Source organism: Promicromonospora alba (assembly GCF_042654905.1).
GTDB classification, from domain to species: Bacteria; Actinomycetota; Actinomycetes; order Actinomycetales; family Cellulomonadaceae; genus Promicromonospora; species Promicromonospora alba.
Genome location: NZ_JBHSFI010000005.1, coordinates 776,205 through 890,215, shown reverse-complemented (window position 1 = coordinate 890,215; position 114,011 = coordinate 776,205). Strand labels below are relative to the sequence as shown.

Below are 114,011 nucleotides of genomic sequence, written 5' to 3'. Positions count from 1 at the left end.
AGGCACAATCTGTCCCGACCTTCTAGACGTGAGGTAAGGGATCAAGTGGCAAGCATCAATCGGCGCATCGCCGAGGAGCTGGGTGTTCGGGAGGGGCAGGTGGCCGCGGCGGTCGACCTGCTCGACGGCGGCGCGACGGTGCCGTTCATCGCCCGCTACCGCAAGGAGGTCACCGGCACGCTCGACGACGCGCAGCTGCGCACGCTCGAGGAGCGGCTGCGGTACCTGCGCGAGCTGGAGGAGCGGCGCGCCGCGATCCTGTCGTCGGTGGAGGAGCAGGGCAAGCTCACGGACGAGCTGCGCGCCCAGATCCTGTCGGCGGAGACCAAGTCGCGTCTGGAGGACATCTACCTCCCCTTCAAGCCGAAGCGGCGCACCAAGGCCCAGATCGCGCGGGAGGCCGGCCTGGAGCCGCTCGCCCTCGCGCTGCTCGGCGACCCGTCGCTCGACCCGACGACGGCGGCCGGCCCCTACGTCGACGCCGACAAGGGCGTCGCGGACACTGCGGCGGCGCTCGACGGTGCTCGCTCGATCCTCGTGGAGCGCATGGGCGAGGACGCCGACCTGATCGGCACGCTGCGGGAGCGGCTCTGGAAGCGCGGCCGCATGCTGTCCACCGTCCGCGACGGCGCGCAGGAGAAGGGCGCGAAGTTCTCGGACTACTTCGACTTCGCCGAGTCGCTGTCCAGCCTGCCGTCGCACCGGGTGCTCGCCCTCTTCCGGGGCGAGAAGGAGGACGTGCTGGACCTGACGATCGAGCCGGAGGAGGGCATCGAGGCAGGCGTGCCGACGTCCTACGAGGCGACCATCGCGCACCAGTTCGACATCGCGAACCAGGGCCGCCCGGGCGACCGCTGGCTCGCCGACACCGTGCGCTGGGCCTGGCGCACCAAGATTCTCGTGCACCTCGGCATCGACGTGCGGCTGCGGCTGCGTTCCGAGGCGGAGGACGAGGCGGTCCGCGTCTTCGCGGCCAACCTCCGTGATCTGATGCTCGCCGCGCCCGCGGGCACGCGGGCCACGATGGGCCTCGACCCGGGCCTGCGCACGGGCGTCAAGGTCGCCGTCGTCGACGCGACGGGCAAGGTCGTCGAGTACGCGACGATCTACCCGCATGCGCCGGCGAACCGCTGGGACGAGTCGCTCGCGAAGCTCGCCACCCTGGCCAAGAAGCACGACGTCGACCTCGTGGCGATCGGCAACGGGACGGCCTCGCGCGAGACCGAGCGCCTGGCGGCCGACCTCATGAAGAAGGCACCGGAGCTCGGCCTGACCAAGGCCGTGGTCTCGGAGGCGGGAGCGTCCGTGTACTCGGCGTCCGCCTACGCGAGCGCGGAGCTGCCCGACCTCGACGTGTCCATCCGGGGCGCCGTGTCGATCGCGCGCCGCCTCCAGGACCCGCTCGCCGAGCTCGTGAAGATCGACCCCAAGTCGATCGGCGTCGGCCAGTACCAGCACGACATCACCGAGACCAAGCTCTCGCGGTCGCTGGACGCGGTGGTCGAGGACTGCGTGAACGGCGTGGGCGTCGACCTCAACACCGCGTCGGTGCCGCTGCTGTCGCGCGTCTCCGGCATCACCTCGACGCTCGCGGAGAACATCGTCGCCCACCGGGACGCCAACGGTCCGTACGCGTCGCGTGCGGCGCTCAAGAAGGTCCCGCGACTGGGTCCCAAGGCGTTCGAGCAGTGCGCGGGCTTCCTCAAGGTCTCGGGCGGCGAGGAGCCGCTGGACGCGTCGTCGGTGCACCCTGAGGCGTACCCGCTGGCGCGGCGCATCGTGACGGCGGTGGGCGCTGACGTGAAGGCACTCATCGGCAACGGGAGCGCGCTGCGCACGCTCAAGCCCACCGACTTCGTCGACGAGACGTTCGGTCTGCCCACGGTCACCGACATCTTCGCCGAACTGGAGAAGCCCGGCCGTGACCCGCGCCCCGCGTTCGTCACGGCGTCCTTCGCGGACGGCGTCGAGAAGCTCGGTGACCTGGTGCCCGGCATGGTCCTGGAGGGCCAGGTCACCAACGTCGCGGCGTTCGGCGCGTTCGTGGACGTCGGCGTGCACCAGGACGGCCTCGTGCACGTCTCGGCGATGTCGAAGAACTTCGTGAGCGACCCGCGCGAGGTCGTGAAGTCGGGCGACATCGTCAAGGTCAAGGTCATGGACGTCGACCTGCAGCGCAAGCGGATCGCCCTCTCGCTGCGCCTGGACGACGAGATCGGCGTGGCCGGCGGACGCACCTCGGGTGGCTCCCGGTCCGGCGGAGACGGCTCAGGCGGGCAGGGTTCCGGCGGCCAGAACGGCGGTCAGCGCCGCGGCCGACCAGGTGGCGGCGAGGGTCGCGGCCGGAACGGGCGGGGGCAGGGCGGCCCGGGCCAGGGCGGTCAGGGTGGGCGCGGACGTCCCGCGCCCGCCGACACCGCGATGGCGGACGCGCTGCGGAAGGCCGGGCTGGCCTGACAGGTCGAGCCCGAGGCAGCCGGAGCGCACGCCGGCCAGGCCACCGCATGTTCGGTGGCCTGGCCAGCGAGCCGTACCCGGAACCCACCGAGTCATGGCTACGCTCGTCGAGGTACTACAAGTGTGGATCGGGGGGAGGGGCATGAGTGAGGTAGTGACGCAGACGAAGACTGACGTCTTCCGGATCGATGATCTGGTCAAGCTGGTCTCGTCCGGCCGCCTCCGCGTGCCTGCATTCCAACGAAACTACCTCTGGGACAGCAACGACGTGCTGGCGCTCTTCGACAGCATTCTCAAGGGCTATCCCGTGGGGAGCGTGCTGCTCTGGAAGCAGCCTGCCGAGGCGTCGGTCCTCCGGATCGGTGAACTGGTGGTCGATGCCCCGCCCGTGCAGGATGCGTTGATGATCGTGGACGGGCAGCAGCGCATCACGGCGATCGTGAACGCCGTGTCGGCAGAGGTCTACGAGTCGTCCGACAGATTTCGCATCGACTTCGATCTTCAGGATGGCCGGTTCGTCCATGGCGGGAGAGCCGATGACGAACTGCGTATCCCCCTGCCGGTCCTGTTGGACCTCAGGCGGCTTCTTGAGTGGACCCAGGGCCGCCCCGGGGCTGTCGAACATATCGGCGCGGCCAACGATGTCGCGGTGCAGCTTCGAGACTTCACCGTGCCGGCGTCGATCGTTTCCGGTGGCGACGGAAGCGCACTCCTAGAGATCTTCGACCGCATCAACACCTCCGGTAAGCGGCTGCGCCGCGCGGAGGTGTTCCATGCGCTGTTCAGCGATGTGGACAACAGCGGTTACTCGATCGCCAGCATCGCCGACGATCTCATGGCGACCGACTTCGGCAGGATCGACGACGAAACCGTGCTGGACGCGATTCTCGCTCGCCGCCATCCGGACACCTCACGTGAGTTCAGGACTGAGTTCACGTCCGAACGACGCATCACCTTGGACGTGCCCGCCGACGAGACGCGAGAGGAGGCGTACCGGCGAGGTCATGAGGCACTTGGCCGCGCGATCTCCTTCCTCCAGGAACACGCGGGTGTGCCGCACGTCTCGTTTCTCCCGTACAGATACCTGCTCATCACCCTCGCGCGGTTCTTCGCCCATCACCCCGACCCTGCCCCTCGAAACCTGGAGCTTCTGGTCAGATGGTTCTGGCGGGCCGCGATCTCGCCGACGATCTTCAGCGGGAGCGCGACAGCAATGGCACGCGGGTTTGCCAGCCGGGTGATCCCGTCGGACGAGTCCAAATCTGTGCAGCAGCTTCTGGCCCTGCTGCCCGACGACTCGCGGTTCGCAAGCCCGATCTTGGACCCGTTCCGAACCAGTACTGCCGCCGCCCGCGTCGTCTTGTGTGCTTTGTACGCGCATCAGCCTCGACGATTCTCCGACGGGACGATCTTGGGCGCCTCGGCATTGGGCGCGAGCCTGGGCGAGGCACAGAGCCCCATCGAGGTGCTGGCGGAGGCGGTCCCGCGACGGCTGGTTCACGACAAGAAGCTCGCTGCAGGTGGTGCCCAGCGCTTCTTCCTCACCGAGGACGACGTCTCCTTGGACCGCGCCCGCGAGGTAATCGCACGTGAACTGTCCGACGCCGCGGTGGACGATCTCGACGTTGATGCGGTGGCGTCGTCGCACCTGGTGGACGACCTGATGTCGAGTGCCTTGAGAGAAGGCCGCTACGACGACTTCTTGCGGCTCCGACACTCTGTCGTGGAGCAGGCGGTCAGCGGGTTCCTCGCGAGTCGGATGGGGACCGGGCTTCCTATGAACCCACCGCTGACGAGTCTCGACCTGGACGACGACGATGACGACTACTGAGGTTCGCCACGCGGTCAGGCTTTCCGGACGCGACATCGGGGTGTTGCGGCAGCGCGGTGACCATGTGGTCTTCACGTTCCTACCGGAGTACTGGGAAGATCCGGACCGGCACGTCCTTGGTCTCTGGTTCGAGGACCATCCGCGGTCCCATGTCGGGTCGGCGCTCCGCGTTCCCGCCTGGTTCTCGAACCTGTTGCCCGAAGGGCGGCTCCGGGACTACATCGCAGCGGATCGCGGCGTCTCTCCGCAGCGAGACATGGAGATCCTGGCGCAGGTCGGGCACGACCTCCCAGGGGCCGTCGAGGTTGTCGACGGCGAGGGCCTCGACCTGCCCTGGCACGACGGGCGGCCAGAGACACCACCACAAGGGATCGACCTGCCGTCCGGGTCGGTGAAGTTCTCACTGGCGGGAGTCGGGCTCAAGTTCTCGATGCGCCGGCAGGGTGAGCGGTTCACCATCCCTGCCTCGGGACAGGACGGAGGCCAGTGGATCGTGAAGCTCCCGGATCCGGAACATCGATTCGTCCCGCAGAACGAGTTCGCGATGATGTCACTGGCGAAGCAGGTCGGTATCGACGTACCGGACATTCACCTGGTTCACCGCGATGACACGTTTGGTCTGCCGGAGCACGTCTGGCCGCAGGGCGAAGAGCTCGCGTACGCCGTGCGGAGGTTCGATCGTGGGCCTGATGGCGCGCGCGTCCACATAGAGGATCTTGCGCAGGTGCGCGGATTTCACGCGGACAAGAAGTACGCGGGCACCTTCGAGACCGTGGCGGCCCTGTGCTTTCGGGGGACCGACATTGACTCGCTCCATGAGTTCGTGCGGCGGATGACTTTCAATCTCATCATCGGCAACGGCGACGCTCACCTCAAGAACTGGTCGCTGATCTATCCGGACGGTCGCAATCCGCGCATCTCGCCGGCCTACGACCTCGTGTCGACCGTCCCGTACAACGACCAGGACGATCTCGGGCTCAAATTTGGGCACGGGAGGCGCTTCGAGGACGTCAGCCTGGCGACCTTCGACAGGTTGGCGCGCAAGCTTGGCCTGCCCGACGACCACCGCTTGGCGGAGCTGGCCAGCGCGACCTATGCGACTCTGGCCTCGGCATGGGATCCCGCCGAGATGTCGAAGGAGATCGGCTTTGTCGGCTCATGGATCGAGAAGTCGATAGCGGGCGCTGCGCCGAGACTGCGCTGACAGACTCGTAAGACTCCGACAGGTCGAGCCGTCTGGCAATCGGGCCGCCGGGAGGCCACGATGACGGCATGAGCATTCCTGAGGAGACGTTCGACGTCGTAGTGATCGGCGGAGGCCCGGTCGGTGAGAACGCGGCCGACCGGGCCTCGCGCACCGGCCTGTCCGTTGCCCTGGTCGAGTCCGAGCTGGTGGGCGGTGAGTGCTCGTACTGGGCCTGCATGCCGTCCAAGGTGCTGCTGCGCGCGGGCGCGGTGCGCGCCCTGGCCAAGGAGACTCCCGGTCTGCGGGATCCGGGTGCGCCCGATGCCGCTGCCGTCTTCGCCCGGCGCGACGAGATCACCAGCAACTGGGACGACTCCGGGCAGGTCTCCTGGGTCGAGAGCGCGGGGCTGACCCTGGTGCGCGGGCACGGGCGGCTGGCCGGCGAACGGCTCGTCGAGGTGACGCTGCGTGCGGGCACGGGCAGTGAGGCGCAGGGTGGAGCGGAGAGCGGCCTCGGGGAGGCGGAGACGGGGGAGGCCCCGGCGAAGCGTCTGCTGCGCGCCCGGCATGCGGTGATCGCCGCGACCGGCAGCGTCCCCGTCCTGCCCGGCACTCCTGGGCTGGCGGAGGCCGCGCCCTGGTCGAGCCGCGAGGCGACGGCGGCGGACACGGTCCCCGAGTCGCTGGTGGTCGTCGGCGGCGGGGTGGTCGGCGTCGAGATGGCGAACGCGTACGCGGACCTCGGCGCGCGGGTGACGCTGCTGTCGCGCGGCGGGCTGCTGTCCTCCGCCGAGCCGTTCGCCGGCGAGATGGTCGCGGAGTCGTTGGCCGCGCTCGGCGTGGACGTCCGCACTGGCGCCGAGGTGGCCTCTGTCGAGCGCCCCGGCATCGGTGCCGAGGACGGGGGCCCAGGCCCGGTGACCGTGACCCTCGCGGATGGCGGCACCATCACCGCCGCCGAGATCCTCGTGGCCACCGGCCGGGTGCCGCGGACCGCCGACCTGGGTATCGAGAGCGTGGGCCTGGACGAGTCCGGGCTCGGCCGTGGCGGCGCCCTCGTCGTCGACGAGTCGTTGCAGGTCACCGGCGTGCCGGGTGGCTGGCTGTACGCCTGTGGCGACGTGACCGGCCGTGCGCCGACCACACATCAGGGCAAGTACCAGGGGCGGATCGTCGGTGACGTGGTGGCCGCGCGGTACGGCACGGAAGCGGGCGACCGGTCGCCGACGAGCGGTGACCCGGAGCCCGCCGTCGGGCAAGAGGGCAAGCCGTGGTCGCGGTATGCCGCGACCGCCGACCACAGCGCTCGTGTCCAGGTCGTGTTCACGCGGCCGCAGGTCTCGTGGGTGGGACCGACCGAACGCGAGGCGCGCGCGGCGGGGATCCCGGTGGAGGCCGTGTCGTACGACCTGGCCTGGGTGGCCGGCGCGAGCGTGGAGTCGCCCGGCTACAAGGGGCGCGCCCAGGTGCTCGTCGACACGCAGCGGCGTGTCCTGGTGGGCGCCACCTTTGTGGGGCCAGACGCCGGGGAGATGCTCCACGCCGCGACGATCGCCGTCGTCGGCGAGGTGCCGCTCGACCGCCTGTGGCACGCGGTCCCGGCCTACCCGACGGTCAGCGAGGTCTGGCTCCGCTTCCTGGAGTCCTACGGCCTGTAAGCCCGAGCGGCGACTGCCGAAGTAGAGCGCCTGTCCCCAGTTCCGAATGAGGCGAGCCTCAAGGGGAAGGGGGACAGGCGCTCTACTTCGGCAGTCCAGGGGTGGGTTACTCCGAAGGGGTCAGGGAGCCGTCCGAGCTGAAGACCAGGCCCAGAGTGACCTCGCCCTGCTGGAGGGCGCTCTTGGTCAGCGGGCCGCCGGCGTCGAGCGAGCGGAACTCCGCGAACTCCAGACCGTAGGTCTCCTCGAGGCCCGGCTGGCAGAACGGGCGCTCCGTGCACTCCGGCGGGCCGCCGAGCACGAGGCCGCCACAGGCCTCGGCGAGCTCGCTGAGCGACGCGACGCCGTGCTCGTCCGCGAAGGCCTTGGTCACGGCGAACGCGTTCTGGTCCTGAGCGGGGGAGGGCTGGCCGAACACGAGGCCGATCTCCTCGCCGAGCCCGGTGAGCGCCTCGACGGTGCCGTCCAGGTCGCTGCTGGCCACCGCCTCGGCGTCGGCCCCGTTGACGTCCTTGTTGATGAACTCCGTGAGTGTGCCCACGTACTCGGGGATGATCTGGACCTGCTTGCCGTCCTCCAGTGCGGGGAGGTAGGTCTCGCGGTTGCCGATGGTGGTGACCTCGGCGTCGTACCCGGCGGCGTTCAGCACCGTCGCGTAGATGGTGCCGAGCGTGGCGCTCTCCGCGAAGTCCGCGGCGCCGATGACGATCTTGCCGCTGCCGCTCTGCTCGGGGGCGTCGAGACCGGCGTCGGCCACGAACTCCTCCGCGACCTCCTTGGAGGTGCGGCGGTCGACGTCCACCGCCTTGTTCAGGCTGATGAGTGTGTCGGTGTCGAGCGCTGCCGAGACCGAGTCCAGGAGCGGCACGATGGTGTCGTCACCCTCCACGGCCGCCGCGTTGATCGCCGGGATGATGTTGTCCACGGTCTGCAGCCGCTTGTCGTCGTCGAGCACCACCAGCTCGTCGCCGGGGACCGCTTCGCAGGCCGCGACGCTGCTGCCGCCCGTCGAGGTGCTGCTGCCGCCGCTCCCTCCGGCGGATCCCGGCTCGCCGCAGGCGGTGAGGAAGGTGAGGCCGACGACGGCGACCGCCGCGCCGAGCGCCCGGGGCAGGGATAGATGCGTACGGGGGAACTTCATCGATGTCTCCGAACGTGGGTGACGTACAACTGTTCTACGGCTTCGATCGATCCCATTCGACCCCGGCGGGCCGACTATGGCAAGGGATACACACGCTCGTGAGAATGTCGTTACATCCGGTTCGCCCCGGCCCGCCCGGCCGCGCCGGTGTCCCGGGACCGGGCGCCGAACGAACCGGACAGGAGCACGGCGCTGCGCCGGGTGAAGAACCGTCCGAGGCCCGCCGCGAGCGCGTTGCCCCGGCCCGAGACGATGCTCGGCCGGCGGTTTCCGCGGTCCAGCGAGCGCATGCCCGTCTCGACCACCTGCTCGGGTGTCTGGTAGCTGCCGTTGTAGGCGCCGCCGGACAGGTCGTCGAAGAACTCGGTGCGGGTCAGCCCGGGGGCGAGCGACAGGACGCGGAGGCCGCTCGACCGTGACTCGAACCAGAGTGCCTCGGTGAAGCTCAGGACGAAGGCCTTGCAGGCCGCGTAGACGGCCATGTCGGGCGAGGGCGCGTAGGCGGCGACGCTCGCGACGTTGACCAGGATCCCGCGGCCCTCCTGCCGGAGCGGCTCGATGAAGGCGCGCGAGATGTCGACGAGGTTCGCGACGTCGACGGCGATCTCGTCCTGCAGCCGGTCCGGGTCCTCCTCGTGGAACGGCCCGTCGGTGCCGAAGCCGGCGTTGTTGACGAGTCCGGTCACGGTGAGGCCGCGTGCCGCCACCTCGCCGGCGAGGGCCTGCCCGGCTCCGCGCCGGCTGAGGTCGAGAGCGATCGGGGTCGCGCGCACGCCGTGGTCGCGTTCGAGCTCGTTCGCGAGCTCCCGCAGCCGGTCGAGGCGGCGGGCGACCAGGATCACGTCGGAGCCGCGCTTCGCGAGGGCTCGTGCGAAGGCGGCGCCGATCCCGGAGCTGGCGCCCGTGACGATCGTGGTCTGTGCGGTGAAGTCGATGTCAGCCATGACTGCACCGTACGCAGGTTGTTGCACCAAGTGCAAGTAATCGCACCGCGGGTAAGATCTGGCCATGGACGCGAAGCCAGATACCCCGACCCTGCGTGAGCGGACGCGCCGGGCAGTCCACGCCGAGATCACGAACACGGCGCTGCGCCTGTTCGCCGAGCAGGGCTTCGACGCGACCACCGTCGACCAGATCGCGGCGGCGGCCGGGATCTCGAGGCGGTCGTTCTTCCACTACTTCGGGAGCAAGGAAGACGTCGTCATGGGCGACCTCGAGGCGCTCGGTCGCCGGGTGCGCGACGCACTCGAGGCGCGCCCGGCGACCGAGTCCGCGTGGGAGGCCCTGCGTGAAGCGCTCAAGACCCTGCAGGGCCCCGACACCGACGCCGTGACCCAGCTCGAGATCGCGGGCATGTACGCCGACGCACCCTCGCTGCGGGCGAAGCACCTCGAGAAGCATCTGCGCTGGCAGGAGCTGTTCGCCCCCGACATCGAGCGGCGGCTCGGCATCACCCCCGGCCCGACGGCGGACCCGCGCGCCCGCGCGATCATCGCCGCGGCGCTCGCCTGCCTCGACATCGCCGTCGACGCGTGGCACGAGTCGGGCGGCACCGCGGATCCCGTGGAGCTGTTCGACGCGGCGGTCGCCGCGGTCCGCGCGTAGGCCTCAGGCCTAGGGCCCGGGCCGGGGCGCCCGCCGGCGCCTAGCGCGCGCTCGCGCGCAGCGGGGCCGGCGTGGCCAGGCGCTGCCCGATCGCCAGCACCATGTCGATCGCGAGGCAGAGCACCGCGACCACGACGCCGCCCGCGAGCACCTCGCCGTACCGCTGCGTCCCCATGCCGAGCGCGATGATCTGGCCCAGTCCGCCTCCGCCGACGAGCGCCGCGAGCGGGATGGTGGCGACCACCTGCACGATGGTGGTGCGCAGCCCGGCGGCGACGAGGGTGGTGGCGAGCGGCAGCTCGACCTGCAGCAGGATGCGCCCGTCGCTCATGCCCATGCCGCGTGCCGCGTCGCGGGCGTCGGGATCGGCGCCGCGCACCCCCTCGTAGGTGTTCACCAGCAGCACGGGCACCGCGAAGAACGCGGCGGCGATGACGGTCGCGGTGTTGCCGAACAGCCCGCCCGCGGCGAGCAGCAGGATGATGCCGAGCGTCGGCATCGCCCGGGAGGCGTTGGTGAGCCAGACGACGAGGCCGGCTCCCCGCCCGCTGTGCCCGAGCCAGGCGCCGACCGGGATCGCGACCGCGGACGCCACCGCGACGGCGATGGCGGTCATCGCCAGGTGCTCGCCGGTCAGCTCGAGCACGCCGCCGGGCTCGGTCCAGGTCAGGGGGTCGTTGAGCCACACGAGGGCTTCGTCGACGACGCCGGTGGGGCCGCTCATGACGTCCTCCTGCGCAGCCAGGGGGTCAGGGCTCTGCCGGCCGCCCACAGGGCGAGGTCCAGCACGAGAGCGAGCAGGATGGTCGCCAGCGTGGCGGTCATGATCTCGGCCCGGTAGGAGTTGTTGCGGAAGCCCTGGAACATGATCTGCCCCAGCCCGCCGTACCCGACCACGACGCCGACGGTCACCAGCGCGACGCTGGACACCGTGGCGAGCCGCAGCCCGGCGATGATGCTCGGCAGCGCGCTCGGCATGGCCACCTGGACGAGCAGCCTGCCGGACCCGTAGCCCAGGCCGCGGGCGGCGTCGAGGACGGCGGGGTCCACCGTGGCGAGGCCGGCCACCGTGTTGCGCAGGATGATGAGCAGCGCGTAGACCACCAGGCCCACCAGGACGGGCGGGCGGCCGATCCCGAGCACCGGCGCCAGGATCGCGAACAGCGCGAGGGACGGCACCGTGTACAGGACGGCCGCCGTGCCGACGACCGGCCCGGACAGCCAGCGGAACCGGGAGACCAGCACCCCCAGCGGGATGGCGATGGCCGCGGAGATCGCGACGGCCTCGATGGTCAGCCCCGCGTGCTCGACCGTCCGCTCCCACAGCACGGGTGCGTTGTCGATCACGTAGGACCAGGAGAACCAGGGGTTGCCGGGCATGCCTCCGAACCTACCGCGTGCGACCCGGTAGGTTCGGAGGCATGGCTGCCCGCACCGTGATCGAGCTGGATTCCGTCCGCAAGGCGTACGGGGACGGCACCGTCGCCGTCGAAGGACTGAGCCTCGCCGTGCGCGAGCACGAGGTGCTCGCGCTGGTCGGCCCGTCGGGCTGCGGCAAGTCCACCACGCTGCGCATGGTGAACCGCCTGGTGGAGCCGACGTCGGGCAGGATCCTGCTCGACGGCGAGGACGTCACCACCACCGACCCCGTGGCGCTGCGGCGCCGCATCGGCTACGTGATCCAGAACGTCGGGCTGTTCCCGCACCGCACGGTCGAGGCGAACATTGCGACGGTGCCCGGCCTGCTGGGCTGGGACCGCAGGCGCACGCGGGCGCGCGTCGCCGAGCTGCTCGACCTGGTGGGCCTGCCCGCAGCGACCTACGCGAAGCGGTACCCGCACGAGCTGTCCGGCGGCGAGCGGCAGCGCATCGGCGTGGCCCGCGCCCTGGCCACCGACCCGCCGGTGCTGCTGATGGACGAGCCCTTCGGCGCCGTCGACCCGGAGTTCCGGCGGCACCTGCAGGCGGAGTTCCAGCGCATCCAGCGCGAGACCGGGACCACCGTGATCCTCGTGACGCACGACATCGACGAGGCGGCACGCCTCGGCGACCGGATCGCCGTGCTCACCCGCGGCGGCAAGCTCGAGCAGATCGCGAGCCCGCTCGCGGTGCTGGCCCACCCTGCGTCCGACCGGGTGCGGGACTTCACCGGCGAGGGCGCCGCCTCCCGCATGCTCGCGCTCGCGAGCGTGCAGACCGCCGACCTGGAGGGCGCTGAGCGGATCGTCCAGCCCGCGCCGGCGCCCGTACGGCTGGGCGCGCGCCTGACCGACGCGTTCGAGGCGGTCGCCGCGCTGCCCGGCTCCGCGATGGGCCGGGTGCCGGTCGTGGGCGAGTCGGGCGACGTCGTCGGCTCGCTCACCGCCGACGGCATCCTCGGCGCGCTGCGCCGGGCCGCGGACGCCGCTGGAGCTGAGCCGGGCGTCCAGGACGCCGCGGACCGCGCGGACGACGTCCCCGAGGACGCGCCCGGCCGCGAGCCCGCAGTGTGACCGACGCCCCTCCGCCCGTGGCGTCCGGCGCGGGACCCGGCCTGACCCGTCCCGATAGTCTCGGGGCGTGACCAACGCCCGCGTAGCCCTCGCGACCTGCTCCCAGCTGCCCGACCTCGACACGGACGACGTGCCGCTGATCGCCGCCCTGGCGCAGCGCGGCGTGACCGCCGAACCCGCCGTGTGGGACGACCCCGCCGTGGACTGGTCCATCTACGACCTCGTCCTGGTCCGCTCCACCTGGGACTACTCGCCGCGCCACGACGAGTTCCTGGCGTGGGCGCGCTCGCTGCCCAAGGTGGCCAACTCCGTCGACGTCATCGAGTGGAACACGGACAAGCGCTACCTGCGTGACCTCGAGGCCGCCGGGATCCCCGTGATCCCCACGATCTGGCTCGACCCCGCCCGGCACCTGTCCAAGCGCGCCGTGCACACCCGCATGCCCGCGTTCGGCGACTTCGTGGTCAAGCCCGTCGTCAGCGCCGGCGCCAAGAACACCGGCCGCTACCAGCCCGTGTCCGCGCAGTCGCGGGCCAAGGCCATCGCGCACGCCGTCCGCCTGCTCGACGACGGCCGCTGGGTGATGATCCAGCCCTACGTCACCTCGGTCGACACCGCCGGCGAGACGTGCCTGATCTTCATCGACGGCGAGCTCACCCACGCCGTCCGCAAGAACGCGCTGCTCACCGGCCCTGCCGAGGACACCAGCGAGCTCTACGCGGAGGAGGAGAAGGAGGCGTTCGAGGCCACGCCCGCCCAGATCGACGTGGCGGAGCGCGCGCTCGCCGTGGCCCGGGAGGCCACCGGCGCCGAGTTCACCTATGCGCGCGTCGACCTGGTCTCGGGCGACGACGGCGTCCCCATGGTGATCGAGCTGGAGCTCACCGAGCCGTCGCTCTGGATGAAGTACGGCACGGGCGTCGAGGAGAAGCTCGCTGACGCCGTGGTGAAGCTGCTGGGCTGAGTGCGCGGCGCCGGCGGCATCCGGCAACGACAAAGGGCCCCTCACCTGAGTGAGGGGCCCTTCGTATGGGGTGAGCGACGGGACTTGAACCCGCGGCCCTCGCGACCACAACGCGATGCTCTACCAGCTGAGCTACGCCCACCATGCTCGCCGATTGTGGACCGGCGACCGTCGAAAAGCATACATGGTCGACAGCCCCGGACCGAACTGAAAACTACGGGGCGAGCTGCTTCGTGACGGACGTCTCGGCGATGCGCTGTGCCGCGGCGCGCGAGGTCGCCGTGTCAGGGCCCGGGTGGGCAGGGAACAGGACCTCGCGGTAGTAGCGCAGCTCGTCGATCGACTCGAGGATGTCGGCGAGCGCACGGTGCCCGCCGCCCTTCTTCGGCGACGCGAAGTAGACGCGCGGGTACCAGCGGCGGGCCAGCTCCTTGATCGACGACACGTCGACGATCCGGTAGTGCAGGTGCTCCACGAGCTCGGGCATGTGCAGGTCGAGGAACGTCTTGTCCGTGCCGACCGAGTTGCCGGCCAGGGGCGCCTTGCGTGGCTCCGGTACCCACTCGCGGACGTAGGCCAGGATCTGCGCCTGCGCCTCCTCGAGGGTCAGCCCCTCGTCCAGCTCGTCGAGCAGGCCGGACGTGGTGTGCATGGTGCGCACGAAGTCGTTCATCTGGGCCAGTGCCTCGGCGGGAGGCTTGACGAGGACATCGACACCGGTGCCCAGGACGTTGAGGTCGGAGTCGGTGACGATCGCGGCGACCTCGACGAGCGCGTCAGCGCGCAGGTCCAGGCCGGTCATCTCACAGTCGATCCAGACGATGCGCTCGTTGGGGTTGGGAAGGCTCACGCCGCTCAGCCTATTGCGTCCGGAGCAGGGGAGTTACGCGGTGGGCGGTCAAGGAGGACAGTCCGGGCAAATAGTCCGGGCAAACAGTCCGGGCAAAACAGAAGGCCCTCCCGCAGGCCGACCGAGTGGTCGTCCGAGGAAGGGCCAGGATGTTCGACGACGGCGCCGGCGCGCCGGAGCCGGTCAGATCAGGCGGAGTCGCTTGGTGCGCTTGGCGGTGCGACGCTCGGAACGCTCGCGGAGCGCGCGCGCCTGGGCTCCGGAGACCTCCGCGCGGCGGGCGATCTCGGCGACCTGTGCGCGGCCGATGTCGTACGCGGTCTGGGCATGCATGTGTCTGGTCCTTCCAGGGGTGGGGAGAGGGTGACGGTGCGGTGGGGCGTACCGGCCGGGTCGCGGCTCGGCGCCTCGCACTGTTTCCGTCGTGTTACATCATCCCTGATCGTGGAAATCCCGCGCAAGCCGGACAGGGGTGACGTGCAGCACCCTTCCGCAGGTCAGGGCGCTGCGGAGCCACGTAGAGAGGGTCGCGTCCGGGCGATCAGCGGTCGTGAGACGCCGAAGCAGAGCGGGTGCTGTGCACGCGCTCTGCTTCGGGGGGTCGAGGGGCGCCGGTTACCGGGTGGAACCCGGCCGGCGCCGCGGGGGTCATGCCGACCGCACGCGCAGGGCGGGAACCCGTGCGCGGCTGTTGGTGTCGCGTGCGGCGCCGGCCTCGGCCGTGCGTCGCTTCTGCTCCAGGCGGAGCGTTCGTGAACGCCGGTTCTCGTCGGCGTCGCGGAGGCGGTCCCGGTGAAGGGTGAGCGCCAGGTCGTACTCGGTATGCACGTGAGTGCCTTTCGTGACGCTGGATGTGCCGGTCTCCCGACATGGGTCTGGCCGGACCCTTTCCACCGCCCGGTATGGGACCGGACGGACGTCACCGCGGTGTGCCTTGAGCCTCCCAGGTGACACCCGGTCAGCGCACGGCTTTTTATCCGAGCAGGTCAGAGGCCCGGGTCACAGGGGTGACCCGGGCCTCTGCCAAGACCTGTCAGGCCTCGCCCGGGAGCGCTTTCCGGATGACCAGCCGCGTCCAGGCGCCGATGAAGACCCGGTCGCTCTCCTCGATCTCCCGGCGGACGCCCTGCGTCAGCGGGACGTCCGGCAGGGGGTCGCCGGTGGCGGCGACGAACGTGCCGTTCGACGAGCCCAGGTCCTCGACCCACCAGCGCAGCCCGTCGGTGGTCAGCTGGCAGTGCCGCCGGGACACCCCCGGGTCGCTGCCGCAGTCGACGTCGGGCCGGATCCCGCGGGACTGCGACGGCCGCCCCACGAGCAGGCTGCGCTGCCGCAGCGTGACCAGGCCGGGCAGGCCCGCCGACGGCATCGGGTCCTCGGGCTGCTCGTGCGCGTACCAGTCGGGATCGACCCAGATCTCCGCGACCCAGGTGTCGTCGCCCGGCACGGGCGGCGCGCTGAGCCCTCCGCCGCCGGGTGACGGCGCGGGCACGCCCGCCGACGGCGGCGGTGCGCCCTGCGGCGGTGCGCCCTGCGACGGCGTGGCCTGCGACGGCGTGGCCTGCGACGGCGGGTCCAGGGGCGGCGGGGTCGGCGCAGGGGCCGCGGGCGCCGGTGGGCTCGGCTGCTGCGGCGCACTCAGACCGCCCAGGTCCAGGGCGGACGCCGGCGGTGGGGGCGGCGCCGTCGTGCCGGTCGTGAAGTCGTACCCGCAGTTCTCGCAGAACAGCGAGCCGGAGGGGGACAGGTCACCGCAGTTGGGGCAGGTCACGGGGCCGCCGGCCGGGGACTCGGCGGACGAGCTCCCGGCCGACCCGGTCTCGGCGGGCGCGACGGCCGAAGACCCGGCGGGGATCGGCGTGCCGCAGACGTCGCAGTAGTCCGTGGACTGGCTGGTGTGGCCCTCCGGGCAGACGACCGTCATGCGCGCCGTACCCGGGTCGTCTTGGTGGAGGCGGTGTCGAGTGCCATCTCGTCCAGCTTGGCGGTGTTCCGCTTGAGGCGCACGGTGCCCGCCTCCTCGTTGTCCACCTCCACGATCTTCCGCAGGCGCGAGGTCGCGTCGTCGTTGCCGGTCTCGGCGGCGAGCTGGACGGCGCGGCCGAGCTTCACGGTCGCCGTCGCCTCGTCGCCGGCGGCCTTGGCGGCCAGGCCCTCCTGGATGGCCGAGGCGAGCTCCGCCTGGCCGGTGTAGTGCGCCACCTCAGGGCTGATCCGGGCGGTGAGCGTGGAGTCGTCCGACCACTTGGCCTTGACCAGGCCCGACGCCGTCACCTCGTCGCCGACCGCGACCTGCACGCGCGCCGCGAGCTGCTCGGAGCCCACCGGCTTGGCCGGCACGCGGACCGCAACGTGGTACTCGCGGGTCTCGTCGGCCCACGCGCCGGTGGGGTAGGCGCTGGTCAGGGCGTTCACCTGCGTGCGGCGGCCGGTGAGGTCGTCCACCTCCGGCGCCACCTGCTTGACGAACAGGACCTCCGAACCCTGGGGCGCCCATACCCGCAGGTCCACCGCGGCGACACCCCGTGCCATGGACTTGCGCACCAGGGCCGAGAAGTCCTCGGCGATGTCCTCCGGCCGGGCGATGAGGTCGACGGTCCCGAGCAGCGCCGTCGAGATCTTGCGCAGCTCCTCCACCACCCACCGGTCGCCGACCCCGCGGGCGTCGCACTGGAAGTGCCCGGTGACGTCGGCGATCATCCGGTCGAGGTGCATGGTCGGCTCGGACTCGTTCTTGCCGTCCGTCAGCAGGATCAGGTGCTTCTGGGCCGCCGGGACCGTGGCGAAGAGGTCGTCGGCGAGGCGCAACCAGGAGGAGATCGCGGTGCCGCCGCTCGCGGACATGGTCGAGATGGCGCGCTTGGCCTCGTTGCGGGCGCCCAGCTCCATGGCCACCATGGGCACGCGCGCGTTGGGGTAGGGGAAGATCCGGGTCGCCACGTGGGAGCCGCCGATGATGGCGAACAGGGTGCCGTCGGGAATCTGGTCCACGGCCACCGCCGCGGCGTGCTTGGCGGCCTCCATGTTGCGGCCCTGCATGGATCCGGAGGTGTCGACGGCGACGATCTCGGCGACGCCGCCCGGACCGCCGGCGCTCACCCCGGCACCGCCGCCGGCGCCCGTGCACGTCACGGACACGACCGCGTGCACGTCGGTGGCGCCGTCGGACAGGAACTCGTTCTGGAAGACCTCGGCGGAGAACTCGGCCACGGTGGCTCCTCTCGGGTAGCGGCAGGCTATCGCTGCTCGGTGACAGTGGGGGAGACGCGGGCGAGCGCCGCGGTGATGTTGTCCCGCCCGCCCTGTGCGTTGGCCCAGCGCACGAGCGCCGCGGCCGTGGCGTGCGGGTCGCCGGAGGTGGCGAACCGGCGCACGAGCTCGTCCATCTCGTGCGCGTCGGAGCAGTAGTTCCAGAGGCCGTCGGAGCACACGAGCAGCCAGCCCGGCCCGGACGGGACGGTCGCGGCGCAGCGGGCGTCCGTGTCCGGGGCGTCCGGGCCGAGCCACCGCGTGATCGCGTGCGCCTGGGGCGACGTCTCGGCCTGGGCGCGCGGCACACCGGCCGCGATCATCTCCTGGGCCCACGAGTCGTCGATGCTGAGCTGCTCCGGCTGGCCCGAGTCCGGCAGCCAGTACACGCGGGAGTCGCCGAGCCAGCCCGCGACGATCAGGTCGTGGTCCACCACCGCGGCCACGAAGGTGCACGACGGCGGGTCGTCCGCCACGTTCTTCCCCTTCGTCGCGGCGAGCTGTTCCGCCGCGCCCCGCACCGCCTGGCCGGCCGCGCGGGAGGCGGCGACCATCGCGTCGGTCCAGCCCGCGATGCGCCGGCTGGTCGCGCCGACCACCGAGCTCGCGCCCTCGGGGCCGTAGGCCACCAGCACGTCCCGCGCGGCGCGGCTCGCGGCGAGCGAGGCGACGTCGGAGTCAGGTGCGCTGGACACGCCGTCGCACACCACGAGGGCTGCGAAGGTACCGCTGGTGGCGAGGGCCATCGCGTCCTCGTTGCGGGGATGCCGCACACCGCGGTCGCAGACCCCGGCCACCCACTCTGCCGGGCGTTCCTCGAAGTGGTCGCGCTCGGACTGGCCGGGGGTGCCGCAGTCGGCGCAGTACCCGTCCGGGGCGATGGTGCCGCCGCAGGCACCGCAGGGCCGCCGGCCGGAGGTGTCGCCGGTCGCCGGGTCGGGGTCCACCACGGTGGGTGCCACGTCGAGGGTCACCTCGGAGGGGACGCTCGCGTCGGAGCTGCCCAGCGGCGTGCCGCAGTTCTCGCAGAACCTGGCGCGGGGCGCCGCGTTCTCTCCGCAGCTGGGACAGCGGACGAGGCTACTGTCGTCGGCACTCATGTCTGGGTAGTTCTCCTTGCCACGTCACGGGGTGTTCAGGTCGGTCGACCGCTCAACGCATGGTCCACCGCCGTACGGAGTTTGCCCGGTCGACGAGCGCCACGCGCTCCGAGCGGTCGTCCGTGAGGTGGGCGAGGGTGCGCAGGGCGAGCTCGAGCCGGTCCCGCAGCTCGGGCTCCGTGGCCTCGGCACCCGCGATCCGCACGCTCGGGTCCGGCCCCTCCTGCGTGACCAGGTCGAGCGCGCCCGATAGGGCGTCGACGGTGACCTCGGCCTTGGGCCGGTCGGGTACGTGGGCGGCGTCGAGCCCTGCGACGGCGTCCGACAGGTCGAGCAGGGTGCGCCGCGCGTCGACGAGGAGCCGGGCCCGCCGCAGGCGGGCGTCGGGGAAGGACCCACGGCTGGGGCTCACCAGGTCGAGCGCGCGCAGGGCACCGTCGAGCTCGCCGCCACCCGCACGCACCCGGGCGAGGCCGAAGGCGGCGGCGCCCGTGTAGTTCGAGTCGGCTCGCGCGATGGTGCCGTACAGCTGCTCGGCGACGCCGGGCTCGCCGGAGATCTCGCAGGCCGTGGCGAGCGCGAGCTTGGGCGCGGGCTCGCCGGGCACCTGCCCGTAGACGGCGTTGAACGACGCGCGGGCAGCGGCGGCGTCGCCCGTCGCGAGGTGGCCGAGGCCCTCCATCCAGGCCGCGCGCCACTCCCACGGGTCGTGCTCCAGGATCTGCGCCACGGTGGCGTGCAGCCGGCCGAGGTCGCCCGCCTCGATGGCGGCCCGCGCCAGGGCGAGCCGCACCTCGACGGTGGCCTCGGTCGCGCCGGCGAGCGCGACCATGCGGGCTGTCGGGTCGGTGACGTTCACGCCGGACAGCCAGGACGCCATCGGGTCGCTGGAGTCCACCTTCAGGTGCGGCAGGTCGTCCCAGGCCAGCGCGCCGTCGGCGCCGTCGAGCGGCGGCACCCCGAACAGGAGCGACTCCGCCGACGTCGTGGCCGTGTAGCCGGGACCCTTGTCGGTGGCGACCACCTCGCGGAGCACACCGAGGAGCTGGACGCGGGCCTCGTCGACCCCGGCGAACCGGTCGGCGGGGTTCGGCGCGCAGGCCTTGGCCAGCCAGCGGTAGAACGAGTCGTACTTCTGGAAGACCGGCGTCTCGGACACCGGCGGGAACGACGCCTGGTACACGGTCGTGTTGCCGCGGAAGTCGAGTACCAGGGATGCCAGGGTGCGGCCCAGCGTGAAGATGTCGGAGGCAACCGACGGCCCGATCTCGGCCACCTCGGGCGCCTGGTAGCCGACGGTGCCGTAGATCGCCGACGTCAGGTCGTTGATGCGGCGCACGCCGCCCATGTCGATCAGCTTGACGCCGTCACCCTGGGCGATGATGTTGTCCGGCTTGAAGTCGCAGTACAGCAGCTCGTGGTCGTGCAGATAGCTGAAGGCGGGCAGCACCTCGAGGATGTACGCGATGGCCTGGTCGACGGGCAGCGGCCGTGCCTGCCCGCCGTCCTGGTCGCGGCGCTCCTTGAGCACGTCCTTGAGCGACTTGCCGCCCACGAACTCCATGACCGTGTAGCCGAGGCCCTCGTGCAGCACGAAGTTGAAGATCTCGACGATGAGCGGGTGCTCGACCTCGGCGAGGAACTGACGCTCCGCGACCGCCGCCTCGTACGCCTCGCGGTCACCCGCGTTGAGCAGGCCCTTGAGCACCACCCAGCGGCCGCTCACGTTGCGGTCGCGGGCCAGGTAGATCCAGCCCAGGCCGCCGTGCGCGAGGCAGCCCACGACCTCGTACTGGCCCGCGAGGAGGTCGCCGGCCTTGAGCGCGGGCGCGAAGTCGTACCGCGCGCCGCAGTGCCCGCAGAACCCGGCGATGCGACCCGGCACACCGTCGCGGGCGCGTCCGACCGGCTGGCCGCACGTGGGGCAGTACCGCTTGCTCTCCGCGAGCTCCGGCGTGGCCATGACGGCCTGCAGCGGGTCGGCGACCGGGGTGTGCGGCACGGTGGTCAGGCCGGCGCCCAGGCGGTGCCCGCGCAGCCGGGTCGACCCGGTGCCCACCCGGCGCGTCTGGTACGTGCCCGACGTCGCCGCGCGCGCCGAGCCCAGCGCCGTGGACGCGAGGCGGGACGAGCTGGTGCGGCCGGTCGACGGCTGGGACATGGCGCCGGGGACAGAGCCCGGGGCAGATCCGGAGGCACGGACGGTGGCCCCGTCCAGGTCCTCGCTGGTCCACGACGCGGCGACCTCGGCGAGCGCCTCGCCGGCGGGGTTGCCCCCGGCGGGCGCGCCGCACACGTCGCAGTAGCCGTCCTCGATGGTGCCGGTGCAGCCGGGCTCGGCGCAGGCCTGTGTCGTCATCGGTGTCCCTCCGGGAGATCACGCACTAGCGTCTCGAGCTGCTCGGTGAAGTGCCGTGCCAGGGCCAGGTCGCAGGGGGTGGCGTCCAGGGCTTCGCGCGCCTCGTCCTCGCCCGCCTTCACGGTGGACGACGCCGCCCGCCCGTTGCCCTGGGCTTTTGTCATCAGCTTCTTGACGCGATAGCGCAGCTCGGCGCGCTCGCGCAGGGGCGCGGTGTAGGCGTCCTCCACCCTCGCCATCGCCCGTTCGACGGCGCCCAGCCGCTGGACGTACGTCTTGAGGTGGTCGGGTTCGGCCGGTACCTCGCCGAGCCGGGCCACGTCCGGGATCGCGAGCCGCGGGGGGTCGGCGATCTCCCGGCGGCAGCGTTCGGCGACCTGGCTGAGCACGGGCGCCCGGTCGGCAAGGGTGGAGCGCAGCGCGACGGCGCGGTCCCGGTCCTTGGCGAGCGACCGGCGCCGGGCGGTGGCGACGATGAGGTCGCGCTCGGTGCGCGCCGTCTCGTCCTCGAGCGCCGCGAGCGGTCCCGTGATGTCGGCGCCGCGGGCGGCGTCGGACCTGAGGCGGGCGAGCCGGTCGCGCAGGCGGGCGACCACCGCGTCGTCCTCGGTGTCGGCAGAGGCGAGCGCGGCGTCCTCTGCCCGGACGAGGCCGGCGGCCAGGGAGCGCAGGCGGGCGGTGACGTCGGCGGCGTGCGGGTCGAAGGAGAGCCGGGCCGCGAGCTGGTCGGCCTGCGCGTCGCACAGGCGCGCGGCGTCGACCAGGGAGAGCAGCGAGGTCGCGGGGTCGCCGCCCAGGCGGCCCCAGATCAGCTGGGACATGCGCTCGCGCGCGACGGCGTCGGCGCGGCCGGAGTCCCACACCGTGACCAGCTCGTCGGTGCGCGTGCGCACCGCCTGCCACAGGGTCAGCGCCAGCACGACGTCGGCGGTGACGCCCTCCGTGCCCGACTGGCGCGCCGCGGAGTCGAGCCGGTCCAGGTCGGCGCGCCGCGCGTCGAGCCAGGCCTGCAGGTCTGACAGGTAGGTCAGGAGGTCCGTGGGTTCCGCGGCGATCCCCAGGGCACCGGGTGGCGCCGGCGCACGCTGGGTCCTGCTCACGGCGTCCGTCCGTACACGGGGCTCGGCGCGGCGGGCGCGGGCCCGAGCGCGTCGCCCAGCCAGCGGTCGTAGGACTCCTCCCACTGCCCGCCGGCGATCATGTCCTCCAGCACGCCGTTGACGAACCGCACCATGTCCGGCTGGTCGGCGGGGATGCCGACGCCGTAGGGCTCGTCGCTCACGGCGTCGCCGACGACCTTCGCGTACGGGTCCTGCGCGGCGAAGCCGGCCAGGACGGTGTCGTCGCCGGTGATGGCGTCCACCTCACCCTGCTGGAACAGGACGAGGCACGTGGTGTGGGTGGCGGCGGGTACCGCCTCGACGCCCTCCCACCCCCCGAGCCGTTCCAGGGTGGTGGTGCCCTCGGGTGCGCAGACCCGCTGCCCCTCGAGGTCGTCGATGCCCGCGACCTTCGAGGTCGAGGGCACGAGCAGCTTCTGGCCCGCGTGGTAGTACTCCGCCGAGAACGCGATGTTCTCCCAGCGGTCGCAGTTGATGGTGAAGGCGCGCGTCACGATGTCGACCTGGTGCTCGGCCAGCACGGTCTCGCGGTCGCCCGACGTGATCACGCGGAACTCGATCTTGTCCGGGTCGCCCAGGATCGCGTCGGCGATCTGCCGGGCCACGTCGATGTCGAAGCCCTCGATGTCGCCGGTGAACGGGTCGCGCGAACCCATGAGCAGGGTGTCGGCCGAGACGCCCACCACGAGGGCACCGTGCTCCCGGATGGCCGCCATGGTCGAGCCGGACGTCACCTCGGGATTGCCCTCAGGGGCCAGCGACGCGACGGCGGGCCGCCCGTCGGCACAGTCCTCGGCGGCGGTCGCGACGCCGGACGCCGTCCCGCCGGTGGCGGCCTTCGGGGCCGACTCCTGCGTGGACTCCTCTGCTACTGCACCCGACCCGGCCACCCCTGCCCCACCGGCCGCGCCGGTGAGCAGGTGTGTCGTCGGTTCGGGCGCGCACGCCGCCGTCATGCCGACGACGGCGAGCGCGACGAGGGCGGCGACCAGCGGTCTGCGAACGGTGCTCATCGGTACTCCTTCAGGCGGACGTTCATCCCGGCGGCAGCGGCCACTGCCCCTGCCACACCGAGCACGAGGGCGATCCAGGCGGCTGCCTGCGTGGTGGTCGCCGCGGAGCCGAGCCGGTCGACGGCCTCCTTGCTGGTGGCCTCGACGTCTTCGTGGGCCCGGTCGGAGAACGCGGCGAAGGCCGCACCCGCCGAGCCGTCCCCGGTGGCCGTCGCGGCCTCGACCGCGTCGTCCCAGCGGCCGCCGTCGTCCAGCTCGCGGATCTCGGCGTGCTTGGCGTCCCACTCGGCGAGCGGCTCCGCGGGGCCGGGGACGCGGGCGCCGACGTCGTTGCCGGACATGGCGTCCTCGGCCTCGTCCAGGAGGACCCGCGCCGCGGCGACCGACGTCTGATAGGACTCCTCGAAGTCCGCGCCCGAGCCGCGCTTGATCAGCGTGAAGGACTCCATCGACTTGGCGTCGGTGGCCAGCGACAGCGCCTCCGACGTCGCGACGGTCGCCGCGTACGGGCCGCTGGCGACCGACCGGGCGACGCCGTTGCCACCCAGCACCGCCGCCACCGTCACGACGCCGCCGACCAGGAGGGCGACGCTCGCGGCCGCCAGCCCGGTGTTCAGGACACGGTGCGTGCGCCGGGCGAGCCAGAGCTGGACGGCGCCCAGCGCCACGAGGGCCAGCAGCACGAACAGGAGCAGCGCCTGGGCGAGGGAGACGGAGCCCATGTCGGCGTCCACCCGCTGCGACGTCGAGACCGCCACCTCGTCGATCGTGGGCAGGACCTCGTCGCGCAACGCGGCCGACGCCTGGTCCAGGTACGCCGCGCCGACCGGGAAGCCCTGCCGGTTGTTCGCGCGCGCGGACTCGACGAGTCCCGCGTACCGCTGCACCGAGTCGGACACGGTGGCGAGGTCCGCCGCCTCCCCGGCACCCCGCGCGGTCGCGGCCAGGGACGGGACGGCCTGCGCGGCCTCGGACAGGCTCGCCTCGTAGCGCTCGCGCGCCTCCGTGGGCTCCAGCCCGCCCACGAGGAACGCGTTGGTCGCGGTCGCGTCGGCCGACACCAGGTCGTTGCGCAGCTCCTGCGTGCCCACCAGCTGGGCCGCGTCACGCTGCGCGTCGTGCAGCGCCGCCGACTGGCCGTTCCCGGCGAGGAACCCGGTGACGCCGAGGAGCAGGCAGGCCACCACTGCGACGGTGGTGGCCAGCGCAAGCTGGCCCGGGGTGAACAACAGCGCCGCCGAGAGGCGGCTGCGCCGACGGAGCAAGACGGTGCTACGCGGCCCGGGAACCTCGCCGGGATCAGGGTCGGGCGCGGCCGGATTCGTCGTCGTCGGGGCGGTCACGCGGTGGCCTCGCTGTCTGTACCGATGTCCACGACATCCTCCAGGTCCTCTGGGACCAGCGTGCGCAGCTGGTCCAGCGTCGGTCGTTCAACGTCCCGCAGGCGCCAGGCGTGCCGGGCGATCGCGGAATCGAGCACATTGCGGGCCCAGCGCCCGTTGCCGAAACCCTCGCCGCGCGCCTGGTCGGCAGCGAGGCGGTCAAAACGTTCCAGCGTCTCCGGTTGCGGCTCGAAGTCGGCGGACCGCGTCATGCTCTCGAAGATCCGGCGCAGCTCGTCGGCGGAGTAGTCGTCGAACGTGATGGTGCGCGCGAACCGGCTCTCGAGGCCCGGGTTGGTGCCCACGAACCGGGCCATCGGGCCCGGGTAGCCCGCCACGATCACGACGAGGTCGTCGCGGTGGTCCTCCATGTCCTTGACCAGGGTGTCGACGGCCTCACGGCCGTACTGGTCCTCGGCCAGGGCGTAGGCCTCGTCGATGAACAGGACGCCGCCCAGGGCGCGCTGGACCACTGCCGTCGTCTTCTCGGCGGTCTGGCCCAGGTAGCCGGCGACCAGCTCGGAGCGGTCGACCTCGACCAGGTGGCCCTTGTCGAGCAGGCCGAGCGCGCGGTAGATCCCGGCGACCAGGCGGCCGACCGTGGTCTTGCCTGTGCCGGGGTTGCCTACGAAGACCAGGTGGCGCGTGAGCGTCGGGGCGCTCAGGCCTGCTTCGCCGCGGAGGCGTTCTATGCGGAGGAGCTCTGTCTGACGGCGGATCTCGTCCTTGACTCGGCTCAGTCCGGTGAGTTCGTCGAGCTCTTTGAGTAGTTCTTCGAGGGTTTGCTCGGGCTCGGGCTCGGGGGAGTCGGCTGGGGCGGCCGCGGGGTCCGAGATACCGCGCCGGGATGCGTTCACGGGCCCCAGGGGGCCCTCCACTTCGGGAAGGAATACATCCCGGCGCGGTATCTCGGACCCCGCGGCCTTGCTTGTCAGGTCACCTGAGGTGGCGGGCTTCTTGTCCAGGTCTGGGGTGGGTGGCAGGGGGTGTGCCGTCGTCCGTGTCTGGGGCGACTGTGCCTTGTCGCGGCCGGCGGCTGCGCTGCGGTGGACTGCCTTGGTGCCCTCGGCCGCGGCTATGGCGCTGATGCTGGGGTCGCCCAGGGTGGCTGCTGCGTCCACCACCGCTGCCAGCGCTTCTGCGTACTGCTGTGCGTGGGGGGAGTCGCTGGTGATGAGGTCCGTGAGGAGCTCTGTTGGGGCGCCGCGCCAGCGGCGGGCGCTGACCGCGTCGTCGAAGAACGGCTGCAGGCCGGACGACGTCGCGCGGCCCGTTGCCGCCAGCCAGTCCGCCGGGGCGCCGGGGGAGGACTCGGCTACTGCCGCCGCCAGGCGTTCGGCCTCGGTGCGTGCGGCAGCGGCGCTCAGGCCGGCGGCGGTGGCTGTTGCGGCGAGGGCGTCCAGGGCGGCGGCCAGCGCCGTCGTGGTCATGGTGCTTCCAGGGGAGTGGGGCCCGATGCCTGGCCCTGGCCTGATGTTCCGGGGGCGGGCGATCCCGCGCCGGGCAGAGAACCCGGGAGGTTCAGGGTTGACGGCGTGCCGAACTTTTCTTCGAGGAAGCGGCCGTGGGCGACGAGGGCTACGGCGTCGGCTCGGGAGACGGCGTCGGAGATCTTGTCGATGGTGGCGCCCAGGAGGTCGAGCTGGTCGCACAGGATCATGAGCGACGTCTTGCCGCGGTCCACGACGCGCCGGTCGGCGAAGTCGCGCGGGAGGCGCAGGTAGGCGTCGACCGCCTCGGGCAGGTAGCTCGTCGCGGTGGCGACGACGGTATGCGCCTGCTGGGAGCCGGCGCCCAGCCGGTCCAGGCGGGGCGCCATCTCGTGCACGGTCTCGGCGACGCGCCGCACCCGGGCGGTGACGGCGGCCGGCGCCTTGCCGGACGTGCGGGCCAGGACGGCGTCGACCGACGTCACTATCTGCTCGGTCGTGGGCGGGGCCGGGATCAGGGCCGGCCGCGCCTCTTCCTCGGCGCGCCCGCCGCCGAAGAGACGCCGCCACCAGCTCATGCCTGCCTCCGAGCCTGCGGTCACGGGGTGGTGAGGTCGAGAGAACCGCTCGCCACGCCGTCGGTGTTGGTGCGTCGTGCCCGCTCCACGTACTGGGAGGCCTTGGTGGTCTCGGTCTGCAGCACGCCGATGGTCTGCGACATCGAGTCGAGCGCCCGGACCTTGAAGTCGCTGATCGAGTCCATGGTGGCGTAGATGTTCGCGAACGCGGACTGCAGCTGCTCGATGCCGACGGTCGAGCTCGAGGCCTGCTCCTGGATGGTCGCCGACTGGTCGGCGAGCATCTTGGAGGTCGAGGCGATCATGTTCGACGTCGTCGTGTTCAGCGCGCCGATCTGGTCGAGCACGAGCTTCTGGTTGGCGAGCGCCTGCGCCACGATGACGGCGGTGCGCAGCGCGGAGACCGTCGTCGTCGTGGCCCGGTCGACGCCCTTGGTGAGCTCGACGTTGTTCTTGATGATGATGTCGATCGCAAGATAGCCCTGGATCGAGACGGCGAGCTGGGTGAGCAGGTCCTGGTGCTTCTGGCGCACGTAGAACAGGACGTCCTCGGACAGCGCCTTGGCCCGCTCGGGCTCGGCGATCTGGAGCTCGGCGATCTTCGCGGAGAGCTGGGCGTCGAGCCGCTCGGCCACGTAGATGTACTGGTTGAGCCGCGCCATCGTGTCCCAGAGGTTCTGCTTCTCCAGGTTGAGCGCGGCGTTGTCCTTGCGGAGCTCGTCCTGGCCGTTGTAGAGGGCCTGGATGATGGCGTTGAGCTGGCCCTGCGCGGACTCGTAGCGGCGGAAGTAGTCCTGCAGCTTGTCGCCGAACGGGATGATCCCGAGGATCTTGCGGCCGACGCTCGCCTCGGACGGGTCAAGGTCCTCGACGGTGCGGCGCAGCTCCAGCAGGGTCTGGCCCACCTTGGAGCCGTCGGCGAGGCCGCCCTCCTTCAGGGCCCGGACGGGCGTGGCGAGCAGCCGGTTGCTGGAGTCCGCGGCCTGCCGGATGTCCTGGTCGCCCATGGTGCGCACGTCGTCGGCGCGCTTGGCGAACTCGGGGCTCTTGGTGTCGGCGCTCAGCAGGCCGTCCAGGTAGGTGGCCACCTTCTGGTCGAGCGCGGGCGCGACGGCGGGGTCCACCTTCGGAGCCATCTTGGGGGCCTGCGTGGCCGCGACGGCCTGAACCGGGTCGGGCGCGCTCAGCACGAGGGGCTCGGCTGCGGGAGCAGGCGGTTGAAGCGGCATCGGCTCGGTCATCGGTGCTCCTCGTGATAGGGCGTCCGAACCCGGCGAGTATATGCGGGGAGCCGCTCTCGCCGGGAGGAAAACGCCTGGGTGCGGGGTGAGAACGAGAGGGCGACGGCGAGAGTTCCCGCCCCGCAGGACCTCACCCGCTGGCCTCCGGGTGTGGCGCTCCCCACTCGGCGTCCGAGCGCGGAATACGTCCGGCCGGGCGCACGGTTTGGGAGCATGAACGCAGTCGTTCGGAACACCTTCCAGACAGGATGCACAAGTAGCCATGCCCTTGCGTCGGTTCTCCCGCCCGCGTGCCGTCGTCGTCGTCACGGCCACGGTCGCTCTCCTGCTCGCCGCCTGCTCACCCGGGGGAGGGACGCCGGAGGAACCCGCCGGCGAACCCGTCGCGGGCGGAACCCTCACCTACGCCTCGGGTGACGCGGAGCCCTCGTGCCTCGACCCGCACGTCGGCGGCAACTACCCGCAGGCGCTCATCGCCACGCAGTACCTCGAGTCGCTCGTCTCCCTCGACGAGAGCGGCGAGGTCATCCCGTGGCTCGCCACCGAGTGGCAGGAGAGCGACGACGGCCTGAGCTGGGAGTTCACCCTCCGCGAGGACGTGACGTTCACCGACGGCACGCCGTTCGACGCCGAGGCGGTGGCCGCCAACATCGCGCACGTGCAGGACCCGGCGACGGCGTCGTCCACCGGCTACCTCGCCCTGGCGAAGATCGAGAACGTGGTGGCCGTCGACGACCACCACGTCCGGCTGGAGCTGACCGCGCCCGACAGCGCGCTGCTGGAATCGCTCTCGCAGATCTGGGTGGCCATGGAGTCGCCGAAGGCCCTGGAGCGCAGCCAGGAGGAGAACTGCGCCGCACCCGTGGGCACCGGCCCGTTCGTCGTCGACGAGTGGGAGCGCCAGGACTCGGTGACCCTCGTGCGGAACGACGACTACAGCTCCCCGCCGGCCGACGCCGAGGGTTCCGGCCTCCCGTACCTCGAGTCGATCGTGTGGCGGTTCATCCCCGACTCCGCGAGCCGCTACGCCGCGCTCCAGTCCGGTGAGGTGCAGGTCATCGACAACGCGCAGCCGGACACCATCCAGTCGGCCGAGGCCAGCGGGACCATCAAGGAGCTGGACGCACCCCGCCCCGGTGCCTCGAACCGGATAGAGCTCAACTCGGGCAAGGCGCCGTTCGACGACGAGCGGGTCCGCGAGGCGTTCATCCGCTCCGTGAACGTGGACGACGGCATCGACAGCCTGTTCTTCGGGACCGCCGAGCGTTCGTACTCGCCGCTGTCCGGCGTCGAGCCGCTCGGCCTGGGCGAGCCCGACCTCTTCACCGTCGACACCGACGCCGCTGCCACCCTGCTCGACGAGGCGGGCTGGGCCGAGCGCGACGCCGACGGCTACCGCGTCAAGGACGGCGAGCGCCTCACCCTCGACTTCCCGGTGAGCACCAACCAGTCGATTCCCGCCGAGCAGTCCCTGTTCGAGCAGATCCAGGCGGATGCCAAGACGGCGGGCTTCGAGGTGCGGCTCCACCCGCTCGACCTCTCCAGCTGGTACGGCGCGCTCGCCGAGAACGACTACAACCTGGTCAGCGCCCCGTACACGAAGGTCGGCCCGGACGTGCTGCGGATCCTGTACCACTCGGCGAGCATCGAGCCCGCGCCCAGCGGCTACTTCGCGAACCTCGCCCAGGTGGACGACCCCGCGCTCGACGACCTGCTCACCCGCGCCTCCGCGACGAGCAACCCCGACGACCGCAAGAGCCTGTACGAGCAGGCCCAGCGGATCATTCTCGAGGGGTACTACATCCTGCCGCTGTACGACCAGCAGAACCACTTCCTCTACTCATCGACGGTGCAGGGCCTGCGGGCGATGCCCACGGTCTCCACGCCGACCTTCACCGAGGCCTGGCTGACGTCTTGACGCTTCCCGTCCCCACCACCGGGGCGCGCAGGAGGCCGGTGCCGGGCAACCGGCGCTGGCTCCTCCTGCGCGCCGGTGGGGTCGTGTTCGTGCTCTGGGCCGCCGCGACCATCACGTTCTTCGCGCTCCGGCTGGTCCCCGGCGACCCTGCCGAGGCGATCCTCGGCGGACCCGGCTCGCAGGCCGGACCCGAGGCGCTGGAGCAGGTACGCCGTGAGTACGGCCTCGACCAGCCGCTCGTCGTGCAGTACCTGACCTACCTCGGCAGGCTCGCGACCGGCGACCTCGGCCAGTCGTACTCCCTGCACAAGCCCGTGGCGACGGCGATAGGGGAGCAGTTCGGCGCCACGCTCACCCTCGCCCTGTGCTCCCTCGTGCTCGCCTGGGTGCTCGCCTGCGCGCTGGCCGCCTGGAGCGTGCGGGGCGGCCGGATCGCCTGGGCCATCGGCTCCGGGCTGGAGCTGGTGGCCGCGGCCGTGCCGCACTTCTGGCTCGCGACGGTGCTGATCCTGTTCTTCAGCCTCACCCTGGGGATCCTGCCGCCGGTCAGCGTGCCGGGGCCGCTCGGCATCGTGCTGCCCGCGCTGACGATGGCGATCCCGCTGGCCGGGTTCCTCGGGCAGGTCATGCGCGAGTCCCTGCTGACCGCCATGGAGTCGCCCTTCGTCACCACGGCGCGCGCCCGCGGCGAGAGCGAGGTCCGGATCTTCTGGCGGCACACGCTGCGGCACGCCGCGATCCCCGCCGTCGGGCTGTCCGGCTGGGCCTTCGGGTCGCTGATCAGCGGGGCGGTCGTCGTGGAGTCGGTGTTCGCCCGGCAGGGTCTCGGCCGCAGCCTGCTGTCGGCGGTCCAGCTGCGTGACGTCACGCTGGTGACCGGCATAGTGCTCGTCGTGGCCCTCGCGTACACGGTGATGACCCTGGTGACCGATCTCGCCGACCGGGCGATCGATCCGCGCGGACGGGCGGTGACCGAGTGAGCGCGGGCATGAGCCGCCTGCGCTCGGCCGTCGCGCGCGTCACCGTGTTCCGCCCGACGGTCGCCGAGGCGATCGCGGGACTGGTCCTCCTGCTCCTGCTCGTCGCGGCGCTCTGGCCGAACCTGCTCGCCCCGGGCGACCCGCTCGCCGTCTCGCGTACCGACGCCTTCCAGCCGCCCTCCCTCGCGCACCTTTTCGGGACCGACGAGTCCGGCCGCGACATCTACACCCGGGTGATCCACGGGGCCGCGGAGTCGCTGCGGATCGGCGTCCTCGCGACGGCGATCGGCATAGGCCTCGCGACGGTCCTCGGCTTCGCGGCCGGCCTCGGCCCACGCTGGCTCGACTTCGGCACCACGCGGCTCGTCGAGGTGCTCTTCGCGTTCCCCGGCCTGCTGCTCGCGCTGCTGTTCATCGTGGTGACCGGGCCGGGCGTGCTGAGCTCCACCATCGCCGTCGGCCTGGCCACCGCGCCCGGCTACGCGCGGATCATCCGGTCCCAGGTGCGGCGGACGGCGTCCGCCGAGTTCGTCGAGGCCGCCCGCGTGCTCGGGCGGGGCCGGCTCTGGATCGTCGTCCGGCACATCCTGCCGAACGTGACCGCCGCGCTGTTCGTGCTCGCGACCCTCGGGCTCGGCCAGGCAGTCATCTGGGTCTCCTCGCTGAGCTACCTCGGTCTCGGCGCGGTGCCGCCCGCCGCGGAGTGGGGTGCGATGCTCGCCGCGGGCCGCACCTACATCGCGAACTTCTGGTGGATGACCTTCTTCCCCGGCCTCGCGATAGTCGCCGGCGCGGCGGCCGCCACCGTCATCGGGCGCGGCATCCAGAAGCGGAACAGGAGCGCCCTGTGACCAGGCCGAACCAGCCGGTGCTGAACGTGCAGGACCTGGTCGTCACGTTCCCGGAGCGTGGTGGGGCGGGCCGGCGCAGCGTCGTCGACGGCGTCAGCTTCCAGGTGGCCGCCGGCGAGTGCGTGGCGATCGTCGGCGAGTCCGGCTCGGGCAAGAGCGTCACCGCGCGCAGCATCGTCGGACTCGCGGGGGAGGGCGCCCGGGTCACCGCCGCGGAGCTCACCGTCGCCGGTCAGGACGTGCTCTCTCTGTCCGGCCGGCGTCTGCGCAGCCTGCGGGGCGGCACGGTCGGCCTGATCGCGCAGGACGCGCTCGTCTCCCTCGACCCCCTGCGACCCGTCGGGCGCGAGATCGGTGACACGCTCGCCCTGCACACCGGGCTCGACGCCGCCGCGCGCCGCGCGCGCACCATCGAGCTCCTCGACCGCGTAGGCCTGCCCGACGCCGAGCTGCGGGCCGGCCAGCGACCCGGACAGCTCTCCGGCGGCCAGCGGCAGCGCGCCCTCATCGCCGCCGGGATCGCGGGGGAGCCGCTCCTGGTCATCGCCGACGAGCCGACCACGGCGCTGGACCAGCCCGTCCAGGCCGGTGTGCTCCAGCTGCTGGGGCAGCTGCGCGACGACGGTACCGGCGTGCTGCTCATCAGCCACGACCTGTCGGTGGTGCTGGGCATCGCCGACCGGGTACTCGTGATGACCGACGGCGCCGTGGTCGAGGAGGGCACGCCGGCGGAAGTCTTCGAGCGCCCCCGGCACCCGTACACCCGCAAGCTGGTGGCCGCCGTCCCGGGAGGCGTCCCCCGCGGCACCCCTCTGTCGGCGGCCGGCCCCGCGGCCGGCGTCGAACGTAGGAGTGGTCGCGGCATGGCCGCCGACAGAGCGACGAAGCCTACGTTCGACGGCGCGTCCGCCCGTGGAGCGACCGGGCCTACGTTCGGCGACGTCCTCCTCGAGGCCCTGGGGCTCGCGCGGACGTTCCAGGTCGGCGGACGCGAGATCGTCGCCGCCGACGACGTCTCGTTCACCCTCCGCGCGGGGCGGACCCTCGGGCTGGTCGGGGAGTCCGGTTCGGGCAAGTCCACCACCGCCCGGCTCCTCCTCGGGCTGGAACGGCCCGACGCCGGCGAGGTCACCCTGCTCGGCGAGCCCTGGATCCCCCTCCCGGAGGCCCGACGGCGCCCGCGCCGGCCGCTCGTCGGCGCCGTGTTCCAGGACGCACTCAGCTCGTTCGACCCCCGCTGGACCGTCGGTACGGTCCTCGCCGACGCCCTCACCCGCGGCCGCACGACCCGGCCTGGACCGGTCCGCGCGGAGATCGCCGAGCTGCTCGACACCGTGGGCCTCGATCCGGCGGAGGCCACCCGCCGTCCGCTGCACCTCTCGGGCGGCCAGCGGCAGCGCGTCGCCGTCGCGCGGGCGCTCGCGGCCGACCCCAGGGTGCTGATCCTCGACGAGCCGGTCTCCGCGCTCGACGTCTCCGTCCAGGCGCAGGTGCTCGACCTGCTCGACCGGCTCCAGCGCGAGCGGAACCTCGCCTACCTGCTCATCACGCACGACCTCGGGGTCGCGCTGCACATGAGCGACGACATCGCCGTCATGCAGGAGGGGCGCATCGTCGGGTCCGGCCCGACGGCGACCGTCTTCGACGACCCGCAGCACCCGTACGTGCGGCTGCTGCGGGAGGCCTCGCCGGTCGCCGTCGGGCGAGCAGACAGGGGCTGACCCGGCCTGCCCTACATCTCGATCCTGGGCTCGGCGTCCAGCACGTCGAAGGTGTTCAGCAGGCGCAGGTAGGGCGCGAAGGCCTCGTCCACCTGGTCCGGCTCCAGCCCGTAGCGCCGCATGTCGTACTGGTGCGGCTTCGAACCCGCCGGACGGGCGAGCACCTGGTCGAGCTGCGCCTGGTCGCTCGCCGTCCAGGTGGCCCCGATCGCCGCGTACACCCGGGGCACCTCCGTGTGCGGGTCGGCGCTCAGTGCGTGGTACGGCACGTCCACGATGGACGACGGCGGCAGGCTGAGCCGCGCCTCCAGGGCGTTGTTCACCCAGGTGACCATCGAGTCCATGATGAGCTGCCCGACCTCCAGCGGGTCCGGGTCCTTCTGGTACGGCGCCCACAGCGTCTCGACGAGGCTGCACGCCGAGCCGACGACGGTGCCCGGGTCGCGGTGCGTCCACACGAACGTGGCGTCCGGGAAGACCTTCCGGATCACCGTCATGTCGTTCAGGTGCGCAGGGTACTTCACGACCCACCGCTTGGGCGGACGTCCGTGCTGCAGCACCTGCAGGCCCTGCTTGAGGCACTCGTAGTCGGTGGCCAGCTCTGCCTCGCTGCGCTGCGCGTACCAGGCACGGTACGAGGGCATGCTGCCGTGGAACAGCGGCCAGAAGGTGCCGTGCGGCATGAGCAGCAGCGACTCCTCCGGGTTCTCGGCATCCAGCGGATGGATGTGCTTCAGCCCTGGCGCGAAGACCTTCGTGAGCATCTGCGCGCTCTGGTTGAACTTCTTGATCTCCCGCTTGGCGACCGCCGGGTCGGCAAGAGTCGTGTGCTGCATCTCCCAGGCGAGCGGCCCGCGGTGGTCGGGCGACGCCGCGAGCACCTTGTGGGCAAGGGTGGTCGCGGTTCGCGGCAGGCCGAGCACGAACACCGGGTTGACGATCTGCTCGTCGGCGATCTCCGAGCGCTCGGCGATCAGCTTCTTGATGCGCAGCCGGTTGGCGTAGCGCTCCTTGATCGTGCCGAGTGCGAAGAACCAGCCGACGGGCGTCAGCCGGGGCTCCTCGGCGATGCTCCCGAACACCCTGCCGAGACCTTCGGCGAGCTCGCGGTCCTGGATGCCTGCGTCCTTCTCGACGTCGGCGGCGGCCTTCGCCCAGGCGCCCGCTGGGTCCTCCCGCCCGCGGATCGCGGGGGCGAGGACGGTGTTGAGAACCTTGGAGGCTCGGGTGTTGCTGCTCACGATGTCCCTTCGAGTGCGGAGTCCTGCTCTGGGCGGAAGGCGACCGGGAGCGCCTCCAGCAGACGGAAACGGAAGTCGGGTGCCCACCGGAGCTCGTCCGCGCGCAGCGCGAGGGCGGGTGTGAGACGGCGGTGCAGCGTCTCGGCCGCAGTGCGGACGATCAGGCGGGCCAGGTGCGGTGCGGGGCAGGCGTGGGCGCCGACCCCGAAGGCCAGGTGGGCGCCGCTGCCGGAGCCGTCCCACGGACCCTCGCCGCGGATGCTCGGGTCCGAGCCGAGTGCGCCTACCGCGAGCAGCATCGCGTCGCCGCTCTGCACGAGCTTGCCGTCCAGCAGGAAGTCCTCGACCGCGATCCGGGGCGCCAGCGAGCTCACGGGCGGCGCGCTCCACAGCACCTCGTCGAGCGCCTCGTCGATCCCGAGCCGTCCGCCCGCGAGCCGCCTGGCGAACTGTTCGTCGGTCAGGGAGAGGTAGAGCGTCTGCGCCAGCCAGGCCTGCAGCCCGAGGGCCGCGGTGGCGGTGAGCGACACGATGCCGAGCGCCGCCTCGGCGGTGCTCTCGTAGGCGGCGTGCCGTGCGAGCCGGCCGGCGGGAGTGGGGGTGCCGTCCGGCCGGCGGGCCGCCGTCTGCCCGTTGAGCAGGAAGCTCACCTCGTGCACGGTCGCCGCGGCGTAGCGTTCCGACGCCGGTCGCGTGGCGATCTCGAACACCTGCTTCGCGGTCGCGGCGTCGAACCCGAGGAGCGCGCCCAGCGTCAGGTGCGGCATCGGCGCGACGTACTCGCGCACCAGGTCGGCGACGCCGGTCGCGGCGAAGCTGTCGATCAGCTCCTCGCACCGGTCACGGGTGGTCTTGGCGACCTCTGCGTCGTCGATCACGCCGAGGACCTCGTCGAGCGGGGTACGGAGCCGGCCGTGCACGCCTGCCTCGGCCTGCTCGACCGTCGGGCGGCTGACCGGCGCGAGCGGTCGGAGCAGTGGCGAGTTCTCGTCGGGTCCCAGCTGCTCGTGACCGTTCCAGGTCCCGGTAGCCGTCGCGAGGGGAAACTGGCCGCGGGCCATCGCGACGATGGTCCGGTACTCCGTCACGAGCCACGCGCGGGTACCGGGCTCCAGCCCGACGGGGGCGACGTCCCCCCACTCCTCGCGGAGTCGCGCATGCACGGCTGCCGCGTCGGGCGACGCGGTCACCTCCGTGATGGACATGACGGTGGCCGGGTCGTCGAGCTTCAAGGGCCGGTGGGCGGGATCACCGCTGACGGTGTCGCCGATGCCGGTGACGCCGTCGATCATGGTCGAGCTCATCGAGTCCCCGTCTGGGTCGGGTACAGGTTCCTGGTTCCGGCCAAACCTTGCCCGATATGTGCGCGTATGTCGAGAAGGTCGCCAGGACTCGTGAAGGGCTACCCGCTGGTCAGTGGCCCGCGAGAGCCCGGACCGCCACTATCGTGTCGGCTTCGGCCGCGCTCTTGTCGTCGCGGTAGCGCAGCACCCGCGCGAAACGCAGGGCGAGCCCACCGGGATAACGGGTGGATCGCTGCAGGCCGTCGAACGCGATCTCCACCACCTGCTCCGGCCGGACGGTCACCACCCAGCCGTTGTCGTCGGTCTTGAGCTCGGTGAAGCGCGCGGTCTGCCACTCCAGCATCTCGTCGGTCATGCCCTTGAAGGTCTTGCCCAGCATCACGAATCCGCCCTCCGGGTCGCGCGCACCCAGGTGGATGTTGGACAGCCAGCCCTGCCGGCGACCCGAGCCCCGCTCGACCGCGAGCACCACGAGGTCGAGGGTCTGCCGCGGCTTGACCTTCACCCAGCCCGCGCCCCGGCGTCCGGCCGCGTAGGGGGCGTCGAGCGACTTCACGACCACGCCCTCCTGGCCCTCGCGCAGCGCGCCCGCGAAGAACTCGGCGGCGGCCTCTGGGTCCGACGTGACCAGCCGGCGCACCGTGTGCGGCCCGGCGATCTCGTCGAGCATGGCGAGGCGCCCACGAAGCGGGACGTCGGCGAGGTCGCGCCCGTCGGCGTGCAGCACGTCGAAGAAGTACGGGGTGAGCTGCAGCTGGGTGGCCAGCTCCACCTCCGACGTCGTCTCCTTGGTCGCGGACCGCGCGGCGGTCTCCTGGAACGGCCTTGGCACGCCGTCCTCGCCGACGGCCAGCGCCTCGCCGTCGAGCACCAGGCGGTCGGACGGCAGCGCGCGGACCACCTCGACGATCTCGGGCACGCGCTCGGTGATGTCGTCCAGGGACCGCGTGACGACGCGCACGTCGTCGCCGAGGCGGTGGACCTGGATGCGGATGCCGTCGAGCTTGACGTCGACGCAGAGCTCCGGGCCGTCCTCGCCGGCCCCCAGCTTCTCGAAGGCTGCCGCGATGTTCGGCGCTGACGCCGCGAGCATCGGCCGCACCGGCCGCCCGACCTCGAGCGTGAACGTCGCCAGCACTGCGAGCGGGTCCTCCGCGAGGAGGGCAGCGCTCGCCACCGGACCGGTCGCGCCGCGCATCATGACGGCCCGGCGGACGGCGTCGGCGGGGGCGCCCGCGGCCTCGGCGACGGCGTCGACCACCACCGAGTCGAGCGCGCCCTGGCGCAGCTCGCCGGCGACCAGGCCGCTGAGGAAAGCCTGCTCGCGCTCGGTGGCGGCGGCGAAGAGGTCCGCGGCCGCGGTGGAGCGGGCCTGGGCGGACCCCGGACCTTCGAGGGCCGCCATCTCGGCGAAGGCAGCGTCGACGTCGCGCACCGTGAGCGTTGCCGTCGTCGCCGGGGGCGGCAGGTCGCGCAGCGCCGCGTAACCGAGACCGGTGCGCCGCTGGCGGAGCGCGCCGGCGAGATAGGAGACGACTATCTCGAGGTCGTCGGCGGTGTCGGTCCGGGCTGTGCCGCCTTCGCCGTCCCTGGACCCGGCCTGGTCGACCGCGGCCGTGCGGCGCAGCAGGTCGGCGATCGCCCCGCGCTTGGCGAGGCGCGAGCGCGTGGCGGCGACGGCGTCGGACGTGGCGGCGACCTCGGCGAGCAGCATGCTCCATCTTGACGTGTCCTCAGTCGGGACGCCGCTCCGTTGCGGCTGGCCGCACAAATGACCATGCGCCTGCTGCCAGGGAGGGCTGGATCTTGGCAGCAAGTGCATGGTCATCTCGGCGCCTCTTGCCGGGTCAGCGTTTCCCAGGCGCCCACCAGGTCAGGCGGCTCGCCGCCCCGGACCTAAACGTCAGCCCAGGTGCCAGGCGGCGACCGCGGCCTCGATCGTGGCGCGGGTGTCCGCCTGGATTCCCGGCACGAGCTCGAACGGCGCCTCGCCCGACTTGGGTGCGCGGCGCCAGGTCCCGACCACGCGCCCGTCGAGGAGGACCGCCGGGCGGAAGATTCCGTTGACGAACGGGACGACGGTGCGCATCGCCTCGGCGTCCGCGACCAGCTCGCGATCCTGGTAGCCCAGGACGATCTCGTCGAACCCCGGCACGAGCAGCACGCCGGACGGTTCGGCGAGATCGGTGTCGGAGCCGCCTGCCGGATCGGCGTCGGCGCCGCTCGCCGGCTGCCCGACGAGCATCACCTTTCCGTCGACGACCACCTCGGCGACGGCCTCTGGCCGTTCCGCACGCAGCGCGGCGACGGCGTTGCGCACCGGCACCTTGGGCAGGCCGAGCCACCACGCGAGATCCTCGGTGGTGGCCGGCCCTCGGCTGGCGAAGTACGCGCGTGCGATGCGGCGCAGCGCCGTGTCCGGCTCCTCGGCAGGGATGCCGCCGAGTCCCGCGCCCGGTGACTCGACCATGAGCTGCTGCGCCCCCGCGAACGGACCCCAGTGCAGCACTCCCTGGACCCCGAGGGTGGCGATCAGGTGGTAGCCCCGCTGCCCCTCGATGGGTATCCCTGCCTGCTGCCACAGGTCGACCATCGCGGTGCGCGAGATGCCGCCGCCGTCGGGTGATGCTCTGAGCGCTTCGAGGGCGACCGCCTCGGCGCCGGCCACCACGTCGTCGTCCAGGCCCTCGGTCTCGCGGACCCGGCGGCCCGTGCGCAGCATGCGCGCGGCGGTGAGTGAGAGGAGCGCGGCGAGGTCGCCCGGCGTGGTCGCGAAGAGGGTGCCGCGCTGGGTCCACCCGCGCACGAGCTCGCCGGCGTCGAACGCGGCGCGGACGTCGTCCAGCGTGGTGCCCTGGCGGGACCGGACGGCGATCGCCCGCAGCACGGCCGGCAGGTCCTGGCCCTGGAGCGCGACCATCCGGCGGACGACGTCGGCGGGGGACAGGTCCGGGGTACCCGCGCCGCCGTCGGGCAGGGTGAGGTTCTGCGTGCGCAGGCGAAGCCGGCGCGCGGCTGCGGGCGAGAGCTCGGTCGGTCCGGAAGGCATGCGGGAAGGCTACGGGGCAGGTCTGACACTCACCCGGCCGGCGGGCCGTCCGGGCCGGAGCGCTTGCCTACTCCTCGATGGCCCCACCGATGGCACGGAGGTGCTGGCGGAAGGTCATGCCGTCGCGGTCGCGTGCGGCGAGGTACTCGGTGAACCGGGTCTGCTCGCGGAGGCTGGTGCCGAGGTTCATGCGTATCGCCTGGCGGCGTTCGGTGTCGCGGATGGTCGCCGCGAGCTCCGCGATCTCGGTGGCGCGATCGAGGGGCAGGAACAGCACGCCGTCGTCATCGCCCAGCACGAGGTCGTCGCCGGTGACCGTGTGGTCACCGAACCGTGCCGCGGTCAGGGCGTCCGCGGGCAGGGCGTCGAGGCGCTGCGGCCCGGCAGGGACGGCGCCCTGGCTGAACACCGGCAGGTGGATCGTGCGCAGGTCGCGGGAGTCGCGGTGCAGCCCCCAGATCACGATCCCGTCGAGTCCGGCGCGCTGGACCTCGAGCGTGACGAGGTCTCCGACGCATGCCTCGTACGTCCGGCCTTCGTTGTCGACCACGAGGACGTCGCCGGGCTCGGCCAGCTCGATCGCCTCGAGGAACACGTCGACGCTGCCGACGTGCCGGGCCGGGCGAGCACGGCCGACGACGCGCGCTCCCTCCCACAGCGGACGGACACCGGCGGGCGCCTGCCGGACGGGAACACCGAGGCGCACCATCGCGTCGGCGACATGGGGTGTGGTCAGGTCGAGGTACGCACCTTGCAGATCGAGCACGTCGGTCGGTCTCCTCCGTCGGGCGGCTACGGGCGGGGGTCGAGCGTCGCGGCGAGGAACTCCCGGGCCAGCCTGATGAACTCCTCGGGCTGGTCGTAGGTGACGATGTGCCCGGCCCCCGCGACCGTGACCAGGCGCGAGCCGGGGGCAGCTGCGGCCGCCGCGGACAGCTCGGCGCCCCCCACGAGCGTGTCCTGGTCGCCCCGGACCCACAGCGTCGGGACGGCCAGCCTCGGTAGGTCGGGCAGGAGGTTCAGCCGCATGGCGAACGGTCCGTAGGCCTGGGTCTGCCAGTCGTCGAGTCCTGGTTCGCCGTGCGCGTCCTTGGCACGGGCCTCCTCGACGGCCAGACGGACGATGTCCTCGAAGTCAGGGGTGTCCGCGCCGGCGGTGAGGCTGGTGGTCATGGAGCGCCGGACCAGCTCCGGACGCCTGGCGAGGTACCGGCTGGTCAGCCGCATAGCTCCGGGAGTGCGCAGGAACAGCCAGGTGAGGAACTGTGCCGGACGCCGGGCTTCGATTCCCCCGGGGCCGACGGCGATCAGGGAGCTGACCCGCTCGGGGTGGTCCAGCGCGTAGCCGGTAGCGATGCCGCCGCCCATCGACAGCCCGATGATCGCCGTCCGCGGCAGGTCCAGGGCGTCCAGCAGGTCGTCGAGGAAGCGGCGGTAGAAGGCGTCGTCGAGCACTCCGTGCCAGGGCCGGCTGCTGCCGTGCCGGGGCAGGTCGATGACGTGCACGCGGTAGTCGGCCGCCAGTGCCTGCGCGACGCGGCGCCACACACCCTGGGCCGTGTCCAGCATCGCGCCGTGCAGCAGGAGCAGCGGCGGTCCCGTGTCGCCGGCCCGGTACAGCCGCACCGGGCCGCCGGAGACGGTCAGGTCGGTGCCGGCGTCGAAGAGGTCGGTCACGTGGGCTCCTTCAGCAGGTCGAGCGCCATTATCGCGCGGCACGGCGTCCGGCCGGACAACTACTGCCTGGTGCGTGAATTGTTATGGTCAAGACCAGCCCGACCTGGGCTAAACTCGGCAGGCTTGCCTCCGTAGCTCAGTTGGATAGAGCGGGTCACTTCTAATGACTAGGTCGCGGGTTCGAATCCTGCCGGGGGCACCCAAGAGCGTGGCGACGCCGGCTGTGGCGGGGTCCCTGCTCCCTGCCACAGCCGGCGCGCTCACCGCCGGGCGTAGGCGCGATAGGTGTGTCCGCCCTGGCCGGTCAGATCGATCACGTCGGCAGCTGTCCGCGTGGTCCTGGCGCGCCGGCCCCTGGTGACGTCGAGCACCGCGAACCGGCCGGTGAAGAGCTCGCCGCGCAGGGTGATCGTGCCGTCCCGGTCGGGGGTGATCCGGTACTCGTCGGCCTGCCCGGCGCTCCATGTCGCCCCGACGGTGTGCCCGCCGCGTGCCCGGAGGCCGTCGACACTGCCGTCGGGCCACGCCGCCGGCAGCGCGGGCAGCAGGTGCACCTCGCCCGTATGGCTCTGCACCAGCATCTCGGCGATCCCTCCGGTGGCGCCGAAGTTGCCGTCGATCTGGAACGGCGGGTGCAGGTCGAACATGTTGGGCGCGAGCCGGGCCGGTGTGACGAGGTACTTGATGAGGTCGTGAGCGCGTCCGCCCTCCTCGAGCCGGGCCCAGAAGTTGATCTTCCAGGCCAATGACCAGCCCGTGCCGTCGTCGCCGCGAAGCTCCAGCGTCCGCTTCGCCGCCTCGAAGAGCTCGGGGGTGCTGCGCCGGGTGATCTGGTTGCTGGGATGCAGGCCGTAGAGGTGCGAGACGTGGCGGTGCGTGCGCTCGGTCTCGACCCAGTCGTGGAGCCACTCCTGGATGTTGCCGCGTGAGCCGATCGTCATGGGGGCCAGGCGCTCCCGGGTGGCGAGCACCCGCGCACGGAAGTCGGCATCGACCCCGAGCACCTCGCTCGCCTTCGCGCACCCGGTGAACAGGTCGGTGAGGATCTGGTTGTCCATCGTCGGGCCGGCCGCGACGCTGGCGTTGGTGTGGTGGGGGAGCTCGGGCGAGTTCGACGGGTTGGTGACGAGGTAGCCGAGGTTCGGCTCCTCCACGAGCGTGTCGAGGAAGAACTGCGCCGCGCCCCGCATCGCGGGGTAGTGCTCGCGGAGGAAGTCCGCGTCGCCAGTGAACTGGTAGTGGTCCCAGATCGTCGTGGCGAGCCACGCCCCGCCCGTCTGCCACATCCCCCAGAGCGCGCCGTCGACCACCGACGTCCCCCGCCAGCCGTCCGTGTTGTGGTGCGTCACCCAGCCGCCCGCGCCGTACTGCACCTCGGCCGTGCGCGCGCCGGTGATCGTGAGGTCGTCGATCATCGAGAACACCGGCTGAAAGCACTCGGACAGGTTCGTGGTGTCCGCCGGCCAGTAGTTCATCGGCAGGTTGGCGTTGATCGTGTACTTGGAGTCCCACGCGGGGAACAGCTCGTGGTTCCAGATGCCCTGGAGGTTCGCGGGCTGCGTGCCCGGCCGTGACGACGAGATCAGCAGGTACCGGCCGTACTGGAACAGCAGCGCGGAGAACTGCGGGTCGTCGACGGCGCCGTGCTGGGCGATCCGGACGTCGGTCGGCTGGTCGGCGGCCGCCGTGCGCCCGAGGTCCAGGGTCGTCCGGTCGAACAGCTCCTTGTACTCCGCGACGTGCCGGCCGCGCAGCTCGTCGAACGGCCTGCCGGCGGCGGCCTCGAGGTGGCGCGCCGCGATGCCCTCGTGGTCGCCACCGACGTCGGTGTGGTCCACGTAGCTGCTGCCGACCGAGACGAGGAGCAGCACGCTGTCCGCACCTGAGACGGTCAGCCGGCCGTCCGCGCTGCTCACGCTCCCGCCGTCGGCGACGACGCGCGCCGCCGCCAGGAACCTGACCTGGCCGGGGATCCCCTCCTGGTCGCTGGACACCCCGTCCAGCACGATGGTCGCGGCGTCGGGGCTGGCCGTCGTGGTCCGCTGGGGGCTGTCGAACGCGGCGGTGAACGAGATGGATCCCGGCGCGTCGGCCGTCAGCCGCATGACGACGACCTGGTCCGGCGAGCTGACGAACGTCTCCCGTCGGTAGTGCACACCCCCGACGACGAAGCTGGTCAGGGCCGTGGCCGTCGTCAGGTCGAGCTGCCGGTAGTACTCGGTGGCCCCGCTCGTACCGGGCACGGCGAGGCGCAGGTTGCCGACGGTCTGGTAGGCGAGCTGGCCCACGGGCCTGCTGAGCATGTGCTCGTTGACGAGGTCCTGTGCCTCGGCCCAGCGGTCCTCGAAGACGAGCCGGCGCACCTCGGGGAGCGCGGCCAGCGCCTCGGGGTTCGCTGAGTCGTGCGGCCCTCCGGCCCAGATCGTGTCCTCGTTGAGCTGCAGTCGTTCGGTCCCGGGGTTCCCGAAGACCATGGCGCCCAGCCGGCCGTTGCCCAGGGGCAGCGCGCGGAGCCAGTCGTCGCCCGCCGGCTCGTCGTACCAGAGCGCCAGGTCGCCGGCGGCCTGGACCTCGGGTGGGGGGACGGACGACGCGCGTGCGGTCGCCGTCCACTGCAGGGGCAGCAGCAGGCCCCCCGCGCCGACGGCACCGACCTTGATGGCTTGTCGTCTTGTCACGTCTGGCATCTGGGTCCTCCGTTGGACGTCATCAGCGCGAGCGTGACAAATCTACAAAGATATGACGTATCGGGTCAAGCATCCCATTTCCCCGGCCAATCCAACCGCACACCACAGATGTCGCGGCTCAAAGATCCAACCTTCTGGACGTCGAGCTCCGGACCCGTCGCGGTCCCGCCTCACCCCTCCCTGCGCGCTGTACCACACGGCTCGGGAGTGCCTGCAAACCTGCGCTCTTGCATACCAACAGTGGTGCACGGCTTGGCAGAACGTTCTTTACCAATCAGGATGAAGCCGTGACTCCAGGAACACGCTCCGCAGTGCTCGGCCGTCGGGGTGGTGTGGACCCGAACGTTGCGGAGCAGCTCGGCTTCACGGTGCACGACGTCGTACGAGATCTGCGCCGCGACGTCGCCGCCGCGACCCTGCCCCTTCCCATCGACAGTGCCGAAGAAGCAGAAGCCTCCCGGATGAGACTCCTGGCGCAGCTCGACGAACACCTGCTGCCGCGCCTCGCCGAGCTGTCCAGCCCCGCCGTCGTCGTGCTGGCGGGCTCCACGGGTGCCGGCAAGTCCACCCTGTTCAACAGCCTCCTGCGCGAGGAGGTGTCCGAGGCCGGCGTGCTGCGGCCCACCACCCGCGAGCCGGTGGTGGGAGTGCACCCGCGAGACGTCGACACGCTCACCCCGGGACCCGTCACCGAGCTGGCCCGGCTGGTCAAGCACGAGGGCGTGCCGCGCGGAACCGCGCTGATGGACGCTCCGGACCTCGACTCGTTCCTGTCGGAGAACCGCTCAACGGCCCACCAGCTGCTCGAAGCGGCAGACCTCTGGCTGTTCGTCACCACTGCGGCCCGGTACGGCGACGCCCTGCCGTGGCAGGCCCTGGACCGCGCGAAGGAGCGTGGCGCGAGCGTCGCCATGGTGCTCAACCGGGTGCCGAAGGAAACCCTCACGACCATCCGCGCGGACCTCAACTCGCGGATGAAGGAGCGGGGGATGAAGGACGTCCCGCTGTTCATCGTGCCGGACGTCGGCCCCCACGAAGGGCTGCTCGACCCGAAGCTGGTGGAGCCCATCCAGCGCTGGCTCGGCCTGATGGCCGGGCCCGAGCGCTCACGCACCATCATCCTGCGCACGCTCAAGGGCGCCCTCGGTGCCCTCCCCGAATGGGTGATGGGGCTGGTCGCGGCCGTGGAGGACCAGGGAACCGCCGCGTTCGACCTGCGCAGCGCCGTCGACTCGGTGGTCCCGGACGAGCAGCTGGCCGCCCGCACCGCCGTCCTGTCCGGTGCGGCGGGCGAGGGCACCGTCGCCGCACGGTTCACCGAGCTCGTCAGTACCGACCGCATCTCCCGCGTCACCGTCCGTGACGGCGTCGCACGGACCACCAAACGCGCGGGCAGAGCCCGCGAGGCAGCGCTCGTCCGGCTGCGCGAGGAGGTCGAGGCCACCACCGCCCGGTCCTTCGTGGCGGCCGGCGTCCGCACCGAGGAGAGCCTGCGCGGCGCCCTCACCGGCCCGGGCGCGCCGCCCGCCGGGGAGACGATCCTCCCGAACGGCACGGCTCGCGCCAAGGACCGCCTCGCCTGGGGCCAGGCGACTGCCGCCGAGTGGTCCGGGCACGCGGACGACATCGTCGGGCGCCTCGACGTCACCGCCGCCGAGAGCTCCGAACCGGATGCCGCGGCCCGCGCGGCCGGCGCCCGGAAGGCGTTCGGCGACACCGGCCTCGCCACCCTGCTGCTCGCCACCGCGCTCGGGAACGAGGATGCCGCGCACCTCGTCGACCGGGTCCTCGGCGAGACAGCGGGCGAGGCCATCGAGGAACTTCAGGGCGAACTTGCGGAAAAGGTGACGCTAGCGGTTGCGGAAGAGGCCCGTTCTGTCCAGAGTGCCCTTGACGTCCCCGCCTTAGCCGACGACGCGGCCGCTCCGCTCCGCGTGCGGCTGGCCGAGCTCAGGAGGCTGACATGACGAGCCACGACGCGACACTGAGCGCACGCACCGAGGACCTCGGACGCGCTCTCCAGATCGCGGGATCACGCCTCGACGACGCAGTCTTCGGCAAGGTCGCGAGCTCCGTCGCGGGCGTGCGCGAACGGCTCGCGCTCGGCGTCGACCACACGGTGGTGGCGCTCGCGGGCGGCACCGGCTCGGGCAAGTCGAGCACGTTCAACAAGATCTCCCGCCTCACGTTCGCCGACGTCGGCGTGAAGCGCCCGACCACGGCGAAGGTCACGGCGTGCTCGTGGAGCGACGACGCCGCGCCGCTGCTCGACTGGCTCGGCGTGGAGCGTGAGCGCCGCATCACCCGGTCCGGCGAGCTCGACGCGGCGGACGAGGCGAGCCTTGCCGGGCTGGTGCTGCTGGACCTGCCCGACCACGACTCCGTGGCGCCCGGTCACCGGGACGTGGTGGACAGGGTGCTGCCGCTGGTCGACCTGCTCGTCTGGGTGGTCGATCCGCAGAAGTACGCGGACGACGCCCTGCACACGGGCTACCTGCGTGACTCGTCGGGCATGCAGGCCTCGACCGTGGTGGTCCTCAACCAGATCGACACGGTTCCGGTAGGGCAGCGGAACAACCTGGTCAACGATGTGAAGCGGCTGCTGCGGGACGACGGTCTGGAGAACGTCCCGGTGGTCGCGGCGTCGACGAAGACGGACATCGGCATCGCCGACCTGCGCGGGCTCCTCGAGCAGACGGTCGCGCGCCGCTCGGTCTCGGCGGGCCGGGCGGCGGGCGAGCTGGACGCCGCGGCGACCCTGCTGCTGAGCCAGACGCCGGCAGAGGTGCCCTGGCACATCGACACGGTGCTCGAGCGCGAGGTGGACGCCCTGTCGCGGGCGGCGGGGCTGGAGTCGGTCGCGGCGCAGGTCGGGGCCGCGGTGCGCAACGGGTACGGCTCGCCCGAGTTCCGTGCGCCCGACCCCGACTCGATAGCGCTGTCGCGGGCGCGCTGGCTCAACGGCGCGGGGGAGTCGCTCAAGCCCGGCTGGCGCCGGTCGCTCGGGGCGAGCGTCGCGGGCGCGTCGGAGGTCGCCGCCGCCGTCTCGACGGCGCTGCAGGGCGTCACCCTGGACACCCGCGGTCCGACGACGCAGCCGCTCACCCGCCGGCTCGCGCTCGGGTCGGTGCTGGTCGCCGTGGTGCTCGGGATCGCGACGGTGCTGGCCGCGATGGGCCTCCTGCCGGTGGGCGAGACCTGGACGACCGTCCTCGGTGTGCTCGCCGTCGTGGCGGCGGCAGCCGCACTGGTGGTGTTCCTCGTGGCGGTGCAGCTGCGTCGGGCGCTGGCCGCCCGGCGGGCGCAGGGCGTCATCGCGTCGGGCCGGGCGGCGCTCGAACGAGTGCTGCAGCAGACCCTGGGCGTGCCCACCCAGAAGCTGCTCGACGAGCACCGCGCGGTGCGCGAGCTCGCACAGAGTGCACGGGACGACGGACCCTCCGCACCGCTCCGCCTGGAAGAGAACGCGACCACAGGGCAGCGGATGCGGGTTCCGTCCACAGGTACGGTCCAGCTGTCGGATCTGCGTATCGCTCGCGCCTGATGCTGGGTACGGACCGGCCGCTCGGGCCGGTCCGGAGACCCAGGAGGCCTGAGATGAACGACGTCACGGTGACCGTGTCGGGCAATGTCGGCAGTACGCCGGCTCTGCACGTGAACGCGGCCAAGAACCTGCAGTGGTCCACGTTCCGCATGGCCAGCACCCGGCGCTACGTGAACGAGAACGGCGACTGGACCGACGGCGCGACGCTGTGGTTCACGGTCAAGGCCTGGCGGGCGGCCGCGGCGAACGTGGTCGAGTCCGTGCACAAGGGCATCCCGGTGGTCGTCACGGGGCGGCTCGAGGTCGAGGAGTGGACCGGCTCCGAGGGTGAGCAGCGCACGGGGCTGGTGATCGTCGCGACGGCAATCGGCGTCGACGCGACCCGTGGCAAGGTCGGGTTCACGCGGGTGGTGCACCACGACACGGTGCCCGACGGCGCCCCGGTCACCCCGGTGGACCGCGGTGAGCTGGCCGCGACGCGGCCGGGCGACGCCGACCCGTTCGCCCTCGACGCCCTGGGCTCCAGGAGCGTCGCCGACCTCCTGGGTGACGAGGACGACCAGGGTGACGACGCCGGCGTCGGGCAGCGCGAGCTGGTGAACGCGTAGGCTGGGGCCAGTCGTGCTCCGCGGACCGCGGGTGCCGGGGGTGAACCTCCGCGCAGGGGCGACCCGGCACCCGCTCCGCGTGAGCGACCCCAATCCGAAGTACCTTCTGTGAACGGTGGAACACAGGCAGTGGCTGAATACATCTACTCCATGTACAAGGCGCGCAAGGCGCACGGCGACAAGGTCATCCTCGATGACGTGTCGCTGAACTTCCTGCCCGGCGCGAAGATCGGCGTCGTCGGACCGAACGGTGCCGGTAAGTCGACGATCCTCAAGATCATGGCCGGGCTGGACACGCCGTCGAACGGCGAGGCACGGCTCTCGCCCGGTTTCACCGTCGGCATCCTGCTGCAGGAGCCGCCGCTGAACGAGGAGAAGACGGTCCTGGGCAACGTCCAGGAGGCCGTCGGCGAGATCCTGGCCAAGAAGGCGCGGTTCGACGAGATCTCCGCCCTCATGGCCGAGCCCGACGCCGACTTCGACGCGCTGCTCGCCGAGATGGGCACGCTGCAGGAGGACATCGACGCGGCCGACGCGTGGGACCTCGACTCCCAGCTCGAGCAGGCGATGGACGCGCTGCGCTGCCCGCCGCCGGACGCCGACGTGTCGGTGCTCTCCGGTGGTGAGCGTCGCCGGGTCGCGCTCTGCAAGCTGCTCCTGGAGAAGCCCGACCTGCTGCTCCTCGACGAGCCCACCAACCACCTCGACGCCGAGTCCGTGCTGTGGCTCGAGCAGCACCTCGCCGGCTACGCCGGTGCCGTGCTCGCCGTCACGCACGACCGGTACTTCCTCGACCACGTCGCGGAGTGGATCTGCGAGATCGACCGCGGCCGCCTCTACCCGTACGAGGGCAACTACTCGACCTACCTCGAGAAGAAGCAGGCACGTCTCGAGGTCCAGGGCAAGAAGGACGCCAAGCTCTCCAAGCGCCTCAAGGAGGAGCTGGAGTGGGTGCGGTCCAACGCCAAGGGTCGCCAGACCAAGTCGAAGGCCCGACTGGCCCGGTACGAGGAGATGGCCGCCGAGGCGGACCGCACGAGGAAGCTCGACTTCGAGGAGATCCAGATCCCCGCGGGCCCGCGTCTGGGCTCGCTGGTGCTGGACGCCGAGAACCTCAAGAAGGGCTTCGACGACCGCGTGCTCATCGACGGCCTGTCGTTCACGCTGCCGCGTAACGGCATCGTCGGCGTCATCGGCCCGAACGGTGTGGGTAAGACCACGCTGTTCAAGACCATCGTGGGGCTGGAGCCGCTCGACGGCGGCAACCTCAAGGTCGGCGAGACCGTCTCGATCTCGTACGTCGACCAGTCGCGCGGTGGCATCGACCCGAAGAAGACCCTGTGGGAGGTCGTGTCCGACGGGCTCGACTTCATCAAGGTCGGCAACGTGGAGATCCCGTCGCGTGCGTACGTCGCGTCGTTCGGGTTCAAGGGCCCGGACCAGCAGAAGCCGGCCGGCGTGCTCTCCGGTGGTGAGCGCAACCGCCTCAACCTGGCGCTGACGCTCAAGCAGGGCGGCAACCTGCTGCTCCTCGACGAGCCCACCAACGACCTCGACGTCGAGACCCTCGGTTCCCTGGAGAACGCTCTGCTCGAGTTCCCCGGCTGCGCCGTCGTGGTCTCTCACGACCGGTGGTTCCTCGACCGCGTGGTGACGCACATCCTCGCGTACGAGGGCACCGAGGAGAACCCGGCGAACTGGTACTGGTTCGAGGGCAACTTCGAGTCGTACGAGGCCAACAAGGTCGAGCGCCTGGGCGCGGACGCGGCGCGTCCGCACCGGGTCACGTACCGCAAGCTGACCCGCGACTGACGGGTGATGTTTGAGGGCTGTGGTCGGCGTCCAGACGCCGACCACAGCCCTCTTCCACGTTGAAAGATATACATGCAAAAAAGGTCATCCTTGCCGCATTAGGACATCTTCGACAAGATGCCGCAGTGAGCCCTGCCCTACGACCCGGGTGGCGTGACCTTCCGCCCCCGCTGCGAGACCGCATCACCCATCTGCTCGGCGCGCGCGTGATCGCCGCCAAGCATCCGGAGGAGTCCGGGATCCTCCCGGGTGCGCAGTTTCATGTGCAGACGACCAAGGGCGACACCTTCGTCAAGGTGCTGGGTACGGAGAAGCCTGAACCGCTGAACTTTCTTCGCCAGGAGATCGCGCTCTCGCCGCTCCTGCCGGACGCAGCGCCCCACCCTGAGCTCATGTGGTCGATCGACGAGGTGCTGCCCACCCTCGGTACCTGGGTGGTGGTCGGCTACTCGATGCGGCCCAACGTGCGGCCGATCGACCTCTCCTGGCCGGAGGAGGACGTCGAGTCCCTGATCCGGGTGATCCGTTCGATCGGTGAGATCGAGGCGCCCGACGATCCGATGTTCCTGCCCGAGGAGAAGGTGTTTCCCACCAACTCGTGGGAGATCCTCGCGGACACCCGGCCCGCAGGGCTCGTGAACCATTCGCCCTGGCTGGCACACCGCCTGGACGGCCTCGCGGAGATCGCCTCGCACGCCCCGGACGCGATCGCGGGCAAGAGCCTGCAGCACGGCGCGCTGCGCGTGCAGAACGTGATGCTGCCCGCCGCGCCGGACGAGAAGCCGCTGGTCTCGGACTGGATCCGGGGCAGCGTCGCCGCTCCCTACCTCGACCTGATCTCGATGCTGGTGCACGTCCGGACCAGCGACGGGCCCCCGCCCGAGGCGACGCTGCGCCGGTACGGCCTGCCGCCCGGCACCGAAGCCGATGCCGTGACCTGCTGGATCGCGGCGCTCGCCGGCTACTACCTCAAGTCGTCGATGGACCCGCCGCCGCCCGAGATGCCGGAGCTGCGTTCCTACCAGCACCGGTTGGCGCGTACCGCGGTCTCCTGGCTGCAGACCAGGCTCGGTTTCTGACCTCTTCGCAGGTCACGGACCGCTGGCTGTGATGCGCGCACCGCTGTCTGTGGTTTGCAGGGTGAACTTCTGTTGGGCACACTCCGGCCATGAGTGCTGTTCGGCGACCGGCATGGTCCGATCTCCCCCCCTCTGTCCGTTCCCGCGTGAGCGAGACCATGGGGGGACGTGTGATCGGGTCCGCTCCGATGAGCGGGACCGAGCAGACCGGCGTCCTGGAGGTGCTGCAGACCGCGTCGGGCCGGTCGATAGTTCGCGCGGTCGGGCCCGAGGCGCCGTTGACCCAGGACCGGATGGCCGCCGAGGCCGTCTCCGTCGCCGGGCTGCCCGACGACATCCCGAACCTCCCTCGCGAGTGGTTCGTCGACGAGGTGCTGCCGGGGGCCGGACGCTGGGTGGTGCTCGGGTACCGCAACGAGCCGATCCGCCCGCCGCACGACCCCTGGGACGACGGGGACCTTGCCGCGGCCGTCGAGCTCGCCATCCAGATCGGCTCCAGCGAGGCGCCGGCAGAACTGCCCGACACGCTCGACCTGATCGACAGCCAGGCCTGGGCCACCATCTCGGCGATGCGGCCGCCCGGCCTGTCCGCCTTCACGCCCTGGCTCTCCGACAAGATCGACCACCTCGCCGAGATCGCCAGCTTCGCCGGGGAGGCGATGGGCGGCAAGAACCTGGTGCACGGCGCACTACGCCGTGAGTCGATTCTGATCACCGATCACGGCTGGGACGCGACCAGCGCCCACGCGGTCGACTGGTTCATGCCGTCGCGCGGCGCGTCGTTCATCGACTTCGTGCTGCTGCTGCCCTACCTCCGGGTCGACGGCGCCCCGCCGCCCGAGGTGGTCATGGACCGGCACCCGCTGCACGACGTCGACCCCGACGCCCTCACCTGCGCCATCACCGTTACCGCAGGTGCGCTCGTGCTCGACTCGATGCGACCGCCGCAGCCGGGCCTGCCGCACGGCCGGGCCGTGCAGCGCGAGGTGGCGCACGCGGCCCTCGAATGGTTGCGCGCCCGGCTCGGCGGCTGACTTTCTTTGCGGCACGGACGCGCCTGACCAGGGTGTCTACGGCAGACTGTGCGCTATGACCGATCAGGCCGACGGCTCCGCCGCACCCAGCGCACGGGACCTCGCGGCAGGCCCCGAGCCGACGCCCGGCCCGGAGCCGGCGGCAGGTCCCGGCGCAGGTCCCGGCGCCGAGTCCGGCGCCGAGTCCGGCCTGGTCGGCGCCCTGGAGGTGCTGCGGGCCCGGCTCGGTGCGCTGCGCCTGCCGCTGGAGACGTCGGGCGCAGGGGCCGCACGCACGGATCTGCGCCGTGCCACCGACCAGCTCGACGACTACCTGCTGCCCCGGCTGCGCTCGCAGAAGGCGCCGCTGCTCGTGGTGGTCGGCGGGTCGACGGGCGCGGGCAAGTCGACACTCGTGAACTCGGTGCTGGGCGAGCTCGTGACGCAGCCCGGCGTGCTGCGGCCCACCACCAAGGCCCCGGTCCTGGTGCACCACCCGCTGGACGCCCGCTGGTTCTCCACCGACCGGGTGCTGCCGGGTATGGCGCGCGTGACGACGTCGGGCAGCGCGGGGCTCGGTGGGACGCCGTCCACCGGCGCGGCGCCGTCCGAACCCAGCCGCACCCTGCGCCTCGTACCGAGCGAGGCGCTGCCGAAGGGCCTGGCCCTGCTGGACGCGCCGGACATCGACTCGGTCGACACGGCCAACCGTGAGCTCGCGGCCCAGCTGCTGGGAGCCGCGGACCTGTGGCTGTTCGTCACGACGTCCGCCCGGTACGCGGACGCGGTGCCCTGGGACCTGCTGCTGCAGGCGGCGGCACGCAAGGCGCAGGTGGCGATGGTGCTGGACCGGGTGGACCCGGGAGCCGAGGCCACCGCCGACGACCTGCGGGACATGATGGTGGAGCAGGGCCTGGCGGAGAGCCCGCTCTGCGTCATCCCCGAGGCCGAGCTCGTCGACGGGATGCTGCCGGAGGAGGCGGTCTCGGAGGTGTCGCGCTGGCTCACCGGTCTGGGCGGCGACGCCGAAGCGCGTGGGCGCGTCATCGCAGCGACCCGCGACGGCGTCGTGGACTCCCTCGTCGAGCGGGCGACGGCCCTGGCCGACGCCGCGGACGAGCAGCAGGCCGCCGACGTCCGGCTGCGGCACGTCGTCGAGCGTGCCTACGCGGACGCGGTGGCCCACGTGGCGGCGGCGACGTCGGACGGCGCGCTGCTGCGCGGCGAGGTGCTCGCCCGCTGGCAGGACTTCGTGGGCACCGGCGAGTTCTTCCGGGCGGTCGAGGAGGGCATCGGCAGGTTCCGGGACGCGGTCGCCGGGTTCTTCCGGGGTAAGCCGAAGGAGGCGCCCCAGGTCGAGCAGGCAATCGCCCACGGCCTGGAGTCGGTGGTGCTGGACGCCGCGGAGGACGCGGCCGAGCGCTCCTACCAGGGCTGGCGGGGCGATGCCGCTGGTGCGGTGCTCCTGGAGGGTCTGGAGCTGTCGCGGACGCCGGCATCGCTGCGGGCCGAGGTGAGCGGGCAGATCCGCGGCTGGCAGGGCGACGTCCTGGAGCTCGTGCGTGAGCAGGGCGCGGCCAAGCGCGGCACCGCGCGGGTGCTGTCCTTCGGTGTGAACGGGCTCGGGGTCGCCCTGATGATCTTCGTGTTCGCCTCGACGGGCGGCCTCACCGGTATCGAGGTCGGCATCGCGGGCGGATCGGCGGTGCTTGCCCAGCGACTGCTGGAGGCGGTGTTCGGGGAGGACGCTGTGCGGCGTCTGGCCGTGCAGGCACGCGACCGGCTGCGCGCCCGGATCCAGGCGGTCATGGACGGGCAGGCCGCCCGGTACACCGCGCAGCTGGACGCCCTCGGCTCGGCGGAGGCGGGCGGGGACGGCCTGCGCTCGGCGGCGGACACCGTCGCCTCCGCGGCCTCGGCGGAGCGCCGTGACCGGGCGCGGGTCACCAACGCCGCGCCGGATGCCGCTCCAGGGGCACCCGTCGAGGATCTCACCGAGGGCCGGGGCCTGCGGGGCGCACGGGTTCGTCCGGGGCGCGAGATGCTGGCGAAGGGGCGCTCCGACATCGTCGAGGAGCCCGTCAAGAAGAGCTTCTGGAAGCGCATGTTCGGAGAGGGCGACCGATGAGCCGGCTCGACCTGGGCGACCGGACCGCTGCTCTCGAGACCGCCGTCCGGGCTGCTGAGGGGCGGATCGAGCCGGACCTGCTGGACGACGCGCGCGCCGTCGCGACGCGTGCGCGGGAGCGGGGCGGGCTGTCCGCCGAGCACACGGTCGTGGCGCTGGCGGGTGCGACGGGTTCGGGCAAGTCGTCGGTGCTCAACGCGGTGGCCGGGGTCGCTGTCGCGCAGCCGGGCGTGCGGCGTCCGACGACGTCGCACCCGATGGCCGCGGTCTGGGGCCCGGGTGCGGACCCGCTCCTGGACTGGCTGGAGGTGGGGCGGCGGCACCAGGTGGGCGCGCCGTCGTCGGACGAGACCCCCGCCTCGCCCCGCCGTCGGACCCCGGTGGGTGACAACTCCGGGCTGGTCCTGCTGGACCTGCCCGACCACGACTCGATAGTGACCGAGCACCGCATGCGGGCCGAGCGGCTGGTGCAGCGCGCCGACCTGCTGGTCTGGGTGGTCGATCCCCAGAAGTACGCGGACGCCGCGCTGCACGAGGGCTTCCTGCGCCCGCTCGCCGGTCGGGCAGAGGTGGTGGTCGTCGCGCTCAACCAGGCGGACCGCCTCACGCCGGACGAGACGTCGGCGATGCTCGCGGACCTCAAGCGCCTGGTGGCACAGGACGGCCTGGAGGGTGCGCGCGTGCTCGCCGTGTCCGCGAAGACGGGCCAGGGCATGGACGAGCTCCGGGGGCTGCTGGCGAAGGCGGCGGCCAGGCGAGAGGCGGCGACGGCCCGGCTCGCCGCGGACGAGCGGGCGGTCGCGCAGAAGATCGTCGACAGGTGCGGGACGCCGCCGCCGTCGCGCCAGGGGAACCAGGCCAAGGGCGACCTGGTGGCGGCGCTGGAGGCGGCTGCGGGCGTGCCGACGGTGGTCGACGCCGTGCGGGCCTCCGCCCGCCGGGACGCGCGCGCGGCGACCGGCTGGCCGCTGACCCGCTGGGTCGGACGGCTGCGCAAGGACCCGCTGCGGCGGCTCGGGCTGCGGACGGCGGACCGGGAGCACCGGGCGCCGTCGGGCAGGGACGACCTGGTGCGCACGTCGCTGCCGACGGCTCGGCCGGCGGTGCGGTCGGCGGCCGCCTCGGCCGTGCGGCGTTACGTCGAGGAGGTGACGCGCGGAGCCGCGGACCCGTGGGTCCTGGCCGCACGCTCGCGCGGGCAGGCGGGGATCGACAAGCTCCCGGACGCGCTCGACCAGGCAGTGGCGACGACCCGCGTGGAGGCATCCCGGCGCCCGATGTGGTGGTCGCTGGTCAACACGGTCCAGTGGACCCTGATCGCCGTGGTGGTGGCGGGGCTCCTCTGGCTGCTGGGGCTGTTCGGTTTCGCCTACCTCCAGCTCCCGCCTCCGCCGACGCCGGTGCTCACGCTGCCGACCTGGTCGGGCGAGGGCATCGTGTTTCCCGGGGCGCCCGAGTCCGGCGGCGGCGACGGGCTCGGCGTCGACCCCTTCCGGATCCCGTGGCCGACGCTCATGGTGCTGGGCGGGCTGGCCCTCGGCCTGCTGCTCGCGCTCGTCTGCCGCGTGTTCGGCACGCTCGGCGCGCGCCGTCGGGCGACGGGCGCTCGACGCCGGCTCCGGCAGTCGGTCGGCGTCGTCGCGGACGAGCTGGTGCGTACCCCCGTGGGCGACGAGCTGGCCCGCCTGGCGAGCTGCCGGACGGCGGCCACGGTCGCCGCGAGCTGATCGCCCGGTCTGCGGCTGTGCTCAGCGGCGGAACGTGACCGGCTCCTCCTCGAACCCCTTCCACGCCAGCCGTTCGTTCTCGGTGAGCCGCCGGGGCTGGTTCGTGGCGGCGTCGACGAACACGAGGGTGGTGGTGGCGCGCGCGTAGGGCTTGCCGCCCGACGTCGGCCCCGTCTTCGCCATGCCGGCGACGCCGTCGTGCACCTCGTAGCAGACCTCGGCGCTCGCGCCGCCGATCCGGCCCAGCCACATCTCGACACGCACCGGTGTGCGCGTGAAGAGCAGCGGCCGCAGGTACTCGATGCGCTGGCCCGCCACGAGCGTGTGCGAATCGGCGTCAGGCCCGGTGGGGACCACCGCCGTCGGCCACTCCTCGCCCTCTGGTGCCTCCGGGTGCTGCCAGAAGGCGGTGATCCGGGCGTCCTCCAGCAGGCGGAACATCGCTACGTTGTTGACGTGCGCGTACGCGTCGAGGTCGGACCAGCGCAGCGTGACGGGGACGTGGAGGCGTGTCATGGTGCCCATTTTCCTCCACGCGAAGTACCCGCCGTTCTGACATGGCGGCACGCCGGGCCGAGTAGTCCTCAGCCTGTCCGAATTGGTAGATTCATCCCCCTTGGTTTTGGCCGCGGAGGAACAGTTGGATCTGCCCAGGCACCACTTCGACCCGGTAACGCTGCACGAGGTGTTCGACGACGTCCCGGTCGCCCAGGCGTACCGCGCCGAGCTGGCGGATCGCCCGGACGGCGATGCGCCGGCCGTCCTCGCGGTGCGCGTGCCGCTGACCCGCGCGCTGGCTCCCGAGGCGGACGACCCGGACGCCGAGCTGGCCGAGGCCGAGCGCCTCGGCTGGCTCGCGGTCCGGCAGGCCGGTGGGCCGGGCGACGAGCTGCAGGCCGCGCACTCGCACGCGGAGGAGGTGCCCCTCGGCGCCGTGGCACCGCTGTTGCGGCTGGCCCACGTGCTGCAGTGGCGGCACCGGTTCTCCGAGGCGGACCTGCTGTTCGGGCTGGCTCTGGAGGCGGCGCACCACTACGGGGACTACTCCGCGAGCGTCGAGCACGCTCGCCGGCTGGAGTGCTTCGCCCTGCAGCACTGGGGCAAGTGCCGGTACGACCAGGCGCTGGAGGCGCACGCCGACCAGGCCCGGCCGTTCCTCGGCGAGGCCCTTGCCCTGTTCGTGCAGGCCCTGGAGCTGCGCGTGGAGGCGGGCGTGGCCCCGGACCAGGTCGCGTCGACCCGGCAGGCGATCCAGGCGACCCGGGACCGGTTGGCCGAGCTGGGGGCGTGAGACCGACCTGACGGCGATGTCGCGAGGCGCGTCTTTCGTGTCGCGCTGGGTTTCACCCCGTTACGATCCGGGTCAGGGGGCGAAGCCCAGGTCATCACGCAGAGCCACGGGGATCGCGGTCCGTGTTTGGCGGGAGCTCGTCTTCTGCGGACGCACCAGCTGCGGGCAACAACCTCTTTCTGCACCCAGGAGATCAGCACCATGAGCAGTTTTGTCGGGCACGATGAACACCGCCCCTCAACATTCGTACGCACACGCACGCTCGTGGGTGTCGCGGCCGCATTCCTCCTCACAGGGTGCGCGAGTACGGCACCCGGGGGCAGCTCCGAGCCGGAACTTACCCAGGTGAGCCGTCCGCCTGCCGAGTACAGCGTTCCGGCCGGCTGGGATGAGGACGACCAGGACAACGTCACTCACGTCATCGACGGCGAGACCCCGGAGCAGTGGGTCGAGCATCAGTCCGGTGGCGAGGCGATCGTGCAGTGGTCGGTGATGAGCACTCCTCAGTCGGAGCCCACTGAGGAGCGGGTCCGCGAAGCGATTGACGCCGGGTTGGAAGGCATGAAGTCCGCGACGCCGCAGCAGATCGGGTACCTGCGTGAGGCAGCCGGAATGGGTTGCGTCGGTGACGCGACGGTCGTCGACCCGCCGCGCACGGAGGAGGTCGGTGCGGGCTACGCCCTGCGCTACGGGTACACGTGCCCCTCGCCGTCCGGTCCGTCGCGGTCGATCGTGATCACCGCGTACGGCTGGGATGGCCGGAAGCACTCGTGGACCGTGTCGACGACCGAGGGCTTCTGGGACGAACACGCCACGGAGCTCGAAGCCTCGGCCGACTCGTTCCGGATCACCGACTGACGCCCCGCCAACCACGACGTCGACCGCGGAGTGGGCGACCGCCATCGGCGTGGGAGTTCAGGCGGCCGGGCAGATGGTCAGCGGGGTCTGCTGCGGTACTCGGCGTCGACACCCATTGCGCCGGCGAGGGCCCATTGGAGCTCGGCTGCGACGGATCCGGCGGGGCGCTGGGTTCGAGTGAGCGTGCCGTCGCGGCGCTGGACGTCGAACAGGGTGTCGTCGGTGACGGCCCAGAGGCGTGACCAGAACCTGGCCAGGCGGTCCGGTGTCAGCCATGCCTCGACGACGACCTGCAGGACGGCGTCCGCGTCGTCGAGCGTCGTTCTGGGCCAGGGGGCACCGTCGTCGAAGGCCGTGTCGGTGCGGTCGGAGTCTTCTGGTCTTGGGTCGTGTCCGACGGCGTTTGCGGGCGCGCGCAGGGCGTCGAGCGGGGGGATCGCGGCCTGCAGGGCGGGCCACAGGGTCGGCGGGGAAGCGAGGCGAAGCTCGGCTCCCGGCTCGATCAGGATGCGACCGTCGCGTTCGGCGATGGCTTGGACGATCACCAGCGCTTCGTCGTCGACGAGCGATGCGCGGGCGATCGAACCGCGGCTGCCGGCCGTGGCGACGAGGGACGCCCGGACGGGGGCTGAGCCGTGACGGAGCAGGAGGTCGACGGGCGACGGCGTGTCCTTTGGACCGGCTCGAAACGCAGCAGTTGGAAGCTCCTCGGCAGGCGGCGCCGAGTTCGGGCCACCGTCCGTGCGAGTGGACACCTGGGCGAGCGCATCAGCCCACTGCTCACCGTTCAGCTGGAGCGACCGGATCGGGGGAACTCTGGGGGTGGTCACGAGCGCTCCTGGCTACGGCGTGGGCGTGGGAGTGATGCCGTACTTCTCGCGAATCTGATCCAACGACGGATTCCCATTGAATCCGAGATCATCAATCTTGAAGAAATCGCCGTCGACGGAATGGAATAGAACATAAGGGGCTCGTGTCAGTTCAGGGTCTGCGGCGAGCGCTCGGTAGACGTCCTCCATGACCGGATTGGCTTCATCCTGCGTGTCAACAGCGATGGTCACCTCCCCTCCCTGGGTTTCGGCCCCGAAACCACCGCCACATTTGAACTCGGCGGAGACGACCGCATCGACGCGCTGGACTGCGCGTTCGTAGGCGGCGGCGCACTGCTCGTCCTCGTTCGGACCACAGCCAGTCAGGGCAGTGATGGTGGCCAGCGCTACGGTCATTGCGATCGCGGCGGATTTCCTATCCACAGGGTGTCTCACTCTCTTCGGACCGGTACGTCGTAAACCTCGTACTTCGCGTCGAAGTCGAGGTAATTTCCCTCGCCGGTAAGTCGCTCCTGGTAGCTCTCCAGGCCGGGTTGCCTGGGGAGCGCAACGCCGGACGGTATCGGGAGTGCCACGGCGGATTGTGGGAAGACGCGCTCCACCGACTCGTGATAGGCGAAGTGGTCGTGGTAACCCTTGGCATCTTCCGCTCCTGGCGGGTTCGGGAGGGTGACCTTGGTGTGGCGTTCGGGGTCAGGCACATAGCCACTGTCGGACACCTCGACACGGAACGGGGCGCGAGGGAACGGGCCGGATACGGGTTCCACGGTGACTCGGGAGTCAGCGAAGTCGAGGTCGGCGACGACGTCGCCGTCGTGAGCGATCTCCAGGACGTGAATCTCCTCGCTGATCCGATTGTTGTCGATCGGCGATCCGGCGGTGATGACGTCGGTGACGTTGTGATCCGAGAGGAAGTCGGGATCGGACGCCAGGTCACCGGCGGTGATCCCGCCCAGGGAATGGCCAGCCAGGAGGATCGGCGTCGCCGAGCCAAGATCCGGATCGGAGGCGATGACCTTGTCGATCGCCATGGCGACGGTATCGCTGTAGGTCGACCGCCCGCCGGCCGCGCCGACGAGATCCCCGATGAAGTCCGCGGGATGTTCGTTGCCGAGGTCGTCCAAGGGAAACCAGGGCTGGGTGCCCGGGATACTCACCACGAGACGCGGTTCGCCGCCGTTGGGTGGGATGACCTTCGTGACCCGCACGTACCCCTCCGCCCAGTCGTGCTTGGACACCTGGCCGAGGGCAGTATTTGTGTCGTACGAGTCTGTGACGCTCCAGATCACGTCTCGGATGCTGCTCAGTGGTCGCGGTGGAATCTGTGCGGTGACCGTGTCGTCGTACCCCATGGGCGTGCCGACGACCGGTTCGCCGTCACCGGCGAGGTCTATGTCCCAGAGGCCATAGGTTAATGTCGTCGCCCAGGCATCCAGGCTGGCGCCGAAAGTCTGCAGGTAGGCGGCTCCCACCCGCGTCAGCTGGGGTCGAGGATTGTCCGGGGTACCCGCGAGGGCAACGGGAAACAGACCGAAGGCCTCATGGACGTCGATCCACGCACTGGTGACTGTGTCGTGGCGTTCACCGACCCAGTCAGCCACGTCGTCGACTGTCTCCGTGGTCCAACCGACTGCGCCGCTGATAGTGGTCGTGACCGCACGGGCCGCGTCCTGGAACCATGTCCCAGCCCTGTCCAGCAGCGTCGCAGGCGAGCCGATCGCCTTGATCTTGCTCGCGCACTCCAGCTCCGCCGTCTCGAACCGCTCACCCAGCATTCGCGACTGGCCGAGCAGCGTCTGGTTCTCGAACGACAGCTCGGGCGCGAGCGCACCCGCCAAGGTCGGGGAGCCGAAGGGGGCAGCTTCTGCCGCGGCCCGGGAGCGGAAGTCCCCGATCTGCGCGACCAGACTCGATCTCTTGGCCTGCAGGGACCGGACCTCGTCCGCGAACCGGTCCAGGGCGTCGGCAACGCCGTCGAGGTCGTCGGCCAGCTTGTCCGTCGCTACCCGCACCGGATCGAGCGCACGCAGCACCTGGTCGGTATCCGGTGTCTCGTAACAGGCGCCCAGGCCTTGCCACGCGCCCGAGACGGCGACCCCGGCGTCGCGCACGGCGGTCGCGTCGCGCCGCAGCGACTTCGCGCCCATCTCGATGCTCTCGGCGTCGAGGTGCTGGCCGGGCACGCGGTCGGCGTCGACGAGCATCACGGTTGCGCGCCCGCCGCAGGCCCGGGCCGCGCGCCGAATCTCTTCGGGTCGAAGGCCGGCCCGGGTTCCTCGGACAGCAGGGATGACGACGGTGCGGGGCCGAACCGGCTCGGATCGAACGTTTGCCCACCGTCAGGCAGTGCAGGGACCGGCGTCCCCAGGGTTCCGGCCGGGTAGCCCAGCCGAGGCGGCTGGAAGACATCCGTCTGCGACAACCCGAGCGAGTGCGTCCGGGCCATCTCCTCATCGCCCTCGAGGATCGCCGCGACGGCGCGCACCATCCCGCCCGGCGCCGACTCCAGCCGGTCCGCGACCGCCCGCATGTCGTCCTGGGCGGCCTCGACGAACCCGCTCAGCGCGGCCGCCACGATCTCGCTGCCGCCCGCCGCGCGAGGAGCGCCGGTCCACACGTTCTCCAGAACGCGCCCCAGCCCGTCCGCCTCGGCACGGACACGCCCCAGCGTGTGGTCCACACCCTGCGGCGAAACGCGATACCCCGTCACAGCGCCCCCTTCATCCCGCGCCACCACAGCGATCGAGCCGTCGCAGAGACCTGCCGCTACGACGCGAGCACACGGTGGCACGCGAGATCTGCCGTGTCCAAGAAAACCCGCCGGACGCCCGCTACGCCGGGAGGCGGATCATGCCCTCCTGGCCCGCCGAGGCGACCAGGGTGCCGTCCTGGGTATAGACCTTGGCCGTCCCCAGAGCGCGGCCGCCCTGTGCGGTGGGCGAGCTCTGCACGAACAGCATCCACTCGTCCACCTGCACGTCGCGGTGCCACCACATGCCATGGTCGAGGCTGGCCATCGGCACGGAGCCGCCGACGTCCTGCCAGGACTTGCCGGCGGCGCGCAGAGCGGGCTCGAGCATGAGCTGGTCGCACGCGAAGGCGAGCAGGGCGCGGTGCATCGCCTGCTCCTTGATCTCCAGCGGACGGCGCGTGCGCATCCAGACCATCTGCGTGGCGGGCGGCGTGCCGCCGTCGGCCGCCGCGGCATCCGGACGCAGGTACAGCGAGCCGCCCACGTGCCGCAGCTCGAACGCCGAGTCCGTCCAGAACTGGGCTCTTACGGCGACACCCTCCGGCAGGCTGGCCAGCTCGTCGAAGGCAGAGCCGACCTCGTCGGGCGGCGGGACGTCGTCGGGCATCGGCATCGCGTGCTCGTAGCCCGGCTGGTCGTCCTGGAAGGAGGCGATCATCGAAAGGATCGGCTTGCCGAACTGGATCGCGTGGGTGCGCCGCGCACTGAACGAACGCCCGTCACGCAGCCGCTCGACAGCGAAGTCGATGGGCTCCTCGACGCGCCCCTCGCGCAGGAAGTAGCCGTGCAGCGAGTGGATCAGACGGCCTTCCGGGACGGTGCGGTCCGCGGCCAGGATGGCCTGTGCGAGCACCTGGCCGCCATAGGCGCGGTTGGCCGGGCCGGGCATGCTGTCACCGCGCAGCAGGTCCTCCTCACCGCGCGGACCCCAGCCCTCGAGGTGCCGCAGGTCGAGTACCCGCAGCAGTCGATCGAGTGCGTCGGGCTGGCGGTCCGGCGCGCTGCCGGCGAGCGGATCAGGGGTGGTGGCGTCCACGAGCGGGCGTCTCCTTCAGGTCCGGTCAGTCTTCGAAAGTGTTGATCATGCTGAAGGCTGCGCGCTCCAGGTAGTCCCACAGCTGCGACTCGTGGATGGGCGCGAGGCCCAGCGAGTCGACGGCGGTCCGCATGTGCGCGAGCCAGCGGTCGCGCGCGTCGGGATTGACCTTGAACGGCATGTGCCGCATGCGCAGCCGCGGGTGCCCGCGCTGCTCGGAGTAGGTGCCTGGCCCGCCCCAGTACTGCTCCAGGAACAGCGTCAGCCGCTCCTTGGCCGGTCCAAGGTCCTCCTCGGGATACATGGGGCGCAGTACCGGGTCGTCGGCGACGCCGTCGTAGAACGCGTCGACGAGGCGCACGAACGTGTCGTGGCCGCCGACGGCGTCGTAGAAGGTTTCCTGTGTCACGTCCGTCATCCTGCCACCCGACTGTGACAGCCCGATGGCAGCCGCGTGAAAGCGGGTCTCGTGTGAGCAAGGCGACAATTGCCTGGGCGGATCGCTTGCCAGGGGCGATAGGCTGGTCGGAGACCTGCAGCGACGCACGGTGGGAGTTGAGACATGACCAAGGCTGACCAGATCCTTGCGGCACTCGGAGGGACCTCGAACGTCGTCGAGCTGGAGCCGTGCATCACTCGGCTCCGGGTAGAGGTGAGCGATCCGTCGCTCGTGGACGAGCCCGGACTGAAGTCGTCCGGTGCATTCGGTGTGGTCCGGTCCGGGCGGGTGGTCCAGGTGATCGTCGGGCCTGAGGCCGACAGCCTCGCGGCGGAGCTCGAGACGCTCAGAGTCTGAGACTTCAGAGTCTGACGCTGTACCGATGCCAGAGGTATGACATGGCGAGCTCGATGGTGAGTTCGTCGGCGTGACCGAGCGGGCCCGGGGAAACCCGGGCCCGTGATCGGTTTCACGATCCTGACGCGGCCCGCGACCGTGACGCGAACGGCCTGTGAAGGTCACGCAGGAGTCCCCTGTGTCCCCGTCAGGGATGGCCGGACCGCAGCCCGGAACCGAGTAGGTTGGCGACCGTGTTCGAGTCTCTTGCTACCTCCCTGTTCAACGGTGCCGAGGACTTCTGGTCCTGGTTCATGGACAAACCGCTGAGGGTGATTCTGACCGTCGTGATCGGCCTGATCATGATCTACGTCCTGCGGCGCGTCATCACTTCTCTCACCGAGCGCATCGCCATCGGTCAGAAGCCGCGATCGGTGGTCGAGCGCAATGCCGACCCCGTGGGTACGACCACGGGTGGTGTGCCGAGCACCGCACCTGCGAAGGCCAAACGGCGCCGCAAGAACATGCTGATGTCGCCACAGGCCCTCGCCGATGCCTTGACGGTGGCCAACCCGCGGGCGGCCGAACGGCGCGCGCAGCGCGCGCGGACCGTCGGCTCCGTGCTGAACTCGTCGGTCAATATCGTGGTGGGCGCCATCATGATGCTGTACATCCTGCAGACCATCGGACTGAACATCGCACCGCTGCTGGCTACCGCCGGCGTGGCGGGCGTCGCCATCGGCTTCGGCGCGCAGAGCCTCGTCAAGGACTTCCTGTCCGGCATCCTCCTCCTCATCGAGGACCAGTTCGGCGTGGGGGACAACGTCGACCTCGGGGGCGACGTGGTCGGCACCGTCGAGGCGATGGGCCTGCGGCTCACCGAGGTCCGCGCGTTCGACGGCACCCTCTGGTACGTCCGCAACGGCGAGATCCTGCGGGCGGGCAACCGCACCCAGGAGTGGAGCCGCGCGGTCGCCTCCGTGCAGGTGCCGCTCGGGACCGACGTCGACGCCGTCCGCACCGCGCTCGGCCGCGCCGTCGACCGGGTCAAGAACGACCCGGAGCTCGCCGACAGCCTGCTCGAGACGCCGTCGGTGCGCGGCGTGGACGCCGTCGACCAGGCGGGCCTCACCTTCACGCTGTTCGCCCAGGTACGCCCCGCCCAGCAGTGGCTGGTCGCCCGGGCGCTGCGCGTCGCGGCCCACTCGGCCCTGCTGAACGCGGGGATCGTCGCGCGCTCGGCGCCACTGCCGCTCGACGGGATCGGCTCGCAGGGTACGGACGGCGGTCCGGGCGCCGCCTGACCCGGCCGGAGCCGTTCATCCGGACGCGCCGTCCGCCCGCGCCGGCTGCCAATTCGTCGGACACGCCCGCGTTGCCCCCGGTGAGCGCCGGTAGATGGCAAGATCTTTCCTTGTGACCGACGAACCGATGCCCGGGTCCACCGGAGACGGCGCCACCGTGCCGCCGGAGCTGGCCGAGCTGGCGACCGCCCACGGCGTGCAGTGCATGTACACCGACCACGACGGCCGCGTACAGCAGGTCAGCGTGTCGACGGTCGTCGCGGTGCTGGAGGCGCTCGACGTCCCTGCGTCGACACCGGGCGCGATCGCCGCGAGCCTGGACCGGGTCGAGGACGACGAGTGGCGCGCGATGCTGCCGTCGACCGTCGTGACCCGGGAGGGCACCGAGGTGCAGGTCGCCGTGCACGTCGCGGAGGGCGCGGACGTGACGGCGTGGATAGCGCTCGAGCAGTCCGAGCAGCCGGTCGTGCCCACGAGCGCCACCCCGTGGCGCGTGACGGCGCCGCAGGCGACCACGACCACCGGCTCGTTCGCGGTGGTGCGAGGTCCCCGCGTCCAGCTGCGGCAGGCCGACGTCCACACCGAGCCCCGCACGGTCGACAGCCGCAAGGTCGGGCGCGTGACGTTCACCGTCCCGGCCGACCTGCCGCTCGGCTGGCACACGCTGCACGCCGAGTCGGGCGGCCAGACGGCGCAGACCCCGATCGTGGTGACCCCCGAGCGGCTGGAGCTGCGCAAGAAGGTCGCCCGCAAGCAGGCCTGGGGCTTCATGGTCCAGCTCTACTCGGTGCGGTCCAAGGACTCCTGGGGCATGGGTGACCTGGCCGACCTGGCCGACCTCGCCTGGCAGACGGCGCACAACGGCGGTGCGGACTTCGTCGGGATCAACCCGCTGCACGCCACCGAGCCTGTGCTGCCGGTGACGCCGAGCCCCTACCTGCCGACGTCGCGCCGCTTCATGTCGCCGCTGTACATCCGCGTCGAGGACATCCGTGAGACGGCATACCTCTCCGCCGCCGACCGGTCGCTCGTGGAATGGGCGGGCGAACCCGTCCGCGAGCTGTCCGAGGACTCCGGCCCGATCGACCGCGACGCCATCTGGGAGGCCAAGAAGGCAGCGCTCGAGGTCGTGTACACGGCCCAGCGGTCGGCGGCCCGGCAGACGGCGTTCGACGAGTTCGTGCTGGCGCAGGGCAAGGGCCTCGTCGACTTCGCGACGTGGTGCGCCATCACGGAGCACCTCGACGGCCGCGACTGGCCGACCGAGCTTGCCGACCCGTCGTCGACGGGCGTGACGACGCTGCGCAACGCGCTCTCCGAACGCGTCCAGTTCTACTGCTGGCTCCAGTGGGTCGCCGACGAGCAGCTCCACGCGGCGCACCGCGCGGGGCTCGACGCCGGCATGCGGCTCGGCCTGCTCAAGGACCTGGCAGTCGGCTCGTCCCCGGACGGCGCGGACGCGTGGGCGGACGCCGGTGTGCTCGCCCAGGGCGTGTCCATCGGGGCCCCGCCGGACATGTACAACCAGCAGGGCCAGAACTGGTCCCCGGCGCCGTGGCACCCGCGTGCGCTCGCGAAGGCGGGCTACGCGCCCTACCGCGAGATGCTGCGCACCGTGCTGCGGCACTGCGGCGCGCTGCGGATCGACCACATCCTCGGGCTCTTCCGCCTCTGGTGGATCCCGGGCGGCGCACGCGCGTCGGCCGGCGCCTACGTCACTTACGACCACGAGGCCCTGATCGGCATCCTGTGCCTGGAGGCGCACCGCGCCGGGGTGACGGTCATCGGCGAGGACCTCGGCACCTTCGAGCCGTGGATCCGCGACTACCTCGAGGAGCGCGGCATCCTCGGCACGTCGGTGCTGCTCTTCGAGCGAGATGCCGCCGGGGCGCCCGTCGAGCCGGAGGCGTACCGCCGGACGGCGCTGGCCACGGTCACCACGCACGACCTCCCGCCGACCGCCGGCTATCTCGCGGGCGAGCACGTGGACCTGCGTGAGCGCCTCGGGCTGCTCACGGAGGAGCCGACGGTGCTGCGGGCCCAGGCGCGCGCGGAGCGCGAGTCGCTCGTGGAGGCGCTGTCCCGCCGCGGCCTGACGACGTTCGACCCGTCCGAGCGCGAGCTCGTCGAGGGGCTGCACCGCTACCTCAAGGACACGCCGGCGGCGCTGGTCGGGGTGTACCTGACCGACGCAGTGGGGGAGCGGCGCGCACAGAATCAGCCCGGTACCGACACCGAGTACCCGAACTGGAAGGTGCCGCTGGCGGACTCCGCGGGAACGGTGGTGCTCCTGGAGGACCTGTTCACCAACGCCCGCCTGCGGTCGCTGGTGACGGTGATGAACGAGGAAGAGCCCGACCAACCACTGCCGTGACTGGTCCGTTGAGTGCGGGCTATTTGCGGTCTCAGAGGGCTCTGAGGCACAAATAGCCCGCACTCAACAGGGCTCGGTCAGGCGGAGCCGATACCCGCGCGGGCGATCGAGAACCCGCTGCCGGTCGCGTCGGCGACACACTTCATGCCGGACTCGTCGCTGACGCACGTGAACCCGTGCGCCTTCTTCTCGGCGCCGTAGTTCAGGATCGCGACATCGCGCTTCGCCTTCTTGGGCTGGTCCTGCTTGGTGACGCAGGGCTGGGTCACGTTGCCGGTCGGGTCGACCTTCGCCACGTACCCGGAGGCGCCGCCGCACGAGGCATCGGGCGCGGGCTTCCGGTCGAGCTCCGCGATGCCGCATGCGGCCGCGTCCGCGGAGATCGTGCACGTGATGTTGCGCGACGGTGCGGCGAACGTCTCGACGCCGGCCCCGCCGTCGGTCTCCAGGCCCTCCTCGGGCTGCGGCGACGCCGACCCTTCGGCAGCCGGCGTGCCGCCCGGGTCGAGCGTGGTGTCGGGGCTGCCCAGCAGGTTCACCGCGAACACGATCGCGGCGATCACGAGCAGCACGTCCAGGGCGATGAAGGCGATCCAGCCGGGGCTGAGCTTCTTGCGCCCCTGCTCGGGTGCGTAGCCGTCGGCCGGCGCTCCGTGGACCGGCTGGCCGTACTGGTCGTAGCCCTGCGGCGGATACGGCTGCGGCGGGTACTGGCCACCCTGCGGCGCCTGCTGCGCGTATGCCTGAGGCTGGGCGTAGCCCTGCTGGTAGGGCTGCTGGTACTGCTCGGTGTAGTACTGCGGGGCGCCGCCGCCGTTGTGGATGTGGACGGACTGCACCACCGGAGCGCCGGGCGCGGCAGGCGCCGGCGTGACTGCCTGCGAGAACTGGCTCGCGGGTGAGATCGCGGGCGGTCTACGGGTTGCCGCGGAAACACGCTGCACCGGCCCCTGCTGGGCGGGTGTGGGCGCGGTGGGCGGGTGCTGCTCCTGGGGCGGCGTACCCGGGTCCTCGTCGGGCCAACCGCCTGGCGGCGGTGGCGGCGGCACTGTGCCGGACATCAGGCGACTCCCTCAGCTCAAATCGGTCGGTCGGGCGACCGCGGTCGATCGTACACAAAGGCGTTACTCGCTGTTACTCCTGCGTGGCATGATCGACGAGTCGTCGCAGGTAGTTCACAGACCGGACGGCAACCCAACCAATAAGGCGCGCCCGTCGGGCGTGCGGGGCGTCATTCGCCGCCCCCGAGAAGACAGACGTGGAGGGCCTGTGCCCGGAGAGAACCTGACCCGCGCCGAGGCGGTCGAACGCGCCGGCGTCGTATCGGTCGAGTCGTACGAGATCGCGCTGGACCTGACCACCGGCCCGGAGACTTTCGCGTCCGCCACGACTGTGCGCTTCACCGCGACGGAGGGCGCCTCGACGTTCGTCGACCTGGTCGCTCCGTCGGTGCGGTCCGTGGTGCTGAACGGTCGTGAGCTGGACCCGTCGGCAGTGTTCGCGGACTCCAGGATCACCCTGGAGGGCCTGGCCGCCGACAACGAGCTCGTCGTCGTCGCCGACTGCGGCTACACGAACACCGGCGAGGGCCTGCACCGTTTCGTGGACCCGGTGGACGGCGAGGTCTACCTGTACACGCAGTTCGAGGTGCCGGACGCCCGCCGCGTGTTCGCCTGCTTCGAGCAGCCGGACCTCAAGGCCACGTTCCAGTTCACGGTGACCGCACCCGCTGCGTGGCAGGTCGTGAGCAACGAGCCGACGCCGGAGCCCGTCGCGGCCCGCGAGGACGTCGCCACCTGGACGTTCGAGCCCACCGGCCGCATCTCCACGTACATCACGGCGCTCGTCGCGGGCCCGTACGCGGTGGTCCGGTCGTCGCTGACGTCGTCGGACGGCCGTGAGATCCCGCTCGGTGCGTTCTGCCGCAAGTCGCTGTCGGAGCACTTCGACGCCGACTACATCTTCGAGAAGACCCGCCAGGGCTTCGAGTTCTACGAGACCACGTTCGGCGTCCCGTACCCGTTCACCAAGTACGACCAGCTCTTCGTGCCCGAGTACAACATGGGCGCCATGGAGAACGCGGGCTGCGTGACCTTCACCGAGGCGTACGTGTTCCGCTCCAAGGTGACCGACGCCGTGCGCGAGCGCCGCGTCGTGACGATCCTGCACGAGCTGGCGCACATGTGGTTCGGCGACCTGGTCACCATGAAGTGGTGGAACGACCTCTGGCTCAACGAGTCGTTCGCGGAGTACGCGTCCACGCTCGCGACGGCCGAGGCCACGGAGTGGGACGCTGCCTGGACCACGTTCTCCGCGATGGAGAAGTCCTGGGCCTACAAGCAGGACCAGCTGCCGTCCACGCACCCGATCGTCGCCGAGATCAAGGACCTCGAGGACGTCCAGGTGAACTTCGACGGCATCACGTACGCCAAGGGCGCGTCGGTGCTCAAGCAGCTCGTGGCCTGGGTGGGGCGAGAGGCGTTCATCTCGGGCGTCTCCGCGTACTTCGGCAAGCACGCGTGGGGCAACACCGAGCTGCCCGACCTGCTCACCGAGCTCGAGACGACCAGCGGCCGTGACCTCAAGGCCTGGTCGAAGCTCTGGCTGGAGACTGCCGGCGTGAACACGCTGCGTCCGGTCATCGAGACGGACAGCCACGGCCGCATCATGTCGTTCGTCGTCGAGCAGACGGCGCCCGCCGAGTGGCCCACGATCCGCCCGCACCGCCTCGGCATCGGCTTCTACAGCCTGTCCGACGCCGGCGAGCTCGTACGCACCCACTTCACCGAGGTGGACATCGACGGCCCGCGGACCGACGTGAAGGAGCTCGTCGAGCTCGACCGCCCGGCGCTCGTGCTGCTCAACGACGAGGACCTCGCGTACGCGAAGATCCGCCTCGACGCCGCGTCGCTCCGCGTCGCGCTCGAGCACCTGGCCGACATCGCCGACCCGCTGGCCCGCTCCCTCGTCTGGGGCTCGGTCTGGGACTCGGTGCGCGACGGCGAGGTCCCGGCCTCGGAGTACGTCCGCCTGGTGCTCGGGGGCATCTCCCGCGAGACCGAGTCGACGACGCTCCGCACGACGCTCAACCAGATGGTGCTGGCGGCCAGGCAGTACGTGGCGCCGTCGGCCCGTGCCGCGACCCTCGCCGAGGTGGGCGACACGCTCTGGGCGCTCGTGGGCGACGCTGCCGCCGGCTCGGACACCCAGTTCCAGCTGGTGAAGTTCTTCGCGCACGTCGCGTCGACGCCGGCGCACGTCGAGACGCTGTCCGGGCTGCTGGACGGTTCGGTCACGCTCGACGGGCTCGAGATCGACACGGACCTGCGGTGGGAGCTGCTGGAGGGCCTCGTGCTCAACGGCGCCGCGGGCGACGAGGAGATCGACGCGACGCTCGCCGCCGACGACACCGCGACGGGCCGCCAGTCCGCCGCACGTGCCCGGGCCGCGAAGCCGACGCTCGAGGGCAAGCTAGCCGCGCTGGCGTCGGTGGTGGACGCCGACGTGCCGAACGCGATCATCCGGAACACGGGTCTCGGGTTCGTGCACGTGAGCGACCCGGCCGTGCTGGCCGGCGTCGTGCAGCCGTACCTGGACGCGGTGCTCAAGGTGTGGAACGAGCGGAGCTACCACATCGCCGAGGAGGTCATCGAGGGCTTCTACCCGGCGCCGCTGGCCTCGGCGGAGCTCCGCGACGCCACGGCGGCCTGGCTGGAGGCGAACGCCGACGCCGCCCCGGCCCTGCGCCGCCTGGTCGTGGAGTCCCTGGCCGGCACGGACCGAGCCCTGAAGGCCCAGTCCACCGACTCCTGACCGGTTCGCGAAGTCGCCGAAGTAGAGCGCCTGTCCGAGTCTCCCTGGGCTACCCCGGGGAGACTCGGACAGGCGCTCTACTTCGGCGACTGGGTCACCAGATGCGGACGCGGTCCTCCTCCGGGAGGTACAGGGCGTCGCCAGGGCTGACGTCGTACGTCGCGTAGAACTCGTCCACGTTGCGCACCACGCCGTTGCAGCGGAACTCGTTGGGGGAGTGCGGGTCCGTCGCGAGACGGCGGAGCACCTCCTCGTCACGGCCCTTGGACTGCCACACCTGCGCCCAGCCGAGGAAGATCCGCTCCAGGGCGGTCAGCCCGTCCACGACCGGCGCCTCGTCCAGGGGCTTGCCCAGCGCGATCCGGTACGCCTTGATCGCGATCGACAGCCCGCCCAGGTCGCCGATGTTCTCGCCGATCGTGAGGCTGCCGTTGACGTGCGCGTCCTCGGCCTTCTCGCCGTCCGCCTCGCCCTCGTCACCCGCGACGGCGGCGGACGCCTCGAGCTGCGCCGGGCGGAACTCGTCGTACTGCGCGATCAGCGCGCTCGTACGCTTCTCGAACTCGGTGCGGTCGGCGTCGGTCCACCAGTCCTCGAGGCGGCCGTCGCCGTCGTACTTGGAGCCCTGGTCGTCGAAGCCGTGACCGATCTCGTGCCCGATGACGCCGCCGATCCCGCCGAAGTTCACGGCGTCGTCGGCCTCGGGGTCGAAGAACGGGGGCTGGAGGATCGCCGCGGGGAACACGATCTCGTTCATCCCCGGGTTGTAGTACGCGTTGACCGTCTGCGGCGTCATGAACCACTCGTCGCGGTCCAGCGGCCTGCCGATCTTCGCGAGCTCGTAGTCCTGGTCGAACGCGTTGGACCGGCGCACGTTGCCCACCAGGTCGGCCGCGTCCACGTCGAGCCCTGAGTAGTCGCGCCACTTCACCGGATACCCGACCTTGGGCGTGAACTTCTCGAGCTTGGTCAGGGCCTTGGCCTTGGTCTCGTCGGTCATCCAGTCGAGGCCCTCGATGGACTCGCGGTAGGCCGCCACGAGGGCGTCCACGAGCCGGTCCATCTTCGCCTTGTTCGCGGGCGGGAAGTGCCGCGCCACGTACTCGGCGCCCACTGCCTCGCCGAGCGCGCCCTCGACGAGCGCGACGCCGCGCTTCCAGCGCTCGCGCACCTCCTGCGCACCCGTGAGGGTGCGGCCGTAGAAGTCGAAGTTGGCCTCGACGATCTCGTCGGTCAGGTACGGCGCCCGGGCGCTGACCACGTGGTACGTCATCCAGAGCTGCCAGTCCAGCACCGACAGCTCGCTCCACAGGGCGGCGAAGCCCGTCGCGAAGTCCGGCTCGCGCACCACCAGGTCGTCGAACGCGCCGGCGGGCACGCCGAGGGCCTCGGCCCAGGCCGCCCAGTCGAAACCGGGCGCCGACCCGGCGAGGTCGGCGAGCGTCGTCGGGTTGTACGTGAGGGTCGCGTCGCGGTCGCGCACCACGTCCCAGTGGTGCGCCGCGAGCCGCTTCTCGAGGTCGAAGACGCGGCTGGCGGCGTCGTCGGCGGAGATGCCCCACGTCTCGTGGACACCGGCGAAGCGCAGCATCCTGGCCACGTGCGGCAGGTACTTCTTGCGGATCGGGGCGTACTGCTCCTCGCGGTAGTACGCCTCGTCGGGCAGGCCGAGGCCGGACTGCCGCAGGTAGACGACGTACTTCTCCGGGTCGGTGGCGTCGTTGTCCACCCAGAAGCGGACGCCGGCGGTGCCGCCCGTGCGCTGCAGGGTGCCCAGCGCCTGGGTCAGGGCCGTCATGTCGCCGGCGTCGCGGATGAGCGCGAAGTCCTCGTCCAGGGGAGCCGTGCCGAGGCCGGCGATGCGCTCCGTGTCCATGAAGCTCTTGTACAGGTCGCCGATCTTGGAGCCGGTCGGCGCGTCCTGGATGATCTCGCGGACGTGCACCTCTGCCTTGTCGTAGAGGTCTCGGAACGCACCGTCCATGGCACGGTCGGCGGGGATCTCGTGACTGTCGATCCACCGCCCGTTGACGTGGCGGTACAGATCGTCCTGCGGTCGGGTTGCGGGGTCGAGCGCGTCGAGGTCGATGCCCGACGTGAGACCCGTGGCGTCGGTGGTCATTGCGCCAGAGTACGCAACCTTCGCGTCCGGATTCTCGTACTGCGCGCCCGACCTCGGAGATGGGGAAGAATGGGGTCCATGCGCCTGCACATCGCCGCCGACCACGCCGGGTACGACCTCAAGCAGCACCTGGTGCAGCACCTCACCACCGCCGGGCACGAGGTGATCGACCACGGGGCCCATGAGATCGACCCCCTGGACGACTACCCGGCCTTCTGCATCTCCGCCGGCGAGGCCGTCGTCGCCGAGCCGGGCTCGCTCGGCATCGTGATCGGCGGCTCGGGGAACGGGGAGCAGATCGCCGCGAACAAGGTGACCGGCGTCCGCGCCGTCCTCGCGTGGTCGCTCGAGACCGCCAAGCTGGGCCGCCAGCACAACGACGCCAACGTGATCGCCGTGGGCGGACGGATGCACTCGGTGGAGGAGTCGACGTCGTTCGTCGAGGCCTTCGTGGCCGAGCCGTTCAGCGGCGACGAGCGGCACCAGCGCCGCATCGACCAGCTCGCCGACTACGAAGCAAAGCGTGCCTGAGGGTCACACCGTCCACCGCCTCGCGCGGACGTTCGACTCGCTGTACGCCGGGCAGGTCCTCCGGGTGAGCAGCCCGCAGGGACGGTTCGCCGACGGCGCCGCCGTGCTCTCGGGGCGCCGTCTGGTGGCGAGCGAGGCGTGGGGCAAGCAGCTGTTCCTGGGGTTCGAGGGTGACCTGTGGCTGCGGACGCACCTCGGGCTGTACGGCGCGTGGACGTTCGCCGGCGCCCCGGACGCACCCGAGGTGGCGCACGCGATCGGCGCGCCGCGCAAGCGCATCGGCGAACGGGAGACGACGTCGCCCTCGCCGGCCCCGGATGTGTCAGACACACAGGTCACTCCGGTGACCTCCACGTCTGACACGTGGGTGGTGCCCGAGCCCCGCGGGCAGGTCCGCGTGCGGCTGCTCGGAGACCACGCCGTCGCCGACCTCACCGGGCCGACCGCGTGCGAGGTGATCACGACCGAGGAGAAGAGAGCGGTCGAGACACGCCTGGGACCGGACCCGATCCGGGACGACGGCGACGTCGACGCCTTTGTCGCGGCGGTCGGCCGGTCGCGGGTCACGATCGGGCAGCAGCTCATGGACCAGGCGGTCGTCGCCGGGGTCGGGAACATCTACCGCGCCGAGGCGCTGTTCCGGGCCGGCGTCGACCCGCTGCGTCCGGGACGCGATGTCCCTGCCGCGGCGGTCCGCGCGATCTGGGACGACCTGGTGACCCTCATGCGCGACGGCGCCGCCCACGGCGCGATCGTCACGACGCGGCCGGCCGACCGCCCGACCCGGGAGCTGAGTCGAGAACGGGGTTATGACCGTGGCGAAGGCTCCGACGAACACAAGCCCGTTCTCGAGGAGCGTCGTCGGACCCGGCAGAACACTGACGGAGATTCCGGCGCCGTGCCGTCGGACCAGGCGTTCTACGTCTACCACCGGGCTGGCCTGCCGTGCCGGATCTGCGGTACGCCGGTACTGACCAAGGAGCTGGCCGGCCGCAACCTGTTCTGGTGCCCCACCTGCCAGACCTGACCCTGGCACAACAACTCGTACAACAAGAGGTTCGGGTGGTGGGTCAGAAGACCCAGGAGGATCCGGGCGCGATCGGCCAGCCGAAGGCAGCGCTCGCGCGGGCCAGCGCGTTCGCCGGCTGCCCGGGACGCGGGTGGACCGTGATGAGGCCCGCGGCCGCCAGCGCCGCGAGCGACCTGCCGCCGAGATAGGCGGCGCCCAGCTCGCGCACGTCGAGCGACAGGTCCGGGGCCTCGAACTCGGGGTCCACCTGCTCCACCGACGCCCCGCCGAACGCCTCGGCCCGCAGCCGGTAGGCACCCGCGTTGGCGGGCAGCTGCCTGTCTGTCACGGCGAGCGTGACGTCGACGTCGGCCGCGTACTGGCGTCCGGCGAGCGCGCCGGCGACGTCGACCAGCCGGACCCAGACGTTGTCCGGCGTGCGCGGGACGGCGGCGCGGAGGTCCACCAGGAGATTCGTGATGACGTCGTCCACCGGCAGGACGAACGGCGTGACCTCGTTCGTCAGGTCGAGATCGAGCAGCGCGCCCCACAAGGCCCGGGCGGCGGGGGCGTCGAGCGCGACGACCTCGCCCGCGTGGACCCGCCCGCGCGGCCCTCTGGGCTCCCAGTTCATGGTGCGACGGAACGTCACGTAACCGCGCGGTTCGCCGTCGAGCTCGACGATCATGATGCGCCGGGACTCGCGCCCCTCGCGGAAGACCGGGGAGTCGTCCCAGAGGATGGCCTGCAGCTCCTCGGTCTCGCGGGTGGCCCAGCCCGGCCGGTTGATCCCCGGTATGCCCGTCGGGGCGGCGCCGGCCGCGCGGTGCAGGCGGTCGACGAGCTCGCCGTGCTTCTCGCGCGTGGCGACCTCGAGCCGGATCGTGTGCCGTTCCGCGCCGGGCACGTCCCGCAGGGCTGCGCCGCGCGGGATCTCCAGGCGGAGGTCGTCGGCAGCGCGGCCGTAGCCGAACCGGCCGTAGATCGGTGCCTCGGCGGCGAAGAGGGCGCTGAGCGCCTCGCCACGCTCGACGGAGCGCGCCAGGTGCAGGTCGATCATCGCCGTCAGCAGGCCGCGCCTGCGGTGCTGGGGATGCACACCTACCCAGGTCAGGCCGGCGGTCGGCAGCTCGGCGCCGGGCACGGGGAACTGCCGGAACGGGTAGGACGCGTGCAGCGCCGCCAGGCCGTCGAAGCCCTCTGCCTCGATCGCTATCGCGCGTTCCCAGGTCAGCGGTGACGGGGTGGCGTCGATGTCGTCGTGGGCGAGCCCCGACGGGAACGCCCACGTGTCCAGCTCGGTCACGAGCCGCTGGTCGTCCTTGGTCAGCGTGCGCCAGCGGTAGCCGTGGGGCAGGGTGATCTGAGGAAGTGCCATGCGTCGATCGTGCCACCAGCGGGCAAGTGGAAAACTGCCGGTCGCGGTCGCTGCTGGTCCGGCTGTCGGTGTCCGCGTCTACGATCGCATCCGTGACCGACTCGCCGCCCGGAACCCAGCTCACCGACGTCGAGGAGTATGCCGCCGCGGTGCTCGACGTCGTCCGGCGCATCCCCTCGGGCCGCGCGATGACGTACGGGCTGATCGCCGAGATCGTCGGCGAGGAGCTCGGCCGTGGCGGGCCGCGCCAGGTGGGGAGCGTGCTGGCCGGTTCCGGTGGCCGGTACGCACACCTCGTCCCGGACGACGACGACCAGGACGACGACGCACCCGTCGCCGACGGAGACCGGGTGCCGTGGTGGCGGGTGGTGAACGCCGCAGGATCACCGCCTCAGCATCACCTGACGGAGGCCCTGGACGCGCTGCGCGCCGAGGGCTGCCCGCTGTCCAGGGACGGCCGCCGCGTGAACCTGCGGCGCGCGGTGTGGTTCCCGGAGGACGACTGAGAGCGGGGGTCTCGACAAGCTCGACCAACGGGTTCGGGGCCTCGACGGGTTCGACCAGCGGAAGGGAACCGGTGGCCGAGCCCGTCGAGACCCCCGCCGCCGTCAGACCTTCTTCGGGGCCACCCGCGAGAGCAGCGCGGACGTCGTCGAGCGCGCCCGCCCGCCCAGCGAGGAGTCCTGCGACGCCGAGAGCAGCGCCAGCATGGAGGCCGGGTCGCCCTGGACGAGCATCGTCGTGATCGCCGTGCTCTCCCAGGCCGGCAGCTCGCGCCGGATCTTGTCGATCGGGCCGACCAGCGCGATCTCCTCCACGAGCTGCGTCGGCACGGCCGCGGCCGCCTCCTCCTTGCGCCCGGCGAGGTACAGCTCCTGCACCTTGTCGAGCGGCTCCTTGTAGCCGAGCCGGTCGAGCGACTGCTTGTGGAAGTTCGCGTCCTTGGCGCCCATCCCACCCGCGTACAGGGCGATGTGCGGGCGGATGACGTCGGCGGCGGCCTCGACGTCGTCCCGCACGATGACGGGGACGGTGGCAGCCACCTCGAACCCGTCGGCCGCCGAACGCGCCTCCGCGCGGGCGTCGAAACCCTCGGCGAGCAGCGCCCGGAACTCGTCGTCCATGCGGGGCGCGTAGAAGCCGGCCATCCAGCCGTCGGCGATCTCGGCGGCGAGGGCCACGTTCTTGGGGCCCTGCGCGGCCAGGATGATGGGGATCTCGGGACGGAACGGGTGCACCGTGGGCTTGAGCGCCTTGCCCAGCCCCATCGCCCCGGGCGCCTCCGCGGACAGGGGCAGCTGGTAGAAGGAGCCGTCGTGGGTCACCGGCGCCTCACGGCGCATCACCTGCCGCACGATGTCGACGTACTCGCGCGTGCGGGCCAGCGGACGCTTGTACGGCTGGCCGTACCAGCCCTCGACGACCTGCGGCCCGGAGGCGCCGAGGCCCAGCACGAACCGGCCCTTGGACAGGTGGTCCATCGTGAGCGCCTGCATGGCGGTCGCCGTCGGCGTGCGCGCGGACAGCTGGGCGATGCCCGTGCCCAGCCGCACGTTCTTGGTGCGGGAGCCCCACCAGGCCAGCGGCGAGAAGGCGTCGGAGCCGTAGGCCTCCGCCGTCCAGACCGAGTCGAGGCCGAGCCTGTCGGCGGCCACGATGAACTGCTGGATGCCCTTCGGGGGCTTGCGGGACCAGTAACCGGTCTGGAATCCGATGCGCATGTGGGGTCACCTCGTCGTGGGAACGTCTTACCTGGGACGGCGCGTCCCAGATACTGCCCACACCCTACCGGCTCACCCGGCGGTGTTCCGCCGAGCGCGCCCGGCAGCAGTGGGTACGGTGGAACGGTGGCCACCTACGACGACGTCGCCCGGCTCGCCCTCGCGCTGCCCGAGACCGCCGAGGGCCTGAGCTACCGCCACCGCGCCTGGTCCGTCGGGCGCAAGGCGTTCGCCTGGGAACGCCCGTTCACCAAGGCTGACCTCAAGCGGTTCGGCGACGAGCCGGTGCCGGAGGGCCCGATCCTGGGCGTGCGCGTCGAGGACCTGGGGGAGAAGGAGGCGATCCTGTCCGAGGAGCGGCCGGGGTTCTTCACGATCGCGCACTTCGACGGCTTCCCGGGCATGCTGATCCAGCTCGACGTCATCGACGAGGAGGGGCTGCGGGAGGCCCTGGTCGACGCCTGGCTCGCCACGGCGCCGCCCGCCCTGGCGCAGCAGCACGCGGACCGCCTGCGCTGAAGCCCGCGGGCGTCGGCCCGGGTGATCGGCAAAAGGTCAGGTGATCGGCATTCCGAGCTGCCGATCACCTGACCTTCTACCGATCATCCGGATCCGGATCGCACCCGCGGGGTCAGATCGTGTACTCGATGAGCTCCGACGGGTCCTCGTGCCGGGGGCGTTCCGCCACCGGCGCGTTCGGCACCCGGATCCGCGCGGGGATGCCCACGGCGACGGCTCCAGGGGGTACGTCCTTCACGACGACGGCGTTGGCGCCGATCTGCACGTCGTCGCCCACCCACACGGGGCCGAGAACCTTCGCGCCGGCGCCGACGGTCACGCGGTCGCCGAGCGTCGGGTGGCGCTTGCCGCGGTTGAGCGACCGGCCGCCCAGGGTGACGCCGTGATAGAGCATGACGTCGTCGCCCACCACGGCGGTCTCGCCGATGACCACACCCATGCCGTGGTCGATGAAGAGACGCTGCCCCAGCCGGGCGCCGGGATGGATCTCGATCCCGGTCGCCGCCCGCGCGAGCTGCGAGAGCAGCCGCGCGGGCAGGCGAAGGGACGGCACCCGCCACATGCGGTGCGCCGCGCGGTAGGCCCAGAGGGCGTGCACGCCTGGGTAGGCGAGCGCGACCTCCAGGTTCGACCGCGCGGCCGGGTCGTGGGCGCGCGCGGCGGCCAGGTCCTCGGCGAGAACCCGGAACAGCCCGCGCGCCTTGGCCATCAGTCGACCAGGCCCTCGAAGAGCGGCGTCGAGAGGTAACGCTCGCCGAAGTCCGGGACGATCACGACGATCGTCTTGCCGGCGTTCTCCGGGCGCTTCGCGACCTGGAGGGCCGCGGAGAGCGCGGCGCCGGAGGAGGTGCCGACCAGCAGGCCCTCCTCCTGCGCCGAGCGGCGCGCGGTCTCGATGGCCGTGGCGAGGTTGACGTCGATGACCTCGTCGTACACCTTGGTGTCGAGGATCTCCGGCACGAAGTTGGCGCCGATGCCCTGGATCTTGTGCGGGCCGGGGGCACCGCCGTTGAGGATGGGCGACTCCTCGGGCTCGACCGCGACGACCTTGATGTCGGGGTTCCGGTCCTTGAGCACCTGGCCCACACCGGTGATGGTGCCGCCCGTGCCGATGCCGGCGACCAGGATGTCGACGTTGCCGTCGGTGTCGGCCCAGATCTCCTCGGCGGTGGTCTCGCGGTGGATCTTCGGGTTGGCCTCGTTGGCGAACTGGCGGGCCAGGATGGCGCCCGGACGCTCCTGCGCGATCTTCTCGGCGGCCGCGACGGCGCCCTTCATGCCCTCGGCTCCCGGCGTCAGCACCAGCTCGGCGCCGTACGCGCGCAGCAGCGCGCGGCGTTCCTTCGACATGGTCTCCGGCATCGCGAGGACCACCTTGTAACCACGGGCCGCGCCGACCCAGGCCAGGGCGATACCGGTGTTCCCGGAGGTGCCCTCGACGATCGTGCCGCCCTCCTTGAGCTCACCGGACGCCTCGGCGGCGTCGATGATGGACACGCCGATGCGGTCCTTCACGGAGTTGGCCGGGTTGTAGAACTCGAGCTTGGCGAGAACCGTCGCCTCAAGACCCTCGGTCAAGCGGTTGAGCTTGACGAGCGGGGTGTTGCCGATGAGCTTGGTCGCGTCGTCATAGATGCGGGCCATGTGTTCTTCCTTCACTGTGTGGCGGGTCTGGCTGGAGTCGTGCATGTCCGACGTCGGCGCCCGGGTCGTGCGGATGCGTGCCTCGGGACTGGCGTGGAGCGTCTGGGGCTTGGGTGGGACCGGAGCATCGCGCCGGCGCCTGGGCCACGCTCGGCTGAGCCGGGTGGTCGGGCGCGAAGCGGACGCTCTACAGACAGCCTCGGGGGCAGCAGTCGGACACGCACATGGAGTGCGTGGCGGCGGTGCGGGTCGAGGTCAGGGCCGAGGTGGGGAGTGCGGAGCGCACGGTGCTCAAGACGTCCTCCCTGCGTGGGCGGCCGGACGGCCGCGCGGCTGCGTGTTCCGTAGCGGGCCACCGGCCCGCCTGGAGCAGATTACGCGGGCAGGGACTGTGAGACAAGATCTGTCTCAGGTATCGATCACGCCTATGCGTTCGGCCTCGCGTGAGGGCTCCTGGGGCGGCGTCCTGAGGCGTTGTCCTGGGGCGCGAGGTGCACCAGGCGCGACGTCGGCCCCGGTCCGCTGAGGGACCGAGGCCGACTGTCGGCACGAGAGGTGCTGTCGTCTCCTGCTCTGCCGCGGTCAGGCGGCGAACTGACCGAGGCGGCAGCCGGCGGCCGCCGTCGTCGCGACCTTCGTCGTGACGACCGACTCGGGCCCGGCCTCGGCTGCGGCGGCACCGCCGCCGATGTTGATGTCCGAGCACAGGTAGTACGGCTGGTCGAGGTGGGAGGCCTGCCAGATCGTGTACAGGACGGCCCGGCCGCTGCGCCCGGACAGGTCGACGTCGGTCTCGTACGTGCCCTGCGACGGGTACCTGCCGGTCTCCTTGACCAGCTGGACGTCGTCCCAGCCGAGCGCCTCCGTCGTCGGGTCGAAACCGGGCTCCGAGACGTAGATGCGCAGGTAGTCGGCGCCGTGCCGGGCCTGGTCGGTCAGGGTGAGGTGGAACTGCTGCGGGACGTCCTTGGCGACCCACTCGCCGGGGGTGTCCATGTAGTCGTACCGCGGCGACTGCGTGCGGCCGCCCGAGCAGAGCTGCCCGTTCGGGATGACTGCCTCGTGGTTGCCGCCCACGTTCTCCCGGTAGAGGCCGTTCCAGTTCCACATGGCGTTGGGGTCGTGCCGCCAGGCGCCCCAGCACATCGGGTCGATGGTGGCCATCTCGGGGTTCAGGTGGTCGCTGCCCCAGCGCTCGAGACACCCGTAGTTGCGCGTGGGCGGGTCGGTCACCGAACCGTGTGCGGCCGCCGGCGCCGCTGTGATGGTGTCCGCGGTGACCGTGGCCAGGAAGGCGAACGGAGCGACCAGTGCCGCGGTGATGGCGAGCGTGAGACTGCGCTTGTGCGCACGGATGGACATGGGTTCCTCCAGGTGCTCGGGCGGGTGCGCCTGGCGGAGCCCGCCACGGCGCGGTGCAGGAACACTGTGCGGACGCCGAGCGGGCGAAAACCACCCGCTGAAACGTTTAGAGTGCGGCGACGACCAGGAAGGAACGGTGTGTTGAACCAGCCCCGGACCCAGCCCCAGATCCGTGAGGCGTCCGCCGCCGACGACGCCGTCGTGCTCCAGCTCATGACGGAGTACATGGCGTGGGCGCTCGCCACGTTCGAGGAGACCTACGGCTTCGCGATGGACGGCGACGCGCGACACACGCCCGCGGCGCTCGACCGGTTCCGCAGGCCGTCCGGCGTGATCGCGCTCGCGCACGTCGATGGCGCACCGGCGGGCGTCGCGGCCCTGCGCGTGCAGGACGACGGCGCCGTCGAGATCAAGCGGATGTTCGTGCGCCCTGAGCACCGCGGCGCCCACGTGGGCTCAGCCATGCTGGACTGGCTCCTGGAGCTCTCCCGCGGCGAGCTGCGGGCGCCGACGGTCCGGCTGGACAGCAACCGCTTCATGCACGGGGCCCACCGGCTCTACGAGTCGCGCGGGTTCGTGGAGCGCTCGCCCTACGAGGGGTCCGAGATCCCTGCCGAGCTGCAGCATCTCTGGCGGTTCTACGAGCGGACCATGGATCACTGAGCCCTGGCTGGTCGGCAGAACTGTGCTTAAGGTCGAGGAGACCGAGTGCCTTGGAGGTTTGCATGGCTGTCAACGACACGCCCGACGTCGTCCCGCCCACCATCCCGTCCGTCATACAGGAGTTCGTCGACGCCACGAACGCGGCCGACACCGAACGGTTCGTGGCCACCTTCACGGACGACGCCTACCTGAACGACTGGGGGCGTGAGTTCCACGGCTCCGACGGCGTCCGGAGCTGGAACGAGACGGACAACATCGGGATGCAGAGCCAGTTCGAGCTGATCTCGGTGGTGCCCGGGTCCGCGCACGGCGAGTACACGGCGAACATCATGGTGACGAGCAACCGGTTCAACGGGACCGGGCCGTTCAAGTTCGAGCTGCGCGACGGGAAGATCGCGAGCCTGGTGCTCAGCTGAGGGGCTCTGGCACCTCCGGCCGCGGGAACGTCCGCACGTGCCACCAGATCACCAGCGGCACGACGAACAGCTCGAGGACCAGCGCCCCGATGAACGCCGGGTGCGGCCAGCCCGTCACCGCTATGGAGATGAGCCGCGGGATGGCGCCGAGCGAGGCGATCGCGAGGATCACGCGCGTCACGGCAGCGCGTTCCTCGGGCCGGCGCAGGCTCCACCAGATGAGCAGTCCAGCGGCGAGCCAGAAGACGTTGGTGAACCGGTACTCGCCGTCGACGGTGGCGTTCACCGCCTCGCCGTCGGGCAGCGCCGCGGGCCCGCCCACGATCCCGAGCAGCCCGCTGAGCACGGGAACGACGCCGAGCACGGCGATGACCACTATCAGTGTCCGTCGACCCATATGGGCAGTCTGGCACGTGCGTCCGGTTCGCCGCCGGGACTCTTGGGGGCGCGAGCGGGTCGCGGGTTCAAGTCCCATCGCTCACCACATCGCTACCTCGGCCCCGAGCTCCAGCCCGTCGTCGGTGGTGCGCGCCGACGAGATCGCCACCTGCTGCCGATCCTGACCCTCCGGGAACGCCACGCCCTCGACCAGCTGGTTCAGCTGGTCGTCGCCGAGCTGCTCCGCGAGCGTGGCCACGGGCATGCTGAGCCCGGCGAGCCGGACCGTGTCCGCACGGAGCACCGCCTGGCCGCCCTCAGCGGCCACGGAGAGGAGCACGTCGACCGTCTGCTCGCTGCCCGCGATGGACAGCGGCAGCCGTGCGACGAGGTCACCGGCCTCCGACGCGACCTGGAGCCCCGGCAGGTCGGTGGCGGTGCGCGCCGTGTCGGTGAGGGCCTCGGGGGAGACCCGCACCGACACGGTGGCCTCGCCGGTCGCGACCTGCCAGAGCGCGGGCGTGTTGTCCCGCGTGACGGTGACGCCCGCCGGCAGGTCCGCCTCGGCGCTCGCGATCCGGTCGTCGATGACGCCGCGTAGGACGAGCTCGCCGACCACCCCGAGCAATGCCAGCCCGCCGACCACCGAGATGACGGCGATGATCCAGCGATGGCGCGGGCGGTACGAGGAGGTCCGTGTCATGGGGACCATTCGACCGCACCGACATGACGATCCGCTGGGCATGCTGTGATGGATCGGGGCTGGTCAGCGGCTCAGCGCCCGCCGGGCCGGCTCAGCGCCCGCTCATGCGGTACGCCCCCACCCAGGCCCGGGCGTCCAGCTCACGGGGGAGCGCGTTCGGGCCGACGCCGTGCTCCCGCGCCCACCGCCGGACGTCGTCCCGGGCGATGCCCTGCCGCGTGAGGATCTCGTGCAGCCCGCGGCCGCGTCCGTTGAACACCGCCGCGGCGAATCGCTGGTAGCCGCGCTGCTCCCGCACGGGCAGCAGCGGCTCCGCACGACGGTCGATCACGAGCAGCCCGGCGTCCACGCTCGGCCGCGGCCGGAACGCCCCGGCGGGGATGCGGCGGTCCAGGCGGGGCGCGAGCCACGGCCACCACTGGGCGGTCAGGAGCGTGGTGCCGCCGACGGCGGCGCGCTTGCGCGCGACCTCCCACTGCGTGATCAGCACGGCGCGCTGCCAGCCGGTCAGCGTGAAGAGCCGTCGCAGCACCGGCGTGGTCAGGTGGAACGGCACGTTGCACACGAGGTCGTGGGGGTCCGACGGCGGTGCGTGGCGCAGGATGTCGTCCCGCGTCACCGTGACGTTCTCGGGGACCACCCGGCTGAGCCGCCCGGTCGAGCGCGAGTCGATCTCCACCGCCTCGAGCGGGCGGCCCAGGCGAGCCAGCGGCAGGGTGAGCGCCCCGCGACCGGCCGCCCACTCGACCACCGGCCGGTCGGCGTCGCGGACGAGGTCGACGACGCGGCGGATGACCTGCGTATCCACCAGGAGGTTCTGGCCCAGCTCGTGGGCGCCGCCCGGCAGGTCGTGGAGGGCCTCGGTGGTGCCTGCGCCGTCGGCTGGGGCGGTCCGGAACGAGGCGGCCCGGGAAGAGTTGCGGGCGGAGTTTCGGGCAGAGGGGCGTGAGGAACGGTTGCGCGACATGGTGTGCTCCGGAAGTCGTCGGTACTCGAGTTCCGGGCAGCACGAACGCGCCGCCCGGTGGGAGCCGGCGGCGCGGGGCACGCGCTGGGTGTGAGAGTGCGTTCCGCGCCGCTAGCGGGCGGAACGCTCTCTGATCATCGTGTTCATGGTCATGGCGCTCATCGGGGTCGACCCTACGAGCCGCCCTCCAGAGCGGGCCAAGGTTTTTTCGGAGGCTTGACACGGCGAACTCGCGGTGGTCGTATGGCGCACTGTTAACGTTCACATTTCTGTGAGGTCACCGTGCAAAGAAGCACCAGTAGTTCCCTTCTGCCCCCACGCCCCGTTGCAGTCGGCGCCGTCGCGGCACTGCTCGGAGGCCTGCTCCCGTTCCTGCCGGCGAGCGCCGCCGTGCCCGCCACGGCCACCACGACCACATTGTCGGTGACAGCTGCCGACGCGGACGCCCAGGCCGATGCCGACGCCGCGGCCGCCGCGCTGAGCGTCGTGCACGCCGACGACGTGCGCGGGCACCTCACGCTGCCGTCGTCCGGCCTGCACGGCGCGACGGTCACCTGGGCGTCGTCCGACCCGGCCGTCGTCGCCACCGACGGCGTGGTGGCCCGCCCCGCGCACGGCGCGGGGGACACCATGGTGACCCTGACCGCTACCGCCGTCGTCGGCGATGCCACCGCCACGCGCGAGATCCCCCTCACCGTGCGGGAGCAGCCCGCCGCCGCGCCGTACGAGGGCTATGCCTTCAGCTACTTCACGGGCAACTCGATAGCCGGCGAGAAGATCTACTTCGCCGCGAGCCGCGGCAACAACGCGCTGAAGTGGGACGAGCTCAACGAGGGGCAGCCCACGCTCGAGTCGACCATGGGCGAGATGGGCCTGCGCGACCCGTTCCTGATCCGTTCCCCCGAGGGCGACCGGTTCTTCCTGATCGCCACGGACCTCTCGATCGGCCGCAACGGCGACTGGGACCGCTCGCAGCGACAGGGCAGCAAGTACCTAGAGGTCTGGGAGTCGACCGACCTGATCAACTGGTCGGCGCAGCGGCACATCAAGGTCTCGCCCGACACCGCGGGCAACACCTGGGCGCCCGAGGCGTACTGGGACGAGTCGCTCCAGCAGTACGTCGTGTTCTGGGCCTCGAAGCTGTACGCCGAGGACGACCCGGACCACACCGGTAACGCGTACAACCGCATGCTCTACGCGACGACGCGTGACTTCGTGACGTTCAGCGAGGCCAAGATCTGGCAGGACCGCGGCGAGTCCCGCATCGACTCGACGGTGATCAAGGAGAACGACACCTACTACCGCTTCACCAAGGACGAGGGCGGCGGCGGCACCGGCTGCTCGGACATCATCCAGGAGAAGTCCCCGTCGCTGACCGCCGTGGACCTGCCGGGCGACCCGTCCTGGGAGTTCATGGACGCCTGCATCGGTCGCGACGCCGGCACCTCCGCCGTCGAAGGACCCACCGTCTTCGAGGCCAACCCGGGCGACACCTCCGGCTCGCCGTACTACCTGTTCGTCGACGAGTACGGCGGCCGCGGCTACATCCCGCTCGGCACCGACGACCTGGAGAACCCGGACTGGCAGGTGGCCGCGAACTACGACCTGCCCGCCAGCCCGCGCCACGGCACGGTCATCCCGGTCACCGCCGCCGAGCTCGCGGCGCTGCGCGAGGGCATCGTGATCCCGGAGGAGCCCACGCCCGTCGTCGCCGACGAGAACGGCCTGGTCGCGCAGTACGACCTCGACGAGACGTCCGGCGCCGTCGCGACGGACAGCACCGGCCACGGGTACGACGGCGCGATCAGCGGCGACGCCACCTTCGCCGACGGTGCGCTGAACCTCGGCGGGACCGACGGTCATGTGAAGCTGCCGAACAACATGATGGCGGGGCTCGACGCGATCACCGTCTCGACGAAGGTCTGGCTGGACCCTGCCCAGGCGACGCCGTACTTCATCTGGGGCCTGGGCAACACCGACGGCGGGGGTACCGGCAACGGCTACCTCTTCACCACCGGCAACAACTACCGGACCTCGATCGCGTCCGGGAACTGGAGCACCGAGCAGACGGTGGCGGGCGGGCCCGCCCTGCCGCGCGGCGCCTGGAAGACGCTCACGTACACGCTCCAGGACGGCACCGCCGTGCTCTACCTCGACGGCGTCAAGGTCGGCGAGAAGACCGGCGTCACGATCCAGCCCGGCGACATCGGCGACGGCCGCACCACCGCCAACTACATCGGCCGCTCCAACTACACCTCCGACAGGTACCTCAAGGGCAAGGTGCGCGACTTCCGCATCTACAACCGGGCGCTCACTGCGGACGAGGTCCAGGAGCTCGGGGCGGACCCGACGGCCATCACGGGCGTCGAGCTCGACACCCTCAAGATCCCGGCCGTGATCGACGCGGCCTCCTCGACGGTGACCCTGCCGGTCACGCCGGGCACCGACCGGACGGCGCTGGAGCCGGCCTTCGAGACCGTGTCGACGTCGACGGTCTCGCCCGACGTCACGGGTCCGGTGGACCTCTCGGCGGCGAAGACGTTCACCGTGACCGCGCAGGACGGCACCACCCGCGACTGGACCGTGCGCGCCGTCGAGATGCGGTCGCCGGTGCTGCCGGGCCTGTACGCCGACCCGAACATCGCGCGGTTCGGTGACTACTACTACGTCTACGCGACCACCGACGGCGTCGCGGGCTGGGGCGGCAAGGACTTCTACGTCTGGAAGTCGAAGGACCTGGCCGACTGGGAGCGCTCGGCCGAGCCGTTCCTGACCCTGGACGGCGAGAACGGCAACGTGCCGTGGGCGACCGGTAACGCCTGGGCGCCGACGATCATCGAACGGGACGGGAAGTACTACTTCTACTTCTCGGGCCACAACCCGACCTACAACCGCAAGACGCTCGGCGTCGCCGTGGCCGACAGCCCCGAGGGCCCGTTCACCGCGCAGCCGACGGCGATGGTCCTCAACAACGAGGCGATCACGTCGGGCCAGGCGATCGACCCGTCGGCGTTCCAGGATCCCGAGACGGGCAAGTACTACCTGTTCTGGGGCAACGGCGGGCCGTCCAACGGCCCGGTCTACGCCGAGCTGAGCGACGACATGCTGTCGATCAAGCAGGACACGCTGGGGCGGATCGCGGGCCTCGACGACTTCCGCGAGGGCACGTTCCTCAACTACCGCGACGGGCTCTACCACCTGACCTACTCGATCGACGACACCGGCTCGGCCGACTACAGGGTCGGCTACGCGACGGCCACGAGCGTCGACGGACCGTGGACCTACCGCGGCGTCATCCTCGAGAAGGACCAGAGCCAGGGCATCCTCGGGACCGGACACAGCTCGATAGTGCAGGTGCCAGGAACCGACGAGTGGTACATCGCCTACCACCGGTTCGGCATGCCGGGCGGTGACGGGACCCACCGGGAGACCACCATCGACCGGCTGACGTTCGACGACGACGGCCTCATGGAGAAGGTCGTGCCGACGCTCACGAGCGTCGACCCGCTGCCGTACGACGGCGTCCAGCCGGAGGCGCTGCGCCCGCCGAAGGTCCAGGGCAAGGCGGTCGTCGGCGGGACCCTCACCGGGACGCCTGGTACCTGGGACAAGCGGGGCATCACGTTCACCTACCAGTGGCTGCGGGACGGCGAGCCGATCGCCGACGCGACCCGCAAGACGCTGCGGCTGACGCCGGCCGACATCGGGCACCGTATGTCGGTGCGGGTGACGGCGTCGCGGCCGGGGGCGTTCCCGGGCGAGGCGGTCTCCGCGCAGACGGCCAAGGTCCAGGCGCGAAGCTAGCCAAGGCCCGCGGCCCTGACTCGACGTACCTGGTACGTCGAGTCAGGGCCGTAGGCACCTCAGCGGCCCGCCACGCCGTTCTCCCAGGCCCAGGCCGCGATCTCCACGCGGTTGCGCAGCCCGAGCTTCGCCTGCACCGCCGCGACGTGACCCTTCACGGTGCTGAGCGAGATGAACATCTCCGCACCGATCTCCAGGTTGGTCCGCCCGAGCGCTATCGCGCGGACCACCTCGGTCTCTCGTTCGGACAGCGGCCGGACGGCGGAGGCGCCGCCCGGCCCGCCCTCCGGCCGGGACGCGCCGTTCAGGTGCCGCAGCAGCCGCACCGTGACCGACGGCGAGACCAGCGCGTCGCCCGCGTGCGCCGCCCGGACCGCCTCGACGAGCAGCGCCGGGCCGGCGTCCTTCAGGATGAAGCCGACGGCGCCGCCGCGGAGCGCCCCGTAGACGTACTCGTCGACGTCGAACGTCGTGACGACGACCACCCGGAGCGGGTCGGCGACGTCGGGCCCCGCGAGCGTGCGGGTCACCTCGATGCCGTCCATGCGGGGCATGCGGATGTCGACGAGGCAGACGTCCGGCCGCAGACGCCGGGCCAGCGCGACCGCCTCGACGCCGTCGGACGCCTCCGCGACGACCTCGATGTCGGGCTGATCCTCCAGGATGGTCCGCAGGCCGCCGCGGACCATGGGCTGGTCGTCGGCGAGGAGCACGCTGATGGTCATCGGGGCTCCGCACCGGCGAGGGGCAGAGTGACCAGGACACTCCATCCAGCGCCCGGGCGCGGCCCAGCCCGCAGGGTGCCGCCGAGCGCCTCCACGCGCTCCCGCATCCCGATCAGGCCGTACCCGCCGCCGGCATGGAGCCCCGGGGAGGGCGGCCCGTCGTCGGACACCTCGATGACGACGGCGTCCGGCGTCCTGCTCACGTGGACCGTCACGAGACGGGCGTGCGGCGCATGCCGCTTGATGTTCGTGAGTGCCTCCTGGACCACGCGGTAGACGGTGGTCGTCACCTCGGGCGGCCACGCGGCTCCGTCGTCGGGCAGCCGCAGCTGGACCGCGGGGCCGCCGCGGACCTCGAACCGGCTGACCAGCGTGCCGAGCGCCTCGGGGCCGGGCGCGACGGAGGAGGCGTCGTCGTCGCGCAGCAGCCCGACGACGCGCCGGAGCGAGGTGAGAGCCTCGGACCCGGCAGCCTCGATGCCTGCCAGCGAGTCCGCGAGCGGCCCGGGCTCGGCGGGGCTCCTGCGGGCGACGATCTGTGCGGCTTGAGCCTGCACGACCATGCCGGTGATGTGGTGCGCGACGACGTCGTGCAGCTCGCGCGCCACCGCCAGCCGCTCGTCCCGGCGCACGCGCTCGACCGCTGCCTCACGGCGGGCGACGAGGAGCCGTCCCCCGAGCCCTGCGGCGACGGCGGCGAGCCAGGTCGCGGCGCTCGCGATCGGGATCACTGTCACCTCGGGTACGGACGGCACGGTGGCGAGCCAGGACCCGACGACCACGACGAGGCCTCCTCCGGCCACCACGGCGGCCTGCCGGGTGGGGAGCGCGCGGACCGCGGAGGCGACAAGTACGGCCAGCGCGAGCGCCATCGCGGGCGCGGGCTCGTCGGGGAGCCCGGCGAGCCGCGCGACGACGACGGTCGCCGCCGCCACGCCGAGGCCCCCGAGCGCCACGCCGAACCGGTGCCGGCGGCGGAGGAGCGCGAGCGTGCAGACCACCGTTCCGGCGCAGAGGCCGAACACCCAGGAGTACCCGCCCCAGCTCGCCGCCAGCGCCGCGGCGGTGAAGAGGAGCGCGAAGGTGAGGAGGAGGCCGAGAAGTGTGTCTCCGAAGACCCTGGTCAGTGCTGCTCCGCGCCCGGTCGTGTGCACGCTGCTCAGGTTACGAGGGTCGACGGCGTGCGTCGCTCGGCCGTCGGGCCCGTTGTCTTGCTGGTCGCCCGGCTCGTCACTCGCAGCGGCGGCCGGCGCAGCCAGGTGGCCCAGCGCCATGCCCACTCCAGGGGCCCGTACCGGAACGTGCGGAGCCAGAGGGTCGAGAACAGCCACTGGGCGGCCAGCACGGTGCCCGCGATGACGAGCACGGTCCTCGACGACCAGCGTTCCGGATGGCCGACGACGTGCGCGACGCCGAGCACGAGGACGGTGGCGGTCAGGTAGTTGGTCAGCGCCATCCTCCCCAAGGGTGCGAACAGCGCGTGCAGCACGTGGCGCGCGGGGGAACGGAACAGCACCAGCAAAAGGCAGACGTAGACCCCGGCGATCAGCACGCCGGCGATCGCGAAGGCCATGCGGTAGCCCGGCGTGTCGATGTCTCCGACGCGTTCGAACGAGGCCTGCGCCCAGGCGGCGGGCACGGCGGCCGCGCCCAGCACGAGCGCCAGCAGGGCCGGGGCGCGGGTCGAGTCCTCGATGCGGCGGGTCACGCCGTACCGGGTCAGGGCGGTGCCGAGCAGGAAGAGCCCCGGCACCATGGCGTAGTGCCCGGCGCCCAGCAGGATCGCGGACGCCAGGCAGAGGGCGGCGAGGCCCGCGACTGCCCGTCGCGGCAGCCAGGTGGACGGCAGCAGCACGAGCAGCCCGACCGCGGCGTAGACCGTGAGGATGTCGCCCGGCCAGAGCAGGAGCAGGTGCGCCAGGCCGAGCGCGAGCAGCACGAGCAGCCGGCGCAGCAGGATCAGCCGCGGGCGCGCGACGCGGGTCGTGGCCGACTCTCCGAGTAGCGCGAACCCGATGCCGAAGAGCAGGGAGAAGATCGGGAAGAAGCGCTGGTCGACGAGCAGGTGCAGCCAGTCGACGGCGCCGTTCCCAGCGGTGGTGAGGGCGGTGGTCACGGGGGCGTCGGAGGCGACGGACGCGCTGATCGGGATGACGTTGGCGATCAGGATCCCGCACAGCGCGAAGCCGCGGATCACGTCGAGGGCGACGAGGCGGGGGTGTGCCGGAGGCGGTTCGACCGAGGTAGGAGGCATGGCCCCATGCTTGGTGTCGTGCCGCCGCCCGCGGTACCGGCCAGAAGTACCTTTCCCGGATCGCACGCCCACAACCTAGGGTCACACGCCCACAACCTAGGGTCGTTGGTCCTGCCGTCTTCCAGGCGTGGCGGCGTTAACGTTGAGATCCAGGGTGTGCATGGACGTGCACCCGCCGAGGTGGTGACGGTGGTGATCCAGGACCTCGTGGCGCGGACGCCCTCGTCACGTCGGCGTGAACTGGACCTGCTGCGCGCCGCCGCGATCTCTGCCGTAGTCCTCGGGCACTGGCTGATCGTGACCGTCGAGCGCACGAGCGACGGGCAGCTCACCGGATTCAGCGCCCTGCCCGCGCTGCCGGAGGCGCATGCGCTGACCTGGCTGTTCCAGGTCATGCCCGTGTTCTTCCTCGTCGGGGGCGCAGCCAACGCCATCTCCTGGACCAACAGGCGTACCCGTGGCGGGACGGCCACGAGCTGGCTGCTCGACCGCAGCGCCCGGCTGTTCCCGCCGGTCACCGTGTTCCTGCTCGTCGTGGCGGGGTGTGCGGCCGTGGCCCGGCTGCTCGGCGTCCCGCTCGACGCCGTCGCACAGGCCGTCGCGCTCGTGGTCCTCCCGCTGTGGTTCCTCGTCGTCTACCTCGCCGTGACCGCGCTGACGCCCCTGACCCACCGGCTCCACGAACGCCACGGGCTCGGCGTGCCGGCCGTGCTGGTGGCCGGCGTCGCGGTCGGCGACGTGCTGCGCCTCGCGACGGGCAACGAGCTCGCCGCGGCCGCCAGCTTCGCCTTCGGCTGGATCGCCATCCACCAGGTCGGCTACGCCTGGCACGACGGCACCCTGCGGCTCGGGACCCGGCAAGCCGTCACGCTCGTCGTCGTCGGCTTGGGCACCCTCCTGCTCCTCACCGGGCCAGGGCCCTACCCGGTGAGCATGGTGACCGTGTCGGGAGCCGCGATCCAGAACTCGTCGCCGCCGAGCCTCGCGCTCCTGGCCCTCGCGGCCACCCAGCTCGGCCTGGTCGCTCTCGTGGCGCGGCGGTCGAGACGGTGGCTCGCCCGACCCCGCCCCTGGACCCTTGTCGTTGCCGTCAACACCGTCGTCGTCACCGTGTACCTGTGGCACCTGGTCGCCGCGCTCGTCGGGGCCTACGCCCTCGATACGCTCGGGCTCCTGCCGCCGAGCGACCCGGGCACCGTCGAGTGGTGGCTCGGACGCGTGCCGTGGCTCGTGGCGCTCGCGGCCATCCTGGCGGTGCTCGTGGTCCTGCTCGTTCCGGTCGAGACCCGTGCCGCGGCCCGGCGGTCGCCCGCGGGTGCCGTCGACGGCCGGCGGGCGCGGGCAGCGGCCGGCCTCGCGGCGTCGCTCGCCCGGACGGGGCCGGTCGTCGGCGCGTACGCGGCAGCGGTCGCCGGACTGCTGTGGCTCACGGTCGCGGGGGACACGGGCGGCCTGCGCGGCCCTCTCGCGATCCCCGCCGGGGCGCTCGTCCTCGTCCTCGGGAGCGCCGTGGTGCTCCGGTTCGGGCGCGCCGGTGCGCCGCTGAGGTCCGCTCCGGAGCCGTCGAGGTAAATCCCGCCACGACCATGGAGGGCTACTCGTTGCGGAGGTTGCCCGGGCGGGTCAGGCGCCACAGCAGCGGCAGACCGGCGGCAGTCGTCAGGAGCACCACGAGCGCGGCCGCCCCGGACGTCACCCCCACGCCCACCCAGTCGAACGTGAGCGGGGCGTCGACCGCCGTCTGCAGCGCCAGGGCCAGGCCCGAGCCGGTCGCCACGGCCAGGGTCAGCCCGAGCAGGACGGGGATGGCCACCTGGAAGAGCACGGAACCGCCGAGCGTCCGACGCCGCGTGCCGAACGCGACCAGCACCGCGAGCAGCCGGCGCCGTTCCCGGAGCTGCTCGACGACGTTGACCAGCATGCTCGCCCCGATCAGCACGAGCAGCGCCACCGTCCCGACCAGCAGCGACTGCCGCACGCCGCCCAGGACGGATGCGATGCGCTCCTGCTCGATGGACGAGGCGTACGCGGCCGGGTCCACCTGCGCGGCCGCCGTGCGCAGGTGGTCCAGGGCGTCCGGTACGGCGGGATCGAGCGCGACGTACGCGGTCACCGACTCCGGATCGAGCCCGATCCCCGCCAGGGCTCCGGGCGTCACCAGGATCCGCGCGGGCAGCCCGCCCATCGCGTTGACGCCGCCGTCCGGCGGGTCCACCACCTCGGCCGACGCCGGGAGCGTCCACCGCGCGTCGTCGCTCCCCTCGGGACCGACCAGGTAGGTGCTGCCGGTTGCCGGGGCGGAAGCACCCTCCGGGAGGACGACGAACACGTCGCCGTCGGCGCACGCGCTGAGCCGGGCCTCCTGGGCCAGCACCTCGCACGTGCCGGACTCGACGAGCATCTCGTCGTCGCCGGCGGGTTCGGTCTGTGCCCACGTCGAGGTCAGCTCCCCGACCGCCGTCACGCCCTCGGCCCCGGCCAGCGCACTGGTCCAGGTCCCGGCGGAACGTCCGTCCGGCTCGATGTCCAACACCGCGGCCTGGAACGTGCTGGTGTCGGCCTGCGAGTCGGCACTGAGCGTCCCGATCGCCCCGACCAGCCCCTGTATCGCGATCAGGCCTGCGACCGAGACGGCGATCCCCGAGACCGCACGCACCGCCGTCCCGCTGTCCAGCTGCAGGCGCCGCACCGCGAGCTCCCACGCGACGCTGCCCCCGCTCAGCCGGTGCACGGTCGCCTCGACCAGCCAGGGCAGCAGCAACGCGACGCCCGCCAGCACGAGGACCAGCCCGGCCACGACCATCACCTGGCTGCCCAGCGAGCCGTCGAGCCCGCCGAGCAACGGCGTCAGCAGCGCGACGCCCGCGACCGGGAAGACCAGCCGCCACCAGAACCGCCGTCGGCGCTCGCCGCTGCGCCGGACCACACCCAGCGGCTCGACCAGCACCTGCTTGAGCGCGGAGAGCGTGACCAGCACCGTCGTCACCGGGACGAGCACCACGGTCAGGGCCGCGAGCACCGGCACGGGACGCAGGTCCTCCGGGTAGAAGCTCATGCTCGCCGGCACGGCGTAGCCCGCCAGCTGCGCGATCGCGAGGAACAGCAGGGTGCCGACGGCCAGCCCGCCCGCGGCGCCCGCGAGCGTCTCTCCGGCGGCGATCCGGCGGGTCATGCCGACGTCGGCCCCGACGAGCCGCAGCGCCGCGAGCCGGCGGTCCCGGCTCTCGCTGCCGAACCGCACCGCCGTGCTGACGAAGATGGCGACCGGGAGCAGCAGCACGACCATGCCCACCAGGACGAGGAGCAGCAGCGTGGGGTCCAGGGACTCGTCGAGCGACTCGGCCCCGCCGAACGACTGGATGCGGGTGGCCGTCGCTACGGTCAGCTGGTCGGTGCCCAGGTAGAACCTCAGCTCCTCGGGGCCGGTCAGGCCCTCGTCGCCGATGGTGCCGACCACCCGGTCGCCCCACCGGCCCTGCAGCGCCGCACCGTCGGCGGAGGCGAGCAGGGCGGCGAGGGCGGGGGAGACCACGAGGTCGCCCGGCGCGAGCTGTTCGGTCACACCCGGGGGGAGCGGGGCGTCGTCGTGCTCCGGCTGGACCATCAGCCCGACGACGGGGTCCTCGCGATACGCCGACCGGACCTCCTGGACAAGGGCCGACGGCGAACCGAGGCTCAGCTCCTGATCCGCGTTCACCGAGCGGGCCCCGTCGCGCGCGTCGCGGGCGTCGAGCACCGTGGGGATGCTGGCGGCGATCAGCAGCATCGTCACCCCGAGCCCCACGCCGACGGCGATCAGGGCCAGCCGGACCCAGCCCGACCGCCCGCCGCCGACGCTGAGCCGGATGCCGAGGGCGAGGTCGTCCAACCGCCTCATCGGACGTACTCCCGTGCCCGCACCCGGCCGTCGCGCACGACGGCCTCGTGATCGGAGTACGCGGCGACACGCGCCTCGTGCGTCACCAGCACGACAGCGGCCCCCGTCTCCTTGGCCGCCGCGACGAAGAGCTGCATGACCCGCTCGCCGTTCAGGGAGTCGAGGGCGCCCGTCGGCTCGTCGGCGAAGACGACCTTTGGCCGGGTCACGAGGGCGCGAGCGACTGCTACCCGCTGCCCCTGCCCGCCAGAGGCCTGCCCGGGACGCTTGTCCGCGACGTCCGACACCTCGAGGCGCTCCAGCCAGGCCTTCGCGCTGCTCAGGGCCGCGCGCCGGGGCGCGCCGCCCAGCCGCAGCGGCAGGGCCACGTTCTCCAGGCACGTGAGCTCGGGCACGAGCTGGCCGAACTGGAACACGAACCCGAACTCGCCGCGCCGCAGGGCGCTGCGCTCGTCGTCGTGCATGGCGGTGAGGTCGCGTCCGGCGTAGGTCACGCGGCCGGAGTCCGGGTGCAGGATGCCGGCCAGGCAGTGCAGCAGGGTGGACTTGCCCGACCCGGACGGGCCCATGAGTGCCAGCACCTCGCCGGCGTGCACCTCGACCGATGCGGAGTCCAGTGCGGTGGTGGAGCCGAAGCTGAGCTGCAGGTTCTCGGCGGTGAGCAGTGGTTCGGTGGGCATGTGGGCTCCAGGGTGTGGTCTCGACAGGCTCGACCCGCGGGGACAGGTCGGCCCGCGGTACGGGCGGGTGCGGCCGCTTGTTACGCGCGGACCTGCGCGGCGAGCTGCTGCAGGCGCGCGGCGGTGAGCTCGAGCCAGCGCAGGTCGGCCTCGAGGTGGAACAGCGCGTGGTCGCAGATGAGCTGGTCGGCCAGATCGCCGCCGTCCCTGCGCCGCGTGAGCTCCCGCATGAGGCCCAGGTGCGCCGAACGCTGCGTGTCGAGCACGTCCTCGGCGTCGTGACCCGTGAGCAGGGCGAGCACGACCTTCGTGTAGAGCGTGCTCTGCAGGTAGGGCTCGGGCTTCTCGGGCTTGGCGAGCCAGGCGGCGACGTCGGACACACCCGCGTCCGTGATCGCGTACTTCTTGCGTTCCGGGCCCGCGCCGGGCTCCGACTCGACCTCGACGAGGCCGTTCTTCAGCAGCCTGGCGAGCGTCGAGTAGACCTGGCCGTACGCGAGCTGCCGGTCGTGGCCGAAGCGTTCGTCGTAGGAGCGCTTGAGGTCGTACCCGTGGCGCGCCCCACCCTCGAGCAACCCGAGCAACGCATGTCCGATACTCATGGCGGCAACTATACACACCATGTATACACGGTAAGAAGTCTCCGTTGAGTGCTGGCTATTTGCGCTCCTGAGAGGGTTTGGGGCGCAAATATCCAGCACTCAACGGGGGGCCGGGTGGGGCGGGTAGAGTTGGGCGCTGTTCAGCATCAGACAGGTGTGGTTGTTGCAGCACGTACAGATCGGTGAGTCTCGGTGACCGTCCTTACTTCTGAAACCCGTCCGGTACAGGTCGAGGCGGCCCGACGGCGCAGCATCGCCGTGATCTCGCACCCCGACGCGGGTAAGTCGACGCTGACCGAGGCGCTGGCGCTGCACGCGCACGCCATCGAGGAGGCCGGGGCCGTCCACGGCAAGGGCAACCGCGCCGGCGTCGTCTCCGACTGGCTGGAGATGGAGCAGAAGCGCGGGATCTCGATCACCTCCGCCGCGCTCCAGTTCGCCTACGGCGACGTCGTGATCAACCTGCTGGACACGCCCGGCCACGCCGACTTCTCCGAGGACACCTACCGGGTCCTGACCGCCGTCGACGCCGCCGTCATGCTGCTCGACTCGGCGAAGGGCCTGGAGCCGCAGACGCTCAAGCTGTTCGAAGTCTGCCGACGCCGGGGCGTGCCGGTCATCACGTTCGTCAACAAGTGGGACCGTCCCGGCCGCGAGGCGCTCGAGCTGTGCGACGAGCTCGAGGAGCGCATCAATCTTCGCCCGACGCCGCTCACCTGGCCGATCGGCGAGGCCGGCCGGTTCCTCGGGCTGGTCGACCGCGCCAGCGGCGAGGTCCGCACCTACCGCCGCGCCCCGGGCGGCGCGTCGATCGCCGAGGAGAGCGTGCTCACCCCGCAGGCCGCCGCCGAGGCCCTCGGCGACGACCACACCGAGGCCGTCGAGAGCGTGCAGCTCCTGGAGCCCGTCGACCGCGAGTCCTTCCTCGCGGGCACGACGACGCCGATGCTGTTCGGCGCGGCGCTCGCCAACATCGGCGTCCGCCAGCTGCTCGACGCCGTCGTCGATCTCGCCCCCGCACCGGGCGCCCGCCCCGACGTCAACGACGGGGAGCGTGCGGTCACCCAGCCGTTCAGCGGGTTCGTGTTCAAGATGCAGGCCGGCATGGACCCGAACCACCGCGACCACGTCGCGTTCATCCGCGTGTGCTCGGGCCGGTTCGAGCGCGGCATGGTCGTCACGCACGAGCGCACGGGCCGGCCGTTCGCCACCAAGTACGCCCTGTCGGTCTTCGGCCGCGAGCGGTCGACGGTCGAGGACGCCTACCCGGGCGACGTCGTTGGCCTGGTCAACGCCAGCACGCTCGCCGTCGGCGACACGGTGTTCGACTCCGCCGGGCCGAAGGTGCGCTTCCCGCCGATGCCGGTGTTCGCCCCGGAGCACTTCGCGGCCGCGCGCGTGGCCGACCCGGGCCGCTCCAAGCAGTTCCGCAAGGGCATCTCCCAGCTGGAGCAGGAGGGCGTCGTCCAGGTCCTCGTCTCGGAGGCGCGCGGCGACGGCAACCCGATCCTGGCGGCCGTCGGCCCGCTGCAGTTCGAGGTCGCGACCTTCCGGATGGAGCACGAGTTCTCCGCGCCGATCCGCATGGAGACGCTCGGGCTCTCGCTCGCCCGCGAGGCCGCGCCGGAACACATCGAGATCATCGCCGGCTACCCGGGCGTCGAGGTGGTGCGGCGCGGCGACGGGACGCCGCTGGTCCTGCTGCGCGACGTCTGGCACGCCCGCGCGTTCGAGCGCGCGCACCCTGACGTGCCGCTCATCCCGCTGGTCGCCAGCGGGGTCTGACGCTCGACACTCCGGCAGGGGAACGCCGGGCCGCGGGGGGAGCGGGGGCTACGGTCTTGGCATGACGTCGCCCAGCTCGTCCGAGACCGGCGCTACCGGTCCTGACGTGCCAACCGGTCCTGACCAGCTCTCGCCGGGCCAGCCTCCGGCGGACCAGCCGGACCAGCCGATCCCGCCGCCCGGGGCGCCCGACTCCCCGCGCCCGCCGCGCTGGCTGCCCCGGGCGCTGTTCCTGGCCGTGGTGACGGTGTTCGTCGCCATCTTCGCGTGGAACGCGATGGGGAAGCTGGAGGGGCTCTTCATCAACGTGCTCATCGCGGTCTTCATCGCGCTGGCCCTCGAACCGGGCACGGTCTGGCTGGTGCGGCAGGGGTGGCGCCGCGGGCTGGCCGCCGCGGTCACGCTGCTCGGGTCGCTCGTCGTGGTGATCGTGCTGATGGCACTGTTCGGCAACCTGTTCGTGCAGCAGCTCGTCGAGCTCGCGCAGTCGGTCCCGCGGCTCTACGAGGGCTTGCAGGGCTTTGTCGTCGAGCGCTTCGGCATCGAGATCCCCGAGTCCGAGAACCTGATCCGGCAGGCGTTCGACCGGTTCGGCGAGGACGTCGCGTCCGGGGCGCTGCTGGTGGGGACGACGGTGGTGGGCGGGCTGCTCGCCACCCTGACGATCCTGCTGGTCTCCTACTACCTGCTCGCGGCCGGGCCGCGCTTCCGTGCGGCCGTGTGCGGCTGGCTGACGCCGGCGCGGCAGCAGGAGATGCTGCACCTGTGGGAGGTCACGCAGGGCAAGGTGTCCGACTACATCGGTTCCCGCGTGGTGCTGGCGGCGGTCTCGACGGTGGTCACCTTCGTGTTCCTCGCGATCCTGCAGACGCCGTACGCGCTACCGCTGGCCGTCTTCGTCGGGGTGGTCTCCCAGTTCGTGCCGACCATCGGCGCCTACCTCGGTGGCGCGCTGCCCACCATGGTGGCGCTCACGGCGCAGGGCTGGCCCCAGGCGCTGGGTGTGCTCGCGTTCGTCATCGGCTACCAGCAGTTCGAGAACCTGTACCTGGCGCCGAAGGTGTCCGCCCGCGCGCTGGAGATGAACGCCGCGGTCAGCCTGCTGGTGGTGCTGGCGTTCGGCGCGGTCTTCGGGGTGCTGGGCGCGTTCCTCGCGCTGCCCGTCGCCGCGACGATCCAGGCGGTCGCGACCACGTACTTCCGGCGGCACGAGCTCGTCGAGTCGCACATGCTGCGGGACCCGGACGGGCTCGGCAAGGCGTGAGTGCCGCCGTCGGCGGATAGGATCAAGTCCGCGCACCTCCGCCTCTGCCAGGAGATAGTCGCCACCTCAGAGCCCGAAGGAACTTTTCTGCGTGTCACTCAGCCCTGCCGACCTACCCGGTTCTGCCCCGGCGCCGACCCCTGTCTCGGGCGCTCCGGAGGCGACCGCCTCGGGTTCGTTCAGGGCCGCGTTCAGCTCGGTCCGGACCCTGCGTACGGAGGTCCTGGCAGGCCTCGTGGTCGCACTGGCCCTCATCCCCGAGGCGATCGCCTTCTCGATCATCGCGGGCGTCGACCCGCGGATCGGCCTGTTCGCGTCGTTCACGATGGCCGTCACCATCTCGTTCCTCGGCGGGCGCCCGGCGATGATCTCGGCGGCGACCGGCGCCATCGCGCTGGTCGTCGCGCCGGTGGTGCGTGAGCACGGGCTCGACTACCTGATCGCCACCGTCCTCCTCGGCGGGGTGATCCAGGTGGTCCTCGGCCTGCTCGGCGTCGCGAAGCTCATGCGGTTCGTCCCCCGGTCGGTGATGGTCGGCTTCGTCAACGCCCTGGCGATCCTCATCTTCCTGTCCCAGGTCACGCACCTGGTCGACGTGCCGTGGGTCGTCTACCCGCTGGTCGCCGCCGGCATCGCGATCATGGTCTTCTTCCCGCGGCTGACCAGGGTGGTTCCCGCGCCGCTGGTCGCGATAGTGCTGCTCACGGCCGCCGTCGTCCTCGCGGGCATCAACGTGCCCACCGTCGGGGACGAGGGTGCGCTGCCCAACTCGCTGCCCAGCCTGCTGTTCCCGGACGTGCCGCTCACCGTGGAGACGCTGCGGATCATCGCGCCCTACGCGCTGGCGATGGCGCTGGTCGGCATCCTGGAGTCGCTGCTGACCGCCAAGCTGGTCGACGACGTCACCGACACCCACTCGAACAAGACCCGCGAGACCCTGGGCCAGGGCGCGGCCAACATCGTCACCGGCTTCTTCGGCGGCATGGGCGGCTGCGCGATGATCGGCCAGACCATGATCAACGTGAAGTCGTCGGGCGCGCGGACCCGGCTCTCGACGTTCCTCGCCGGCGTGTTCCTGCTGATCCTCGTGGTCGGCCTCGGCGACGTCGTGGCGATCATGCCGATGGCGGCGCTCGTGGCCGTGATGATCATGGTCTCGGTGGGCACGTTCGACTGGCACTCGATCCGCCCGGCGACGCTGCGGCGCATGCCCCGGTCCGAGACCACGGTCATGGTGGCGACGGTCGTCGTCACCGTCGTCACGCACAACCTCGCCTACGGCGTGATCGTGGGGGTGCTCGTCGCGATGGTGCTGTTCGCCAACCGAGTCGCGCACTTCACATCGGTCACCCGCCTGGAACCCGTAGCGGGCGGGGCTACCGACGGCCCCCTCGTGTATGCCGTCGAGGGTGAGCTGTTCTTCGCCTCGTCCAACGACCTCGTCTACCAGTTCGACTACGCGGGCGACCCGAAGGACATCGTCATCGACATGACGAACGCCCATATCTGGGACGCCTCGACGGTCGCGTCGCTGGACGCGGTGACCACCAAGTACGAAGCCAGGGGCAAGAGCGTGACGATCGTCGGCATGAACGACGACTCCGCAGCACGGCACCAGCGGCTCGCCGGAAACCTCGGCGCCGGCCACTGACCACAGACCACAGCAGTACCCACAGCGCCGCACCTGCGGCCTGACCCGGTGAGCCCTGGTCCATCCTGGCGGTCGTCCCACGCCGCGAGGACCCCGAGCTCATCGGCAGCTAACCTGTTCCGGAGGGACACCATGCATACCGCACCAAGAGACCTCAGCCGCCCGCCTGTCGCACCGTCGCAGGGCCTGCGCATCACGCCGCTCGGCGGCATCGGCGAGATCGGCCGCAACATGACGGTCTTCGAGCACGCGGGCAAGCTGCTCGTCGTCGACTGCGGGGTCCTCTTCCCCGAGGACACCCAGCCCGGTATCGACGTCATCCTGCCCGACTTCACGAGCCTCGAGAGCCGCCTCGACGACATCGAGGCCATCGTGCTCACCCACGGGCACGAGGACCACATCGGCGGCGTGCCCTACCTGCTCAAGCAGCGGCCGGACATCCCCGTCGTCGGCTCGCAGCTCACGCTCGCGTTCCTGTCCGCCAAGCTCACCGAGCACAACATCAAGCCCGTGCTGGTGCACGTCGAGGCCGGCGGCCGGCACGCGGCCGGCCCGTTCGCGCTCGAGTTCATCGCCGTCAACCACTCGATCCCCGACGGTCTCGCCGTCGTGATCCGGACCGCCGCCGGCGTCGTCCTGCACACCGGTGACTTCCGGATGGACCAGTTCCCGCTCGACGGGCGCCTGACGGACCTGCGCGCCTTCGGCCGCCTGGGCGAGGAGGGGCTCGACCTGCTGCTGGTGGACTCCACCAACGCGGAGATCCCGGGCTTCACCATCTCCGAGACCGAGCTGACCCCCGCGATCGACCAGGTCTTCACGACGACGCCGGGGCGCGTCATCGTCTCCAGCTTCGCCAGCCACGTCCACCGCATCCAGCAGGTCCTGGACGCCTCGGACGCCCGCGGCCGCAAGGTCGCGTTCGTCGGCCGGTCCATGGTGCGCAACATGCGCATCGCGCGTGAGCTCGGCTATCTCACCGTCCCCCGCGGCCTGGTGATCGACTACGCCAAGACCCGCAACCTGCCGCCGAACAAGGTGACGCTCATCTGCACCGGCTCCCAGGGCGAGCCCATGGCGGCCCTGGCCCGGATGGCCAACGAGACCCACGAGGTCCGCATCAGCGACGGCGACACCGTCCTGCTCGCCAGCTCCCTGATCCCGGGCAACGAGAGCGCGATCTACGGCATCATCAACAAGCTCACCGACCTGGGCGCGAACGTCGTGCACAAGGGCAACGCCCGGGTCCACGTCTCCGGGCACGCCAGCGCCGGCGAGCTCGTCTACTGCTACAACATCCTGCGCCCGCGCAACGTCATGCCGGTCCACGGCGAGCCCAAGCACCTGCGCGCCAACGGCGCCCTGGCGGAGCGCACCGGCGTCCCCACGGACAACGTCCTGATCGTCCGTGACGGCGTGGTCGTCGACATGGTCGACGGGGTCGCGCGCATCGTCGGCCAGGTGGAGAACGACCTCGTCTACGTCGACGGTCAGACCGTCGGCCACGTCACCGAGGACACCCTCGCCGACCGGCGCAAGCTCAGCGCGGCAGGCGTCCTGACCGTCCTGGCGTTCCTCCGCTCCGGGACCGCGGAGCTGGCCGAACCCCTCGAGTACCTCCACCGCGGCTCCGTGCACGGCCAGGACAGCCTCGACAACGCCTCGCGCGCCGTCGACAAGGCGCTCGCGGACGCCACGCGGAACAAGACCACCGCCGGCGACCAGCTCGAGGAGATCATCGCGACCACCGTCGCGCGGTCGCTCGCGCGCAGCTCGCGACGGGAACCGGTGGTCATCGCCGTCGTCCTCGACGCGTGACGGCTCGCCCCGGGCGGGGAACGACGTCGGCGACCCGGTGGGTCGCCGACGTCACGCCCGGGGCCGCCGGTCGCACTTGACCCTGACGTCAACGTCAGGTCCTAGCGTTCCGGGCATGGACATCAACAACTCAGTTGCCCTCGTCACCGGAGCCAACCGCGGCCTGGGCCGCGCCTTCGCCCAGCGTCTCCTCGAACGGGGTGCGCGCAAGGTCTACGCCACGGCCCGCCGTCCCGAGACCGTGGACCTCCCCGGCGTGGAGGTGCTGGCCCTCGACGTGACCGACGCCGATTCCGTGCGGGCGGCGGCCGCGGCTGCCCCCGACGTCTCGCTGCTCGTCAACAACGCGGGGATCTCGACGGGCACCGGCCTCGTGACCGGCTCGATGGATGCGGTACGGCTCGAGCTGGAGACCAACACGCTCGGACCCCTTGGCCTGATCAGGGCGCTCGCGCCGACTCTCGCCGCGAACGGCGGGGGCGCGATCGTGAACGTCCTCTCCGCGATGTCGTGGTTCGGGATCGCCGGCGCCAACGCCTACCACCTGAGCAAGGGCGCCGCATGGGCCATGACCAACGGCGTCCGCCTGGAGCTCGCCGAGCAGGGCACCCTCGTGACCGGCGTCCACCTGGGCCTCGCCGACACCGACATGGCGGCAGGCTGGCCCGTGGACAAGCTCGCGCCGTCGGACCTGGTGGATGCCGTGCTCGACGGCGTCGAAGCGGGCTCCGCCGAGGTGCTCGCCGACCAGTGGAGCCGGGACATCAAGGCCCGGCTGCCGCTGACGCCGGAGGAGTTCAACGCCGAGATGGGCCGCGCGCTCTCGGCGCTGTCGGCGGTCTGAGCCGCCCCTGCTCACACGACCGCACTGACCCGTCCTAGCGCGACCGTACGGCGCGCAGGACGGTGTCGTGGACGTGGTGCGTGCCCTCGGGCGGGGCGGCGGTGCGCAGGCGGCTCTCGTCGACCTGGACCGCCCAGCCCTCGCCGAGGAGCCGCGCGATGTCGCCGGGTGCGTAGTAGTCGGCGGGGTCGAAGTCGGGGTGCCGGTACGTGGCCAGGTCGGCCATGTCATGGCTGCCGACGAGCAGGGTGCCGCCGGGCGCCACCACGTCCAGGAGACGGCGGAGCGCTGCGTGGTCCGGCCGGTTCGGGAGCGGGAAGTACTGGAGCGACACCAGGTCGAACGGGCCCGTGGGCGGTGGCGTGGTGGTGAGATCCGCTTGCCGCCACGTCACCTGCTCCGCGAGTCCCGCAGCGGCTGCGGCCGCCGCGCCACGGTCCAGCGCGACCCGGGAGATGTCGACAGCGGTGACCTGCCAGCCGTGCCCGGCGAGCCAGATCGCGTCTGCGCCCTCGCCGCAGCCGACGTCGAGGGCCCGGCCCGGTGCCAGACCTGCGGCCTCCGTGACGAGCACCCCGTTGGGGTTCCCGCTGAAGAGCCGGTCCCGGCTGCTGTACCGCTCGTCCCAGTGCTGCGCGTCCATGTGTCCTCTTTCGCTCGGGCCTGATCGTGCCGGGCCCATCGTGCGAGTTCAGGTCGACATGAAGTCAAGCGGGCAGTACGGGTTCGAGCACGGACGTGACGTACCTGGTGACGGCGGCGGCCGTCGGCGGACCGGGGTTCTGGTCGGCGAACAGGAGATGCCCGCCGCCGACCAGGGACAGGGTGAGCGACTCGATGTCGGAGCCGGCCGCGATGCGGCCCAGCGCGCGTTCATCCGACAGGTAGGCGGAGATCGCGGCGGTGGCCTGGGAGAGGATCGCTGTGCCGCCCCCGGGCACGGCCTGCCGGAGCCGGGCACGCAGCTCGTCCCGGAAGGTGATGAGCGGGATGATCGCGAGCGCGACCGGCCCGAACAGGGTGGTCAGGGCGGTCGCCAGGTTGCCGGCCACCGTGCCGGTACCGACGGACTCGCGCAGCGTGCCTGCCTCCGCCTCGAGCCGCGTCGCCCGGTCGAGGACCAGCTCCGCGAGGAAGCCGTCGAACTCGCCGAAGTGCCGGTGCAGCACCCCCTTGGCGGTACCCGCCTCGTCGGTCACGGCTCGGCTGGTCAGCGCGCCCGGCCCGTCCCGCAGCAGCACTCGCTCCGCGGCGTCGAACAGCTGCTGCCGCGCGTCACGAAGGTGCACCCCGGTCGGCATCCACAGATCCTCTCGCGTAACCGACGTGCTTTGCCAAGTGGGCATGCGCCCACTAAAGTGGGCGCATGCCCACTTTACCCTCGGGCCGACCTGAGAGGTCGGCGCCAGAACCGCACAGGGCCCGGCAGGTGGCCGAGTCGTTCGGTACGGACGCACAGCGCTACGACCGGGCTCGCCCCGGTTATCCCGGCGAGCTGGTGGCCCGGGTCATCGCCGGGAGCCCTGGGCCGGAGGTGCTCGACGTCGGTACCGGCACGGGCATCGCCGCACGCCAGTTCCAGGCCGCCGGCTGCGCGGTGCTCGGTGTCGAGCCGGACGAGCGGATGGCCGAGCTCGCGCGGGCCCGCGGCCTGGAGACCGACGTGGCGACGTTCGAGGGCTGGCAGCCGTCCGGCCGCACGTTCGACGCGGTGATCGCCGCGCAGTCCTGGCACTGGGTGGATCAGCTCGTGGGTGCGGAGAAGGTCGCGGAGGTGCTGCGTCCGCGTGGGCGCCTGGCGGTCTTCGGGCACGTGTACGAGCCGCCCGCCGAGGCCGCGGAACCGTTCGCCGCGGCTCTCCGGCGGGTGGTGCCGGACCTGCCGTTCAGCGGCCGTCCGGCCAGGAACCCGCTCGCTCTGTACGAGGCGGGGTACCAGAAGGTCGCCGACACGATCCGGGAGACCGGACGGTTCGAGGAGCCGGAGCTGTGGCGGTTCGACTGGGAGCGGCAGTACACGCGCGACCAGTGGCTGGAGCTGCTGCCCACCACCGGCGGCCTCACCAGACTTCCCCGCGACAGGACCGCCGAGATCCTCGACGCGGTCGGGGCCGCCGTCGACTCGATGGGCGGAAGCTTCACCATGAGCTACACCACGCTGGCGACCAGCGCCGTCCGGCGCGCACGTGCAGGAGCGGAGGACGGCGGGACGCGCCCCTGACGTGGCCCGTCCCGCCGACCTCCGGCGAACCGCTTCCGGAGTGGTTGGCAGTGCCGTTGGCGTCGACGTCGAGGCACTTGCCGAACGCGCGGACGGTGCCGTCCGCGCCCATGGACCAGGTCTGGCCCGTCGCCGTGCCGCAGGTCCACAGCTGGGCGACGTTGCCGTTGGCCGCCGTGTTGGTGTCGACGTCGAGCCCAACCGGCTCGGCGTGCGCTGGGAGTGAAGGTCGGCCGTGACGAGTGGCGGGCATGCGGCATCTCCTCACGACCGCCGGGCGGTGCGGTGGCGCGTCACGGCGTCGTAGTTGCCGCAGCGCGCGGTGCAGTACACGCGGCGGCCGTTGCGGCTGGTGTCGACGAACACCGTGCCGCACCCGGTCCGCGCGCACACGCCGAGGCGCGCGCCCTCCGCCTCCACGGTGAAGAAGGACAGGCTGCCGGCCGTGACGGCCTTGACCCGCCCCACGACGTCATCGCTGTCGGGCGCGAAGTGCAGGTGCGGCCGCAGGCCGTCGTGGGTCGTGAGGTACGGCCGGCCGGCGCCCGCGGCGAGCAGGGCGTTCACGGCGTCGCAGCGCTGGTCGGGGGAGCCCGCCTCGAAGACCCGGCGCAGGGCGCGCGTCCAGGTGCGCAGCTCGTGTGCGGCGCCGTCCGTCAGGTCGGCGCGGCGCACGTGGTGGTCCAGCAGCACCCCCAGAGCGGCGTCGCGCGACCAGTCGCCGGCGCCGTCCAGGTTGACGAGGGCCACCGACAGAGCGGTGCCCGTCATGTTGTCATGGTTGAACTGCATTGACCCATTGCATCACGGTGGGGTGGTGCCCCTCGTCATCACGGCGATCCTGCCGATAGTCCTGCTGCTCTCGCTCGGCGCCGTCCTGCGTCGCCGCGTACTCCCCGCCGACGCCTTCTGGCGCGGGCTGGAGCGCCTCACGTACTACGTGTTCACGCCCGCGCTGTTCGTCGGGTCGATCGCCGTGGCCGACCTGTCGGCGGTGCCCGCGCTACCGCTCGCCGCGAGCGTCGGCGCGCCCATCGTGGTGGTCGCGGGCCTCGTGCTCCCGCTGCGCCGGCTGCTGCGGATCGACGGCCCGGCGCTCACGTCCCTGCTGCAGGGCAGCGTCCGGATCAACACCTACGTGGGGCTCGTCTTCGCCTCCGCGATGCACGGCAGCCCGGGCGTCGCCGTCTTCGCGCTCGCGACCGCCGTGCTGGTGCCCCTCGTGAACGTGATCTGCGTGAGCGCCCTGGCGGTCCACGGCGCGCGGGCCGGGGCCGGTCCGCGGCCCCGGGGCGGCGTCTGGCGCGAGCTGGCGCTCAACCCGCTCATCCTCAGCTGCGCGGCGGGGCTCGCCCTCAACCTCGCCGGCCTGCGGCTGCCCGAGTTCCTGACGTCCCTGCTCGGCATGCTCGCCGGCCCGGCCATCGCGTGCGGCACGCTCATCGCCGGTGCCTCGATAGTGCTGCGCATGCGGCGCCAGGACGCGCTGCCGATCGCCGTCGCCTCGGTGCTCAGGCTGTTCGCCGTCCCGCTGGGCGCGGCCCTGCTGGCCACCCAGCTCGGCATCTCCGGCGTCGCCTACGGCATCGTCGTGATCATCAGCTCGGTCCCGACGGCGCCGTCGGCGGCGGTCCTTGCCGCGCGGCTCGGGGGAGACGTCCGGCTGATGGCGGCGATCACCGGCGTGCAGACGCTCCTGGCGGCCGGAACCATCCCGCTGGTCCTCCACTGGACGACGTGACGCGACCGGTCAGCCTGACGTGGGCGGGGCGTCTCAGGGAGCGGCCACACCCGGGTCGCCGACGTCGAACGAGCGGCCTATCTGGCCCAGCGCCCTGGCGAGCAGGTCGTCGGGGTCGGTGCCCCAGGCTTCGGCCTTGAGCGCGAGCTGGCCGTCGAGCGTCAGCGACGCGAGGCCGTGGCCCAGGGCCCAGAGCGTGATACCGACGGCCTGCGGGTCGGCGACGCCGAGCCGGTCGACCAGGTCGGTGAGGACCTTGAGCGCGGCGTCCCCGGCCTCCTGCACCGCCGGATGCTTCTCCGGCTGGGAGAGCTCGGGACGGAACATCACCTGGAAGTGGCCGGGCTGCCGCCGGGCGAAGGCGACGTAGGCCGCGGCGACGCGCACGACGTCGTCGGTCCTCGATGCGCCCGGCGACGTGCCGACCGCGCCGAGCAGGTCCTGGGTGAGCAGGTCGAAACCGCGGGCGGCTATCGCGGACAGCAGAGCGGCCCGGTCGGCGAAGTGGTGGTACGGCGCTCCGGGGCTGACGCCGGCCTCGCGGGCGACGCGCCGCAGGCTCACGGCGCCGATCCCCTCGGTCTCGATGAGCCGCACGGACGCCTCGACCAGCTCCTCACGCAGCGAGCCGTGGTGATACGTCTCGCGCTTGCGCACGCTGTTGACCTCCATGGCCCCAATCTATACGGTGTTCATAATCTAATCACCGCTCAGACTGGAGACGTGATGTCGAGGATTCTTGTCACCGGCGCTACCGGGTTCATCGCCGGGCACGCGATCGAGGCGCTGATCAAGGGCGGGCACGAGGTGCGCGGGACGGTGCGCTCCCTGCGGGATCCCGCGCGGGTCGCGCACCTGCACCAGATCGCCTACGCGCTGGGCGGAAGCCTCGAGCTGGTCGAGGCGGACCTGTCCGGGGACGAGGGCTGGGACGCGGCCACCGCCGGCCAGGAGTACGTGCTCCACATGGCCTCACCCTTTCCGGCGACACCGCCGCGGGACGAGGCGGAGCTCGTCCGGCCCGCCGTCGACGGCACGCGCCGGGTCCTGGAGGCGAGCGCCCGGGCGGGTGTGCGGCGCGTCGTCATGACCTCGTCGCTCGCCGCGATCACGGCGGGCAGGCCGGGCGACGGTGAGCGCCGTCGGACCGAGGAGGACTGGAGCGACCTGGACCGGACCGCCCCGTACGCGAAGAGCAAGACCCTCGCGGAGCGCGCCGCATGGGACTTCGCGGCGCAGCATCCCGAGCTGGAGCTGGTGGTGATCAACCCGGGCCTCGTGCTCGGCCCGCTCCAGCATGCGGCGGCCGGCACGTCGGTGGCGCTGGTCCGCCGCCTGCTGAACCGCGAGCTCCCGGCGGTCCCGGAGCTCGGGTTCGCGCCGGTCGACGTGCGAGACGTCGCGCGGGCGCACGTGCTGGCCGTCGAGACGCCCGCCGCAGCCGGCAACCGGTATATCTGTGCCGGCGAGAACGTGTGGTTCGGCGAGATCGCGCAGATCCTCGGCGAGGAGTTCGGGCCGCAGGGGTACCGCGTGCCCCGCCGGCGGATGCCCTACTGGATGCTGTGGACGGCCGGCCGGTTCGACCGCGAGGTGCGGCTCGGCCTCGACTTCGTGGGCAGCGCCGAGCAGGTCAGCGCGGACAAGGCCCGGCGCGAGCTCGGCTGGAGCATGCGGCCGGTGCGGGAGACGGTGGTCGACACGGGCCGCAGCGTCATCGACCTCGGTCTCGTGCGGGCGCGCTCCAGCTGAGGGCTCGATCGACCCTGGCCGTCCGGGTGAATTTCGGGCTCATGGCGGCCGTCGCCGAGATCAGCCGGCTCCGCAGGCCGCGGGCCACGGCATCGGCATGACCATGTGGAACGGACCACGCGAGGGCGGGCCTCTGACGAGCACGGACGCCCGGTCGGCGAGGCCGGCTCGGGCGCCTGCCGAAGATAAGTTGGCCTGAGCGGCCCCACAGGCTACTTTCAGCAGCGATACTTGAGTGGTGACTACGTCCAGCGAGACCCCTGCGGTGGCAGGAGCAGAGATCCCGGTAGAGCTTCTCTTCCGAGTTCCATACGGCAAGGTCCTGCACGGCAGGGCCTGCCAGCACCTGTCCGAGGATCGCCTGGCCGCTCTTCAGCCCGCGACCGAGCTCGACAGGCAGAAGTTCAAGGTGTGCAAGACGTGCCTCGTGTCCCTCACCACGGTGAGCCACGACGACTTCGACTCGTTCGAGGCCGCCCTGGAGGCCCTGCCCATCCCGCAGGTGCACCGGCCGGTCATGCGCGAGATGGCCGAAGGCCTCGACAAGACCCGCATCTGGATCCCGTCGTCCCGCTCGTACGTCGCCGTCTCGCCGGGTCCCGGTCAGGAGGCGTCCGCCTTCTTCAACAAGGGTTTCGTCGACATCCAGCAGGCCGGCGGCGGGTACAAGCGCGTCCTGATGGCCGGATTCTCGGGTACGCAGACCAACACGTTCGCGCACGCGCCCGACGCCGCTCCGGCGAGCTGCCCGGGCTGCTACATGCAGCTGCCCGCCACGGGCCGCTGCGACGCCTGCGACTGAGGTCGTCCGTCCGACCGTGAACGAGCCGGTGGGCTCCCGCAGATGGCTGCGGGAGCCCACCGGCATTCCTCTGCCCGGGGCTAGCCTGCGGCCGCCCGGGCCGGCTCCGGCTGGTCCGCTGGCATGCCCGCAGGGGTGTCCGACGGCGACCGGGGCCCGCGGACCAGCACGTAGACGAACAAGACGGCCATGACGACGACGCCCGCCCACATCGCGCTCTGCCAGCCCTCGACGAACGACTCCTGGGCGGCCCGGACCAGTGCCTGCGCCTGCGGGCCGGCGTCCGTCGCCGCGTCGAGCGCGTTGGCGACGCCCTGCCGGGCGGCGTCGGCGGCGCCGTCGGGAACGCCGTCGAGCCGCGCGTCGATGGCGCTGCGGTAGCCCGCCGACAGGAGTGCGCCGAGCAGCGCGATGCCGAGCGCGGTGCCGAGCTCGCGGGTCACGTCGTTGAGCGCGGACGCGACCCCCTGACGCTCCCTGGGCAGTGCGCTGGTGATGGCCTCCGTCGAGGGCGTCATCGACAGGCCCATGCCGAGGCCCATGGTGAGCATGCCGGGCAGGATCGACGGATAGCCGCCGTCGACCGAGACGGCCGACGCCATGAGCGCCAGCCCGGTGCCCACCAGGAGGATCCCCGCCGCCATGGTGACCCGGGGGCCGACCCGCTGGGCCAGCCGCGGGGCGAGGCCGGAGGCGACCATCATCAGGACGGCCATCGGCATCATGGCGAGGGTGGACACCAGCGCCGACCAGCCGAGGACGGCCTGGAAGAACGGGAACAGCACCACGAAGATGCCCGCCTGCACCCCGAACACCACCAGCAGCGTGATCGAGCCGCCGGCCAGCGAGCGCTCGCCGAACAGCCGCACGTCCAGCAGTGCGGCGTCCCGGCGGCGCAGCTCCCAGGCCACGAAGGCCACTGCGGCGGCGACCCCGACGACCAGGCCGAGCAGGGTCAGCGGGGCGGTCCAGCCGCGTTCGGGACCTTCCTGCAGGACGAAGATCAGGCCCACCATGGCGACGACCGAGGTCAGCGCGCCGACGGTGTCGAAGGGGTGCCCGGACGTCTCGCGCGAGTTGGGCACGGACCGCAGCGCCATGACGAGCGCGACGACGACGAGCACGACGGGCAGGGCGAACAGCCACCGCCACGTCACGAGGTCGACGAGCGCGGCCGAGAGGAACATGCCGATGATGCCGCCACCGCCCGCGACGCCGGTCCACACGCCGATCGCCTGACCCCGCTCCGCCGGGGGAAAGGTCGAGGTGATGATGGCGAGCGTGATGGGCATGATCATCGCCGCGCCGACCCCACCGGCCAACCGAGCGGCCAGCATGACCTCGGCCGACGGCGCCACGGCGGCCACCACGTTCGCCGCACCGAACACGGCCAGGCCGGCGACGAGCATGGGCTTGCGGCCGAACCGGTCGCCGACCGCCCCGAGCGGCAGCAGGAGGGCGGCCAGGCCGAGCGTGTAGATGTTGATGATCCACAGGACCGTGCCCTGCGAGACGTCGAAGGTGATCGCGAGGTCGGGCTGCGCGACGTTGAGCCCGGACACGGACGCGATGACGGCCATCAGCGCGATGCAGACGGCGATCAGGATGGTGCGCCGCTGGCGGGCGTCGGGACCGGTGGGCTCGGGCGTGCTCGAACCGGGCGTGCCAGTATCCGGCCCGCTCATGCCAGGGCCGCGGTCGTGTCGGCGTTGACCAGGTCGGCGTTGATGTGGGCGCCGGCCAGGGCCCCGGCCGCGGCGGACGCCCCGACCTGCGCGGACGGGTCCGCGGTGTTGCCGGCCACCCACACGCCGGGCACCTCGGTGGTCCCGGCCATGCCGGTCACGACATGGCGGCCCATCCCGTTCGGCAGGTCCTGCAGCGGCAGCCCGAGGTCCTCCAGGCCCTCGATGCGCGGCAGCACGGTGGTCGCGACGGCGAGCACGCGCCGGGCCACGAGCTGCCCGTCGTCCAGCCGGACCCCGGCGATGCCTCCGCCGTCCGCCGCCACCACCTGGGCGACGGGGGTGTCGACGACGCGGATGCCGCGGGCCGCGAAGCGGGCCCGCGCGTCGTCGTCGAGGGCGGTGCCGCGCGTGAAGTAGACGAGGTCGTCGGTGAGCTGGCGGAACAGCAGCGCCTGGTGCACCGACATCGGACCCGTCGCCAGCACGCCGATCGGCTCGTCGCGCACCTCCCAGCCGTGGCAGTAGGGGCAGTGCACGACGCTGTGGCCCCAGTGCTCGGCCAGGCCGGGGACGTCGGGCAGCACGTCGCGCAGGCCGGTGGCGACCAGGAGGCGGCGGGCGTGCAGCGTGGCGCCGTCGGCCAGGGTGACGGTGAAGCGCGGGTCGCCGTCCGCGGACGGTTCGGCCGGGGCCGCCTTGATCACCTCGCCGGACAGCACCGTGCCGCCGTAGCCGCGGACCTCGGCCCGGCCCCGTTCCAGCAGCTCGGCCGGGGGAGTGCCGTCCAGGCCGAGCAGCCCGTGCACCCCCTCGGCGGGCGCGTTGCGCGGGGTGCCGCCGTCGATCACGACGACCGAGCGGCGGGACCGGGCGAGCATCAGCGCGCCGTTCAGCCCGGCCGCGCCGCCGCCGATCACCACGGCGTCGACGGTCTCGTCCGGCAGTTCTCCGGTGGGCGTGGAGCTGGTTGCAGGCATGTCTCATTCCCTTTCGTGGCGCGGCCCCGGGTGGCGGGCCGGACACGAAAGACGTTAGCCCTGTCTTGCGGCATGGGCATAGGATCTTGCTCATGACGCAAGAAACTGGTGAGCTGGACAGCCTGGTGCGCAAACGTATCCGCGCCCTCCGGGTCGCGCAGGGCTGGTCCCTGGAGGAGCTGGCCACCCGTGCGCGGGTCAGCCAGTCGACGCTCAGCCGCATCGAGAACGGCCAGCGACGCCTGGCCCTGGACCAGCTCGTCACGCTGGCGCGAGCGCTCGACACGTCACTGGACCAGCTCGTCGAGACGGACACGGAGGACGTCGTCATCAACCCGACGGTCGACGGCTCGCACGGCGGGATGCGATGGTCGATCAAGGCCGAGCCCGGGATGAGCGTCGTCCGGCAGCGCATGACCAGCCCGGCGCCGGACAACCCCGCGCGCATGCGCGCCCACCCCGGCCGCGAGTGGCTCGTCGTCATCTCCGGCACGGCGACCCTGCTGCTCGGCAACCGGCGCATCCGCATCGAGACCAACCAGGCCGCCGAGTTCCCGACGATGCTCCCGCACGCCATCGGCGCGGAGGGCGGGCCGTGCGAGATCATCGGCATCTTCGACCGCGACGCGCGGCGGGGACACCAGCGCGGAGAGGAAGCCGGAAAGGCGAGCCGCGTGGCCCGGGGCACGGCCAGCGGCGCGCCGGCCCAGTGATTCGGCCCAACAAGCGTGCGTTCTTTGGGCCGAATCACTGGGCTGCGGCGCGAGAGGTGACCTTGCCTCGTGGCAGCGCAACGGTCGTTAGGCTCTCGCGCGTGATCGTCACCGAGCTCGACGGGCTACCTGTGCGCCTCCGCGCGCCGCACGACCTATCGTTCGCTGCCCGCTGGGGTCGTGTGTTCGCCGTGCTCGACCAGCAGGACTCCGGCAACCTCTGCCTCGGCATCGAAGGGCCGGCGGGCAGGGTGTTCGTCAAGTACGCGGGCGCACCGACTCCCCGGTATGACGGCGCCGTCGGGACGGCGGTCGCGAACCTCCGCCGGTCGGCCGAGGTGTACCGGGCGCTCGCCCATCCTTCGCTCGTGCGGCTGCGCGAGGCCGTCGATGTCGGAGCCGGGCACGCTCTCGTCTTCGACTGGACCGACGCGACGCCGCTCGGCCGGCAGTACGACCGCTGGCACGTCGTCCGGTCGCTCCCGGTGTCGGCCCGGACCAACGCCGTCCAGCAGATCTACGACTTCCACGTGCACGCCGCTGCGCGGGGCTGGGTAGCGATCGACCTCTACGACGGTTCGGTGATGCTCGACGCCGACGCCGGGCGGGTCACCCTGTGCGATCTCGACCTCTACGAGCGGGGCCCGGTGGTCAACCGGATGGGGCGGATGTGGGGCTCGACCCGGTTCATGTCGCCCGAGGAGTACCGGCTCGGCGCACCGATGGACGAGGTCACGAACGTCTTCGCGCTCGGTGCGCTCGCACATACCTTCCTGGGCGACGACGCGACGAAGTCCCGCGAGGCGTGGGTCGGCTCGAACGCACAGCTCGAGGTAGCCGCCCGGGCGCTACACGCCGAACGCGACGCGCGGTGGCCGTCGATCGAGGCTCTGGCGGAGGCTTGGCGCGGTGCGGAACCGCCGCGCGAGCCGCGGGGGTGACCCTACGAATTCGGGGCGTGTTGCCCTGAGTAGACAACGTCTACTCTCAGTGACAGAGCTCGGATTCGTACTGTTACCCCGGGCCCCCGCTCCCGCCCCACAATGAACCCATGAGCCAGCCCCGCCGTCCCTCGCACCCCGACCTCTCCGCGCTCGGCGAGCTCACCGAGGACGAGAAGGAGAACTTCGCCGAGCGGCTCCGCGAGCGCGTGTACGTCACGTTCGCTGCGCTCGCCGTCATCCTCACGCTGCTGGCGCACGCCCACGGGCTCACCGCCGGGACCGCCGCCGGCTCGCTGACCATCACCGCCGTCGGCACGGTAGCCGCCGCCTGGCTCGCCGAGCTCATCGCGCACCTTGCCGCGCACGGCGGGTTCCCGGACCGGAAGCACCTGGGCGCCATGACGCGGACGAGCGGCAGCGCCCTCGT

98 protein-coding genes and 2 tRNA genes (1 of these 100 only partly in view) are annotated in these 114,011 nt (G+C 71.8%); 46 read left to right on the top strand and 54 right to left on the bottom strand.

Going from position 1 to position 114,011, the window contains the following annotated elements:
* Positions 1-45: 45 nt before the first annotated feature.
* The 4 genes from ACFO6V_RS18885 to ACFO6V_RS18870 all read left to right on the top strand — a co-directional run bounded on the left by ACFO6V_RS18885 (position 46) and on the right by ACFO6V_RS18870 (position 7,132).
* A complete protein-coding gene (locus ACFO6V_RS18885) occupies positions 46-2,457 on the top strand; it encodes a Tex family protein (protein WP_377137910.1) in 2,412 nt (803 codons plus the stop codon).
* Between the two features lie 154 nt (positions 2,458-2,611).
* Positions 2,612-4,288 (top strand): DUF262 domain-containing protein, encoded by a 1,677-nt coding sequence (locus ACFO6V_RS18880; RefSeq protein WP_377137908.1) that lies wholly within the window; start codon positions 2,612-2,614, stop codon positions 4,286-4,288.
* Positions 4,275-5,492 (top strand): type II toxin-antitoxin system HipA family toxin, encoded by a 1,218-nt coding sequence (locus ACFO6V_RS18875; RefSeq protein ID WP_377137906.1) that lies wholly within the window; start codon positions 4,275-4,277, stop codon positions 5,490-5,492. Before ACFO6V_RS18880 ends, ACFO6V_RS18875 begins: the two co-directional genes overlap by 14 nt.
* A gap of 68 nt (positions 5,493-5,560) precedes the next feature.
* On the top strand, positions 5,561-7,132 hold the full coding sequence (locus tag ACFO6V_RS18870) for a dihydrolipoyl dehydrogenase family protein (protein ID WP_377137904.1): 1,572 nt from the start codon (positions 5,561-5,563) through the stop codon (positions 7,130-7,132).
* 106 nt (positions 7,133-7,238) lie between these two features.
* Here ACFO6V_RS18870 and ACFO6V_RS18865 read toward each other — a convergent pair whose 3' ends face one another.
* Positions 7,239-8,273 (bottom strand): glycine betaine ABC transporter substrate-binding protein, encoded by a 1,035-nt coding sequence (locus tag ACFO6V_RS18865; protein ID WP_377137902.1) that lies wholly within the window; start codon positions 8,271-8,273, stop codon positions 7,239-7,241.
* Positions 8,274-8,383: 110 nt separating this feature from the next.
* Positions 8,384-9,217: an SDR family NAD(P)-dependent oxidoreductase gene (locus tag ACFO6V_RS18860; protein ID WP_377137900.1), complete on the bottom strand. Its 834-nt coding sequence runs from the start codon at positions 9,215-9,217 to the stop codon at positions 8,384-8,386.
* 64 nt (positions 9,218-9,281) lie between these two features.
* Between ACFO6V_RS18860 and ACFO6V_RS18855 the strand changes: the two genes are divergently transcribed.
* Positions 9,282-9,878: a TetR/AcrR family transcriptional regulator gene (locus tag ACFO6V_RS18855; RefSeq protein WP_377137898.1), complete on the top strand. Its 597-nt coding sequence runs from the start codon at positions 9,282-9,284 to the stop codon at positions 9,876-9,878.
* Positions 9,879-9,918: 40 nt separating this feature from the next.
* Here ACFO6V_RS18855 and ACFO6V_RS18850 read toward each other — a convergent pair whose 3' ends face one another.
* Both ACFO6V_RS18850 and ACFO6V_RS18845 read right to left on the bottom strand, forming a co-directional pair.
* Positions 9,919-10,602, bottom strand: a complete 684-nt coding sequence (locus tag ACFO6V_RS18850; RefSeq protein WP_377137896.1) for an ABC transporter permease — start codon at positions 10,600-10,602, stop codon at positions 9,919-9,921.
* Positions 10,599-11,258, bottom strand: a complete 660-nt coding sequence (locus ACFO6V_RS18845; RefSeq protein ID WP_116674119.1) for an ABC transporter permease — start codon at positions 11,256-11,258, stop codon at positions 10,599-10,601. Before ACFO6V_RS18845 ends, ACFO6V_RS18850 begins: the two co-directional genes overlap by 4 nt.
* A 41-nt stretch (positions 11,259-11,299) precedes the next feature.
* Between ACFO6V_RS18845 and ACFO6V_RS18840 the strand changes: the two genes are divergently transcribed.
* Complete coding sequence (locus ACFO6V_RS18840) at positions 11,300-12,370, top strand: ABC transporter ATP-binding protein (protein ID WP_377137893.1); 1,071 nt, start codon at positions 11,300-11,302, stop codon at positions 12,368-12,370.
* 67 nt (positions 12,371-12,437) lie between these two features.
* Positions 12,438-13,334 (top strand): ATP-grasp domain-containing protein, encoded by an 897-nt coding sequence (locus tag ACFO6V_RS18835; RefSeq protein ID WP_377137891.1) that lies wholly within the window; start codon positions 12,438-12,440, stop codon positions 13,332-13,334.
* 66 nt (positions 13,335-13,400) lie between these two features.
* On the opposite strand, the gene ACFO6V_RS18830 is transcribed toward ACFO6V_RS18835, so the two are convergent.
* From ACFO6V_RS18830 to ACFO6V_RS18765, 14 genes are all read right to left on the bottom strand, one after another.
* A tRNA-His gene (locus tag ACFO6V_RS18830) sits at positions 13,401-13,476 on the bottom strand.
* 72 nt (positions 13,477-13,548) lie between these two features.
* Positions 13,549-14,184: an oligoribonuclease gene (orn, locus tag ACFO6V_RS18825; protein ID WP_377137889.1), complete on the bottom strand. Its 636-nt coding sequence runs from the start codon at positions 14,182-14,184 to the stop codon at positions 13,549-13,551.
* A 183-nt stretch (positions 14,185-14,367) separates the two neighbouring features.
* Positions 14,368-14,517 carry a hypothetical protein gene (locus tag ACFO6V_RS18820; RefSeq protein ID WP_377137887.1) on the bottom strand — a complete coding sequence of 50 codons (150 nt, stop codon included), beginning with the start codon at positions 14,515-14,517 and terminating at the stop codon, positions 14,368-14,370.
* Between the two features lie 315 nt (positions 14,518-14,832).
* Positions 14,833-15,012, bottom strand: a complete 180-nt coding sequence (locus ACFO6V_RS18815) for a hypothetical protein (protein ID WP_377137885.1) — start codon at positions 15,010-15,012, stop codon at positions 14,833-14,835.
* Between the two features lie 205 nt (positions 15,013-15,217).
* Entirely contained in the window at positions 15,218-16,108 is an 891-nt protein-coding gene (locus tag ACFO6V_RS18810) for an FHA domain-containing protein (protein ID WP_377137883.1), read from the bottom strand.
* Complete coding sequence (locus ACFO6V_RS18805; protein ID WP_377137881.1) at positions 16,105-17,394, bottom strand: VWA domain-containing protein; 1,290 nt, start codon at positions 17,392-17,394, stop codon at positions 16,105-16,107. The genes ACFO6V_RS18810 and ACFO6V_RS18805 overlap by 4 nt, the downstream gene beginning before the upstream one ends.
* A gap of 26 nt (positions 17,395-17,420) precedes the next feature.
* Entirely contained in the window at positions 17,421-18,533 is a 1,113-nt protein-coding gene (locus ACFO6V_RS18800; RefSeq protein ID WP_377137879.1) for a PP2C family serine/threonine-protein phosphatase, read from the bottom strand.
* Positions 18,534-18,585: 52 nt separating this feature from the next.
* On the bottom strand, positions 18,586-20,892 hold the full coding sequence (locus tag ACFO6V_RS18795) for a serine/threonine-protein kinase (RefSeq protein ID WP_377137877.1): 2,307 nt from the start codon (positions 20,890-20,892) through the stop codon (positions 18,586-18,588).
* The gene (locus ACFO6V_RS18790; RefSeq protein ID WP_377137875.1) at positions 20,889-21,992 is read right to left on the bottom strand and encodes a hypothetical protein; all 1,104 of its coding nucleotides are present in this window, start codon (positions 21,990-21,992) and stop codon (positions 20,889-20,891) included. Before ACFO6V_RS18790 ends, ACFO6V_RS18795 begins: the two co-directional genes overlap by 4 nt.
* On the bottom strand, positions 21,989-23,026 hold the full coding sequence (locus ACFO6V_RS18785; RefSeq protein ID WP_377137873.1) for a glutamate ABC transporter substrate-binding protein: 1,038 nt from the start codon (positions 23,024-23,026) through the stop codon (positions 21,989-21,991). Before ACFO6V_RS18785 ends, ACFO6V_RS18790 begins: the two co-directional genes overlap by 4 nt.
* Positions 23,023-24,369 (bottom strand): hypothetical protein, encoded by a 1,347-nt coding sequence (locus ACFO6V_RS18780; protein WP_377137871.1) that lies wholly within the window; start codon positions 24,367-24,369, stop codon positions 23,023-23,025. Before ACFO6V_RS18780 ends, ACFO6V_RS18785 begins: the two co-directional genes overlap by 4 nt.
* The gene (locus ACFO6V_RS18775; RefSeq protein ID WP_377137869.1) at positions 24,366-25,838 is read right to left on the bottom strand and encodes an AAA family ATPase; all 1,473 of its coding nucleotides are present in this window, start codon (positions 25,836-25,838) and stop codon (positions 24,366-24,368) included. Before ACFO6V_RS18775 ends, ACFO6V_RS18780 begins: the two co-directional genes overlap by 4 nt.
* Positions 25,835-26,416, bottom strand: a complete 582-nt coding sequence (locus ACFO6V_RS18770) for a hypothetical protein (RefSeq protein ID WP_377137867.1) — start codon at positions 26,414-26,416, stop codon at positions 25,835-25,837. Before ACFO6V_RS18770 ends, ACFO6V_RS18775 begins: the two co-directional genes overlap by 4 nt.
* A gap of 20 nt (positions 26,417-26,436) precedes the next feature.
* The gene (locus ACFO6V_RS18765) at positions 26,437-27,657 is read right to left on the bottom strand and encodes a toxic anion resistance protein (protein WP_377137865.1); all 1,221 of its coding nucleotides are present in this window, start codon (positions 27,655-27,657) and stop codon (positions 26,437-26,439) included.
* 262 nt (positions 27,658-27,919) lie between these two features.
* On the opposite strand from ACFO6V_RS18765, the gene ACFO6V_RS18760 reads away from it, so the two are divergent.
* The 4 genes from ACFO6V_RS18760 to ACFO6V_RS18745 are packed head-to-tail and all read left to right on the top strand — an operon-like array spanning position 27,920 to position 33,127.
* Complete coding sequence (locus tag ACFO6V_RS18760; RefSeq protein WP_377137863.1) at positions 27,920-29,575, top strand: ABC transporter substrate-binding protein; 1,656 nt, start codon at positions 27,920-27,922, stop codon at positions 29,573-29,575.
* On the top strand, positions 29,572-30,555 hold the full coding sequence (locus ACFO6V_RS18755; protein ID WP_377137861.1) for an ABC transporter permease: 984 nt from the start codon (positions 29,572-29,574) through the stop codon (positions 30,553-30,555). The genes ACFO6V_RS18760 and ACFO6V_RS18755 overlap by 4 nt, the downstream gene beginning before the upstream one ends.
* 8 nt (positions 30,556-30,563) lie before the next feature.
* Entirely contained in the window at positions 30,564-31,406 is an 843-nt protein-coding gene (locus ACFO6V_RS18750) for an ABC transporter permease (protein WP_377137859.1), read from the top strand.
* Positions 31,403-33,127 (top strand): dipeptide ABC transporter ATP-binding protein, encoded by a 1,725-nt coding sequence (locus ACFO6V_RS18745; RefSeq protein ID WP_377137857.1) that lies wholly within the window; start codon positions 31,403-31,405, stop codon positions 33,125-33,127. Before ACFO6V_RS18750 ends, ACFO6V_RS18745 begins: the two co-directional genes overlap by 4 nt.
* A gap of 11 nt (positions 33,128-33,138) precedes the next feature.
* Here the strand turns inward: ACFO6V_RS18745 and ACFO6V_RS18740 are convergent, their stop codons facing one another.
* From ACFO6V_RS18740 to ACFO6V_RS18715, 6 genes are all read right to left on the bottom strand, one after another.
* On the bottom strand, positions 33,139-34,368 hold the full coding sequence (locus tag ACFO6V_RS18740) for a sulfotransferase family protein (RefSeq protein ID WP_377137855.1): 1,230 nt from the start codon (positions 34,366-34,368) through the stop codon (positions 33,139-33,141).
* Positions 34,365-35,672, bottom strand: a complete 1,308-nt coding sequence (locus ACFO6V_RS18735; protein WP_377137853.1) for a cytochrome P450 family protein — start codon at positions 35,670-35,672, stop codon at positions 34,365-34,367. Before ACFO6V_RS18735 ends, ACFO6V_RS18740 begins: the two co-directional genes overlap by 4 nt.
* 109 nt (positions 35,673-35,781) lie before the next feature.
* Entirely contained in the window at positions 35,782-37,386 is a 1,605-nt protein-coding gene (locus ACFO6V_RS18730; protein ID WP_377137851.1) for an ATP-dependent DNA ligase, read from the bottom strand.
* 189 nt (positions 37,387-37,575) lie between these two features.
* Complete coding sequence (locus ACFO6V_RS18725; RefSeq protein ID WP_377137849.1) at positions 37,576-38,721, bottom strand: winged helix DNA-binding domain-containing protein; 1,146 nt, start codon at positions 38,719-38,721, stop codon at positions 37,576-37,578.
* 67 nt (positions 38,722-38,788) lie between these two features.
* Positions 38,789-39,487 (bottom strand): RraA family protein, encoded by a 699-nt coding sequence (locus ACFO6V_RS18720; protein ID WP_377137847.1) that lies wholly within the window; start codon positions 39,485-39,487, stop codon positions 38,789-38,791.
* 26 nt (positions 39,488-39,513) lie between these two features.
* A complete protein-coding gene (locus tag ACFO6V_RS18715; RefSeq protein ID WP_377137845.1) occupies positions 39,514-40,398 on the bottom strand; it encodes an alpha/beta fold hydrolase in 885 nt (294 codons plus the stop codon).
* Positions 40,399-40,523: 125 nt separating this feature from the next.
* Between ACFO6V_RS18715 and ACFO6V_RS18710 the strand changes: the two genes are divergently transcribed.
* Positions 40,524-40,597: transfer RNA gene (locus ACFO6V_RS18710), tRNA-Arg, on the top strand.
* Between the two features lie 61 nt (positions 40,598-40,658).
* Here the strand turns inward: ACFO6V_RS18710 and ACFO6V_RS18705 are convergent.
* The gene (locus tag ACFO6V_RS18705) at positions 40,659-43,085 is read right to left on the bottom strand and encodes a glycoside hydrolase family 95 protein (protein ID WP_377137843.1); all 2,427 of its coding nucleotides are present in this window, start codon (positions 43,083-43,085) and stop codon (positions 40,659-40,661) included.
* A 287-nt stretch (positions 43,086-43,372) separates the two neighbouring features.
* Between ACFO6V_RS18705 and ACFO6V_RS18700 the strand changes: the two genes are divergently transcribed.
* The 8 genes from ACFO6V_RS18700 (at position 43,373) to ACFO6V_RS18665 (ending at position 54,996) form a co-directional block, all read left to right on the top strand.
* The gene (locus ACFO6V_RS18700) at positions 43,373-45,052 is read left to right on the top strand and encodes a GTPase (RefSeq protein ID WP_377137841.1); all 1,680 of its coding nucleotides are present in this window, start codon (positions 43,373-43,375) and stop codon (positions 45,050-45,052) included.
* Complete coding sequence (locus tag ACFO6V_RS18695) at positions 45,049-46,629, top strand: GTP-binding protein (protein ID WP_377137839.1); 1,581 nt, start codon at positions 45,049-45,051, stop codon at positions 46,627-46,629. Before ACFO6V_RS18700 ends, ACFO6V_RS18695 begins: the two co-directional genes overlap by 4 nt.
* 53 nt (positions 46,630-46,682) lie before the next feature.
* Positions 46,683-47,237, top strand: a complete 555-nt coding sequence (locus ACFO6V_RS18690) for a single-stranded DNA-binding protein (protein WP_377137837.1) — start codon at positions 46,683-46,685, stop codon at positions 47,235-47,237.
* Between the two features lie 129 nt (positions 47,238-47,366).
* Positions 47,367-49,049 carry an energy-dependent translational throttle protein EttA gene (ettA, locus tag ACFO6V_RS18685; protein ID WP_377137835.1) on the top strand — a complete coding sequence of 561 codons (1,683 nt, stop codon included), beginning with the start codon at positions 47,367-47,369 and terminating at the stop codon, positions 49,047-49,049.
* Positions 49,050-49,174: 125 nt separating this feature from the next.
* Positions 49,175-50,128 (top strand): phosphotransferase, encoded by a 954-nt coding sequence (locus tag ACFO6V_RS18680; RefSeq protein ID WP_377137833.1) that lies wholly within the window; start codon positions 49,175-49,177, stop codon positions 50,126-50,128.
* 188 nt (positions 50,129-50,316) lie between these two features.
* The gene (locus tag ACFO6V_RS18675; RefSeq protein WP_377137831.1) at positions 50,317-51,162 is read left to right on the top strand and encodes a hypothetical protein; all 846 of its coding nucleotides are present in this window, start codon (positions 50,317-50,319) and stop codon (positions 51,160-51,162) included.
* Positions 51,163-51,217: 55 nt separating this feature from the next.
* Positions 51,218-53,269 (top strand): dynamin family protein, encoded by a 2,052-nt coding sequence (locus tag ACFO6V_RS18670; protein ID WP_377137829.1) that lies wholly within the window; start codon positions 51,218-51,220, stop codon positions 53,267-53,269.
* Positions 53,266-54,996 (top strand): GTPase, encoded by a 1,731-nt coding sequence (locus tag ACFO6V_RS18665; RefSeq protein ID WP_377137827.1) that lies wholly within the window; start codon positions 53,266-53,268, stop codon positions 54,994-54,996. The genes ACFO6V_RS18670 and ACFO6V_RS18665 overlap by 4 nt, the downstream gene beginning before the upstream one ends.
* Positions 54,997-55,017: 21 nt before the next feature.
* On the opposite strand, the gene ACFO6V_RS18660 is transcribed toward ACFO6V_RS18665, so the two are convergent.
* The gene (locus tag ACFO6V_RS18660; RefSeq protein ID WP_357507939.1) at positions 55,018-55,512 is read right to left on the bottom strand and encodes an acyl-CoA thioesterase; all 495 of its coding nucleotides are present in this window, start codon (positions 55,510-55,512) and stop codon (positions 55,018-55,020) included.
* A gap of 124 nt (positions 55,513-55,636) precedes the next feature.
* On the opposite strand from ACFO6V_RS18660, the gene ACFO6V_RS18655 reads away from it, so the two are divergent.
* Together ACFO6V_RS18655 and ACFO6V_RS18650 are read left to right on the top strand one after the other, a co-directional pair.
* On the top strand, positions 55,637-56,287 hold the full coding sequence (locus ACFO6V_RS18655; RefSeq protein ID WP_377137825.1) for a hypothetical protein: 651 nt from the start codon (positions 55,637-55,639) through the stop codon (positions 56,285-56,287).
* A gap of 345 nt (positions 56,288-56,632) precedes the next feature.
* Positions 56,633-57,145, top strand: coding sequence for a hypothetical protein (locus ACFO6V_RS18650; protein ID WP_377137823.1), 513 nt, complete (start codon positions 56,633-56,635; stop codon positions 57,143-57,145).
* A 77-nt stretch (positions 57,146-57,222) separates the two neighbouring features.
* On the opposite strand, the gene ACFO6V_RS18645 is transcribed toward ACFO6V_RS18650, so the two are convergent.
* The 6 genes from ACFO6V_RS18645 to ACFO6V_RS18620 form a co-directional block, all read right to left on the bottom strand.
* Complete coding sequence (locus ACFO6V_RS18645; protein ID WP_377137821.1) at positions 57,223-57,975, bottom strand: hypothetical protein; 753 nt, start codon at positions 57,973-57,975, stop codon at positions 57,223-57,225.
* 12 nt (positions 57,976-57,987) lie between these two features.
* Positions 57,988-58,371: a hypothetical protein gene (locus ACFO6V_RS18640; protein WP_377137819.1), complete on the bottom strand. Its 384-nt coding sequence runs from the start codon at positions 58,369-58,371 to the stop codon at positions 57,988-57,990.
* A gap of 35 nt (positions 58,372-58,406) precedes the next feature.
* Positions 58,407-60,086 (bottom strand): hypothetical protein, encoded by a 1,680-nt coding sequence (locus tag ACFO6V_RS18635; RefSeq protein ID WP_377137817.1) that lies wholly within the window; start codon positions 60,084-60,086, stop codon positions 58,407-58,409.
* Between the two features lie 92 nt (positions 60,087-60,178).
* Complete coding sequence (locus ACFO6V_RS18630) at positions 60,179-60,685, bottom strand: DUF6507 family protein (protein WP_377137815.1); 507 nt, start codon at positions 60,683-60,685, stop codon at positions 60,179-60,181.
* A gap of 121 nt (positions 60,686-60,806) precedes the next feature.
* Positions 60,807-61,763 carry an acyl-CoA thioesterase gene (locus ACFO6V_RS18625; RefSeq protein ID WP_377137813.1) on the bottom strand — a complete coding sequence of 319 codons (957 nt, stop codon included), beginning with the start codon at positions 61,761-61,763 and terminating at the stop codon, positions 60,807-60,809.
* A gap of 25 nt (positions 61,764-61,788) precedes the next feature.
* Positions 61,789-62,181, bottom strand: a complete 393-nt coding sequence (locus tag ACFO6V_RS18620; protein ID WP_377137811.1) for a globin — start codon at positions 62,179-62,181, stop codon at positions 61,789-61,791.
* A 144-nt stretch (positions 62,182-62,325) separates the two neighbouring features.
* Between ACFO6V_RS18620 and ACFO6V_RS18615 the strand changes: the two genes are divergently transcribed.
* The 3 genes from ACFO6V_RS18615 to malQ all read left to right on the top strand — a co-directional run bounded on the left by ACFO6V_RS18615 (position 62,326) and on the right by malQ (position 66,216).
* Positions 62,326-62,559 carry a PTS sugar transporter subunit IIB gene (locus ACFO6V_RS18615; protein ID WP_116674151.1) on the top strand — a complete coding sequence of 78 codons (234 nt, stop codon included), beginning with the start codon at positions 62,326-62,328 and terminating at the stop codon, positions 62,557-62,559.
* Between the two features lie 233 nt (positions 62,560-62,792).
* Positions 62,793-63,842, top strand: a complete 1,050-nt coding sequence (locus ACFO6V_RS18610; RefSeq protein ID WP_377137808.1) for a mechanosensitive ion channel family protein — start codon at positions 62,793-62,795, stop codon at positions 63,840-63,842.
* 127 nt (positions 63,843-63,969) lie between these two features.
* Positions 63,970-66,216, top strand: a complete 2,247-nt coding sequence (gene malQ, locus ACFO6V_RS18605) for a 4-alpha-glucanotransferase (RefSeq protein WP_377138183.1) — start codon at positions 63,970-63,972, stop codon at positions 66,214-66,216.
* Between the two features lie 77 nt (positions 66,217-66,293).
* Here malQ and ACFO6V_RS18600 read toward each other — a convergent pair whose 3' ends face one another.
* Entirely contained in the window at positions 66,294-67,277 is a 984-nt protein-coding gene (locus ACFO6V_RS18600; RefSeq protein WP_377137806.1) for a hypothetical protein, read from the bottom strand.
* Between the two features lie 208 nt (positions 67,278-67,485).
* Between ACFO6V_RS18600 and pepN the strand changes: the two genes are divergently transcribed.
* A complete protein-coding gene (gene pepN / locus ACFO6V_RS18595) occupies positions 67,486-70,029 on the top strand; it encodes an aminopeptidase N (RefSeq protein WP_377137804.1) in 2,544 nt (847 codons plus the stop codon).
* 94 nt (positions 70,030-70,123) lie between these two features.
* Here pepN and ACFO6V_RS18590 read toward each other — a convergent pair whose 3' ends face one another.
* Positions 70,124-72,151, bottom strand: a complete 2,028-nt coding sequence (locus ACFO6V_RS18590; RefSeq protein WP_377137802.1) for a M13 family metallopeptidase — start codon at positions 72,149-72,151, stop codon at positions 70,124-70,126.
* Positions 72,152-72,229: 78 nt separating this feature from the next.
* On the opposite strand from ACFO6V_RS18590, the gene ACFO6V_RS18585 reads away from it, so the two are divergent.
* Both ACFO6V_RS18585 and ACFO6V_RS18580 read left to right on the top strand, forming a co-directional pair.
* Positions 72,230-72,682 (top strand): ribose-5-phosphate isomerase, encoded by a 453-nt coding sequence (locus ACFO6V_RS18585; protein ID WP_377137800.1) that lies wholly within the window; start codon positions 72,230-72,232, stop codon positions 72,680-72,682.
* On the top strand, positions 72,675-73,709 hold the full coding sequence (locus ACFO6V_RS18580; RefSeq protein ID WP_377137798.1) for an Fpg/Nei family DNA glycosylase: 1,035 nt from the start codon (positions 72,675-72,677) through the stop codon (positions 73,707-73,709). The genes ACFO6V_RS18585 and ACFO6V_RS18580 overlap by 8 nt, the downstream gene beginning before the upstream one ends.
* A 43-nt stretch (positions 73,710-73,752) precedes the next feature.
* On the opposite strand, the gene ACFO6V_RS18575 is transcribed toward ACFO6V_RS18580, so the two are convergent.
* Complete coding sequence (locus ACFO6V_RS18575; protein ID WP_377137796.1) at positions 73,753-75,069, bottom strand: GNAT family N-acetyltransferase; 1,317 nt, start codon at positions 75,067-75,069, stop codon at positions 73,753-73,755.
* Between the two features lie 92 nt (positions 75,070-75,161).
* On the opposite strand from ACFO6V_RS18575, the gene ACFO6V_RS18570 reads away from it, so the two are divergent.
* Positions 75,162-75,575: an MGMT family protein gene (locus ACFO6V_RS18570; RefSeq protein ID WP_377137794.1), complete on the top strand. Its 414-nt coding sequence runs from the start codon at positions 75,162-75,164 to the stop codon at positions 75,573-75,575.
* A 102-nt stretch (positions 75,576-75,677) separates the two neighbouring features.
* On the opposite strand, the gene ACFO6V_RS18565 is transcribed toward ACFO6V_RS18570, so the two are convergent.
* Positions 75,678-76,790, bottom strand: a complete 1,113-nt coding sequence (locus tag ACFO6V_RS18565; protein ID WP_377137792.1) for an LLM class F420-dependent oxidoreductase — start codon at positions 76,788-76,790, stop codon at positions 75,678-75,680.
* A 126-nt stretch (positions 76,791-76,916) separates the two neighbouring features.
* Here ACFO6V_RS18565 and ACFO6V_RS18560 point away from each other — a divergent pair, with 126 nt between their 5' ends.
* On the top strand, positions 76,917-77,309 hold the full coding sequence (locus ACFO6V_RS18560) for an MmcQ/YjbR family DNA-binding protein (protein ID WP_377137790.1): 393 nt from the start codon (positions 76,917-76,919) through the stop codon (positions 77,307-77,309).
* Positions 77,310-77,421: 112 nt separating this feature from the next.
* Here the strand turns inward: ACFO6V_RS18560 and epsC are convergent, their stop codons facing one another.
* From epsC to ACFO6V_RS18545, 3 genes are all read right to left on the bottom strand, one after another.
* Positions 77,422-78,018, bottom strand: coding sequence for a serine O-acetyltransferase EpsC (epsC, locus tag ACFO6V_RS18555; protein WP_377137788.1), 597 nt, complete (start codon positions 78,016-78,018; stop codon positions 77,422-77,424).
* Positions 78,018-78,953 (bottom strand): cysteine synthase A, encoded by a 936-nt coding sequence (gene cysK, locus ACFO6V_RS18550; protein WP_377137786.1) that lies wholly within the window; start codon positions 78,951-78,953, stop codon positions 78,018-78,020. The genes epsC and cysK overlap by 1 nt, the downstream gene beginning before the upstream one ends.
* A gap of 582 nt (positions 78,954-79,535) precedes the next feature.
* Complete coding sequence (locus ACFO6V_RS18545) at positions 79,536-80,315, bottom strand: lytic polysaccharide monooxygenase auxiliary activity family 9 protein (RefSeq protein WP_377137784.1); 780 nt, start codon at positions 80,313-80,315, stop codon at positions 79,536-79,538.
* Between the two features lie 141 nt (positions 80,316-80,456).
* Between ACFO6V_RS18545 and ACFO6V_RS18540 the strand changes: the two genes are divergently transcribed.
* Both ACFO6V_RS18540 and ACFO6V_RS18535 read left to right on the top strand, forming a co-directional pair.
* Positions 80,457-80,978, top strand: coding sequence for a GNAT family N-acetyltransferase (locus ACFO6V_RS18540; protein WP_377137782.1), 522 nt, complete (start codon positions 80,457-80,459; stop codon positions 80,976-80,978).
* 62 nt (positions 80,979-81,040) lie between these two features.
* Positions 81,041-81,394: a nuclear transport factor 2 family protein gene (locus ACFO6V_RS18535; protein ID WP_377137780.1), complete on the top strand. Its 354-nt coding sequence runs from the start codon at positions 81,041-81,043 to the stop codon at positions 81,392-81,394.
* Here ACFO6V_RS18535 and ACFO6V_RS18530 read toward each other — a convergent pair.
* From ACFO6V_RS18530 to erm, 3 genes are all read right to left on the bottom strand, one after another.
* Positions 81,387-81,791, bottom strand: a complete 405-nt coding sequence (locus tag ACFO6V_RS18530; RefSeq protein ID WP_377137778.1) for a DUF4345 domain-containing protein — start codon at positions 81,789-81,791, stop codon at positions 81,387-81,389. The two genes, ACFO6V_RS18535 and ACFO6V_RS18530, sit on opposite strands and share 8 nt — an antisense overlap.
* Before the next feature lie 81 nt (positions 81,792-81,872).
* On the bottom strand, positions 81,873-82,475 hold the full coding sequence (locus tag ACFO6V_RS18525; protein ID WP_377137776.1) for a hypothetical protein: 603 nt from the start codon (positions 82,473-82,475) through the stop codon (positions 81,873-81,875).
* Positions 82,476-82,566: 91 nt separating this feature from the next.
* Positions 82,567-83,442, bottom strand: a complete 876-nt coding sequence (erm, locus tag ACFO6V_RS18520) for a 23S ribosomal RNA methyltransferase Erm (RefSeq protein ID WP_377137774.1) — start codon at positions 83,440-83,442, stop codon at positions 82,567-82,569.
* Positions 83,443-83,865: 423 nt separating this feature from the next.
* Between erm and ACFO6V_RS18515 the strand changes: the two genes are divergently transcribed.
* The gene (locus ACFO6V_RS18515; protein WP_377137772.1) at positions 83,866-87,246 is read left to right on the top strand and encodes a family 43 glycosylhydrolase; all 3,381 of its coding nucleotides are present in this window, start codon (positions 83,866-83,868) and stop codon (positions 87,244-87,246) included.
* Between the two features lie 59 nt (positions 87,247-87,305).
* Here ACFO6V_RS18515 and ACFO6V_RS18510 read toward each other — a convergent pair whose 3' ends face one another.
* The 3 genes from ACFO6V_RS18510 to ACFO6V_RS18500 are packed head-to-tail and all read right to left on the bottom strand — an operon-like array spanning position 87,306 to position 90,225.
* Complete coding sequence (locus ACFO6V_RS18510) at positions 87,306-87,971, bottom strand: response regulator (protein WP_377137770.1); 666 nt, start codon at positions 87,969-87,971, stop codon at positions 87,306-87,308.
* Positions 87,968-89,125, bottom strand: coding sequence for a sensor histidine kinase (locus ACFO6V_RS18505; protein WP_377137768.1), 1,158 nt, complete (start codon positions 89,123-89,125; stop codon positions 87,968-87,970). Before ACFO6V_RS18505 ends, ACFO6V_RS18510 begins: the two co-directional genes overlap by 4 nt.
* A 5-nt stretch (positions 89,126-89,130) precedes the next feature.
* Positions 89,131-90,225 carry a DUF418 domain-containing protein gene (locus ACFO6V_RS18500; protein ID WP_377137766.1) on the bottom strand — a complete coding sequence of 365 codons (1,095 nt, stop codon included), beginning with the start codon at positions 90,223-90,225 and terminating at the stop codon, positions 89,131-89,133.
* A gap of 156 nt (positions 90,226-90,381) precedes the next feature.
* Here ACFO6V_RS18500 and ACFO6V_RS18495 point away from each other — a divergent pair, with 156 nt between their 5' ends.
* Positions 90,382-91,797, top strand: coding sequence for an acyltransferase family protein (locus ACFO6V_RS18495; protein ID WP_377137764.1), 1,416 nt, complete (start codon positions 90,382-90,384; stop codon positions 91,795-91,797).
* Positions 91,798-91,819: 22 nt separating this feature from the next.
* Here the strand turns inward: ACFO6V_RS18495 and ACFO6V_RS18490 are convergent, their stop codons facing one another.
* From ACFO6V_RS18490 to ACFO6V_RS18480, 3 genes are all read right to left on the bottom strand, one after another.
* Complete coding sequence (locus tag ACFO6V_RS18490; protein WP_377137762.1) at positions 91,820-94,102, bottom strand: FtsX-like permease family protein; 2,283 nt, start codon at positions 94,100-94,102, stop codon at positions 91,820-91,822.
* Positions 94,099-94,782, bottom strand: coding sequence for an ABC transporter ATP-binding protein (locus tag ACFO6V_RS18485; protein ID WP_377137760.1), 684 nt, complete (start codon positions 94,780-94,782; stop codon positions 94,099-94,101). The genes ACFO6V_RS18490 and ACFO6V_RS18485 overlap by 4 nt, the downstream gene beginning before the upstream one ends.
* An 80-nt stretch (positions 94,783-94,862) precedes the next feature.
* A complete protein-coding gene (locus ACFO6V_RS18480) occupies positions 94,863-95,384 on the bottom strand; it encodes a PadR family transcriptional regulator (RefSeq protein WP_377137758.1) in 522 nt (173 codons plus the stop codon).
* A gap of 192 nt (positions 95,385-95,576) precedes the next feature.
* On the opposite strand from ACFO6V_RS18480, the gene ACFO6V_RS18475 reads away from it, so the two are divergent.
* The 5 genes from ACFO6V_RS18475 to ACFO6V_RS18455 all read left to right on the top strand — a co-directional run bounded on the left by ACFO6V_RS18475 (position 95,577) and on the right by ACFO6V_RS18455 (position 102,746).
* Complete coding sequence (locus ACFO6V_RS18475; RefSeq protein WP_377137756.1) at positions 95,577-97,169, top strand: peptide chain release factor 3; 1,593 nt, start codon at positions 95,577-95,579, stop codon at positions 97,167-97,169.
* A gap of 61 nt (positions 97,170-97,230) precedes the next feature.
* Entirely contained in the window at positions 97,231-98,433 is a 1,203-nt protein-coding gene (locus tag ACFO6V_RS18470) for an AI-2E family transporter (RefSeq protein ID WP_377137754.1), read from the top strand.
* Between the two features lie 91 nt (positions 98,434-98,524).
* Positions 98,525-100,084, top strand: a complete 1,560-nt coding sequence (locus ACFO6V_RS18465) for a SulP family inorganic anion transporter (RefSeq protein ID WP_377137752.1) — start codon at positions 98,525-98,527, stop codon at positions 100,082-100,084.
* A 132-nt stretch (positions 100,085-100,216) separates the two neighbouring features.
* A complete protein-coding gene (locus tag ACFO6V_RS18460) occupies positions 100,217-101,902 on the top strand; it encodes a ribonuclease J (RefSeq protein WP_377137750.1) in 1,686 nt (561 codons plus the stop codon).
* 115 nt (positions 101,903-102,017) lie between these two features.
* Positions 102,018-102,746 carry an SDR family oxidoreductase gene (locus ACFO6V_RS18455; RefSeq protein ID WP_377137748.1) on the top strand — a complete coding sequence of 243 codons (729 nt, stop codon included), beginning with the start codon at positions 102,018-102,020 and terminating at the stop codon, positions 102,744-102,746.
* A gap of 34 nt (positions 102,747-102,780) precedes the next feature.
* On the opposite strand, the gene ACFO6V_RS18450 is transcribed toward ACFO6V_RS18455, so the two are convergent.
* Both ACFO6V_RS18450 and ACFO6V_RS18445 read right to left on the bottom strand, forming a co-directional pair.
* Positions 102,781-103,389 carry a class I SAM-dependent methyltransferase gene (locus tag ACFO6V_RS18450; protein ID WP_377137746.1) on the bottom strand — a complete coding sequence of 203 codons (609 nt, stop codon included), beginning with the start codon at positions 103,387-103,389 and terminating at the stop codon, positions 102,781-102,783.
* Positions 103,390-103,453: 64 nt separating this feature from the next.
* A complete protein-coding gene (locus ACFO6V_RS18445) occupies positions 103,454-104,047 on the bottom strand; it encodes a TetR/AcrR family transcriptional regulator (RefSeq protein WP_377137744.1) in 594 nt (197 codons plus the stop codon).
* A gap of 65 nt (positions 104,048-104,112) precedes the next feature.
* On the opposite strand from ACFO6V_RS18445, the gene ACFO6V_RS18440 reads away from it, so the two are divergent.
* Entirely contained in the window at positions 104,113-104,967 is an 855-nt protein-coding gene (locus ACFO6V_RS18440) for a class I SAM-dependent methyltransferase (protein WP_377137742.1), read from the top strand.
* 264 nt (positions 104,968-105,231) lie between these two features.
* Here the strand turns inward: ACFO6V_RS18440 and ACFO6V_RS18435 are convergent, their stop codons facing one another.
* Complete coding sequence (locus ACFO6V_RS18435) at positions 105,232-105,738, bottom strand: CGNR zinc finger domain-containing protein (protein ID WP_377137740.1); 507 nt, start codon at positions 105,736-105,738, stop codon at positions 105,232-105,234.
* Positions 105,739-105,784: 46 nt separating this feature from the next.
* On the opposite strand from ACFO6V_RS18435, the gene ACFO6V_RS18430 reads away from it, so the two are divergent.
* Positions 105,785-106,708: an AEC family transporter gene (locus tag ACFO6V_RS18430; protein WP_377137738.1), complete on the top strand. Its 924-nt coding sequence runs from the start codon at positions 105,785-105,787 to the stop codon at positions 106,706-106,708.
* Between the two features lie 33 nt (positions 106,709-106,741).
* Here ACFO6V_RS18430 and ACFO6V_RS18425 read toward each other — a convergent pair whose 3' ends face one another.
* Complete coding sequence (locus ACFO6V_RS18425; RefSeq protein WP_377137736.1) at positions 106,742-107,380, bottom strand: TetR/AcrR family transcriptional regulator; 639 nt, start codon at positions 107,378-107,380, stop codon at positions 106,742-106,744.
* 54 nt (positions 107,381-107,434) lie between these two features.
* Here ACFO6V_RS18425 and ACFO6V_RS18420 point away from each other — a divergent pair, with 54 nt between their 5' ends.
* Positions 107,435-108,460, top strand: coding sequence for an SDR family oxidoreductase (locus ACFO6V_RS18420; RefSeq protein WP_377137734.1), 1,026 nt, complete (start codon positions 107,435-107,437; stop codon positions 108,458-108,460).
* Positions 108,461-108,698: 238 nt separating this feature from the next.
* The gene (locus ACFO6V_RS18415; protein WP_377137732.1) at positions 108,699-109,262 is read left to right on the top strand and encodes a hypothetical protein; all 564 of its coding nucleotides are present in this window, start codon (positions 108,699-108,701) and stop codon (positions 109,260-109,262) included.
* Between the two features lie 80 nt (positions 109,263-109,342).
* Here the strand turns inward: ACFO6V_RS18415 and ACFO6V_RS18410 are convergent, their stop codons facing one another.
* Both ACFO6V_RS18410 and ACFO6V_RS18405 read right to left on the bottom strand, forming a co-directional pair.
* Complete coding sequence (locus ACFO6V_RS18410; protein ID WP_377137730.1) at positions 109,343-110,947, bottom strand: MFS transporter; 1,605 nt, start codon at positions 110,945-110,947, stop codon at positions 109,343-109,345.
* Complete coding sequence (locus ACFO6V_RS18405) at positions 110,944-111,927, bottom strand: NAD(P)/FAD-dependent oxidoreductase (RefSeq protein ID WP_377137728.1); 984 nt, start codon at positions 111,925-111,927, stop codon at positions 110,944-110,946. Before ACFO6V_RS18405 ends, ACFO6V_RS18410 begins: the two co-directional genes overlap by 4 nt.
* Positions 111,928-112,019: 92 nt before the next feature.
* On the opposite strand from ACFO6V_RS18405, the gene ACFO6V_RS18400 reads away from it, so the two are divergent.
* The 3 genes from ACFO6V_RS18400 to ACFO6V_RS18390 all read left to right on the top strand — a co-directional run.
* Positions 112,020-112,640 carry a helix-turn-helix domain-containing protein gene (locus ACFO6V_RS18400; protein WP_377137726.1) on the top strand — a complete coding sequence of 207 codons (621 nt, stop codon included), beginning with the start codon at positions 112,020-112,022 and terminating at the stop codon, positions 112,638-112,640.
* A gap of 101 nt (positions 112,641-112,741) precedes the next feature.
* Positions 112,742-113,581 (top strand): serine/threonine-protein kinase, encoded by an 840-nt coding sequence (locus tag ACFO6V_RS18395; RefSeq protein WP_377137724.1) that lies wholly within the window; start codon positions 112,742-112,744, stop codon positions 113,579-113,581.
* Positions 113,582-113,691: 110 nt separating this feature from the next.
* Positions 113,692-114,011, top strand: the 5' portion of a protein-coding gene (locus ACFO6V_RS18390) for a hypothetical protein (protein WP_377137722.1). 229 nt of this gene lie beyond the right edge of the window; the window shows 320 of its 549 coding nt (coding positions 1-320); the start codon lies at positions 113,692-113,694; its stop codon lies off the right edge, out of view.

Excerpts from the sequence above, each read along its gene's own strand:
- ACFO6V_RS18875 (WP_377137906.1), top strand. The coding sequence starts at position 4,275 with ATGACGACTACTGAGGTTCGCCACGCGGTCAGGCTTTCCGGACGCGAC.
- ACFO6V_RS18870 (WP_377137904.1), top strand. The coding sequence starts at position 5,561 with ATGAGCATTCCTGAGGAGACGTTCGACGTCGTAGTGATCGGCGGAGGC.
- ACFO6V_RS18865 (WP_377137902.1), bottom strand. The coding sequence starts at position 8,273 with ATGAAGTTCCCCCGTACGCATCTATCCCTGCCCCGGGCGCTCGGCGCG.
- ACFO6V_RS18860 (WP_377137900.1), bottom strand. The coding sequence starts at position 9,217 with ATGGCTGACATCGACTTCACCGCACAGACCACGATCGTCACGGGCGCC.
- ACFO6V_RS18855 (WP_377137898.1), top strand. The coding sequence starts at position 9,282 with ATGGACGCGAAGCCAGATACCCCGACCCTGCGTGAGCGGACGCGCCGG.
- ACFO6V_RS18850 (WP_377137896.1), bottom strand. The coding sequence starts at position 10,602 with ATGAGCGGCCCCACCGGCGTCGTCGACGAAGCCCTCGTGTGGCTCAAC.
- ACFO6V_RS18845 (WP_116674119.1), bottom strand. The coding sequence starts at position 11,258 with ATGCCCGGCAACCCCTGGTTCTCCTGGTCCTACGTGATCGACAACGCA.
- ACFO6V_RS18840 (WP_377137893.1), top strand. The coding sequence starts at position 11,300 with ATGGCTGCCCGCACCGTGATCGAGCTGGATTCCGTCCGCAAGGCGTAC.
- ACFO6V_RS18820 (WP_377137887.1), bottom strand. The coding sequence starts at position 14,517 with ATGCATGCCCAGACCGCGTACGACATCGGCCGCGCACAGGTCGCCGAG.
- ACFO6V_RS18810 (WP_377137883.1), bottom strand. The coding sequence starts at position 16,108 with ATGACGGTCGTCTGCCCGGAGGGCCACACCAGCCAGTCCACGGACTAC.
- ACFO6V_RS18800 (WP_377137879.1), bottom strand. The coding sequence starts at position 18,533 with ATGAGTGCCGACGACAGTAGCCTCGTCCGCTGTCCCAGCTGCGGAGAG.
- ACFO6V_RS18795 (WP_377137877.1), bottom strand. The coding sequence starts at position 20,892 with ATGACGACACAGGCCTGCGCCGAGCCCGGCTGCACCGGCACCATCGAG.
- ACFO6V_RS18785 (WP_377137873.1), bottom strand. The coding sequence starts at position 23,026 with ATGAGCACCGTTCGCAGACCGCTGGTCGCCGCCCTCGTCGCGCTCGCC.
- ACFO6V_RS18775 (WP_377137869.1), bottom strand. The coding sequence starts at position 25,838 with ATGACCACGACGGCGCTGGCCGCCGCCCTGGACGCCCTCGCCGCAACA.
- ACFO6V_RS18770 (WP_377137867.1), bottom strand. The coding sequence starts at position 26,416 with ATGAGCTGGTGGCGGCGTCTCTTCGGCGGCGGGCGCGCCGAGGAAGAG.
- ACFO6V_RS18765 (WP_377137865.1), bottom strand. The coding sequence starts at position 27,657 with ATGACCGAGCCGATGCCGCTTCAACCGCCTGCTCCCGCAGCCGAGCCC.
- ACFO6V_RS18760 (WP_377137863.1), top strand. The coding sequence starts at position 27,920 with ATGCCCTTGCGTCGGTTCTCCCGCCCGCGTGCCGTCGTCGTCGTCACG.
- ACFO6V_RS18750 (WP_377137859.1), top strand. The coding sequence starts at position 30,564 with ATGAGCCGCCTGCGCTCGGCCGTCGCGCGCGTCACCGTGTTCCGCCCG.
- ACFO6V_RS18735 (WP_377137853.1), bottom strand. The coding sequence starts at position 35,672 with ATGAGCTCGACCATGATCGACGGCGTCACCGGCATCGGCGACACCGTC.
- ACFO6V_RS18730 (WP_377137851.1), bottom strand. The coding sequence starts at position 37,386 with ATGCTGCTCGCCGAGGTCGCCGCCACGTCCGACGCCGTCGCCGCCACG.
- ACFO6V_RS18725 (WP_377137849.1), bottom strand. The coding sequence starts at position 38,721 with ATGCCTTCCGGACCGACCGAGCTCTCGCCCGCAGCCGCGCGCCGGCTT.
- ACFO6V_RS18705 (WP_377137843.1), bottom strand. The coding sequence starts at position 43,085 with ATGCCAGACGTGACAAGACGACAAGCCATCAAGGTCGGTGCCGTCGGC.
- ACFO6V_RS18695 (WP_377137839.1), top strand. The coding sequence starts at position 45,049 with ATGACGAGCCACGACGCGACACTGAGCGCACGCACCGAGGACCTCGGA.
- ACFO6V_RS18690 (WP_377137837.1), top strand. The coding sequence starts at position 46,683 with ATGAACGACGTCACGGTGACCGTGTCGGGCAATGTCGGCAGTACGCCG.
- ACFO6V_RS18675 (WP_377137831.1), top strand. The coding sequence starts at position 50,317 with ATGAGCGGGACCGAGCAGACCGGCGTCCTGGAGGTGCTGCAGACCGCG.
- ACFO6V_RS18670 (WP_377137829.1), top strand. The coding sequence starts at position 51,218 with ATGACCGATCAGGCCGACGGCTCCGCCGCACCCAGCGCACGGGACCTC.
- ACFO6V_RS18665 (WP_377137827.1), top strand. The coding sequence starts at position 53,266 with ATGAGCCGGCTCGACCTGGGCGACCGGACCGCTGCTCTCGAGACCGCC.
- ACFO6V_RS18660 (WP_357507939.1), bottom strand. The coding sequence starts at position 55,512 with ATGACACGCCTCCACGTCCCCGTCACGCTGCGCTGGTCCGACCTCGAC.
- ACFO6V_RS18640 (WP_377137819.1), bottom strand. The coding sequence starts at position 58,371 with ATGACCGTAGCGCTGGCCACCATCACTGCCCTGACTGGCTGTGGTCCG.
- ACFO6V_RS18620 (WP_377137811.1), bottom strand. The coding sequence starts at position 62,181 with ATGACGGACGTGACACAGGAAACCTTCTACGACGCCGTCGGCGGCCAC.
- ACFO6V_RS18615 (WP_116674151.1), top strand. The coding sequence starts at position 62,326 with ATGACCAAGGCTGACCAGATCCTTGCGGCACTCGGAGGGACCTCGAAC.
- malQ (WP_377138183.1), top strand. The coding sequence starts at position 63,970 with ATGCCCGGGTCCACCGGAGACGGCGCCACCGTGCCGCCGGAGCTGGCC.
- ACFO6V_RS18600 (WP_377137806.1), bottom strand. The coding sequence starts at position 67,277 with ATGTCCGGCACAGTGCCGCCGCCACCGCCGCCAGGCGGTTGGCCCGAC.
- ACFO6V_RS18590 (WP_377137802.1), bottom strand. The coding sequence starts at position 72,151 with ATGACCACCGACGCCACGGGTCTCACGTCGGGCATCGACCTCGACGCG.
- ACFO6V_RS18585 (WP_377137800.1), top strand. The coding sequence starts at position 72,230 with ATGCGCCTGCACATCGCCGCCGACCACGCCGGGTACGACCTCAAGCAG.
- ACFO6V_RS18575 (WP_377137796.1), bottom strand. The coding sequence starts at position 75,069 with ATGGCACTTCCTCAGATCACCCTGCCCCACGGCTACCGCTGGCGCACG.
- ACFO6V_RS18565 (WP_377137792.1), bottom strand. The coding sequence starts at position 76,790 with ATGCGCATCGGATTCCAGACCGGTTACTGGTCCCGCAAGCCCCCGAAG.
- epsC (WP_377137788.1), bottom strand. The coding sequence starts at position 78,018 with ATGGCCAAGGCGCGCGGGCTGTTCCGGGTTCTCGCCGAGGACCTGGCC.
- cysK (WP_377137786.1), bottom strand. The coding sequence starts at position 78,953 with ATGGCCCGCATCTATGACGACGCGACCAAGCTCATCGGCAACACCCCG.
- ACFO6V_RS18545 (WP_377137784.1), bottom strand. The coding sequence starts at position 80,315 with ATGTCCATCCGTGCGCACAAGCGCAGTCTCACGCTCGCCATCACCGCG.
- ACFO6V_RS18535 (WP_377137780.1), top strand. The coding sequence starts at position 81,041 with ATGGCTGTCAACGACACGCCCGACGTCGTCCCGCCCACCATCCCGTCC.
- ACFO6V_RS18530 (WP_377137778.1), bottom strand. The coding sequence starts at position 81,791 with ATGGGTCGACGGACACTGATAGTGGTCATCGCCGTGCTCGGCGTCGTT.
- ACFO6V_RS18525 (WP_377137776.1), bottom strand. The coding sequence starts at position 82,475 with ATGACACGGACCTCCTCGTACCGCCCGCGCCATCGCTGGATCATCGCC.
- erm (WP_377137774.1), bottom strand. The coding sequence starts at position 83,442 with ATGTCGCGCAACCGTTCCTCACGCCCCTCTGCCCGAAACTCCGCCCGC.
- ACFO6V_RS18510 (WP_377137770.1), bottom strand. The coding sequence starts at position 87,971 with ATGACCATCAGCGTGCTCCTCGCCGACGACCAGCCCATGGTCCGCGGC.
- ACFO6V_RS18500 (WP_377137766.1), bottom strand. The coding sequence starts at position 90,225 with ATGCCTCCTACCTCGGTCGAACCGCCTCCGGCACACCCCCGCCTCGTC.
- ACFO6V_RS18490 (WP_377137762.1), bottom strand. The coding sequence starts at position 94,102 with ATGAGGCGGTTGGACGACCTCGCCCTCGGCATCCGGCTCAGCGTCGGC.
- ACFO6V_RS18485 (WP_377137760.1), bottom strand. The coding sequence starts at position 94,782 with ATGCCCACCGAACCACTGCTCACCGCCGAGAACCTGCAGCTCAGCTTC.
- ACFO6V_RS18480 (WP_377137758.1), bottom strand. The coding sequence starts at position 95,384 with ATGAGTATCGGACATGCGTTGCTCGGGTTGCTCGAGGGTGGGGCGCGC.
- ACFO6V_RS18470 (WP_377137754.1), top strand. The coding sequence starts at position 97,231 with ATGACGTCGCCCAGCTCGTCCGAGACCGGCGCTACCGGTCCTGACGTG.
- ACFO6V_RS18460 (WP_377137750.1), top strand. The coding sequence starts at position 100,217 with ATGCATACCGCACCAAGAGACCTCAGCCGCCCGCCTGTCGCACCGTCG.
- ACFO6V_RS18455 (WP_377137748.1), top strand. The coding sequence starts at position 102,018 with ATGGACATCAACAACTCAGTTGCCCTCGTCACCGGAGCCAACCGCGGC.
- ACFO6V_RS18450 (WP_377137746.1), bottom strand. The coding sequence starts at position 103,389 with ATGGACGCGCAGCACTGGGACGAGCGGTACAGCAGCCGGGACCGGCTC.
- ACFO6V_RS18445 (WP_377137744.1), bottom strand. The coding sequence starts at position 104,047 with ATGCCGACCGGGGTGCACCTTCGTGACGCGCGGCAGCAGCTGTTCGAC.
- ACFO6V_RS18440 (WP_377137742.1), top strand. The coding sequence starts at position 104,113 with ATGCCCACTTTACCCTCGGGCCGACCTGAGAGGTCGGCGCCAGAACCG.
- ACFO6V_RS18435 (WP_377137740.1), bottom strand. The coding sequence starts at position 105,738 with ATGACGGGCACCGCTCTGTCGGTGGCCCTCGTCAACCTGGACGGCGCC.
- ACFO6V_RS18425 (WP_377137736.1), bottom strand. The coding sequence starts at position 107,380 with ATGGAGGTCAACAGCGTGCGCAAGCGCGAGACGTATCACCACGGCTCG.
- ACFO6V_RS18420 (WP_377137734.1), top strand. The coding sequence starts at position 107,435 with ATGTCGAGGATTCTTGTCACCGGCGCTACCGGGTTCATCGCCGGGCAC.
- ACFO6V_RS18410 (WP_377137730.1), bottom strand. The coding sequence starts at position 110,947 with ATGAGCGGGCCGGATACTGGCACGCCCGGTTCGAGCACGCCCGAGCCC.
- ACFO6V_RS18405 (WP_377137728.1), bottom strand. The coding sequence starts at position 111,927 with ATGCCTGCAACCAGCTCCACGCCCACCGGAGAACTGCCGGACGAGACC.
- ACFO6V_RS18400 (WP_377137726.1), top strand. The coding sequence starts at position 112,020 with ATGACGCAAGAAACTGGTGAGCTGGACAGCCTGGTGCGCAAACGTATC.